Source organism: Curtobacterium flaccumfaciens UCD-AKU, from assembly GCF_000349565.1.
Taxonomy (GTDB): Bacteria; Actinomycetota; Actinomycetes; order Actinomycetales; family Microbacteriaceae; genus Curtobacterium; species Curtobacterium poinsettiae.
Window position 1 is genome coordinate 36,076 of sequence record NZ_KB714629.1, and the last position, 114,261, is coordinate 150,336.

Annotated in this window: 107 protein-coding genes and 3 tRNA genes (1 of these 110 only partly in view); 44 read left to right on the plus strand and 66 right to left on the minus strand. The window is 70.7% G+C overall.

Features of this window, described 5'->3' with window-relative positions:
* Positions 1-149: 149 nt before the first annotated feature.
* Positions 150-1,028, plus strand: coding sequence for an aldo/keto reductase (locus tag H489_RS32400; RefSeq protein WP_031260190.1), 879 nt, complete (start codon positions 150-152; stop codon positions 1,026-1,028).
* Between the two features lie 81 nt (positions 1,029-1,109).
* Here H489_RS32400 and H489_RS32405 read toward each other — a convergent pair whose 3' ends face one another.
* Together H489_RS32405 and H489_RS32410 are read right to left on the minus strand one after the other, a co-directional pair.
* On the minus strand, positions 1,110-1,595 hold the full coding sequence (locus tag H489_RS32405; protein WP_017887997.1) for a hypothetical protein: 486 nt from the start codon (positions 1,593-1,595) through the stop codon (positions 1,110-1,112).
* Positions 1,595-2,002 carry a hypothetical protein gene (locus H489_RS32410; RefSeq protein ID WP_017887998.1) on the minus strand — a complete coding sequence of 136 codons (408 nt, stop codon included), beginning with the start codon at positions 2,000-2,002 and terminating at the stop codon, positions 1,595-1,597. The genes H489_RS32405 and H489_RS32410 overlap by 1 nt, the downstream gene beginning before the upstream one ends.
* Before the next feature lie 146 nt (positions 2,003-2,148).
* Here H489_RS32410 and H489_RS32415 point away from each other — a divergent pair, with 146 nt between their 5' ends.
* Positions 2,149-3,114: an NAD(P)H-quinone oxidoreductase gene (locus H489_RS32415; RefSeq protein ID WP_017887999.1), complete on the plus strand. Its 966-nt coding sequence runs from the start codon at positions 2,149-2,151 to the stop codon at positions 3,112-3,114.
* Here H489_RS32415 and H489_RS32420 read toward each other — a convergent pair.
* From H489_RS32420 to H489_RS32445, 6 genes are all read right to left on the minus strand, one after another.
* The gene (locus tag H489_RS32420) at positions 3,111-3,887 is read right to left on the minus strand and encodes an amino acid ABC transporter ATP-binding protein (RefSeq protein WP_017888000.1); all 777 of its coding nucleotides are present in this window, start codon (positions 3,885-3,887) and stop codon (positions 3,111-3,113) included. The genes H489_RS32415 and H489_RS32420 overlap by 4 nt on opposite strands.
* A complete protein-coding gene (locus tag H489_RS32425; protein ID WP_017888001.1) occupies positions 3,884-4,762 on the minus strand; it encodes an amino acid ABC transporter permease in 879 nt (292 codons plus the stop codon). The genes H489_RS32420 and H489_RS32425 overlap by 4 nt, the downstream gene beginning before the upstream one ends.
* 4 nt (positions 4,763-4,766) lie before the next feature.
* On the minus strand, positions 4,767-5,588 hold the full coding sequence (locus H489_RS32430; protein ID WP_017888002.1) for an ABC transporter substrate-binding protein: 822 nt from the start codon (positions 5,586-5,588) through the stop codon (positions 4,767-4,769).
* Between the two features lie 83 nt (positions 5,589-5,671).
* Entirely contained in the window at positions 5,672-6,190 is a 519-nt protein-coding gene (locus H489_RS32435; protein ID WP_152427316.1) for a cupin domain-containing protein, read from the minus strand.
* Positions 6,187-7,572 (minus strand): amidohydrolase family protein, encoded by a 1,386-nt coding sequence (locus H489_RS32440; RefSeq protein ID WP_017888004.1) that lies wholly within the window; start codon positions 7,570-7,572, stop codon positions 6,187-6,189. The genes H489_RS32435 and H489_RS32440 overlap by 4 nt, the downstream gene beginning before the upstream one ends.
* Positions 7,569-9,401, minus strand: a complete 1,833-nt coding sequence (locus tag H489_RS32445; RefSeq protein WP_017888005.1) for an adenosylhomocysteinase — start codon at positions 9,399-9,401, stop codon at positions 7,569-7,571. The genes H489_RS32440 and H489_RS32445 overlap by 4 nt, the downstream gene beginning before the upstream one ends.
* Positions 9,402-9,515: 114 nt before the next feature.
* Between H489_RS32445 and H489_RS32450 the strand changes: the two genes are divergently transcribed.
* The 6 genes from H489_RS32450 (at position 9,516) to H489_RS32475 (ending at position 13,577) form a co-directional block, all read left to right on the plus strand.
* Entirely contained in the window at positions 9,516-9,785 is a 270-nt protein-coding gene (locus H489_RS32450; RefSeq protein WP_017888006.1) for a glutaredoxin family protein, read from the plus strand.
* A gap of 53 nt (positions 9,786-9,838) precedes the next feature.
* Positions 9,839-10,732, plus strand: coding sequence for an amidohydrolase family protein (locus tag H489_RS32455; protein WP_017888007.1), 894 nt, complete (start codon positions 9,839-9,841; stop codon positions 10,730-10,732).
* A gap of 42 nt (positions 10,733-10,774) precedes the next feature.
* Positions 10,775-11,623 (plus strand): fumarylacetoacetate hydrolase family protein, encoded by an 849-nt coding sequence (locus H489_RS32460; protein ID WP_017888008.1) that lies wholly within the window; start codon positions 10,775-10,777, stop codon positions 11,621-11,623.
* Positions 11,623-12,417 (plus strand): SDR family NAD(P)-dependent oxidoreductase, encoded by a 795-nt coding sequence (locus H489_RS32465; protein WP_017888009.1) that lies wholly within the window; start codon positions 11,623-11,625, stop codon positions 12,415-12,417. Before H489_RS32460 ends, H489_RS32465 begins: the two co-directional genes overlap by 1 nt.
* 138 nt (positions 12,418-12,555) lie before the next feature.
* Entirely contained in the window at positions 12,556-13,191 is a 636-nt protein-coding gene (locus H489_RS32470; protein ID WP_042540122.1) for a FadR/GntR family transcriptional regulator, read from the plus strand.
* A gap of 101 nt (positions 13,192-13,292) precedes the next feature.
* Complete coding sequence (locus H489_RS32475; protein ID WP_017888011.1) at positions 13,293-13,577, plus strand: GlsB/YeaQ/YmgE family stress response membrane protein; 285 nt, start codon at positions 13,293-13,295, stop codon at positions 13,575-13,577.
* A gap of 86 nt (positions 13,578-13,663) precedes the next feature.
* Here the strand turns inward: H489_RS32475 and H489_RS32480 are convergent, their stop codons facing one another.
* From H489_RS32480 to H489_RS32515, 9 genes are all read right to left on the minus strand, one after another.
* Positions 13,664-14,626 (minus strand): aldo/keto reductase, encoded by a 963-nt coding sequence (locus H489_RS32480; RefSeq protein WP_017888012.1) that lies wholly within the window; start codon positions 14,624-14,626, stop codon positions 13,664-13,666.
* On the minus strand, positions 14,623-14,967 hold the full coding sequence (locus H489_RS32485; RefSeq protein WP_017888013.1) for an L-rhamnose mutarotase: 345 nt from the start codon (positions 14,965-14,967) through the stop codon (positions 14,623-14,625). Before H489_RS32485 ends, H489_RS32480 begins: the two co-directional genes overlap by 4 nt.
* Positions 14,967-16,292 carry an alpha-L-fucosidase gene (locus H489_RS32490; RefSeq protein ID WP_017888014.1) on the minus strand — a complete coding sequence of 442 codons (1,326 nt, stop codon included), beginning with the start codon at positions 16,290-16,292 and terminating at the stop codon, positions 14,967-14,969. The genes H489_RS32485 and H489_RS32490 overlap by 1 nt, the downstream gene beginning before the upstream one ends.
* 49 nt (positions 16,293-16,341) lie before the next feature.
* Positions 16,342-17,232 carry a carbohydrate ABC transporter permease gene (locus tag H489_RS32495; RefSeq protein WP_017888015.1) on the minus strand — a complete coding sequence of 297 codons (891 nt, stop codon included), beginning with the start codon at positions 17,230-17,232 and terminating at the stop codon, positions 16,342-16,344.
* On the minus strand, positions 17,225-18,199 hold the full coding sequence (locus H489_RS32500; protein WP_017888016.1) for a carbohydrate ABC transporter permease: 975 nt from the start codon (positions 18,197-18,199) through the stop codon (positions 17,225-17,227). Before H489_RS32500 ends, H489_RS32495 begins: the two co-directional genes overlap by 8 nt.
* A 108-nt stretch (positions 18,200-18,307) precedes the next feature.
* The gene (locus H489_RS32505) at positions 18,308-19,543 is read right to left on the minus strand and encodes an ABC transporter substrate-binding protein (RefSeq protein ID WP_152427317.1); all 1,236 of its coding nucleotides are present in this window, start codon (positions 19,541-19,543) and stop codon (positions 18,308-18,310) included.
* 48 nt (positions 19,544-19,591) lie between these two features.
* Complete coding sequence (locus H489_RS32510) at positions 19,592-20,929, minus strand: enolase C-terminal domain-like protein (protein WP_017888018.1); 1,338 nt, start codon at positions 20,927-20,929, stop codon at positions 19,592-19,594.
* A 241-nt stretch (positions 20,930-21,170) separates the two neighbouring features.
* Entirely contained in the window at positions 21,171-21,764 is a 594-nt protein-coding gene (locus H489_RS37010; protein WP_017888019.1) for a TetR/AcrR family transcriptional regulator, read from the minus strand.
* 77 nt (positions 21,765-21,841) lie between these two features.
* A complete protein-coding gene (locus H489_RS32515; RefSeq protein WP_017888020.1) occupies positions 21,842-23,902 on the minus strand; it encodes an MDR family MFS transporter in 2,061 nt (686 codons plus the stop codon).
* Between the two features lie 169 nt (positions 23,903-24,071).
* Here H489_RS32515 and H489_RS32520 point away from each other — a divergent pair, with 169 nt between their 5' ends.
* Positions 24,072-25,022, plus strand: coding sequence for a phosphotransferase (locus H489_RS32520; protein WP_017888021.1), 951 nt, complete (start codon positions 24,072-24,074; stop codon positions 25,020-25,022).
* A gap of 72 nt (positions 25,023-25,094) precedes the next feature.
* Positions 25,095-25,508 carry a hypothetical protein gene (locus H489_RS32525; RefSeq protein ID WP_017888022.1) on the plus strand — a complete coding sequence of 138 codons (414 nt, stop codon included), beginning with the start codon at positions 25,095-25,097 and terminating at the stop codon, positions 25,506-25,508.
* A 33-nt stretch (positions 25,509-25,541) separates the two neighbouring features.
* Here H489_RS32525 and H489_RS32530 read toward each other — a convergent pair whose 3' ends face one another.
* The 5 genes from H489_RS32530 to argG form a co-directional block, all read right to left on the minus strand.
* On the minus strand, positions 25,542-26,999 hold the full coding sequence (locus tag H489_RS32530; protein WP_017888023.1) for an SPFH domain-containing protein: 1,458 nt from the start codon (positions 26,997-26,999) through the stop codon (positions 25,542-25,544).
* 178 nt (positions 27,000-27,177) lie between these two features.
* Positions 27,178-28,005 (minus strand): ammonia-dependent NAD(+) synthetase, encoded by an 828-nt coding sequence (gene nadE, locus H489_RS32535; RefSeq protein WP_031260204.1) that lies wholly within the window; start codon positions 28,003-28,005, stop codon positions 27,178-27,180.
* Positions 28,006-28,250: 245 nt separating this feature from the next.
* Positions 28,251-28,862 carry a copper resistance protein CopC gene (locus H489_RS32540; protein ID WP_017888025.1) on the minus strand — a complete coding sequence of 204 codons (612 nt, stop codon included), beginning with the start codon at positions 28,860-28,862 and terminating at the stop codon, positions 28,251-28,253.
* 41 nt (positions 28,863-28,903) lie between these two features.
* Positions 28,904-29,071, minus strand: a complete 168-nt coding sequence (locus H489_RS38340) for a hypothetical protein (protein ID WP_017888026.1) — start codon at positions 29,069-29,071, stop codon at positions 28,904-28,906.
* Positions 29,072-29,329: 258 nt separating this feature from the next.
* Positions 29,330-30,772, minus strand: a complete 1,443-nt coding sequence (gene argG / locus H489_RS32545; RefSeq protein ID WP_017888027.1) for an argininosuccinate synthase — start codon at positions 30,770-30,772, stop codon at positions 29,330-29,332.
* Positions 30,773-30,883: 111 nt separating this feature from the next.
* On the opposite strand from argG, the gene H489_RS32550 reads away from it, so the two are divergent.
* From H489_RS32550 to H489_RS32560, 3 genes are read left to right on the plus strand one after another with little or no spacing between them, the layout of a single operon-like run.
* Entirely contained in the window at positions 30,884-31,438 is a 555-nt protein-coding gene (locus H489_RS32550; RefSeq protein ID WP_017888028.1) for an RNA polymerase sigma factor, read from the plus strand.
* On the plus strand, positions 31,435-32,337 hold the full coding sequence (locus tag H489_RS32555) for a hypothetical protein (RefSeq protein WP_017888029.1): 903 nt from the start codon (positions 31,435-31,437) through the stop codon (positions 32,335-32,337). The genes H489_RS32550 and H489_RS32555 overlap by 4 nt, the downstream gene beginning before the upstream one ends.
* 44 nt (positions 32,338-32,381) lie before the next feature.
* On the plus strand, positions 32,382-32,834 hold the full coding sequence (locus H489_RS32560; protein ID WP_017888030.1) for an HTH domain-containing protein: 453 nt from the start codon (positions 32,382-32,384) through the stop codon (positions 32,832-32,834).
* A 40-nt stretch (positions 32,835-32,874) separates the two neighbouring features.
* On the opposite strand, the gene H489_RS32565 is transcribed toward H489_RS32560, so the two are convergent.
* Both H489_RS32565 and H489_RS32570 read right to left on the minus strand, forming a co-directional pair.
* Positions 32,875-32,949, minus strand: a tRNA-Arg gene (locus tag H489_RS32565).
* 13 nt (positions 32,950-32,962) lie between these two features.
* Positions 32,963-34,066 (minus strand): epoxide hydrolase family protein, encoded by a 1,104-nt coding sequence (locus H489_RS32570; protein WP_017888031.1) that lies wholly within the window; start codon positions 34,064-34,066, stop codon positions 32,963-32,965.
* A 216-nt stretch (positions 34,067-34,282) separates the two neighbouring features.
* On the opposite strand from H489_RS32570, the gene H489_RS32575 reads away from it, so the two are divergent.
* Positions 34,283-34,975 (plus strand): HAD family hydrolase, encoded by a 693-nt coding sequence (locus H489_RS32575; RefSeq protein WP_017888032.1) that lies wholly within the window; start codon positions 34,283-34,285, stop codon positions 34,973-34,975.
* A gap of 79 nt (positions 34,976-35,054) precedes the next feature.
* Here H489_RS32575 and H489_RS32580 read toward each other — a convergent pair whose 3' ends face one another.
* From H489_RS32580 to H489_RS32600, 6 genes are all read right to left on the minus strand, one after another.
* Positions 35,055-36,200: a TIGR03364 family FAD-dependent oxidoreductase gene (locus H489_RS32580; RefSeq protein WP_017888033.1), complete on the minus strand. Its 1,146-nt coding sequence runs from the start codon at positions 36,198-36,200 to the stop codon at positions 35,055-35,057.
* Positions 36,201-36,347: 147 nt separating this feature from the next.
* Positions 36,348-37,184, minus strand: coding sequence for a CPBP family intramembrane glutamic endopeptidase (locus H489_RS37015; protein WP_017888034.1), 837 nt, complete (start codon positions 37,182-37,184; stop codon positions 36,348-36,350).
* Entirely contained in the window at positions 37,181-38,077 is an 897-nt protein-coding gene (locus H489_RS32590; protein WP_017888035.1) for a CPBP family intramembrane glutamic endopeptidase, read from the minus strand. Before H489_RS32590 ends, H489_RS37015 begins: the two co-directional genes overlap by 4 nt.
* 174 nt (positions 38,078-38,251) lie before the next feature.
* On the minus strand, positions 38,252-38,746 hold the full coding sequence (locus H489_RS32595; RefSeq protein WP_017888036.1) for an HNH endonuclease: 495 nt from the start codon (positions 38,744-38,746) through the stop codon (positions 38,252-38,254).
* Between the two features lie 354 nt (positions 38,747-39,100).
* Positions 39,101-40,072, minus strand: a complete 972-nt coding sequence (locus H489_RS37020; RefSeq protein WP_051067405.1) for a C40 family peptidase — start codon at positions 40,070-40,072, stop codon at positions 39,101-39,103.
* Positions 40,073-40,314: 242 nt separating this feature from the next.
* Positions 40,315-41,010 carry a metal-dependent transcriptional regulator gene (locus H489_RS32600; protein WP_017888038.1) on the minus strand — a complete coding sequence of 232 codons (696 nt, stop codon included), beginning with the start codon at positions 41,008-41,010 and terminating at the stop codon, positions 40,315-40,317.
* A gap of 184 nt (positions 41,011-41,194) precedes the next feature.
* Between H489_RS32600 and serC the strand changes: the two genes are divergently transcribed.
* Complete coding sequence (gene serC / locus H489_RS32605) at positions 41,195-42,310, plus strand: phosphoserine transaminase (RefSeq protein WP_017888039.1); 1,116 nt, start codon at positions 41,195-41,197, stop codon at positions 42,308-42,310.
* Between the two features lie 87 nt (positions 42,311-42,397).
* Here the strand turns inward: serC and H489_RS37420 are convergent, their stop codons facing one another.
* On the minus strand, positions 42,398-43,189 hold the full coding sequence (locus tag H489_RS37420) for a DUF3027 domain-containing protein (protein ID WP_017888040.1): 792 nt from the start codon (positions 43,187-43,189) through the stop codon (positions 42,398-42,400).
* 4 nt (positions 43,190-43,193) lie between these two features.
* Entirely contained in the window at positions 43,194-43,571 is a 378-nt protein-coding gene (locus H489_RS32610) for a cold-shock protein (RefSeq protein ID WP_017888041.1), read from the minus strand.
* 145 nt (positions 43,572-43,716) lie between these two features.
* Between H489_RS32610 and H489_RS32615 the strand changes: the two genes are divergently transcribed.
* The 5 genes from H489_RS32615 (at position 43,717) to H489_RS32630 (ending at position 49,991) form a co-directional block, all read left to right on the plus strand.
* Positions 43,717-43,926 carry a hypothetical protein gene (locus H489_RS32615; RefSeq protein WP_017888042.1) on the plus strand — a complete coding sequence of 70 codons (210 nt, stop codon included), beginning with the start codon at positions 43,717-43,719 and terminating at the stop codon, positions 43,924-43,926.
* Between the two features lie 28 nt (positions 43,927-43,954).
* Positions 43,955-45,721, plus strand: a complete 1,767-nt coding sequence (locus H489_RS37025; protein ID WP_017888043.1) for a helicase-associated domain-containing protein — start codon at positions 43,955-43,957, stop codon at positions 45,719-45,721.
* A gap of 48 nt (positions 45,722-45,769) precedes the next feature.
* Positions 45,770-47,467, plus strand: a complete 1,698-nt coding sequence (locus H489_RS32620) for a DNA repair helicase XPB (RefSeq protein WP_017888044.1) — start codon at positions 45,770-45,772, stop codon at positions 47,465-47,467.
* 51 nt (positions 47,468-47,518) lie between these two features.
* Positions 47,519-48,214, plus strand: coding sequence for a response regulator transcription factor (locus H489_RS32625; protein ID WP_017888045.1), 696 nt, complete (start codon positions 47,519-47,521; stop codon positions 48,212-48,214).
* 79 nt (positions 48,215-48,293) lie between these two features.
* Positions 48,294-49,991 carry a sensor histidine kinase gene (locus H489_RS32630; RefSeq protein WP_031260211.1) on the plus strand — a complete coding sequence of 566 codons (1,698 nt, stop codon included), beginning with the start codon at positions 48,294-48,296 and terminating at the stop codon, positions 49,989-49,991.
* A 191-nt stretch (positions 49,992-50,182) separates the two neighbouring features.
* On the opposite strand, the gene H489_RS0119650 is transcribed toward H489_RS32630, so the two are convergent.
* From H489_RS0119650 to H489_RS32655, 7 genes are all read right to left on the minus strand, one after another.
* Positions 50,183-51,079, minus strand: a complete 897-nt coding sequence (locus H489_RS0119650; RefSeq protein WP_152427318.1) for a hypothetical protein — start codon at positions 51,077-51,079, stop codon at positions 50,183-50,185.
* A 322-nt stretch (positions 51,080-51,401) separates the two neighbouring features.
* Positions 51,402-53,024 (minus strand): chaperonin GroEL, encoded by a 1,623-nt coding sequence (gene groL, locus H489_RS32635; RefSeq protein ID WP_017888048.1) that lies wholly within the window; start codon positions 53,022-53,024, stop codon positions 51,402-51,404.
* A 257-nt stretch (positions 53,025-53,281) separates the two neighbouring features.
* Positions 53,282-53,485: a cold-shock protein gene (locus H489_RS32640; protein WP_017888049.1), complete on the minus strand. Its 204-nt coding sequence runs from the start codon at positions 53,483-53,485 to the stop codon at positions 53,282-53,284.
* Between the two features lie 180 nt (positions 53,486-53,665).
* Complete coding sequence (locus H489_RS32645; RefSeq protein ID WP_017888050.1) at positions 53,666-54,277, minus strand: LytR C-terminal domain-containing protein; 612 nt, start codon at positions 54,275-54,277, stop codon at positions 53,666-53,668.
* On the minus strand, positions 54,274-54,585 hold the full coding sequence (locus H489_RS0119655) for a DUF3263 domain-containing protein (RefSeq protein WP_231564081.1): 312 nt from the start codon (positions 54,583-54,585) through the stop codon (positions 54,274-54,276). Before H489_RS0119655 ends, H489_RS32645 begins: the two co-directional genes overlap by 4 nt.
* 96 nt (positions 54,586-54,681) lie before the next feature.
* Positions 54,682-55,761: a DUF2332 family protein gene (locus tag H489_RS32650; protein ID WP_017888052.1), complete on the minus strand. Its 1,080-nt coding sequence runs from the start codon at positions 55,759-55,761 to the stop codon at positions 54,682-54,684.
* On the minus strand, positions 55,761-56,234 hold the full coding sequence (locus H489_RS32655) for a GNAT family N-acetyltransferase (protein ID WP_031260216.1): 474 nt from the start codon (positions 56,232-56,234) through the stop codon (positions 55,761-55,763). The genes H489_RS32650 and H489_RS32655 overlap by 1 nt, the downstream gene beginning before the upstream one ends.
* Before the next feature lie 65 nt (positions 56,235-56,299).
* Here H489_RS32655 and msrB point away from each other — a divergent pair, with 65 nt between their 5' ends.
* Positions 56,300-56,707, plus strand: a complete 408-nt coding sequence (gene msrB / locus H489_RS32660) for a peptide-methionine (R)-S-oxide reductase MsrB (RefSeq protein WP_017888054.1) — start codon at positions 56,300-56,302, stop codon at positions 56,705-56,707.
* 37 nt (positions 56,708-56,744) lie between these two features.
* Positions 56,745-56,820, plus strand: a tRNA-Thr gene (locus tag H489_RS32665).
* A gap of 227 nt (positions 56,821-57,047) precedes the next feature.
* Here the strand turns inward: H489_RS32665 and H489_RS32670 are convergent.
* Positions 57,048-58,079: an aldo/keto reductase gene (locus tag H489_RS32670; RefSeq protein ID WP_017888055.1), complete on the minus strand. Its 1,032-nt coding sequence runs from the start codon at positions 58,077-58,079 to the stop codon at positions 57,048-57,050.
* Between the two features lie 53 nt (positions 58,080-58,132).
* Positions 58,133-58,918: an alpha/beta fold hydrolase gene (locus H489_RS32675; protein ID WP_017888056.1), complete on the minus strand. Its 786-nt coding sequence runs from the start codon at positions 58,916-58,918 to the stop codon at positions 58,133-58,135.
* Between H489_RS32675 and H489_RS32680 the strand changes: the two genes are divergently transcribed.
* Positions 58,917-59,720: an NAD(P)H-hydrate epimerase gene (locus tag H489_RS32680; RefSeq protein ID WP_031260218.1), complete on the plus strand. Its 804-nt coding sequence runs from the start codon at positions 58,917-58,919 to the stop codon at positions 59,718-59,720. The genes H489_RS32675 and H489_RS32680 overlap by 2 nt on opposite strands.
* Before the next feature lie 13 nt (positions 59,721-59,733).
* Here the strand turns inward: H489_RS32680 and H489_RS32685 are convergent, their stop codons facing one another.
* A complete protein-coding gene (locus H489_RS32685; RefSeq protein ID WP_017888058.1) occupies positions 59,734-60,876 on the minus strand; it encodes a glycerol dehydrogenase in 1,143 nt (380 codons plus the stop codon).
* A gap of 100 nt (positions 60,877-60,976) precedes the next feature.
* Here H489_RS32685 and H489_RS32690 point away from each other — a divergent pair, with 100 nt between their 5' ends.
* Positions 60,977-61,870 carry a neutral zinc metallopeptidase gene (locus tag H489_RS32690; RefSeq protein WP_017888059.1) on the plus strand — a complete coding sequence of 298 codons (894 nt, stop codon included), beginning with the start codon at positions 60,977-60,979 and terminating at the stop codon, positions 61,868-61,870.
* 102 nt (positions 61,871-61,972) lie between these two features.
* Here H489_RS32690 and H489_RS32695 read toward each other — a convergent pair whose 3' ends face one another.
* On the minus strand, positions 61,973-62,905 hold the full coding sequence (locus tag H489_RS32695) for a DsbA family protein (protein ID WP_017888060.1): 933 nt from the start codon (positions 62,903-62,905) through the stop codon (positions 61,973-61,975).
* A 243-nt stretch (positions 62,906-63,148) separates the two neighbouring features.
* On the opposite strand from H489_RS32695, the gene H489_RS32700 reads away from it, so the two are divergent.
* Positions 63,149-64,249 (plus strand): ABC transporter ATP-binding protein, encoded by a 1,101-nt coding sequence (locus tag H489_RS32700; RefSeq protein WP_017888061.1) that lies wholly within the window; start codon positions 63,149-63,151, stop codon positions 64,247-64,249.
* Between the two features lie 84 nt (positions 64,250-64,333).
* Complete coding sequence (locus H489_RS32705) at positions 64,334-65,641, plus strand: DUF4032 domain-containing protein (protein WP_017888062.1); 1,308 nt, start codon at positions 64,334-64,336, stop codon at positions 65,639-65,641.
* 434 nt (positions 65,642-66,075) lie between these two features.
* On the opposite strand, the gene rlmB is transcribed toward H489_RS32705, so the two are convergent.
* From rlmB to H489_RS32725, 4 genes are read right to left on the minus strand one after another with little or no spacing between them, the layout of a single operon-like run.
* Positions 66,076-67,086, minus strand: a complete 1,011-nt coding sequence (gene rlmB / locus H489_RS32710; RefSeq protein WP_017888063.1) for a 23S rRNA (guanosine(2251)-2'-O)-methyltransferase RlmB — start codon at positions 67,084-67,086, stop codon at positions 66,076-66,078.
* Positions 67,087-67,114: 28 nt separating this feature from the next.
* The gene (gene cysS / locus H489_RS32715) at positions 67,115-68,524 is read right to left on the minus strand and encodes a cysteine--tRNA ligase (RefSeq protein ID WP_017888064.1); all 1,410 of its coding nucleotides are present in this window, start codon (positions 68,522-68,524) and stop codon (positions 67,115-67,117) included.
* A gap of 32 nt (positions 68,525-68,556) precedes the next feature.
* Positions 68,557-69,825, minus strand: coding sequence for a 2-C-methyl-D-erythritol 4-phosphate cytidylyltransferase (ispD, locus tag H489_RS32720; protein WP_081612334.1), 1,269 nt, complete (start codon positions 69,823-69,825; stop codon positions 68,557-68,559).
* 4 nt (positions 69,826-69,829) lie between these two features.
* Complete coding sequence (locus H489_RS32725) at positions 69,830-70,312, minus strand: CarD family transcriptional regulator (protein WP_017888066.1); 483 nt, start codon at positions 70,310-70,312, stop codon at positions 69,830-69,832.
* Positions 70,313-70,471: 159 nt separating this feature from the next.
* Between H489_RS32725 and H489_RS32730 the strand changes: the two genes are divergently transcribed.
* Positions 70,472-71,056, plus strand: a complete 585-nt coding sequence (locus tag H489_RS32730; RefSeq protein WP_017888067.1) for a hypothetical protein — start codon at positions 70,472-70,474, stop codon at positions 71,054-71,056.
* A gap of 263 nt (positions 71,057-71,319) precedes the next feature.
* Here the strand turns inward: H489_RS32730 and H489_RS32735 are convergent, their stop codons facing one another.
* A complete protein-coding gene (locus H489_RS32735) occupies positions 71,320-72,000 on the minus strand; it encodes a response regulator transcription factor (RefSeq protein ID WP_017888068.1) in 681 nt (226 codons plus the stop codon).
* A complete protein-coding gene (locus H489_RS32740; RefSeq protein WP_017888069.1) occupies positions 71,997-73,163 on the minus strand; it encodes a sensor histidine kinase in 1,167 nt (388 codons plus the stop codon). Before H489_RS32740 ends, H489_RS32735 begins: the two co-directional genes overlap by 4 nt.
* Before the next feature lie 146 nt (positions 73,164-73,309).
* Here H489_RS32740 and phoU point away from each other — a divergent pair, with 146 nt between their 5' ends.
* Both phoU and H489_RS32750 read left to right on the plus strand, forming a co-directional pair.
* The gene (gene phoU, locus H489_RS32745; protein ID WP_017888070.1) at positions 73,310-73,978 is read left to right on the plus strand and encodes a phosphate signaling complex protein PhoU; all 669 of its coding nucleotides are present in this window, start codon (positions 73,310-73,312) and stop codon (positions 73,976-73,978) included.
* Positions 73,979-74,009: 31 nt separating this feature from the next.
* Positions 74,010-74,558: an AAA family ATPase gene (locus H489_RS32750; RefSeq protein ID WP_017888071.1), complete on the plus strand. Its 549-nt coding sequence runs from the start codon at positions 74,010-74,012 to the stop codon at positions 74,556-74,558.
* A 183-nt stretch (positions 74,559-74,741) separates the two neighbouring features.
* On the opposite strand, the gene H489_RS32755 is transcribed toward H489_RS32750, so the two are convergent.
* Complete coding sequence (locus H489_RS32755; RefSeq protein ID WP_017888072.1) at positions 74,742-75,488, minus strand: phosphoglyceromutase; 747 nt, start codon at positions 75,486-75,488, stop codon at positions 74,742-74,744.
* 44 nt (positions 75,489-75,532) lie between these two features.
* On the opposite strand from H489_RS32755, the gene H489_RS32760 reads away from it, so the two are divergent.
* Positions 75,533-76,306, plus strand: coding sequence for an SAM-dependent methyltransferase (locus H489_RS32760; protein ID WP_017888073.1), 774 nt, complete (start codon positions 75,533-75,535; stop codon positions 76,304-76,306).
* Positions 76,307-76,402: 96 nt separating this feature from the next.
* Here H489_RS32760 and H489_RS32765 read toward each other — a convergent pair whose 3' ends face one another.
* The 3 genes from H489_RS32765 to H489_RS32780 form a co-directional block, all read right to left on the minus strand.
* Complete coding sequence (locus tag H489_RS32765) at positions 76,403-77,485, minus strand: YgfZ/GcvT domain-containing protein (protein ID WP_017888074.1); 1,083 nt, start codon at positions 77,483-77,485, stop codon at positions 76,403-76,405.
* Positions 77,485-78,087 (minus strand): FABP family protein, encoded by a 603-nt coding sequence (locus H489_RS32770; RefSeq protein WP_017888075.1) that lies wholly within the window; start codon positions 78,085-78,087, stop codon positions 77,485-77,487. The genes H489_RS32765 and H489_RS32770 overlap by 1 nt, the downstream gene beginning before the upstream one ends.
* Positions 78,088-78,224: 137 nt before the next feature.
* Entirely contained in the window at positions 78,225-78,506 is a 282-nt protein-coding gene (locus H489_RS32780; RefSeq protein ID WP_140448504.1) for a hypothetical protein, read from the minus strand.
* Between the two features lie 180 nt (positions 78,507-78,686).
* On the opposite strand from H489_RS32780, the gene H489_RS32785 reads away from it, so the two are divergent.
* The 3 genes from H489_RS32785 to H489_RS32795 are packed head-to-tail and all read left to right on the plus strand — an operon-like array spanning position 78,687 to position 82,261.
* Positions 78,687-79,370 carry a DNA-binding response regulator gene (locus H489_RS32785; RefSeq protein WP_017888078.1) on the plus strand — a complete coding sequence of 228 codons (684 nt, stop codon included), beginning with the start codon at positions 78,687-78,689 and terminating at the stop codon, positions 79,368-79,370.
* Positions 79,370-80,197 (plus strand): mycothiol synthase, encoded by an 828-nt coding sequence (mshD, locus tag H489_RS32790; RefSeq protein WP_017888079.1) that lies wholly within the window; start codon positions 79,370-79,372, stop codon positions 80,195-80,197. The genes H489_RS32785 and mshD overlap by 1 nt, the downstream gene beginning before the upstream one ends.
* 48 nt (positions 80,198-80,245) lie before the next feature.
* Complete coding sequence (locus H489_RS32795; protein ID WP_031260226.1) at positions 80,246-82,261, plus strand: serine/threonine-protein kinase; 2,016 nt, start codon at positions 80,246-80,248, stop codon at positions 82,259-82,261.
* Between the two features lie 100 nt (positions 82,262-82,361).
* Here H489_RS32795 and H489_RS32800 read toward each other — a convergent pair whose 3' ends face one another.
* Genes H489_RS32800 through H489_RS32810 form a run of 3 tightly spaced genes read right to left on the minus strand, consistent with a single transcriptional unit; the run spans position 82,362 to position 90,700 of the window.
* On the minus strand, positions 82,362-86,627 hold the full coding sequence (locus H489_RS32800) for an FtsK/SpoIIIE domain-containing protein (protein ID WP_017888080.1): 4,266 nt from the start codon (positions 86,625-86,627) through the stop codon (positions 82,362-82,364).
* Positions 86,628-86,666: 39 nt separating this feature from the next.
* Positions 86,667-88,085 (minus strand): hypothetical protein, encoded by a 1,419-nt coding sequence (locus H489_RS32805; protein ID WP_017888081.1) that lies wholly within the window; start codon positions 88,083-88,085, stop codon positions 86,667-86,669.
* Positions 88,082-90,700 carry a hypothetical protein gene (locus H489_RS32810; RefSeq protein ID WP_017888082.1) on the minus strand — a complete coding sequence of 873 codons (2,619 nt, stop codon included), beginning with the start codon at positions 90,698-90,700 and terminating at the stop codon, positions 88,082-88,084. The genes H489_RS32805 and H489_RS32810 overlap by 4 nt, the downstream gene beginning before the upstream one ends.
* Positions 90,701-91,091: 391 nt before the next feature.
* Here H489_RS32810 and H489_RS32815 point away from each other — a divergent pair, with 391 nt between their 5' ends.
* The gene (locus H489_RS32815) at positions 91,092-91,685 is read left to right on the plus strand and encodes a hypothetical protein (protein ID WP_017888083.1); all 594 of its coding nucleotides are present in this window, start codon (positions 91,092-91,094) and stop codon (positions 91,683-91,685) included.
* 33 nt (positions 91,686-91,718) lie between these two features.
* Here the strand turns inward: H489_RS32815 and H489_RS32820 are convergent, their stop codons facing one another.
* The 5 genes from H489_RS32820 to H489_RS32840 all read right to left on the minus strand — a co-directional run bounded on the left by H489_RS32820 (position 91,719) and on the right by H489_RS32840 (position 99,812).
* The gene (locus tag H489_RS32820; RefSeq protein ID WP_017888084.1) at positions 91,719-92,081 is read right to left on the minus strand and encodes a hypothetical protein; all 363 of its coding nucleotides are present in this window, start codon (positions 92,079-92,081) and stop codon (positions 91,719-91,721) included.
* 79 nt (positions 92,082-92,160) lie between these two features.
* Positions 92,161-93,093, minus strand: coding sequence for a hypothetical protein (locus H489_RS32825; RefSeq protein WP_017888085.1), 933 nt, complete (start codon positions 93,091-93,093; stop codon positions 92,161-92,163).
* A gap of 100 nt (positions 93,094-93,193) precedes the next feature.
* Entirely contained in the window at positions 93,194-93,973 is a 780-nt protein-coding gene (locus H489_RS32830; RefSeq protein WP_017888086.1) for an Imm1 family immunity protein, read from the minus strand.
* Between the two features lie 13 nt (positions 93,974-93,986).
* A complete protein-coding gene (locus H489_RS32835) occupies positions 93,987-99,413 on the minus strand; it encodes a DUF6531 domain-containing protein (RefSeq protein ID WP_017888087.1) in 5,427 nt (1,808 codons plus the stop codon).
* A gap of 117 nt (positions 99,414-99,530) precedes the next feature.
* Positions 99,531-99,812: a hypothetical protein gene (locus H489_RS32840; RefSeq protein ID WP_017888088.1), complete on the minus strand. Its 282-nt coding sequence runs from the start codon at positions 99,810-99,812 to the stop codon at positions 99,531-99,533.
* 207 nt (positions 99,813-100,019) lie between these two features.
* On the opposite strand from H489_RS32840, the gene H489_RS32845 reads away from it, so the two are divergent.
* The 6 genes from H489_RS32845 (at position 100,020) to pstB (ending at position 107,709) form a co-directional block, all read left to right on the plus strand.
* Complete coding sequence (locus H489_RS32845) at positions 100,020-102,185, plus strand: RNA degradosome polyphosphate kinase (protein ID WP_017888089.1); 2,166 nt, start codon at positions 100,020-100,022, stop codon at positions 102,183-102,185.
* Complete coding sequence (locus tag H489_RS32850) at positions 102,182-103,129, plus strand: NUDIX hydrolase (protein ID WP_017888090.1); 948 nt, start codon at positions 102,182-102,184, stop codon at positions 103,127-103,129. Before H489_RS32845 ends, H489_RS32850 begins: the two co-directional genes overlap by 4 nt.
* A gap of 356 nt (positions 103,130-103,485) precedes the next feature.
* On the plus strand, positions 103,486-104,592 hold the full coding sequence (locus tag H489_RS32855) for a phosphate ABC transporter substrate-binding protein PstS (protein WP_017888091.1): 1,107 nt from the start codon (positions 103,486-103,488) through the stop codon (positions 104,590-104,592).
* A gap of 238 nt (positions 104,593-104,830) precedes the next feature.
* Positions 104,831-105,781 (plus strand): phosphate ABC transporter permease subunit PstC, encoded by a 951-nt coding sequence (pstC, locus tag H489_RS32860; RefSeq protein WP_017888092.1) that lies wholly within the window; start codon positions 104,831-104,833, stop codon positions 105,779-105,781.
* Between the two features lie 13 nt (positions 105,782-105,794).
* Positions 105,795-106,880, plus strand: coding sequence for a phosphate ABC transporter permease PstA (gene pstA / locus H489_RS32865; protein ID WP_017888093.1), 1,086 nt, complete (start codon positions 105,795-105,797; stop codon positions 106,878-106,880).
* 49 nt (positions 106,881-106,929) lie between these two features.
* The gene (gene pstB / locus H489_RS32870; RefSeq protein WP_017888094.1) at positions 106,930-107,709 is read left to right on the plus strand and encodes a phosphate ABC transporter ATP-binding protein PstB; all 780 of its coding nucleotides are present in this window, start codon (positions 106,930-106,932) and stop codon (positions 107,707-107,709) included.
* Between the two features lie 275 nt (positions 107,710-107,984).
* On the opposite strand, the gene H489_RS32875 is transcribed toward pstB, so the two are convergent.
* From H489_RS32875 to H489_RS32885, 3 genes are all read right to left on the minus strand, one after another.
* A complete protein-coding gene (locus H489_RS32875) occupies positions 107,985-108,860 on the minus strand; it encodes an anti-sigma factor domain-containing protein (protein ID WP_017888095.1) in 876 nt (291 codons plus the stop codon).
* Positions 108,857-109,456 carry an ECF RNA polymerase sigma factor SigK gene (gene sigK / locus H489_RS32880; RefSeq protein ID WP_017888096.1) on the minus strand — a complete coding sequence of 200 codons (600 nt, stop codon included), beginning with the start codon at positions 109,454-109,456 and terminating at the stop codon, positions 108,857-108,859. Before sigK ends, H489_RS32875 begins: the two co-directional genes overlap by 4 nt.
* Positions 109,457-109,982: 526 nt before the next feature.
* A complete protein-coding gene (locus tag H489_RS32885) occupies positions 109,983-110,612 on the minus strand; it encodes a hypothetical protein (RefSeq protein WP_017888097.1) in 630 nt (209 codons plus the stop codon).
* A gap of 127 nt (positions 110,613-110,739) precedes the next feature.
* Between H489_RS32885 and H489_RS38345 the strand changes: the two genes are divergently transcribed.
* The 4 genes from H489_RS38345 (at position 110,740) to H489_RS32895 (ending at position 112,462) form a co-directional block, all read left to right on the plus strand.
* Positions 110,740-110,901: a hypothetical protein gene (locus H489_RS38345; RefSeq protein WP_017888098.1), complete on the plus strand. Its 162-nt coding sequence runs from the start codon at positions 110,740-110,742 to the stop codon at positions 110,899-110,901.
* A 53-nt stretch (positions 110,902-110,954) separates the two neighbouring features.
* Positions 110,955-111,030 (plus strand) — tRNA-Lys (locus tag H489_RS32890).
* A gap of 98 nt (positions 111,031-111,128) precedes the next feature.
* A complete protein-coding gene (locus H489_RS0119665) occupies positions 111,129-111,965 on the plus strand; it encodes an SGNH/GDSL hydrolase family protein (protein WP_081612335.1) in 837 nt (278 codons plus the stop codon).
* A 176-nt stretch (positions 111,966-112,141) separates the two neighbouring features.
* Entirely contained in the window at positions 112,142-112,462 is a 321-nt protein-coding gene (locus tag H489_RS32895) for a hypothetical protein (RefSeq protein ID WP_017888100.1), read from the plus strand.
* 88 nt (positions 112,463-112,550) lie between these two features.
* Here the strand turns inward: H489_RS32895 and H489_RS32900 are convergent, their stop codons facing one another.
* Together H489_RS32900 and H489_RS32905 are read right to left on the minus strand one after the other, a co-directional pair.
* Positions 112,551-113,483: an aldose 1-epimerase family protein gene (locus H489_RS32900; RefSeq protein ID WP_017888101.1), complete on the minus strand. Its 933-nt coding sequence runs from the start codon at positions 113,481-113,483 to the stop codon at positions 112,551-112,553.
* A protein-coding gene (locus tag H489_RS32905; RefSeq protein WP_017888102.1) for a DeoR/GlpR family DNA-binding transcription regulator crosses the window boundary here: on the minus strand, positions 113,480-114,261 show its 3' portion. 73 nt of this gene lie beyond the right edge of the window; the window shows 782 of its 855 coding nt (coding positions 74-855); its start codon lies off the right edge, out of view; its stop codon occupies positions 113,480-113,482. The genes H489_RS32900 and H489_RS32905 overlap by 4 nt, the downstream gene beginning before the upstream one ends.

Below are 114,261 nucleotides of genomic sequence, written 5' to 3' on the forward strand. Positions count from 1 at the left end.
ATCGACGCGTGTCCTGTCGGAGAACGCGTGTGCGTTCCGGCCTGGAGGCGCGAAGGCGGGGCCGCTACGCGCCTCCCGTCCGCCTGTCGGTCACGGTCACGGCGTGACCACCTGGGCGTGCGGGCGCACCCCCGGCGCATGCTGGGCCGATGAAGCAACGAGTCATCGGAGACGTGTCCGTCAGTGCCATCGGTCTGGGCGGGATGCCCATGTCGATCGAGGGCCGACCGGACGAGCGTCAGTCCATCGCCACGATCCACGCAGCGCTCGAGAACGGTGTCACGCTCATCGACACCGCCGACGCCTACCACCTCGGCGGCCACGACGAGGTGGGGCACAACGAGGAGCTCATCGCGCGGGCCGTCCGGGAGTACCACGACGACACCTCGGCCGTGCTCATCGCGACGAAGGGCGGACACCTGCGCCCCGAAGCCGGTAACTGGACCCAGAACGGGCACCCGGAGTACCTGAAGGAGGCGGCGAAGGCGTCGGCGAAGCGGCTCGGCGTCGAGCAGATCGGCCTGTACCAGTTCCACCGTCCCGACCCCGCGGTGCCCTACGCCGACTCGATCGGGGCGCTCGCCGAGCTGCTCGACGAGGGCGTCATCCGGATGGCGGGCATCTCGAACGCCGACCCGGACCAGATCCGCACCGCGAACGAGGTGCTCGGCGGACGCCTGGCCTCGGTGCAGAACCAGTACTCGCCGAAGTTCCGCTCGAGCGAGCCGGAGCTCGAACTGTGCGACGAGCTCGGCATCGCGTTCCTGCCGTGGAGCCCCCTCGGCGGCATCGGGAGCGCGGCGGACCTCGGCACGGCGTTCGAGGACTTCGCCTACATCGCCCGCGACCGTGGCGTCACCCCGCAGGTCATCGCCCTGGCGTGGGAGCTGCAGAAGAGCGACGTCGTCGTCCCGATCCCCGGGGCGTCGCGCCCGCAGTCGATCCTGAACTCGATCACCGCACCGACCGTGCGGCTGCGACCGGAGGACGTCGCACGGCTCGACGCGTCGCAGGCCGCGGCCGCCTGACCCGTCCCCCTGGGATGCACGACGCCCCGCCGCTCCTTCGCAGGAGGGCGGGGCGTCGTCGTGTGTGGTGCGCGGTGGCGGTCAGCTCTTGGCGGGGCAGACGGCCGAAACCTGGTCGAGCGTGCTCTGCACGTCGGACTGGGCCTTCTTGACCTCGGTCGAGTCCTCTGCCGAACCGGACTCGATGGCCGAGCTGTAGCGCTTGGCCGCGCCCGAGAACTCCTCGAACGTGTCGTGCACCTGCTCGTTCGAGACCCTCGTCAGCGCCGAGTCGATGCGCTGGACGAACTCGCCGATGAGCGCCCCGCGGGCCTTCACGTCGGACGGAGCCGTGTTGGCACCCTGCTCCTTGAGGAACGACGCGAGTTCGTTCTCGAGCAGGGAGCAGGCCTCCTGCTTGCTCTGCGCGGGAGCCGCCGCGGCGGTCTTCGACGCCGAGGGTGCACTGGACGCCCCCGAGTCACCGCCGGACGAGTTGCCACCGTTGCCACCGTCACCGCCGGAGCAACCGGCGAGCAGCGTGAGTGCGAGGCCGGCCGTGGCCAGCGCGGTGAGGGTGCGGCGCATCAGGAGTTGCACTCCTTCTGGAACGCGTTGCCGGCGTCCTGCACCTTGGTGCTGGACTTCGTCAGGCCCGAGACGTCGGCCGACTTCGGGTCCTCGGCGATGTCCTCGATGTCGTCGACCAGGTCGCCGTAGGCCTCTTCGAAGGCGTCGCCCTTGGCCTTCAGGTCGTCGTCCGACAGGTCGTCGACGCCGTCGGAGATCTTCGCGTCGAGCTCCTTGAGCTTCGTGACGGCGGCGTCCGGGTCGGACTGCAGGTTCGCGGCCTCGGACTGCACGCCCTCGGCAGCGGACTTGACGGTCTTCTCGAACTGGGTGCACTGCTCGGCCTTGGACGGCCCGGTGGAGCAACCGGCGAGCAGCGTGAGTGCGAGGCCGGCGGTGGCCAGCGCGATGAGCTTCTTGGGCATGGTGGAGGGTCCCCCTCGATCCGTCCGCACTCCCCCGGATGAGGTGCAGATCCATGATCGAGCGTACAGGGAAGATCCGCTCCGGGTCCGGCCGGCCGCGGCCCCCGACAGCCGGCACGAGGGACGGGGCGCGTACCGTCGAGGGCATGCACGCCATCACGTTCGACGACGCTTCCATGTCCGTCACCGACCTGCCCGACCCCCGACCCGGCACCGACGAGGTCCTGATCGAGGTCGCCGCCGCCGGCGTCAACAACGCGGACCTGCAGCAGCGCGCCGGGAACTACCCGCCGCCGCCCGGGGCCTCGGACGTCCTCGGGCTCGAGGTCTCCGGCACGGTCCGGGCCGTCGGCACCGGGGTCACGACCGTCGCGGTGGGCGACCGGGTGTGCGCACTGCTCTCCGGCGGCGGGTACGCGTCGCTCGTCGTCGCCCCGGTCACCCAGGTACTGCCGGTCCCCGACGGGGTCGACCTGGTCGAGGCCGCCGGTCTGCCCGAAGCCGCCTGCACGGTCTACTCGAACATCGGCATGCTCGCCGGGCTCCGACCCGGGCAGACGCTCCTGGTGCACGGTGGCACGGGCGGCATGGGGTCGCACGCGGTGCTGTGGGCGAAGGCCCTCGGTGCGACGGTGATCGCGACGAGCGGTGGGGAGCGCAAGGTCGCCGCGTCCCGTGACCTCGGTGCCGACCTGGTCGTCGACCACCGCACCGAGGACTTCGTGGAGCGCGTCCTGGCGTTCACCGACGGGGTCGGTGTCGACGTGGTGCTCGACGTCGTCGGCCCGTCCTACCTGGACCGGAACCTGCAGGCCCTCGCCCCGAACGGGCACATCGCGGTCATCGCCGCAGGCAGCGGCCGCACCGCCGAGCTCGACTTCGGGGTGCTGATGCGCAAGCGCGCGTCGATCAGCGGCACGACCCTGCGCGCACGGCCGCTCGCCGAGAAGGCCGCCATCGTCGAGGCGGTCCGCTACAACGTCTGGCCGCTGGTCGCCGCCGGCCGGGTGCGCCCGGTCATCGACTCGGTGCTGCCCCTGGCCGAGGTCGAGGAGGCCCACCGCCGCGTGCGCGACGGTGAGGTGATCGGCAAGGTGCTGCTGACGCCCTAGGCGTGCACGCGGGCGAGGAACTCGACCAGCGCGGGGTGCTGCGGGTGGTCGAGGACCTCGGCGGGCGATCCCTGCTCGACGACCTCGCCGCGGTGCAGGAAGACGATCCGGTCGGCGACGTTCCGCGCGAACTGCATCTCGTGCGTCGTCATCAGGATCGTCGAGCCCTGCCGCTTCAGCTCGGTGACCAGGTCGAGCACCTCGCCGACGAGCTGGGGGTCGAGCGCACTCGTGACCTCGTCGAGCAACAGCAGCTCGGGGTCGGACGCGATGGCCCGGACGATGGCGACGCGCTGCTGCTGCCCGCCGGACAGCCGGTCGGGGTACGCGTCGGCGAACGAAGCGAGGCCGATCCGGTCGAGCAACCGTCGCGCGGTCTCCTCGGCCTGGGCCCGTCCGATGCCGTGCACCTGGCGGGAGGCGAGCGTGACGTTGTCGAGCACGCTCATGTGCGGGAACAGGTTGAACTGCTGGAACACCACGCCGATGCGGGCCCGCACGGCGTCGACGGCGACGCGCGGGTCGGCGATGTCCGTGCCCTGCAGCAGGATCTCGCCGTCGTCGATGCCCTCGAGCAGGTTGACCGTCTTGAGCAGCGTCGACTTGCCCGACCCGGACGCCCCGATGACGCAGATGACCTGGTGGCGGTGCACCGTCAGGTCGATCCCGCGCAGGACCTCGTGCTCGCCGAAGGCCTTGCGCAACCCGCGCAGTTCGAGGACCGCGGCGTCCGTACCGGACGCACCACGGGCCTCCAGGCCTGCCTGGCTCATACGGTCCCTCCGATCTGCTCACGCCGCTGCTGCCGACGCGCGATCGCGTCCGTGACGCGGATCAGCGGCAGGCTGATCACCACGAACAGCAGCCCGGCGACGAAGTAGGGGGTGAAGTTGTAGGTCTCGGCCTGCGCGATCTGAGCGGAGCGGACCGCGTCGACGGCGCCGAGGATCGAGACCAGACCGACGTCCTTCTGCATCGACACGAAGTCGTTCATGAGCGCCGGCGTGACCTTGCGGATCGCCTGCGGCAGCACCACGAGGCGCAGCGTCTTGGCGTGCGAGAGCCCGAGCGACCGGGCGGCCAGGCGCTGCGAGGGGTGCACGGCCTCCATGCCGGCCCGGAGCACCTCGGCGATGTACGACGAGTAGGTCAGGGTGATCGCGATCGTGCCCCAGACCTCGGCGGGGAGCCGCGGGAACACCCCGAGCCCCGGGATGCCGTAGCCGACCAGGTAGAGCACGATGATGAGCGGCAGGCCGCGGAACAGGTCCGTGTACCCGGTCGCGAGCATCCGCAGCGGGAAGAACACCGGGTTGCGCAGGCCCCGCACGACCGCGAGCAGGGTGCCGAACACGGCGACGCCGATGGCGCTGAAGAACAGGATCCGGACGTTCAGCCACAGGCCCAGCAGGATGTCCGGGAACGTGTCGATCGCGGTCTCGGGGTCGAAGAACGACTGCTGCACCGCTGCCCAGCCGGGGGTGTTCACGACGCCGAAGTACACGACGGCGAGCACGACCAGGGTGGACACGACCGACACGACGACCGAACGACGGCCGCGCTGGCGACGGTAGAGCCGACGCTCGAGCTCGACCTGGCTCGGCGCGGGGGCGGCCACCGGGGTGCCGGTGCCTGCTGGCAGCGTCATGCGGTTACTTCAGGACCGGGGTGCCGGTCTCGGACGACAGCCACTTGGTCTGCAGCTTGTGCAGGGAGCCGTCGTCGTCGAGGGTCTTGAGGGCCTTGTCGACCTTGCTCGTGAGCTCCGAGTCCTTCGGCAGGACGAAGCCGAACTGGTCGCCCTTGCCGTCGTCGGGGAACTGCGCCGACACGGTGCCGTCGTCGAGCTGCGCGCCGGACATGTAGAACGCCGTCGGCAAGTCGGTGACGATGGCGTCGATCTGGCCGGACTTGAGTGCGAGCACGGCGTCGTCGTTCGAGTTGAACACCTGCGGGGTGACCCCGAGGACGTCCTTGACGCTCGCGATGCTCGTCGAGCCGGTCGCGACACCGATGGCGTCCTGCTTGAGCGCCGCGATCGTGGTGTCGTCGGCGGCCTTCGACTTCTCCGTCGTGACCACGGCCTGCGTCGTCGTGTAGTACGCGCTCGACATGTCGACGGCCTTCTTGCGCTTCGCGTCGATCGAGAACTGCTGGACGTTGAGGTCCCAGTCCTTCGGGCCCGGGGCGATGGCGCTGTCGAAGGTGCTGCGCTTCCAGACGACGTCGGACTTGCCGTAGCCCATCTCCTTCGCGACGGCGTACGCGACGGCGGACTCGAAGCCCTTGCCGGACTGCGGCTTGTTGTCCTCGACCCAGGGCGAGTACGCCGGGTCACCGGTGGCGATCGTGAGCTTGCCGTCGGTCACGGTGCCGTCGGCGTTGCTGCTGCCCCCGGCGGAGCAGGCCGACAGGGCGAGGGCGGCGACCGCGGCGGTGGCGACGGCGAGGGTGAAGCGGAGGGGACGGGTCACGGTCGGGCCTTCGTGCGAGGGGGGTGGGGGCAGGTCGAAGTGTACTTCGCGGTGGGATACCAACGCGAAACGGTGTCGCGGTGCTACTCGGCGGCAGAGTCCCCGTCGTCGGCCATCGTGAAGTCGTCGAACGAGAAGCCCGGCGACACCAGGCAGCTCAGCAGCACTTCGCCGTCGCCCGGGATCGTCCGCTGCCACACCCCGCCGCGCACGAACGCCTGCGCGTCGTTCACCCGGTCGCGGCCGGCGTCCGGGCCGAGCGTGATCGTCGCGCCGGGCTCGGGGACGTCACCGTCGCCGCCGAGCTGCAGGTCGACGGTGTCCGGACCGTGCCACATCCAGATCTCGTCGCTCGTGACCCGGTGCCAGGCCGAGGCCTCGCCCGGGGGCAGCAGGAAGTGGATCAGGGTGGCGGCCGGACGGTCCCCCGCGGGGGTGGTGACCGTCGCCGGCGAGGTCCAGGTGCGGACGTACCAACCGCCCTCGGGGTGCGGTTGCATGCCGAGGGCGATCGCGCGCTTCGGCACGTCGAGCCACTCGATCAGCTCACCGGTGACGGTTCGGCGTGCGGCCATCCCTGGGCGGGGTGCGGTCTCGGTCATCGTTCCTCCTGGTGCGGTGCGGGGATGTCCATGTGCGGGGAAGCCGGTTCGGTGACGACGCCCGCCGCGGCACGGACGACCCCGCGGATCACGGTGGCGGCCGCCCGCCCGGCGCCGTCCTCGACGAGCTCGGCGAGCGCGTCCGGCACGGTACGGGCATCGACGTCGAAGACCGCCAGGTCGGCACGCGCCCCGACGGCGAGGTGCCCGATGCGGTCCGGCCCGACGGCGAGCCCCATCGCGTGCGCGCCACCGAGGGTCGCCGCCGCGAGCAGCCGCTCGTGCAGGTCCCGGTGCCCGTAGCCCTGGGCGCGGGCGATCCGGTGCAGCGCGGTGACGTCGGCCATCAGGTCGAGGGACGGTGACGACGACAGGGAGTCGGTGCCGATGGCGATCGGGCTGCCCTCGCGCAGGTAGTCGGCGACGGGCGGCGGATCGAGGCCGATGACGGCGTTCGACCGCGGGCACAGTGCGACGGCGGTGCCCCGGGCACGCAGGAGGGCCCGGTCGGCCGCGGTCATGTAGACGCCGTGGGCGATGTGGCAGTCCGGGCCGAGCACCCCGAGCCGGTCGACGAACGCGGTGGCACTCGCGCCGAAGCCCAGGGCTCGCAGCGCCCGGAACGACGGCACGTTCGCCAGGTGCCAGTCGTTCCCGTGTCCGACGCCGTCGACCCCGTCGAGCCCGGGGACCGGACCGAGGGCGGTGCGCTCCCCCTCGAACGCCGCTTCGCCGAGGTGCAGGTGCAGTCGCAGACCGCGCTGCCGCACGATGTCGGGGAGCTCGAGCAGCGGGGCGACCTCGAGCGAGTACGGCGCGTGTGGCGACAGACCCGCGCCGGGCGTCGTGGGGATCCGGTCGAGTTCGTCGAGCACCTGGTCGCGACCGTGCGACTGCCAGGCGTCGTTCTCCCAGTCCATGACCTCCCAGTACGCGATGCCGCCGAGCCCGGCGTCCTGCAGCGCGGTGGCGGCCTCGATGTCGGTGACGATGTCCGCGATGCTCGTGACGCCGGCCAGGATCGACGCCCGTGCACCGTCCGCGGCTTCGGCCCGCCAGTCGTGGGGTTCGGCGTAGTCGACGTTGAACGCCGCGGCCCAGTCCTCGAATCCGCCGTACTGGCGCTGGCCGACACTGGCCATGCCGGTGTACTGCAGGTGCGAGTGCGCGTTCACGAGTCCGGGTAGGAGCGCGCCACGCCACTGCCGCTCGGTGAACGTCGCGCCGGACCCGGTGAGCTGGTCGATGACCCACGACCGGTCGCCGACGTGCAGGATGCGGCCGTCCTGCACGGCGACCGCGCCGTCCGCGATCGGCGGCGCGGTCATCGGCACGACGACGCGCGCCGAGTGCACCGTGACCGGGTGCTGTCGGGCGCTCACGTGGGGTCTCCGAAACGGTGCGTCCGGACGTCCGGCTCGCGGTCCGCCGGGTGTTCAGGGGGAAGGCCTGGGCCCACGCCGCCGGTTCCGGGCTGACGCGCCAGCGGCAGCCCGGCCGTGCCGGTGGGGAGAGGCAGGGGTCGGCTCCCGAACGCGGCGAGCGCCGCGCGGGCGGTCACGTCGTCGACCGCGGGGTCGATCGGCACGACGGCACGCTCCAGCTCGTCGCCGCGTTCCAGGAGCATCCGGACGGCGCCGAGCTGCACGGCGAAGGACAGGTCCATGATCTCGACCGGGTTGCCCTCGGCCGCGGTGATGTTGATGCAGCCACCGTCGTCGAGCACGATCGGCCCGCCGTCGACGCCGGGGAACACGAACCGCTCGGCCTTCGGCCCCACGTCCTGGCGCCGGGCCCCGGCGGCGAGGGCGTCGTCGACGGCGATCTCTTGGTCGACCCCACCGGCGACGGCGACGATCGCGCCGTCCGCGCAAGCACGGAGCACCTCGAGGTCGATGGTGTCCGGCACCCCGGTGGCGCTCATCACGAGGTCGGCGTCACGCACCGCCTGGACGAGCGGGGCCACGGCGTACCCGGCGAAGCGGGCCTGCAGGGCGCGGACCGGGTCGGTCTCGGCGACCGTCACCCGGAACCCGAGGGCGGCGAGCACCAGGGCGACCCCTTCGCCGACGTGCCCGAACCCGGCGACGGCCGCCGCGCCTCTCCCCACCGGCACGGCCAGCCCGCCGCTGGCGCGTCGGGCCGGAACCGGCGGCGTGGGCCCAGCCTGCAATCGGTGTGCGCCGGACGCGAGCCCGTCCACCAGGTCGAGCACCGCGAACACCGTCGACTGCCCGGTGCCGTACCGGTTGTCGAAGAACGTCTTGGTGCGGGCGTCGTTCACCGCGATCACGGGGATGCCGAGCTCGCCGCGCGCCGCCAGCACACGCAGGGGTCGCAGGCCGCTCGTGGTCTCCTCGGCGGCGCCGAGCATCGTCGGCAGCAGGTCGGGGCGCTCCTGGTGGGCGAGCCGGATGACGTGTGCCCCGTCGTCGAGCAGGATGTGCGGCGCCGTGTCGAGCATCGCGAGGGCCAGCCGCTTCTGTTCGGCGAGTGTCGCCCTGCTGCTCGCGAACACCGTCAGGCCGGCGGACCGCAGTGCGTCAGCGACGGCGTCGTCGGTCTCGTCGGCGTGGGCGTAGACGACGACCTCGGCACCGGCATCGCGGAGCAGCAGGCTCAGCACCGCCGTCTTGGGTTCGAGGAACATCGCGACGCCGATGCGTGTGCCGCGCAGGAGTCCGCCGTCGCGGAGTTCGGCGGCGACCGACCGGGCGACCGGCATCGACCGCCGGGCCCATCGCAGGCGGGCCTCGGCTGCGGGGTCGTGCTCGGGGTCGCGGCCGGTGGAGACGAGGAAGACGTCGTCGGAGAGCATCGGGACGGCGAGGACGCCGGGGCGGGCGGGTGCGACGGGACCGAAGGCGTCCTCGTCGACGGCGGGCAGGTACCGGCCGGCGTCGATGACGACCAGGGTGGTGCCGCGCGGGCGGTCGGCGGCCTGCTCGACGGCGGGCGTCGATTCCTCGGGCGTGCCGAGACACCAGAGCTGGTCGACCAGGTCGGACGGCTGCTGCGGGTTCGGCTGCTGCTCGTCGGCCTCGCGCGCGCCGAGTGCGGTCAGCAGGTGCCGGAGCGCCGCGGCGTCCCGGGGGTCCCCGCCGATGATGCGGAACCGGCGGGCGGCGACGAGCAGGTTGGTCGCAGCGGCGAACCGCCGGACGGCCGCCGAGGCCCAGGCCAGCGTCGCGGGGTCGGGTGCTGGCGGCATGTGCCAATCGTAGGGCGAGGCCGGGCACACGCCTGCTGCGGAGGCCTGCGGTCCTGTCGCCCTGCGGATCGGGCGTCGGGAATGCCCAGTGTCGCTCCGACGTACTCTCTGCACATGAGCGATGCGACGACTGCCCCCGACCGCGTGACCATGTTCGGCGCCGACTGGTGCCGCGACTGCCGTCGGTCCAAGGCGCTGCTCGACACCCTCGGCGTGGACTACGAGTACGTCGACGTGGAGCAGGACCTGTCCGCGGCGGACCGTGCCGAGGCGATCAGCGGCCGGAAGAACATCCCGGTCGTGGTGCTGCCGAACGGCAAGCACTTCGTCGAGCCGTCCGACGCCGAGCTGCGCGCCGAGCTCGAGGCCTCCGGCGTCGTCTGAGCCGCACCGGCAACGCGCGGGTGAACATCGGATGAATCAGGCATCATGAGCGCGTGATCATCGACGCTCACCACCACCTCTGGGATCCCGCCGACCGGCCGTACCCCTGGATGGACGACTCGGTCGCCCCGATCCGCCGCCGGTTCGACGTGGACGACCTGCGCGCCGCCGCCCGGAGCACCGACGTCACCCGGACGATCGTCGTGCAGGCCGTGCACGACCCCGGCGAGACCGCCTGGCTCCTCGAGCAGCCCGAGCCGGTCGCCGGGGTCGTCGGCTGGGTGGACCTGACCGCCCCGGACGTCGCCGACCGGATCGCCGCCCTCGCCGCCCTCGTCGCACGACCCGGTCGCACCCCCGTGGCCGGGAACCGCCTGGTCGGCATCCGGCACCAGGCGCAGGACGAACCGGACCCGGACTGGCTCGCCCGGCCCGAGGTCGTCCGAGGCGTCCGCGCCCTCGCCGCCGCCGGCCTGGTGTTCGACCTGCTCGTCCGCGCACGGGAGCACCGTGCAGCGCTGACACTGGTCGACGCCGTGCCCGAGGCCTCGTTCGTCCTCGACCACGCCGGCAAGCCCGACATCGCGGGCGAGGACCCCGGGTGGCCGAGCCGGATGGATGACTTCGCCGCACGCCCCAACGTCGCCTGCAAGGTGTCCGGCCTGTTCACCGAGGCCGGCCCGGAGTGGCGACGGCAGCCGGTCGACCGGTACGTCCGCGCCGTGGTCGAGCGGTTCGGCCCGGCGCGGTCGATGTTCGGGTCGGACTGGCCGGTCTCGACACTCGCCACGACCTACGACGACGTGGTCCGACGCACCACCGAGGCGCTGGCCGACCTGAGCCCGGACGACCGCCAGGCGATCCTTGGCGGCACGGCGGAGCGCACCTACCTGCATGACAGGACCCTCAGCACCCGGAACCTTGTCGACACCTCGGACCAGACATAGGATGTCTGTGGTTGCGCCGGTGCAGCCAGAGAGCGAGGAACGATGCAGTTCGCACGACTCGGCCCCGCGGGCGACGAGATCCCCGTCGCGGTCGACACCGACGGCGAGGTCCTCGACCTCCGCCCGATCACGACGGACATCAGCGGCGCCTTCCTGGCAGCGGACCCGGTCGCCCGCGTCCGGCACGCGCGCGACGCCGGCGACGTCCGGGTGCTGCCCGACGCAGAGGGCCTGCGTCGCGGCGCACCGGTGGCCCGCCCCGGCAAGGTCGTCTGCATCGGCCTGAACTACCGCGACCATGCCGCCGAGACCGGCGCCGAGATCCCGACCGAGCCGATCGTGTTCATGAAGGACCCGATGACGGTGATCGGCCCGGACGACCAGGTCCTGATCCCCCGCGGCAGCGAGAAGACCGACTGGGAGATCGAACTCGCCGTCGTCATCGGCGCCACCGCCCGGTACTGCGACTCCGACGAGGCGGCGAGCGCCTGCATCGCGGGCTACACCATCGCGAACGACGTCTCCGAACGCGCCTTCCAGCTCGAGCGCGGCGGGCAGTGGGACAAGGGGAAGTCCTGCGAGACCTTCAACCCGCTCGGCCCGTGGCTGGTCACCCCCGACCAGGTCGACCCGGCGGCGCTCGCGCTCCGGCTCACCGTCAACGGCGAGGTGCGGCAGGACGGCACCACCGCCGACATGATCTTCCGACCCGTCGAGATCGTCCGGTACCTGTCGCAGTTCATGGTGCTGTACCCCGGCGACGTCATCAGCACGGGCACCCCGGCCGGGGTCGCCCTCGCAGGACACGCGCCGTACCTGCAGCCCGGCGACGTGGTCGAACTCACCGCCGACGGGCTCGGCTCGCAGCGCCAGACCGTAGGAGCAGCCTGATGACCGACACCACCGACCAGACCGGCACCACCGGCACCACCGGGACGCCCGGCAGCCACGCGGGTCTCCGCGCGATCGTCACCGGCGGCGCCTCCGGCATCGGCGCGGCCATCGCGGCAGCCCTGCGGGAGCGCGGCGCAGCGGTCGCCGTGCTCGACCTGCAGCCGTCCACCGCCGAGGGACTCGTCTCCGTCACCTGCGACGTGTCGTCCGACGAGTCCGTCCGTGCCGCCGTCGCGTCGGCCGTCGACCAGCTCGGCGGTCTCGACGTGCTCGTGAACAACGCCGGCATCGGCGCTCAGGGGAGCGTCGAGGACAACACCGACGACGAGTGGCGCCGCGTGTACGAGGTCAACGTGCTCGGTGCCGTTCGCCTGTCCCGCGCCGCACTCCCCCACCTCCGGGCCTCCGACAGCGCGAGCATCGTCAACACCTGCTCCGTCGCGGCCACCGCCGGGCTCCCCCAGCGTGCGCTGTACTCGGCCACGAAGGGGGCGATCTCCGCACTCACCCGCGCGATGGCAGCCGACCACGTCCGCGAGGGCATCCGCGTCAACGCCGTCAACCCGGGCACCGCCGACACCCCGTGGATCGCACGGCTCCTGTCGACCGCGGACGACCCGGCAGCCGAACGCGCCGCGCTCGAGGCACGCCAGCCGCACGGCCGACTGGTGAAGGCAGCCGAGGTGGCCGAGGCGGTCGCCTACCTGACGAGCCCGCTCGCCCGGTCGACGACGGGCGTCGAGCTGGCGGTCGACGGCGGGATGCAGGCGCTCCGGCTGCGGCCGGCGTGATCGCGCCACGGCTCCGCCGCACGGCCTGGAGGCCCGTCCCGGGTATCGTCGGGACGTCCCGTCGCACAGGCGGCCGGGTCCACAGGAGGTGGTGACGTGGCGTCGTTGACCGACGATGCGATCGCACGCATCCAGCAGATGATCGTGAGCGGCGAGCTCCAACCCGGCCAGCGCCTCCCGCCCGAGAAGGAACTGAGCGAGTCGCTCGGCCTGTCGCGGAACAGCCTGCGTGAAGCGGTGAAGGCGCTCGAGCTCATCCGCGTGCTCGACGTCCGACGCGGCGACGGCACGTACGTGACGTCCCTCGAACCAGGCGTCCTGCTCGAGGCGGTGTCGTTCGTCGTCGACATGCACCACGACCGGTCGCTCGTCGACCTGCTCGAGGTGCGACGCATCCTGGAACCGGCGTCCGCCGTCCTGGCGACCGCGCGTGCCACGGAACAGCAGATCGACGAACTCGCGACCCTGATGCAGTCCGTCACCGACGACACCGGCGTCGAGGACCTCGTCGCCCACGACCTGTTGTTCCACTCGACCATCGCGGGCATCGGCGGCAACCAGTACCTGTCCGGACTGCTCGACGCCCTGTCGAGCAAGACGGTACGGGTGCGGGTGTGGCGGGGGCTGACCCAGAACGGCTCGGTGCAGCGGACCCTCGACGAGCACGCGGCCATCGTCGACGCCATCCGACGCCGCGACCCGCAGCTCGTGCAGGCCCTCGTCGTGTCCCACGTCGAAGGGGTCGAGCGCTGGTTGCGGCGCTCCCTGGACTGAACCCGACAATCCTCCCAGGTAGTTCCGTGTTTCGTTGGCCGTCGGCCCACAGCACGGCGTCTTGCCGCTGCTCGGACCGGCCGCAGAACAAGGAGAACACCATGGGCGTCATCGGCACCATCATCGGACTGATCGTCGTCGGCCTCATCGCCGGCGCCATCGCACGACTCGTCGTTCCGGGCAAGCAGCACATCTCCATCCCCATGACGATCCTGCTCGGCATCATCGGCTCGTTCGTGGGCGGGTTCCTCGGGTTCCTGATCTTCCGCCACGACCTGGCCGACGGCTTCTTCCAGCCTGCCGGCATCATCGGGTCGATCATCGGCGCGATCATCGTGCTGCTCATCTACGTGCGTGTCTCGGGCCGCGGCTCGCGCAACCGCTAGTCGCACCAGTCGGCCTCGCCGGCGCACTACCGAAGGCACCCCGAACCGCGCAACCGCGTGGCCGGGGTGCCTTCGTCGTGCGTGGGTCAGGTGTCGAGCAGGCCCGCAGCACGCAGGCCGTCCCAGAGCGCCTCGGGCACGACGGCGGCGGCCCGGGCGACGTTCGAGCGCACCTGGTCGGCGGACTGCACGCCGAGGGCGATCGCGGCGACCGCCGGGGCCCGCCGTGGGAACGCCAGCGCGGCCTCGGGCAGGGTGACCCCGTGGCGGTCGCACACGTCGGCGATGGCGTTCGCCCGCGCGAGCAACCGCGCGGGCGCCTCGGCGTAGTCGTAGGTCGCGCCGGCCGCGGGGCGCTCCTGTCCGAGGAGCCCCGAGTTGTAGACGCCGACCGCGACGACCGCGACACCCAGCGCCGCGCACCGGTCGACGAGCGCCGCCGCCGGTTGCTCGAGCAGCGTGTACCGGCCGGCGAGCATGACGACGTCGCAGAGCCCGGTGTCGACGGCCGCCGACAGCGCCTCGACGGAGTTCGACCCGACGCCGACCGACCGCACGACGCCCTCGTCGCGGAGCTCGGCGAGGGTCGGCAGCGCCTGGGTCAGGCCGTCGGTGAGCGAGTAGACGTCCGGGTCGTGCAGGTAGGCGACGTCGACGTGGTCGAGCCCGAGCCGGCCGAGCGAGTCGTCGAGCGAGCGCCGCACGCCCGAGGGCGACGGGTCCCACTGCCGCACGGTGTCGTCCGGCACCGCGAAGCCCCCGGACGCCAGGTCGTCGCCGTCGCCGCGCCCCGGCACGAGCACCCGCCCGACCTTCGTCGACACGAGGAACTCCTGCCGGGGGCGTCCGGCGAGCGCCACCCCGAGCCGTCGTTCGGACAATCCGAGGCCGTAGTGCGGAGCGGTGTCGAACCCGCGCACCCCGGCGTCCCAGGCGGCGTCGACCGTGTCGCGGGCGTCGTCGTCGGAGACCGGACGGAGCAGGTTGCCGATGCCGGCCCCACCGAACCAGAACGGCCCACGGTCCAGGTCGAGGGCGAGGTCCGTCACGGGGCCACCTGGTCCGCGCCGTCCACCTGGTCCGCCAGCGACCAGACCCGCGGGACCCCGTCGTCGTCGCCCGAGTAGTCGTCGGCCGCCTGGAGCAGCGGGTTGATCGTCTCCTGCCACTCGGCGTTGACCGGGTCGTCGGCGAGCGCCCGGCGCATCGCCCGGTGGTCCTCGACCTCGATCAGGTGGACCAGGTCGAGCCCGTCCCGCCAGATCGTCCAGTCGTGCACGCCGGCCTCGCGCAGTCGTGCCGCGAGCGCGGGCGGGACCGAGGCGTGCACGGTGTCGTACGCCGCCTCGTTCCCGGCCCGCAGTCGCGTCCGCGTCAGGATCCGCTGCATCAGTCGCGCAGGAACAGCTCGACGACGGGGACGGCGACGTCGGGTCGCACGATGGGCAGCGTCAGGGTGAGGGTGCCGGCGGGCTGGCCGCCGAGCCCGGTGTTCTGCGCTCGGGTGCCCGGCGGGATCTCGCGGAAGTGGATCTCCGACGCGTCGTTGAGCAGCTGCGCGTACGCCACCTTGCCGGCCAGGTCTGGCAGGTGCACGTGCTCGAACGGCCAGGCGAACAGGTGCAGGTACAGGCGGTTCCCGTTCTGCGTGTAGACGGTGTTCCGCGGGGCGACGAACTTCGCGGGTCCGGCGCCGTACACCGAGCGGGCGTGCTGGTGCATCCACGTCCCGATGCCCTCGAGCGTCCGGCGGGAGACCCCGTCGAACTCACCGCGACCGGTCGGCCCGATGTTGAGCAGCATGTTCCCGTTGTTCGAGACGCCGTCGACGAGCATGCGGACGAGCAGGTCGACCGGCTTCAGGTTGAGGTTGTCGCGGTCGTAACCCCACGAGCCGTTCAACGTCTGGCAGGCCTCCCACGGCACCGGGACCCCGCCGACCTCCATCGGCTTGTCGGGCTGGTACTGCTCCGGGGTGACCAGGTCACCGGGGATGTCGAGCCGGTCGTTGACGATGATGCCCGGCTGCAGGCGCTTCGTCAGCGCCATGAGTTCCTCGGAGCCCCACTCGTCGCGACCCTTGCCGCCCCAGATGTCATCGTGGTCGTTGTCCCGGTACGAGAAGTCGTAGAACAGGTAGTCGATCTGCCCGTAGTCGGTGAGCAGCTCCTCGATCTGACCGTGGAGGTACTCGCGGTAGCGGGACATGTCGCGGCCCTCGTTGAACGCCTCGATCTCCTCCGCCGAGTCGTCGCGCCGGGGGTGCACGCCGTCGACGGTGAAGTCCGGGTGGTGCCAGTCGATGAGCGAGTGGTAGAAACCGACCCGCAGCCCCTCGGCACGGACGGCGTCGACGAACTCCCGAACGATGTCCCGGCCGAAGGGGGTGTTCGTGGACTTGTAGTCGGTGAGTGCGGTGTCCCACAGGCAGAAGCCCTCGTGGTGCTTCGTGGTGAGGACGACGTACTTCATCCCCGCCGCGCGCGCACGGCGGGCCCAGTCGGCGGCGTCGAACAGGTCCGGGTCGAAGTGGTCGAAGTACTTCTGGTAGTCGGCGTCGGTGATCCGTTCGTGGTTCTTCACCCACTCGTGCCGTGCCGGCAGGGCGTAGAGCCCCCAGTGGATGAACATGCCGAACCGGTCGTGGGAGAACCACGCGGGGAACCCCGCGGGATCGGTCGCGGTCTGCGGCTCGGCAGGTGCGGTGATGGTCATGAGGCCAGTGTTCCTTTCAGTGGAGGACGAGGGAAGACGTCCGGCGGCGTCACCGGCCGCCGAGACCGCTGGTGACGATCCCCTTGACCAGGTGCTTCTGGAGCAGGATCAGCAGGATCACGGTGGGCAGCATCGAGATCACCGACGCCGCCATCACGAGGTTCCACTCGGAGCCCTGCTGCCCGAAGAACTGCTGCAGGCCGAGCGGGATGGTGCCACGGGCCTCGACGTCGTTGACGATGACGAGCGGCCAGAGGAACGAGTTCCAGTACGCGATGAACGAGAACACGGCGAGGACCGCCATCGTCGGCCGGGCGAGCGGGAGCATCACCGAGCAGAACGTCCGGATCGCTCCGGCACCGTCCACCCGGGCGGCGTCGTCGAGCTCCTGCGGCACGGTGAGGAAGAACTGCCGCACCAGGAACGCGCCGAGGGCCGTGAACGCCCACGGGATGATGAGCGCCTGGAACGTGTCGACCCACCCGAAGCCCTGCATCATCACGTACATCGGGATGACGAGGACGTCCTGCGGGATCATCAGCGTCGCGAGGAACAGGACGAACACCGTGTTCCGGCCGCGCCACCGCAGTCGTGAGAACGCGTAGCCGGACAGCACCGCGACGGCGACGTTGATCGCGGTGCCGGCCGCGGCGACGAACACGCCGTTCAGGATGAACCGGGCGAACGGCAGGTAGGTGAACGCCTGCGCGTAGTTGCCCCACTCGATGGACGAGCCCCACAGGGTCGGCGGGGTCGTGAATACGTCGGCCGACGGCTTCAGGCTCGTCGCCACCATGTAGATGAGCGGCGAGACGAACAGCAGGGCCACCAGGCACAGCAGCACGTACCCGACTGCGTGCCGCACCCTGCCGGCCTGCCGGTGCGTGCGGGGCAGCGCCCGCGGGTTGATCGTCCGGTTGGACGAGGTCAGCTCACTCATAGTGCACCCACCGCTTCTGTCCGAGGAACTGGACGGCCGTGATGCCGAGGATGATGACGAACAGCACCCACGCCCCGGCCGATGCGAGTCCGAGCTGCTGGGTCTGGAACCCGGTGTTGTAGATGTACTGCACCAGGGTCTCGGTCGCGGTGCCGGGACCGCCCTTCGTCAGGACGAACGGCTGCACGAACACCTGGAACGAGGTGATCAGGGTCATCATCGTCGCGAAGAAGATCGACGGCGAGATGAGCGGGAACTTGATCCGCCAGAACATCTGCCAGGCGTTCGCCCCGTCGAGCTGGGCAGCCTCGATCTGGTTCTCCGGCACCGAGTCGAGCGCCGCCGAGAAGATCAGCATGTTGTAGCCGAACCCCTGCCAGACGCTCATCGCGACGACGGCGAGCATCGCCCATTGGTCGTCCGCCAGGAAGTTCGGGGCGTGCACGCCGACGGTCGACTGCAGCGTCGCGTCGATGGCGCCGCCCGGCTGGTACAGCATCCGCCAGACGACGACGTTCGCGACGATCGGCGTGATCGTCGGGATGAAGAACAGCACGCGGAAGACGTGCCGGTGCCGGATCTTCGGGGTGAGCCAGGCCGCGAGTCCGAGGGACACGACCAGGTTGAGCGGCACGTAGAGCACGACGAACAGCACCGTGTTGAGCGTGACCGTCCGGAAGATCGGGTCGGAGAACAGCTGCGCGTAGTTCGACAGGCCGGCCCACGAGCGTTCACCGAGCATCGGCCAGTTCATGAAGCTCACGACGAGCGACGCCAGGATCGGGAACGCCGTGAACACGACGAGGCCGATCGAGTGCGGTGCGGCGAACGCCGCGCCCCACCACGAGCGGCGGCCGAGCTCGGCGTCGGCGCCGCCGGTCTTCCGGCGGGGCGCCGCGCCGGTCGCGACCGCGACCGCGGGGGCGGGCAGCGCCGCCTCGGCGGGTGGGTCCTGGATGGTGGTCATGCGACGACCTCCTCGTCGTTCGCGCGGTCCTGAACAGGGTGGGGATCGGACGGGAGGCCCGTGGCGGGGCCGTGGCGGGCCTCCCCGTCCGTCAAGGGGTGACGCCCGTCACTGCGAGCCGAGCTGGCTCGCGATGGACGACATCGTGTCCTTGCCGGAGGTCTGTCCGTTCACCGCCTGCAGGGCGTACTGCGCGAAGAGCTGGTTGAGCTGGTCGCTCTGCTTGTTGCCGGGCAGCGGGGTGGCGTTCTCGAGCCCGGTCTTCAGGGCGTCCTCGACCCCGTCGATGCCGGCGTTGTCGTACCAGGCCTGCTGCGCCGCGGTGCGTGCCGGGAAGGCGCGACCCTGCTCGGCGAGCGAGGTGAGCGTGGACTCGTTCGTCATCGTCGTGATGGCCTTGAACGCCTGCTCGGGGTACTTGCACTGCTTCGAGATGCCGAAGCCCGACCCGGCGGCGAACGAGCTGGGTCCGTCCGTGCCCGAGGGGATCGTCGTGATGCCGAGGTCGAACTGCACCTTGGCCTTCTGGCTGATGATCGACCACGGGCCGTCGCTGTACATCGCGACGTCACCGGACACGAACGCGTTGTCGTCGGTGGAGCCGTCGGTGCTCGCCTGCGTGGCGTAGCCGTCCTTGACCAGGCTGCCGATCCAGTCGAGCCCCTCGGCGAACTTCGTGTTCGAGGCGTCGAGCGTGCCGTCGGCCCCGATGACCCGACCGCCGTTGTAGCCGAGGATCATCGACTCGAGGGGGATGTCCTCGACGCTCGTGCCCCAGATCGGCGTGCCGGCGGCCTTGAGTTGCTTGGCGGCGTCCTCGAACTCGTCGACCGTCCAGCCCGGCTTCGGCTCGGGGACGCCCGCCTTGTCGAAGATGTCCTTGTTGTAGAACATGACCATGGGGCCGGTGTCGTACGGCAGCCCGTAGAGCTTGCCGTCGACCTTCATGCCGTCGAGCCCGGTCTGGTCGTACTCGCTCAGGTCGAGGTCGGCCTGCTTCGCCATGTCGTCGATCGGCACGAGCACGTCCGTGTAGTTCGCGGCGCGGAGCGACTGGATGCTCACGATGCACGGGGCGGTGCCGGTCGACAGCTGCGTGCGGAGCTTCGTCCAGTAGTCGTTGAACGGGGAGCCCTGGATCGACACGTCCACGTCGTCGTCGGTCTTGACGGTGTCGGCGACCTTCTGCCACGCGGCCTTGTCCTCCTTCCCGGCGATCCACATGGCCCAGGTGAGGGAGTCCTTCGACTGGCCGTCGCTGGCGTTGCTGCCAGCGGAACAGCCGGTGAGCACGAGCAGGGCAGCTGCTGCTGCCGCCAGCCCGGCGGTACGTCGTCGTTGCATCGGTGTCTCCACTTCGTCGTGGTGATGGGGTGTGCGGGGAGGGGGGATTCAGGCGACCCGGACGGCGTCCGGGACGTGCGCTGCGTCGGACTCGGCCCAGACCGGGCCGTCCGGGAACGCGTGGGTGGTCAGGGTGTCGGCGAGCATCTCGGTGCCGGCGCCGGGCGCGGTCGGCGGCCAGTAGCGGCCGTCGTGGACGTCGACCGGGGTCACGAAGTGCTCGTGCAGGTGGTCGACGAACTCGATGCACCGGGTGTCGAGGTCGCCGGTCAGGGCGACCGCGTCGAACATCGACAGGTGCTGCACCGCCTCGCACAGGCCGACACCGCCGGCGTGCGGGCAGACACGGACGCCGTGCTTCGCGGCGAGGAGCAGGATCGCCAGGTTCTCGTTCACCCCGGCGACCCGGGTGGCGTCGATCTGCAGCACCGACATCGACCTGGCCTGGATCAGCTGCTTCGCGATCACGCGGTTCGCCATGTGCTCCCCCGTCGCGACCGGGATCGGGGCGATGCGCCGGGCGATCTCGGCGTGGGCCAGGATGTCGTCCGGGCTCGTGGGCTCCTCGACCCACGCGATGTCGAAGGGGCGGAGCCGGTCGATCCACGCCACGGCCTCGTCGACGTCCCAGCGCTGGTTGGCGTCGATCGCGATCCGGACGTCCGGGCCGACGGTGGCGCGGGCGATGCCCATCCGTCGGACGTCCTCGTCCACGTCGCCGCCGACCTTGAGCTTGATCTGGGTGAACCCGTCGTCCACGGCTTCACGGCACAGCCGCGCGAGCTTCTCGTCGTCGTAGCCGAGCCAGCCCGGGGTCGTCGTGTAGGCGCGGTAACCCTCGCGCTCCAGACGGGTACGGCGTTCGGCACGCAGCGGTTCGGCGGCGCGGAACAGCTCGAGCGCCTCGGCCGGGGTGATCGCGTCGGTCAGGTACCGGAAGTCGACCAGGTCGACGAGTTCCTCGGGACGCAGGTCGGCGAGCAGGGCCCAGAGCGGCTGCCCCGCACGTTTCGCCCGCAGGTCCCACAGGGCGTTCACCACGGCGCCGATCGCCATGTGCATGACGCCCTTCTCCGGGCCGAGCCACCGCAGCTGCGAGTCGTGCACCATCGCGCGCCAGGTGCCGCCCATGTCGGCCAGGACCGCCTCGGCATCGGCGCCGACGACGTGCCCGCGGAGCGCCGCGATCGCCGACTCCTGCACCTCGTTGCCGCGGCCGATGGTGAAGACGAAGCCGGTGCCGACCAGGCCGTCGAGCGCGTCGGTGGTGATCTCGACGTAGGCGGCGGAGTAGTCGGGAGCGGGGTTCATGGCGTCGGACCCGTCGTGCTCTCGCGAGGTCGGGAACCGGATGTCGTGCACGTGCAGACCGGTGATGCGGCTCATCTGTGTCTCCTGCCGTCCGGTCTCCGTCGACCGAACGGTGCAATCAAAACATCCGATGTCTTGCGCGTCAAGAGCCGTGTTCGTGCCGTTTCGGCGAAAGTCACCCCGCAACCGTCCGATGACTGCGCATGCGGCGGTCTGGACGCATCAACGGCCTGGAGGCGCGGTGCGGGTCGGTCCCGCACCGCGCCTCCAGGCCGTTCTCGCCCCCGCGCCGGGGGCGACGCGATGGTCGCGCCGGTCAGGCGGAGGCGAGCCGCCCCATCTCGGCGACGACCGCACGCAGCCGCGCCGCGAGCTCGTCGCGCGAACCGTCCGCCGACCGGTGGGCCGACTCGATCACGGCGGCCATCACCAGCGTGGTCGCGGTCCGCGCGGTGTCCTCGCCGACCCGCTCGGCCGCGACCGTCAGGACCGTCTGCCGGGCGTGCGCCATCCACTGCATCATCGCCGGGACCATCTCGGGCCGGGCCCGGACGAGCTCCTTCATGCGCCGACGGTCCTGTGGCAGGGTGACCGTCTGCGCGACGAGCTCGCAGAGGTCCGACACCAGCGGACCCGCGGAACCGAGGAACGCTGCGCGCGCCGCGTCCGGGACCATCGTCGCCGGCAACCCGAGGGCCGCCTCGGCCTTCGACGGGAAGTAGTTGAAGAAGGTCCGCGGGGAGACCCCGGCGTCCGCGCAGATCTGCTCCACCGTCACCCCGGCGAGCCCCCGCTCGGTGACCAGGGCGAGTGCCGACCGGTGGATGGCGGACCGGGTCTGCTGCTTCTTGCGTTCCCGCAGGCCGCAGTCGCTCGCGACGAGGTCCTCGGTGGTGGTGGTCTGGTGCACGTGCTGCGCTCCGTCCTGTTCTCGGGTCCGTGCGACGCCGGGCCTCCGCGTCGTGTGACGAGGAGGCCCGGCGGGGTTCAGTCCTTGGACCGACCGCCCTGGACCGGGATCGAACCGGTGACCGGGGCGGTGGGCGAGCCCATCGTGTCCGCGGCCCGCACGGCCTGCGCTTCGAGGTCGTCGGCGGTGCCGGCGTCGTCCGCCTGCTCCTGCAGGGCCGAGCTCTTGCGGAGCGGCGGCGCCTTGAAGAAGAAGCTCAGGACGAACGCAAGCAGGATCACCGAGAAACCGACCCAGTAGACGGTCACGGCCGAGGCGTTGAACCCCGACATGAACGGCCGGGTCAGGGCCGGGTCCGCACCGTTGAGGTAGGACGTGTCGCTCGTCTCGGCGTTCGAGTCCTTCGAGTCGTTCGCGCCCTTGTCGATCTGCTTCGACAGCTCCGGGGCCAGCTGGTCCACCCAGTAGGTGCGCTGCGACGAGTCGGACCAGTCGACGACGAGTCGGCCGTCCTGCACGCTGGCGTGCGCCTTGTCGGCGGCTGCGGTGAGCGCCTGCTGCCGCACCGCATCGGGAGCACCGGCGGTGGCCGCGGTCACCTGGTCGGTGGCGGTGTCGAGCCCGGACTGCACCTGCTGCTGGAGCGGGGTGACGATCGGGTTCCAGATCTGGTCCATGACACCCTGGTTCGCCTCGGCGCTCGCGACCGTCGGGTCGAGCGCCGCGCTGAGGGCGGGCTTCAGGTTCGACTGGTCCGCCGTGGCGTGCAGGATGTTCGTCGGCATGAGCGAGAACAGGACGGACAGCAGCACGGCGGTGCCGAGCGTGCCACCGATCTGCCGGAAGAACGTGGCGGACGACGTCGCGACACCCATGTCCCGCGGCTGCACCGCGTTCTGCGAGGCCAGGGTGATGCTCTGCATGAGCTGGCCGAGCCCGAGACCGATCAGGAACATGCCGATCATCAGGAACCACAGCGGCTTGTCGATCGTCATGAACGTCAGGACGACGTAGCCGAGCGACACCAGCGCCGTCCCGATGACCGGGAAGATCCGGTAGCGGCCGGTACGGGCCACGATCTGACCCGATGCGATCGAGGCGATCATCAGGCCACCGATCATCGGCAGCGTGGCGAACCCGGACTCCGTCGGCGTCAGACCGGTGACGATCTGCAGGTAGAGCGGGATGGTGAGCATCGCACCGAACATCGCGAAGCCGACCAGGAAGCCCAGGACGGTCGCCATCGAGAACGTGGCCGAGCGGAAGAGCTTGAGCGGGATGATCGCGTCGTCCTGCATGCGGGTCTCGATCACCAGGAAGGCGACGAGGCCGAGCGCGCCGATGCCGTAGCAGGCCAGCGCACTCGCCGAACCCCAGCCCCACGTGCGACCCTGCTCCGCGACGAGGAGCAGCGGTGCCAGCGTGACGATGACCGAGGTCGCGCCCCACCAGTCGATGCGCGGCTTCGCCTTGGCCTCGCCGAACTTCGGCAGGTGCAGGAACGCGATCACCATGAGCAGCGCCGCGACGCCGATCGGCACGTTGATCAGGAACACCCAGCGCCAGCCGGTGATGCCGACGATCGAGCTCGCACCGGCGAACAGTCCGCCGATGAGCGGGCCGATGACGGACGAGATGCCGAAGACCGCCAGGAAGTAGCCCTGGTACTTCGCACGCTCACGGGGCGCGAGGATGTCGCCCATGATCGCCAGTGGCAGCGACATCAGCGCACCGGCACCGATGCCCTGGAACGCGCGGAAGGCGGCCAGCATGGTCATCGACGTCGACAGGGTCGAGAGCAGTGACCCGAGGATGAAGACCGCGATGCCGAAGATGTAGAGCGGGCGACGCCCGAAGACGTCGGAGAGCTTGCCGTAGATGGGCGTGGTGATGGTCGACGCGATCAGGTATGCGGTCGTGACCCAGGCCTGCTGGTCGAGGCCGTGCAGGTCGTCGCCGATCGTACGGATAGCGGTACCGACGATCGTCTGGTCGAGCGAGGACAGGAACATGCCCGCCATCAGGCCGTAGATGACGAGCAGGATCTGGCGGTGCGACATGATCGGCTTGCCCGGCGTGCTCGCCGGGGAGTCCTGTCGTCCGCGCGACACCTCGACGGGTGCGGTGGCAGTGGACATGCGGTGTTCCTCACAGGGGGTGTGGCGTGGTGGTCGTCGGCCTGGTCGGGACCCCAAATCAGGATCAACCTTGCAGGCTATGCAACTTTACACCGCAAGCACCTTTGCCGCCAACGCAAAGTTGCCGAGCGTGCACGTTTGTGTACGGGTTCTCAGGTAGCGTCGGGTCATGGGGCGAACCACCTGGACCGATGTACCGACGACGCTGCGGCAGCAGGTGGAGGGGGTGCTGGGCGGGCCCGTCGTGACCGCCGAGTCGCAGGCGAGCGGGTGGTCCCCCGGCAGCGCCGACCGCGTGACGACCGGGGCCGGACGACGCGCCTTCGTGAAGACGGTGTCGCGCTCGCGCAACGAAGCGGCCTTCGAGCTGCACCGGCGCGAGGCCACGGTCATGGCGCAGCTGCCGACCACCGTGCAGGCGCCGCGACTGCTCGACGCACTGCACACCACCGTCGACGGCGACGACTGGGTCGCGCTCGTGCTCGACGACGTCGCGGGACAGCACCCGGGCAGCCACCTCGACGGTTCGGACACGACGGCCGTGCTCGACGCGCTCGACACCCTGCCGCTCGCGACCGGCGCCCTGGCGGCACTCCCCCGCATCGCCGAGGACCTGCGCGGCGAGTTCGGGGCCTGGGACCGGATGCTGACCGACGACGCGACCGCCGCCCGCGTCGCCGAGGTCGTGCCGCCGCACGTGCTCGACGCCGGCCCCGCGATCGCCCGTGCGGCATCGCAGGCGGCCGCGCTCGTCGACGGCGAGCACCTCGTGCACGCCGACTGCCGAGCGGACAACCTGCTCGTCGACGGCGGCGGGCTCGTCTGGGTGGTCGACTGGCCCTGGGCGAGCGTGGGTGCGCACTGGCTTGACCCACTGACCTACCTGCTCGACACCCTCGTGCGTGGTGAGGACGCCGACGTCGAGCACCACCTCGCCACGCACCCGGTGTTCGCCGAGGTTCCGGCCGACACGATCGACGCCGTGCTGGCCGGGCTCGCCGGGCTGTTCTTCGAGCACGCCCTGCCGCCGGCGCCACCGAACATGCCCACGATCCGCGACTTCCAGCGGCGCGAGGGCGTGGCGGCCGCCGAGTGGCTGCTCCGCCGCTGGGCCGACTGACGGCTCGTCCGCGGACGCCGGGGGACGCATCTGTCCAGGGAGCGCAGCGCGCCGGAGCGTACGGTCCACCGCATGACTGACGAGCACCGCACCCCGCGCCCCGAAGACGACGCCGCGCGCCTCGGTCTCGTCGTCGTCGGCGAGGCAGCAGCCCTGCAGTCCGGCGACGAAGCGGCGTTGGACGCGAGCGAGCAGAACATCCGCGACACGATCGACGAGCTGGTCGACGAGCCCCTGACGCAGCGGCAGGAAGAGGTCGTCGAGCGACTCGCCGCGGCCGGTGGGACCCTGACCGCTGGGCTCAGCGGCGCCCTCGCCGCACAGAGCGGACGCAGCGTCGACGACGTGCTCGAGGGCGCCGCTCGCAGTGTCGTCTGGCAGCAGCGGCTGGCCGACCAGCGCGAGGACGCCGGGTCGCAGCAGCGTGAGGACGCCGGTGGGCAGCAGCGCGACCAACAGGACGAGAATGGGCGCGGCGAGGGCTGACCCCCGACGCGCCCGCCGAACGGGTCCGCTCGGTTACTCGACTGGTTCGGCCTGCGGCGCCGCCTGCTCGCGCACGACGGCTCGGGCGGCTGCCTGCCCCGTCGTGGTGCTCTTCACGATGTCGCTCAGGGTGAACCCGGCGGTGGCACCGAGCAGCGCATCGACCTCGCTGAACTGGCTGACGACGCTCTTCGACAGTGCGCCGGCGCCGTCGGAGGACACCACGGTGAGCGTGTCGATGTTGCTCATCGGAGCAGCGAGCTCGCGGGCGATGCTCGGCAGTGTCTCGATCGCCTTGACCCGCAGGACGGCCTCGGAGTGCTGTGCGAGCGCGTCGGCCTGCGCCTTGGTCGCATCGGCCTCGGCCTGACCCTTCGCACGGATCGCGTCGGCGGCGGCTTCACCCTCGGCGCGTGAGGCGTCGGCGGCGAGCTTGCGGGCGTCCGCTTCGGCCTTCGCCTCGGCCGCGACGGCCTCGGCGGAGATCCGGCGGGCCTCGGCCTGGGCGCGTGCGGTCTCGACCTGGGCACCGGCAGCGGCTTCGGCCTCGACGCGGGTCTTGCGCGCCTGGGCCTCGGCGACGGCGGAGACCTCGGACTCGAGCTCGGCACGGCGCAGTTCGGCACGCTTCTGCGCGGTGATCTGCTCCTGCTCGACGACGCCCTGGGACGCACGCGCCTGGGCGAGCGGGCCGGCGGCAGCAGCTTCGGCAGAGGCGCGGTCGGCGTCGAGCTGCAGCGCGGCACGACGGATGGCCAGGGTGTTCTCGGCCTCGGCGATCGCCTGGTCGGCGGTCGCGCGCGCCTCTCGCGCTTCACGGTCGGCCTGGGCCTCGGCGTTCTCGGCCTCGAGTCGCACGCGTGCACGCTCGGCACGACCGAGGTCACTGATGTACTCGTTGCGGTCCGAGATGCCCTTGATCTCGAACGAGTCGACGTCGAGCCCCTGGCTGTGCAGGGCGTCCTTCGCGACGTCGAGCACGGCGACGGTGAGCTGGTCGCGCTTGCGGATGATGGTCGACACGTCGGTCGCACCGATTGAGGCGCGGAGCGAACCGGACAGGACCTCGCGCGCGAAGTCGTCGATCTTCTTCTCCTGCCCGAGGAACCGCTGCGCGGCAGCCCGGATCGAGGCGTCGGTCTCGCCGACCTTGACGAGCGCGACCGCTTCGACGTCGATGGTGACCCCTCGGGAGTCCTGCGCGTTGACGTTGATGTCGATCGCGCGCGAGCTGAGCGACAGCTTCGCGACCTTCTCGAAGAAGGGTCGGACGAGCACGCCGGCGCCGAGCACGACCTTGATGCCGGACTCGACGGTCTCGGTGCCGTCGTCGTTCTTGACCTTGCGCGAGCGCTTGCCGGTGATGATGAGCGCTTCGTCGGCGCCGGCGTTGCGGTACACGACCTTGGCGTAGATCAGCGCGATCACGGCGAGGACGATGATCCCCACGATGACCAGCGGGATGGCTCCGAGCGCGAACAGGACGTCCATGTTTCCCCCCTTGCGGACCAGGTACCAGCCTGGATTCCGCATCTGTTGTTCCGTTGGCTCCCATCCTAGGAGCGCCGGCGGACAGCGGGGGGCGCGCAGGGAAGTGTCGGGGACGACAGACGGGAGGCGCGGTGCAGGATCACCTGCACCGCGCCTCCCGGCCGTATCGCGTCAGCGCCTACGCGCCCGCACGCCACCAGTCGTCGAAGGGCGTCGCCGGCACCTGCCGCTTGTGCTCCGTCGCGCGGTAGCGCGACTCGATCGCCTCGGCGACCTCGATCGGCACGTCGTGCCCCTGCAGGTAGGCGTCGATCTCGGCGTAGGACAGCCCCAGGTTCGCCTCGTCGGTCTGCCCGGGCGTCTCGTCGAGCAGGTCCGCGGTGGGGGCCTTCTCGTACAGACGGGCGGGTGCGCCGAGGTGCTCGAGCAGCTGCCGCCCCTGGCTCTTCGACAGCCCGGTGAGCGGGGTGAGGTCGACGCCGCCGTCACCGTACTTGGTGAAGAAGCCCGTGACGGCCTCGGCCGCGTGGTCCGTGCCGACCACCAGCAGGCCACGCTGCCCGGCGACCGCGTACTGGGCGACCATGCGCATGCGGGCCTTGACGTTGCCCTTCACGAAGTCGCTCAGCTCGACGCCGGAGGCCGCGGTGTCCTCGACGACCCCGTCGACCCCGTGCTCGATGTTCACGGTGATGCCCGGGTCGGCCGCGATGAACTGCAGGGCGAGCTGGGCGTCGTCCTCGTCGGCCTGCACCCGGTAGGGCATGCGGACGGTCGTGAACTCGGCCGGGTGCCCCTCGGCACGGAGCGACTCGACCGCGAGCTGGGTCAGGCGGCCGGCCAGGGTGGAGTCCTGCCCGCCGCTGATGGCGAGGAGGTAGCCTTTCGCCCCGGTCGTCAGCAGGTAGTCGCGCAGGAACCCGACACGACGGGCGACCTCCTGCTCCGGGTCGATGGTCGGCTGGACGTTGAGGTCCGCTGCGATGGCGGCTTGGAGTTCACGCACCACCCCAGTATCACGCCGATCGGCCCGGATGGACCGGATCGATCGACAGTTCGATGCCACGCGATGGTGCTGTCGATCGCGCAGAGGTGTTGTTCGTCCCGATCGGGTTCCGCACCGCGCCGACGCCGCACTCGAGGCCACTCCCGTGGCGCACGCGGTCGCGCCGCGTGCGCTTCGTGCGCAGGAACGGTCGGGTGCGCGCCTGCGACCCGACCGTTCCTGCTCACGAAGTGAGGTGCGCCGCGCTACGAGCTGCGCTCGGCGCTGCGCCCACGGCGCAGCAGCAGCACGACGACAGCACCGGCCACCAGGACCGTGCCGGCGCCGAGGGCGACCCACACGCCGGGCGCGATGCCCGGTGACGACGACGGCGCTCCGTCGGACGCCCCGGTGGCCGTCGCGGTGGCGCTCGGTGTGGGCGCGGTGCTCGCCGTCGGGGTCGGAGCACCGGTCGCGCTCGGGGTCGGAACAGCAGCTGCAGCCCGGTAGTCGAACGCGAGCGTGCCCTCGATCGGGTGGCCGTCCGGCGACACGTACCGCCAGAGCACCGTGTAGTTGCCCCGGTCGAGATCGACCGCGCGGCGCATGGTCGTGCCGGAGACGGTCACGTCACCCGTGGCGACGTCCGTGCCGGCAGCATCCGTCACCTGGATCCGGAGCCCGGCGTCGAGGCCGGCGAGCGGCGCCTCGGAGAAGGTCAGGTCGACGGTCTGCAGCGGTTCGGTGATGACCGCCCCGTCCGCCGGGGTACTGCTCGTCAGGGCCGAGTGGGCAGACGCGGGCTGGACGCCGACGAGCGTCAGCAGTCCCGCCGCGACGATCGCCAGTGCCGCCGCAGTGGTTCGGGCTGTACGCATGCGCAGACTCTACCGACGGTCGAGCGGCAATCCGCTGCGGGTCAGAGCTGCTCGCCGAGGAAGTCTGCGTACGTCGGCTCGTAGCGCGCGTCGCCGGCGCCGACGAGCTGGTGGCCGGTTCCTTCGAGGCGCTCGGCAACGAGGGCGGCGAGTTCTTCCGGGGACCGGAGCCCGTGGCGGTGCCAGATGTTCTGCAAGTTGGCGGCCATGATGACCAGCCCTTCGTCGAGATGATGCGCATCTCGGATCCGTCCGGGTCGACCCGCTGTGCCAGACCCCACAGATCGTGAGGAGCATCGTGACGACGAGTCCCTGATGACTGACCCGGTACCGCAACGATACGGTCGCGTCCCACCGCCGTCGAGGCGGATGCGCTTCGCGGCTGACGACGGACGGGAGGCCCGGTGCCAGCCGGCACCGGGCCTCCAGTCGTCAGGGGGTCGCGCCCAGGGCGCGGGTCCGCTCGATCAGTCGGTGCCGGAGTCGAAGGCGGCGCCTTCGGAGGCCAGGTCGGTGCGACGGCCCATCGCGTCCTCGGCGTCGGAGGCGACGATCGCGCCACCGAGGATCTCCTCGGCCTCGCCCGCTTCGAGCTCGCCGACGAGCTCGGCCGTCGCGCCACCGATGAGGCCGGCGGCGGCGTACTGCTCGAGTCGCGATCGGGAGTCCGCGATGTCGAGGTTGCGCATCGTGAGCTGGCCGATGCGGTCGTCCGGCCCGAACGCGGCGTCGCCGACGCGCTCCATCGACAGCTTGTCCGGGTGGTACGACAGCGCCGGGCCCGTGGTGTCGAGGATCGTGTAGTCGTCGCCGCGACGCAGACGCAGCGTGACCTCGCCGGTGACGGCGGAGGCGACCCAGCGCTGCAGCGACTCACGGAGCATCAGGGACTGCGGGTCGAGCCAGCGGCCTTCGTACATCAGGCGACCGAGACGGCGACCCTCGTTGTGGTACGAGGCGACCGTGTCCTCGTTGTGGATCGCGTTGAGCAGGCGCTCGTAGGCGATGTGCAGCAGCGCCATGCCCGGAGCCTCGTAGATGCCGCGGCTCTTCGCCTCGATGATGCGGTTCTCGATCTGGTCGGACGTACCCAGGCCGTGGCGGCCACCGATGGCGTTCGCCTCGTAGACCAGGGCGACCGCGTCGGTGTACTCGACGCCGTTGATCGCGACGGGGCGACCGGCCTCGAACCGGACGCTGACGATCTCGGTCGCGACCTCGACGTCGTCACGCCAGGCGGCGACACCCATGATCGGCTCGACGATGTCCAGGCCGCTGGACAGCTCTTCGAGGCTCTTCGCCTCGTGCGTCGCGCCCCAGATGTTCGCGTCGGTCGAGTACGCCTTCTCGGTGGAGTCGCGGTACGGGAACCCACGGGCGACGAGCCACTCGCTCATCTCCTTGCGGCCGCCGAGCTCCTCGACGAACTCGGAGTCGAGCCACGGCTTGTAGACGCGCAGGCGCGGGTTGGCCATCAGGCCGTAGCGGTAGAACCGCTCGATGTCGTTGCCCTTGTAGGTGGAGCCGTCGCCCCAGATGTCGACGCCGTCTTCCTTCATGGCGCGGACGAGCATCGTGCCCGTCACCGCGCGACCGAGCGGCGTCGTGTTGAAGTACGTCTTGCCGCCGGAGCGGATGTGGAACGCACCGGTCTGCAGTGCGACCAGGCCTTCTTCGACCAGGGCGCTCTTCGCGTCGACCAGTCGGGCGATCTCGGCGCCGTACTCGTGGGCGCGGCTCGGGACGGCGTCGATGTCCGGCTCGTCGTACTGGCCGATGTCGGCCGTGTACGTGCAGGGGATCGCTCCCTTCTCGCGCATCCAGGCAACGGCGCAGGAGGTGTCGAGACCCCCTGAGAACGCGATGCCGACTCGTTCGCCGACGGGGAGACTGCTCAGGACCTTGGACACGGGGTCAATCGTACGGGGCCAGCGGGGTCGACTACCGTCCGGGGCGACGGTTGTGGAGAACTGGTCGGGCAGAACCAGGAACCGATCCGGGGCGACCGGACAATACAGAGCATGAACCAGATCACGGGGGACCGGTCCGACTGGGCCCTGGGCGTCGCCGGGGACGGCCGTGCGGTCGGTCGGCTCTTCGACCGGCACGCGGCGCGACTGCGTCGTCACGTCCGAGCGCTCGTCCCGACGCCGGACGACGCCGACGACGTGGTCGCCGTGGTGTTCCTCGAAGCCTGGCGGAAGCGGGACCACGTCCGTTTCGTCGACGACTCGATGCTGCCGTGGCTCCTCGTCACGGCGACCAACACGGCGCACAACCTGACGCGGGCCTCTCGGCGCCACCGCTCGTTCCTCGGCAGGTTCCCGGTCGACGACCCGGCACCCGACCCGGCGGACTCCTTCACCGACGCAGAGGCCGTGACCGCACTCCGTGGTCTTCCGATCGCGGACCAGCGCGTCCTGTCCCTCTGCGTGCTCGAGGGGCTGAGCGAGCGTGAGGCCGCGACCGTCCTCGGCGTCCCGCCCGGCACCGTCAAGTCCCGGCTCCACCGTGCGAAGGCGCGGCTCCACAAGCAGTACTCGGCGACAGCGGAACCCCTCGGAGGCACACTGTGAACCACGACCAGATCTCCCCCCGGCTCGCGGCGATGCGCGACGCACTCGTCGCAGAGGTCGACGCGACCAGCGCCACCGGAGCGCCGCTCCGTCGACGTCGCCGACCGACCCGCGGCACGGTCCTCACGATCGCGGCGGCGTTCCTGGCGGGATCGGCCGTCACGGGCGGGATCACCGCGGCTGCCCTCCCGTCGAGCGACCCGGATGCCGCGCTGGAGAGCACCCTTGCGACCTCGACGCGCTACATGGTCGAGGACGTCAACCACGCCACGATCCTCGGGACTCCGGCCTTCGCGAGCACGCAGGGCGATGGTTCGTTCTCGCTCGGTGCCCGCCCCGCGGACGCCGACCGTGTGACGCTCACGTGGAAGTGCCTCGACCCGGCGACCTTCACCGTGGCCGTCGACGGGACGACCGTCGACGGGCCGACCCGCTGCACGCCCGGCGCGACCGGTGCGCATTGGAGCCTGTCCCCTGCGACCGGTTCCGGACGTGCGTCGGTGACCGTCTCCGTGATGGGCGGCGGCTCCGCCCGCTACGCCGTCTGGGCCTCGTGGGCCGAGTCCGCGCCGATCGCGGATCCGTCTGCCCAGCAGCGAGCCGAGATCCGCGACGGCCGGATCACCCTCGACGAGTACCGTGCCGCGTTCAACCGGCTCGAGGCCTGCCTGACGCAGGCGGGACACCCGATGGACGACGTGCCCCTCCTCTGGTTCGCGAACGGGTCCTGGACGAGCCGACCCGTCGGCACGGGCCCCTGGTACCTGTACTCGACGCCGACCGAGGGCCTCGAGGTGTTCGACACCCAGTGCTACCCGCGGGAGTTCGGCCAGGTCGACGCGCTCTGGCAGGCGGAACACCCCGTGCCGGAGGACCCGCCGGCCCAGCCCGCTGGATGATGCACCATGGTGCGGAGAGTCCTGCGACCGATGAAGGGAACGAGATGACTGCCGAGGCCCTCGACGTCCGGGCGGAACTCCGCGCGCTGATCGAGCACCGTTCCGTCGCGCTCGAGGCGATCGCGCAGATGACCGGCATCTCGGAGTCCACGCTCTCCGCGTACCTGGCCGGGCCAGGGACCGAGCACCAGGGTCTGACCGCCCTCGGGACCGGGCTGACTCCCGACGAATCGCAGCGGCTCGCCGTCTTCGCAGCCATGCTGGCCGCGGCTTCGAGCGTGCCCGACGATGACCGCGTCCGGGGCATGCTCGAGGGTCTCACGCAGGTCTCCGGGCTGACGGTGGCGAACATCGCGTCGCTCACCGGGATCGCGGAGTCCGACCTCGATGCGTTCTCGGAGGACCCGACCGGGGTGAGCGACGACGTGAAGTACGCGATCGCGACCCGGACCTCGTACCTCGTGAACGCCGTCAACCTCGCGACGTCGAGACACTGAGCGACACCGACGCGCGGCAGGAACTCGAACCGCTTCGATCTGGTGCCCCTGGAGGGACTCGAACCCCCAACCGTTTCCTTAGGACGGAACTGCTCTTCCATTGAGCTACAGAGGCTGGCCCGTCCACTCTAGCGGCGGAAGGGCCCCAGGAACGCGTGCAGTTCGTCGACGAACAGGTCGGGCTGCTCGAACGGCGCGAAGTGCCCGCCGCGGTCGAGTTCGTGGTGGAACACGAGGTTCGTGGTCCGCTCGAGCCACTCGCGCGGCGCCCGCACCAGGTCGCCGGGGAAGATCGAGAACCCGGACGGCACCTCGACCCGTCGCTCCAGCTGCTCCGCAGGGATCGCGGCGTTCGCGTGGTACATCCGCATCGCCGAGCCGATCGTGGCGGTGGCCCAGTACTCGGTGAGCAGCGCCAGGACCTCGTCGCGCGTGTAGACCGACCACAGGTCGCCGTCGCAGTCGCTCCACGCCCGGAGCTTCTCGACGATCCAGGCGGCCAGCCCAGCGGGTGAGTCGTTCAGCCCGACCGCTGCGGTCTGCGGCTTCGTCCGGTGCAGCATCGCGTAGGCGCCCTCGGCGGTGCGCCAGCGGTCGGTCGCGGCGACGAACTCCCGTTCGGCGGCGGACAGCGTCGACGGGTCGAGCCCCGGCCAGGCGAGCCCGCCGTCGATGCGGTGCACGGCGACGACCCGGTCGGGGTGGTCGAGTGCCAGGTACCGGGCGACGTGTGTGCCGATGTCGCCACCGGAGACCGCGAACCGCTCGTACCCGAGATCCGTCATCAGTGTCGCCCACATGCCGGCCACCTGCCGGGCGTCGAGCACCTGCGGCGGCGCATCCGAGAAGCCGTACCCGGGCATGTCCGGCACGACGACGTCGTACCCGGCGTCGACGAGCATCGGCAGCACCTTCCGGTACCGCCAGCCGGAGTCCGGCCAGCCGTGCGCGAGCAGGACCGGCAGCGCGTCCGGCTGTGCGGCCCGGGCGTGCAGCAGGTGGATGCCGATGCCGTCCACGACGGCACGACGCGAGGGCAGCGCGGCGAGCGCGGCACGGTGCGCGTCGAAGTCGAAGCCGTCGGCCCAGTACTCGACGAGTGGCCGCAGGACGTCGTAGTCGGCACCGAGCGACCAGCCGACCCCGGCGGGTGCGTCCGGCCAGCGTGTGGCACGCAGCCGCGCGCGCAGGTCGTCGATGGTCGCGCCGTCGATGTGCGGTGTCTCGCCCATGCGGCCGACGCTACGCGGCGCCACCGACGCAGATCGGCGAGCGGGGACCGGAGCCGCTCCCCCTGGCGGACCGGCTGCATGTCCGCACAGGCCGTGACGAGCCTCCTGGCGGCGTTCACCTGGCGGACACCCGCGCATCGTCTGCCCGCCATGGGGTGCGTCGACGCTGGTCGGACCGCGCCGGTCCCGGCGTGGCGGCACGTACCCAGGAGTCCCATGATCTCGCTCGTCTGCCTCGACATGGCAGGAACCACCGTCGACGACGGTGGCGTCGTGCTCGACGCCTTCCGCACCGCGCTCACCGACGTCGGCCTCGAGCGTGGGAGCGCCGAGCACGACCACGCCGTGCAGTACGCCGTCGACACCATGGGCCAGTCGAAGATCGCCGTCTTCACGGAGCTCTTCGACGGGGACGGCGTCCGCGCCGCAGCGGCGAACACCGCGTTCGAACGCGCCTACGCACGCACCCTCGACCGGGGCGTGCGGCCGGTGGACGGTGCCGTCGAGACGCTCGTCGCACTCCGCGCCGCGGGTCGGCAGATCGCGCTGACCACCGGGTTCTCGCCCGCGACGCGTGACGCGGTGCTCGACCTGCTCGGCTGGCGGCCGCTGGTCGACCTCGCGCTCTCCCCTGCCGACGCCGGGCGCGGGCGCCCGTACCCGGACATGGTGCTCACCGCCGTGCTCCGGACCGGCACCGACGACGTCCGTGCCGTGGCGGTCGTCGGGGACACCGTCGCCGACCTGCTCACCGGGCACCGCGCCGGCGCCTCCGTCGTGGCGGGCGTGCGGACCGGGACGCACCAGGACGCGGACTTCGCGACGGTCGAGCACACCCACGTCCTCGACTCGGTCGCCGAGCTGCCGTCGGTGCTCGCCGAGGTCGACGAGGCTGTGGCCGTGGTGTGACGACCGCGCCGGTGCCAGAGGCCGCCGGGGTCGCAGCGTTGGCCGGCCTGGTCGGCGGCTGCGCGACTGACGGTCCCCCTCAGCCGAGGACCGCCGGGGCGATGCCGAGGCCGGTCGTCATGCCGATGCCCGTGGTGACCGTCACGACGTCGACGCCGGGCAGCGGCTGGTCGATGAGGAACTCCCGCCCCGGCGCCGAGGCGTAGACGCCCTGCCACCGGTCGACCACGGAGACCGGCGCACCGAACAGGCGCTCGGTCTCGGTGACGAGCAGCCGGAAGCCGTCTTCGTCCTGGAACGGCGGTGCGTCGACCCCGCGCTCGTGGGTGTCGCCGACGATGATGCTGCCGTCCGGCGGTGACGTGTACATCTGGTTGAGGTCCCAGCGGATCCCCTCGGGCAGGTCGGCGGCGAGCCGGTCCCGCAGGGCTCCGGCGCCGGGCATCGCGGCGAACCCCGAGTAGCGCAGCAGCGACCACCCGGTCAGCAGTGGTGTGGCGAGCGGGAAGGCGAGGGGGATCGTCGCACGCAGCATGTGGAGCCGGCAGCGGACAAGGCCGATCGACTCGGCGAGCTCCGGGAAGAGCTGGTCGAGGTCGTGGTTCGTGCAGACGACGACCCTGGTCCCCTCGACGACGCCGCGACCGGTGCGGACGGCGCCGGCGGCGACCTCGAGCACGGGGGTGCGCCAGTGGAAGGTGACCCCCTGCTCGGCGAGCCAGCGCGCGATCGCGGGTGCTGCCTCCCGGGGGTCGACCTGCAGGTCGTGCGCCAGGTGCGCGCCGCCCAGGGCGGTGTCCGGGTCGACCGGCACGGCCGCGGCGATCTCGGCCGCGTCGGCCAGCCGCACCTCCGTGCCCGAGTCGCGGTACTCCTCGAGCACCGCCATCTCCTCGGGGCGACGGGCGACGACGTGGGCACCGCGTTCCCGGGCCGTGAAGCCGGCGAGCTGCGCGAGTGTGAGCCAGCGGCGGCGTGCCTCCTGGGCGTACCCGGCTGCCTCGCCGGTCTGCGGGGTGACGCAGGCGTGGCCGAAGTTCCGGACGCTCGCCCCGACGACCGCACCCGCACGGTCGACCACCGCGACCCGGGCGCCCTGCCGGAGTGCCTCGTACGCCATGCCGAGTCCCACGATGCCCGCGCCGACCACGACGACGTCGTACCGTTCGGTCAGTGGCTGGTGGTCCGTCTCGGTGTCGAGTGCGGTGCGTGCGGAGCGGGGCATGGAGACCTTTCGGGCAGTGCGGGACGCCGGTCCGGTGCGGACGTCGCAACTGTCGCAGGCAACCGGTGGGGCGGGGTTCCGTCCCGGTGCACACGGCGTGGACGGCAGGTGAAATCGATCGGCACCTGTCCGGACAGCCCGGCCGGGTCAGGTGGTCTCGGTGCCGCCCGGCGTGGCGCGGCGGTCCCGTCGACTGCGGAGCGTCTCGCGCACCACGCTGATCGCGATCGCGACGGAGAGCCCGATCAGGATGATCTCGATGACCCCGGTCGTTGACGGTGGTTCGGCGCCCTCGTGGTTCCGTCCGGCGGTCTGCAGGAACAGCGCGGCGTCGTTGAGCCCGTGCAAGAGCATCGGCACCCACAGCCTCCCGGTGGCGCGGCGGGCCGCGTAGAAGAGTGCTCCGTCCATGCTGAGGAACGCCACCTGGAACAGGATCAAGCCGAGCGGGAGTCCGGCGATCACGAAGCCGACCACGTGGGCGAGGCCGAACAGCACCGAGGAGACGATGAGGACGACGAACTCGGAGTGATGTGCGCGGAGCGCGGTGACGAGGATCCCGCGGAAGAACAGCTCCTCGCCGACGCCGACGCCGAGCGCACCGATGAGCACGACGACGATGATCCCGGCCGACGCCTCGGACCACGGCACGAGGCTGAACAAGATCACTGTCGAGACGAGGGACAGCACCGGAGCGGCGAGCCACCACCAGCGCCGGGGTCGCCCGACGGCGACAGCCGGTTCTCGCCAGATGTCGTTCCACCACCCCGAGCGCCGGGCGAAGAACACCCCGGCGGCGATCATGATGCTGACCGGGATCCAGGTGCCGGCGAGCCAGTCCGCGATCGGGTGGTCCTCCCCGTTGACGACAGCGCTGAGCAGGTTCCCGACGCCGGCAGCCATGAGCACGTAGACCACGCAGGCGACGAGGGCGATCGAGAACAGCCGCGGGACCTCACGACGCCCATTGACTGCGGCGGTCATGCGGCCACTCCCTGCGGGTCGGGCTCGGTCTCGGTCTCGGTCTCGGGGCTGCTGACACGGCCCTTGATGAAGAACAGCACCAGGAGCGCGAGCACCGGGTAGACGAAGTTGAAGATCCCCGCCAGGCTGATCAGCCCGGCGTCGCCGGCGGTCGCGGCGGTGGTGTCGATGCCACCGGTCGCCAGGATCGTGGTCGGGTCGGTCGCCGCGTGCAGCAGCATCGCGGGGACGATGCTGCCCGTGACACGCATCGACAGGTAGAACATCATGCCGGCGCCGAACGTGTACACGACCGTGACGGCCACCGTGACGAGCGGGGTCCCGCCGATGGCGTTCGAGGCGTGCATCAGCCCGAACAACACCGACGACAGCAGCGCGACGGTGCGTTCGGTGTGGCGCCCGCGGCGGAGCAGGTTCACGGCGACGCCGCGTGCGACGAGTTCCTCGGCGAACCCGATGCACAGACCGAGGAAGAGCACCGCGAAGACCACGGCGACCGAGTACGACGACCAGTTGGTCGCGACGAGCCGGATCACGATCGGGACGAGCAGCAGGACGACGGCGGTACACATCCACCCCCGCCCCGGCAGTGGCTGGCGACCGAAGACCTCGCGCCCCCAGCCGAGCGTGCGGACGAAGACCAGGGTGAGCAGCCCCATCACGATGATCGGCAGGGCGACGCCCACGACGGCTCCGCGGGGTGTGGCGAACAGCTCGTCCGCGGTGATGTCGCTGGCGAGGGTGCGGGCGTTCAGCCAGCCGAGCCCCTCGTAGACGGCGAGGTAGAGGACGACGGCGAGCACTGCGCGCCACCAGCCGCCGCGGTCCCAGAAGCGCTGCCACGGGTTCCGTGCCGCTGCCGTGTCGGTCGAGCGATCTGCTCCTGCAGCCATGCTGTCCTCGCGGGTCTCGGTCGTCGGGGCGTCTGGTGACTCGTCCTCACGTCAGCGTAGTGCGGACCCGGATCACCCCGCGTGCCCTGCACGCGCGTCAGGGCGGACGGGAGGCCCGTGGCGGCGTCGCCACGGGCCTCCCGTCCGTCTCGTGGTGCCTCCCACCGACGGCCGCTACGCGGCCACGAGGTACTCGTCCCACTCCGCCTGCGGGCGCTCGATGCCACGCACGACCCACGAGGACCCGTGCGGCACCTTCGGCGGGAACCGGAGGCGCCACCCCATCTCCTGCGGGGTGCGGTCGCCCTTGGTGTTGTTGCAGGTCAGGCAGCAGGCGACCAGGTTCTCCCACGAATCCTGCCCACCGCGCGACCGCGGGTGCACGTGGTCGATGGTGGTGGCGTGCCGGCCGCAGTAGGCACAGTGGTTGCCGTCGCGACGCAGGACGCCGCGACGGGACACGGGCACGAGCCGGGAGTGCGGGATGCGGACGTAGCGGGTGAGGATGATGACCGTCGGACGTTCGTAGCTCGACGTCGACCCGGTGACCGGGTGTTCGACGTCGGCCGCGACGACGGCGGCCTTCTGGTTCATGACCAGCACGAGGGCTCGTCGGAACGAGATCACCGCGAGGGGCTCGTAACCGGCGTTGAGGACGAGAGTGCGCATGGGTTCCCTTCCGACGTGCCTGGACGGCTTCCAGGCGCTGCGGGTGCGTCGGACCGACGACGCGGAACGGGTGAACACGGCCTGTTCACACCCCTGGAACCACGAAGAGCACCACCCGGATGGGCAGTGCTCTCGTCATGCAGGGGCGTGCTCGTGCACGCAGGCTGTGCTCGACCATATGTCGACACGCGCGCGCCGACCCATGGTGCGGGTCGTGCGGAACGTCGACATGAGGGTCTCCTGTTCGCGCCGGTGCGGACCGGTGCAGCGTCAGGTTAACCCAGAAACCGGCCCGGCACGAGGGTGTGCGGGCCGGTTCTGGAGAAGTTCACACTCCCCCGGGGGCAGTGTTCGCTAGATGCCGAAGCGGACGATGTGGTAGTCGCTCGTCCAGATCGGGCGGATGGACACCGCGCCACCGGGCTTCGGGGCGTCCATGATCATGCCGTTGCCCATGTAGAAGCCGTCGTGCGCCTCGTTGTTGAAGATGACGACGTCGCCGGGCTGCGCCTCGGACTCGGGGATCGTGGTGCCGGCCTGGTCCTGCAGCGGCACCGAGTGCGCCAGGTTGATGCCGTACTGGGCGTAGACGAACATGATGAAGCCGGAGCAGTCGAAGCCCGAGGGGTCAGCGCCGCCGACGACGTACGGGGTGCCGATGTACTGCTTGGCGGTGTTGACCACGGCCGGCAGCGAGAACGGGGTGTTCGCCGCCGACGAGCTGGCTGCGTACTCCGCCGCGGACGGCCCGGTGTACGAGGCGTACTGCTTCGCGGTCGCGGCGCGGGCGGCCTGCGTCTCCTTCGCCTGAGCTGCGGCCTGCTTCGCTGCAGCAGCCTGGTCGGCGGCTGCCTGCGCGGCCGCCTTCTCGGCGTTGAGCGTCGCGGTGGAGGTGGCGCCGTAGCCGTCACGGCTCGTGTCCGCCAGCGCCACGGCGTCGGACACCGACAGCTCCTGGCTCTGCGTGGCGCGGACCTGACGCTGGGCGTCCGCGGCGACGGTCGAGTTGCTGGCGGACGTCGCGGCGAAGGCCGGAGCGACCGCGACCGTCCCGAACATGCCGGCGGCGACGGTGAGGACGACGGGCGCGAGGAACTTGCGCTTCCGCGACACCGAGCTGGCCTTCGCGGTGCTCGCGGCGGCGGCGGCCTGCGCGGCACGACGACCGCCGGGCAGCGGAGCGGAGCGCACCGGCACGACCTTGCGGACGGCTCGGCCCTCGGTCTCGCGCACGGCCCGCCGGGTGAGCGGGGCGGTGGTGGCGTTCTCGGTGTTCGTCGGGTTCGCGGGCGTCTGGTCGTCCGCGGCGGTACCGGTCTGCGTCAAGAGGTGTGTCTCCAACGTCTCGTCATCACGCCGCCGTGGGTGTCCGGCGGTGTGCAACCCCATCCGTTCGTCATCGTTTCCGATCGAGGCAGGAGACGGGTTCGAGACGTCCTGCCACGGGTCTCCGGCTCAGGGGCAGCACGGCGACTCGGACGAGTGTACGGAGGCGTCGTTACCGTGTCGAGACAAAACGCCACGAGGTAACGAATCGGTAAAGACTCTCAGGGACGACCCCGGAGGGGTCAGTCGCGCTCGATGTAGACGTGCTGGGCAACCTCGATGGGGAGCTCGATGCCCGAGTCTTCGCCCTCGACACGGACCGCCACGTAGGCCCCCGCACGCTGCACACTGCCGACCCGGCCGGGCATGACACCGGCCGTCCGGAGCTGGTGCAGGAGTTCCGGCTCGAACTGCACGGGCTCGCCCAGTCGTCGGATGACGCCGGTCGCGACGGCGTCGGTGCCCTCGGTCGCGGCGACGATGTTCTGGACGCCGTCGAGGAACCCGGCGGCCGCGGGGCCACCGATCTCGGCCAGCCCGGGGATCGGGTTGCCGTACGGCGACTCGGTCGGGTTGCCGAGCATCTCGAGCAGACGGACCTCGACCTGCTCGCTCATGACGTGTTCCCACCGGCATGCCTCGTCGTGCACGAACGCCCAGTCGAGTCCGATGACGTCGGCCAGCAGGCGCTCGGCAAGACGGTGCTTGCGCATCACGTGGGTGGCGCGGGAACGGCCTTCGTCGGTGAGCTCCAGGTGCCGGTCACCGGAGACGACGACCAGGCCGTCGCGCTCCATGCGGGCGATGGTCTGGGAGACGGTCGGACCCGAGTGGCCGAGGCGCTCGGAGATGCGCGCGCGCAGCGGCACGATCGCCTCTTCCTCCAAGTCGAGGATGGTGCGAAGGTACATCTCCGTGGTGTCGACGAGATCGGTCACGGTCCGCCTCTCATGTCTGGGCCCAGCGCCGACCACACTACTTGTTCGCACCGACGAACACCGACCGGCGCCCGGGCACACGTGAGAAAGGGTCATCGGACGCGGTGAGCGGGTGCGCCGGACCCACCCCGTCCGGCCGGTACACGGGCGGGGGCATGCGGATCGGCGTCGGTAGGATCGGTGCATGGCAGACATCGTCATCCCGGCCGAACTCCTCCCCACCGACGGTCGCTTCGGCTGCGGTCCGTCGAAGATCCGCGGTGCACAGCTCGAGGCACTCGTGACGCGCGGCGCCACGGTCCTCGGCACCTCGCACCGCCAGAAGCCCGTGAAGGACCTGGTCGGCAGCGTCCGCTCCGGCCTCGCCGACCTGTTCCAGATCCCCGAGGGCTACGAGGTCGTCCTCGGCAACGGCGGCTCGACAGCGTTCTGGGACGCCGCCGCCTTCGGCCTCATCGAGCGTCGGGCCGAGAACCTGTCCTTCGGCGAGTTCGGGTCGAAGTTCGCCAAGGCCGCCGCAGCCCCGTGGCTCCAGGCTCCGCACGTCGTCGAAGCGCCGGGCGGCTCCCTCGCCGCACTCGAGCCGGTGGACGGCGTCGACGTCTACGCCTACCCGCACAACGAGACCTCGACGGGCGTCATGGCCCCGGTCGTCCGAGCGACCGGTGACGTCGGCGCCCTGACCGTCGTGGACGCGACCAGCGCCGCAGGTGGTGCCCTGTTCGACGTCAGCGCCACCGACGTCTACTACTTCGCGCCGCAGAAGAACTTCGCCTCTGACGGCGGGCTCTGGCTCGCACTGCTCTCCCCCGCGGCGATCGAGCGGATCGAGCGCATCGCCGCATCGGACCGGTACATCCCCGAGTTCCTGTCGCTGAAGAACGCGGTCGACAACTCGCGCCTGAACCAGACCCTGAACACCCCGGCGATCTCCACGCTGCTGCTCCTCGACGAGCAGGTCCGGTGGATGAACGAGTCCGGCGGTCTGGCGTGGGCGGACCTCCGCACGAAGACCTCGTCGTCGACGATCTACGACTGGGCCGAGGCGAGCGAGTACGCCACCCCGTTCGTCACCGACGCCGCTGCGCGGTCGCAGGTCGTCGCCACGATCGACCTCGACGACTCGATCGACGCCAAGTCCGTGGCCGCGACCCTGCGCGCCAACGGCATCGTCGACACCGAGCCGTACCGGAAGCTCGGCCGCAACCAGCTGCGCGTCGCGACGTTCACCGCGATCGACCCGGACGACGTCGCGAAGCTCGTGCGTGCGATCGACTTCACGGTCGACGCCCTGCGCTGACGCCGGGGACACCCGCCGGAACGCCGAACGGGCCCGGCACCACCAGATCGGTGGTGCCGGGCCCGTTCGTTCGTCGGTGCGGGTGCGTCAGGCGCGGTGGAAGTCCGGGTCGGCCTCGCCCGCGTCGAGCTGGTCCACCTCGAGGTCGGCGTCGGGCTCGACCGGCTGCACGCGGCGGGCACGGCGGCGGCGCGGCGACTGCGGAGCCTCATCCTCGTCGGCACCGTCGGAGGCGTCGGTGTCGCTCACATCGGCGAGCGCATCGACGTCCACGCCCTCGATGTCGTCGTCGTCCGACTCGTCGAGGTCATCCTCGTCGGCATCGAACTCGTCGTCGTCGTCATCATCCGACTCGTCGTCGTCCTCGTCGTCCGAGTCGTCGTAGTCGTCGTCTTCGTCGTCGTCCGACTCGTCTTCGTCGTCGTCGAACTCGTCGTCGTCATCGTCATCGTCCGACTCGTCGTCCTCGTCCGACTCGCCGTCCTCTGCCTCGTGCTCCTGCGCGGCCCGGTACTCGGCCAGCCGCTCGGACCACGGAACCCACTCGGGTGCGACGAGCGCGCCGTCCCCGGGCATCAGCTCGACCTCGAGCACGGTGGGTTCGTCGTCGCCGATCTTCGCGACGCTGACGGTCCAGCGCCACCCGGGGTACCCGGGCAGGCGGTTGGCGAACAGGACGGACACGACACCGTCCCCTTCGTCAACGGTGCCGACGGGTGCGCCGACGGTCGACTCGGGGGTGACCTCGAGCAACGCCTCGCGCGCCAGGTCGGTGTAGTTGATGGACGCTGCGTCGATGGACGCTGCGTCGATGGACACGGCGTCAGTCGACGCTGCGTCGGGAGCCGTCTCGGCCCCTGCTGTCTCGGACTCGGTCATGGGGTCACGCCTCCAACTGGTCTGCGACGTGCCGCAGGATGGCGGCGATGCGATCGCCGTTCTTCGGGTAGCGGCCGTGGCGGAGGTCTCCGCTGATCCGGTCGAGTTCCTTCACCAGGTCCTCGACGATCACGGCCATGTCGTCCGCGGAGCGACGGGTCATCCGCGACAGCGACGGCTGGGGTTCCAGCAGCCGCACGGACAACGCCTGCGACCCCTTCTTGCCCTGGACGACGCCGTACTCGAGCCGCGTGCCGGCCTTGACGGTCACGACGCCGTCGGGCAGCGAGGACGCGTGCAGGAACACCTGGTCGCCGTCGTCTCCGGTGATGAAGCCGAAGCCCTTGTCGTCGTCGTAGAACTTGACCTTGCCGGTGGGCATGCGTGGACTCCTCGAGGTCGTGGTACGGCCGTGGTGCGTCGGATATCCTGGGTCGATGGCCAATCCGACCCGATCAACCGGGAACCCGCAGGATTCCGCAGAACCCCCGCTGACGTTCAATCGTACCGAACGCGCTCTGGCGTTCATGATCGGTGGCATCTTCATCGCTGCCTTCCTCTGCATGGCGGCCATCATCGTCATGTGGCTGACGGCCTCGAGTGCGCAGGCGTCGATGCCGTGGCCGGTGATCATGGCGGTCCCGCTCATCGGCTTCCCGATCGGCATGGTGCTGGTCTTCACGCTCCTCGCCATCACCTGGACGCGTCGCGCACGAGCGAACCGGACGGCTCGCTGACGTCCGCCCCGGACGCTGGCACCGGACGATGACGACCACCGCCGACCTCGCCGCCCGACTCCGGGCGATGCCGGACGACGCGCTCCAGCGCCTCGTCGCGGCGAGGCGACTCCCCACCGCTGCACTCGCCGAGACCGGCCCGCAGCGCATCACCGACTTCTTCGACCTCGCCGAGGCGCTCCGCGGCGACGATGCTGTGGACGCCGCCGTCGAGCACCTGCCGCGCGCCACGATCCTGGCGCTCCGCGACGGCGGTGCCGTCGACGCGCTCGGCCCCGCGGTCGAGCTCGGCCTGGCCGACCAGGACGGCGCCGTCGACGACGCGGTCGCCGCACGCGTGGCCGCCCACCCCGACCTCACCTCACTCGACGAACAGCCTGGAGGCCCGGAGCAGGTCCGCCCCGCTGCTCCCGTCCTCGATGCCGCGGCGCTCGCGCGTGCGCGCACCACGGGAGCGGAACAGGCGTTCGCGACGATGACCGTGCTCGCCGAGCTGCTGCGGGCGGTCGACGCCGGCGCGGTCCGCGAACTCGTCAAGGGCGGGATCGGCATGCCGCTCGCCCGGACCCTCGCGGAGCGCATCGGCACCGACGCCGAACTCGTCGCCGGTCGCCTGGCGCTGCTCGACGGCATCGGGTTCGCCGACCCCGACACCGGACGCTGGATCGTCACCGACGCCGGGCACGCCTGGTTGCTCGCCAGCTGGCCGGAGCGCTGGGTGTCGCTGGTGGCCGCATGGTCGGACACCCTCCCGCCGGCCGTGCACGAAGTGCTCGCGCTGGCCGACGGCGACCTGCGCGACCTCGTACCGCTCGGACGCTGGGCCTACCCGGCCGGATCCCGCTGGCTCGACGCCCTGCTGCTCGACGTCGCCGGCACCGCGGCGTCGCTCGGCCTGACCGTCGACGGTCTCGTCACGAGCACGGGCCGGGCGCTGTTCGACGGCGACGCCGAGCAGGCCGCCGACGACCTGCCGGGCACCGTCGAACGGGTCTACCTGCAGCACGACCTCACCGTCATCGCGCCGGGCCCCCTCGCGCCGGTGGACGACGACGCCCTGCGCACGGTCGCCGTGCTCGAGGCACCGGGGCTCGCGGCGCGGTACCGCATCTCCGAGGACACCCTGCGCACGGCGTTCCGGGCCGGACACTCCCGCGACGACCTGCTGGCGCTGCTCGGGCGGCTGTCGGCCACCGGCATCCCGCAGCCCCTGGCCTACCTGATCGACCAGGTCGCCGGACGCGACGGCAGCATCGTCGTCGACCGGGGACCCGGCGGTGTCGGCACCGAGGTCCGAGGCACCCCCGACCAGCTCGACCTGATCGGGGTCGACGCCGAACTCCGGCAGCTCGCCTGGGACCGGCCCGACCTGACGACGCTGACCACGCGCTACCCGCCGCACGTCGTGCACAACGCGCTCGAGGACCAGCGCTACCCGGCCGTCCTGACGACCGCAGCCCGTCCCGAGGCGCACCACGGGCCTCCCGGCCGGCGCAGCCCCACCGGACGCTCGCCGGAGCAGTCGGCGCACGCACTCGTCGAACGGCTCCGCCTGACGACCCGGCGCGGCGACGCGGAGCCGGAGCAGGAGTGGCTCGGTCGGCAGATCGACCTGGCCGTCCGCGGGCGCACGCCGATCCGCGTGACCGTCCGGATGCCGGACGGCTCGGAGCGACCGTTCTCGATCGTGCCGACGTCGGTCGCCGCCGGACGCGTCCGCGGGCGGGACACCGCCGTCGACGTCGAGCGCACGCTGCCGCTGTCGCTCGTCGTGTCGGTCGAGAGCGACGCCTGAGCCGTGCGGTCACCAGTACGCAGGCGCTGACGGCTAGGCTGGCAGGTCATGAACGGACCGCTGATCGTGCAGAGCGACCGCACCGTGCTCCTCGAGGTCGCGCACCCCGACGCCGAGGACGCACGCCACGAGCTCGCGGCCTTCGCCGAGCTCGAACGCGCTCCCGAGCACGTGCACACCTACCGGATCACCCGACTCGGACTCTGGAACGCGCGCGCCGCGGGCCACGACGCCGAGGCGATGATCGACACCCTGGAACGCTTCGCGAAGTTCCCCGTGCCGCAGAGCGTCACGGTCGACATCCGCGACACGGTCTCGCGCTACGGACGACTCGTGATCCGTCGCGAGGAACGCCCCGACGCGCCCGTGATCGCGAACTCCCCCGCCGAGGAACTCGAGCGGCTGCCGCTCCTGCTGCTCACCGCCGAGGACCCGTCGGTGCTCGCCGAGGTCATCCGGTCGAAGCGGATCAAGCCGCTGCTCGGTGACATGCGGTCCTCGACGGAGGTCGAACTGCAGCCGTGGGCGCGTGGGCAGATCAAGCAGGAACTCGTGAAGCTCGGCTGGCCGGCCGAGGACCTGGCGGGCTACACCCCGGGCCAGCCGCACCCGATCGACCTGGACACCGCCGAGTGGCACATGCGGCCGTACCAGGAGCAGGCGGTCGACACGTTCTTCGCCCAGGGCTCCGGCGTCGTCGTGCTGCCCTGCGGTGCGGGCAAGACGCTCGTCGGCGCCGGTGCGATGGCGACCGTCAAGGCGACGACGCTCATCCTGGTCACCAACACCGTCTCGGCGCGGCAGTGGCGCACCGAGCTCCTGAAGCGCACGACCCTGACGCCGGAGGACATCGGCGAGTACTCGGGCAGCGTCAAGGAGATCCGGCCGGTCACGATCGCGACGTACCAGATCCTCACCGCCCGTCGGAAGGGCGAGTACACGCACCTGTCGCTCCTCGATGCCCTCGACTGGGGCCTCATCGTCTACGACGAGGTGCACCTGCTCCCCGCTCCGGTGTTCAAGCTGACCGCCGACCTGCAGGCCCGCCGACGCCTCGGCCTCACCGCCACGCTCGTGCGCGAGGACGGCCGCGAGGGCGACGTCTTCTCGCTCATCGGGCCGAAGCGCTACGACGCCCCGTGGAAGGAGATCGAGGCGCAGGGCTACATCTCGCCGGCCTCCTGCTACGAGGTCCGCATCGACCTGCCGCACCAGGACCGCCTGGAGTACGCGGCGTCGAGCGACGACGAGCGCTACCGGCTCGCCGCGACGTCGCCGGCGAAGACCCCGGTGGTGCGGGAACTCATCGAGAAGCACCGCGGTGAGCAGATCCTGGTGATCGGGCAGTACATCGACCAGCTCGACGAACTGGCCGCGTCGCTCGACGCGGCGGAGATCACCGGAGCGACCCCGGTCGACGAACGGGAGCGGCTGTACGACGCGTTCCGGTCCGGCGAGGTCGACGTGCTCGTCGTGTCCAAGGTCGCGAACTTCTCGATCGACCTGCCCGACGCGACCGTCGCGATCCAGGTGTCCGGCTCGTTCGGGTCCCGGCAGGAAGAGGCGCAGCGGCTCGGCCGACTCCTCCGCCCGAACAAGGACGGCCTGCCCGCGTCGTTCTACACGCTCGTGGCCCGGGACACCGTCGACCAGGACTTCGCGCAGAACCGGCAGCGGTTCCTGGCGGAGCAGGGGTACTCCTACACGATCCTCGACGCCGACCAGGTCCAGACGCCCGTGGGCTGACGTACGAAGCGCTCTCAGGAAACCCCGAGGGAACAGTCAGAAGATAAGACCATGAGCGATGGCCCCAAGATCCTGATCGTCGACGACGAGCCGAACATCCGCGACCTCCTGACGACCTCGTTGCGCTTCGCCGGCTTCGCCGTGCGTGCGGTGGGCAACGGCGCACAGGCGATCTCCGCCGTGCTGGAAGAAGAGCCGGACCTCATCATCCTCGACGTGATGCTGCCCGACATGAACGGCTTCGGTGTGACCAAGCGCCTGCGTTCCTCGGGCTACACCTCGCCGATCCTGTTCCTCACGGCGAAGGACGACACCGAGGACAAGATCACCGGCCTCACCGTCGGTGGTGACGACTACGTCACCAAGCCGTTCTCGCTCGACGAGATCGTCGCCCGCATCAAGGCCATCCTCCGTCGCACCATGAACGACGAGGAAGACGCGATCATCCGCGCCGGTGAGCTCACGATGGACCAGGACACGCACGAGGTCACGATCGGTGACGCGCAGATCGAGCTCTCCCCCACCGAGTTCAAGCTGCTCCGCTACCTCATGCTCAACCCGAACCGCGTGCTGTCGAAGGCGCAGATCCTCGACCACGTGTGGGAGTACGACTTCAACGGCGACGCGGGCATCGTCGAGAGCTACATCTCGTACCTGCGCCGCAAGCTCGACCAGTACTCCGCCGAGCCGATCATCCAGACCAAGCGCGGCTTCGGCTACATGCTGAAGGCGTCCAAGGCTTCCTAGGGGCCAGGGCCCCTCGGGGCTCGACTTCACGGCGGCCGTCCGGTTTCACCGGGCGGCCGCTGTCTATCGTTGAGGCAGCATGCACACGCGAATGAACCACTGGTGGGACGGGATCTCCCTGCGCACCAAGATCACCGGGATCACGGTGCTCCTCGTCGCGCTCGGACTGCTCGTCGCCGGACTCGGCACGATGACGGTGCTGTCCACCTACCTCATGCAGCAGCTCGACAACACGGTCAAGCAGACGACCGAGCAGCTCGAGGGCCAGAACATCAGTGACGGCGAGCAGTACTGCAAGCTGTCCGTCGTGGTGTCGCAGAGCGCCTACGTCGCCGCGTACGACGCCGACGGCGACCGGATCTGCCAGACGAAGGCGTCGAGTCGGCCCGACGTCCGCGAGGCCACCCTGGTGCAGGCCGCGCAGTCGAACCAGCGCATCTCGCTGTACGACAGCCAGCACGACCACGAGTGGCGTGCCCAGATCATCCCGGCGTCGCTGCAGAACCAGTCCGACGGCACCACCGAGACCGGCTACGTGCTCATCGCGGTCTCCAGTGCCGGCACCGACGAGACGATCGGCAAGTTCACCGCGATCTTCCTCGGGTTCGGCGCCTCGGTCATCCTGCTCGGCGCCATGCTCACCCGGCTGCTCGTCACCGCGACCTTCGACCCGCTGCGCGACGTCGAGGACACCGCGGCCCGGTTCGCCGCCGGTGACTTCAACCAGCGCCTCGAAGCCGACACCCCGAACACCGAGGTCGGCCGGCTCAACCGCTCCCTCAACGTGATGCTCGAGCGGATCGACTCCGCGTTCGAGGACCGTGAGCGCACCATCGACCAGATGCGCCGGTTCGTCGGGGACGCCTCCCACGAGCTCCGCACCCCGCTGGTGTCCCTGCGCGGGTACGCCGAGCTGTACCGGATGGGTGCCCTCCGCAAGGAAGAAGACGTCGCCCAGGCGATGGAGCGCATCGAGAAGGAAGCGCAGCGGATGGGCCTGCTCGTGCAGGACCTGCTGCAGCTCGCCCGCATCGACGAGTCCAAGCCGCTCGAGCTCGGCCCCGTCGACCTCGTCGCCATCGCCCGCGACTCGGCGCTCGACACCATGGCCTCCAACCCCGACCGCGAGATCCAGGTCCTCGTCGAGGACTCCCTGACCGGCGAGAGCGTGCCGCAGGCCGTCCGTCCGTCGTCGTCCCCGTCGTCCGTCGTCTCTCCGGACACCGGCGAGGCACCGCCCGTGTCGCCGACCTCGGCGAACACCACGGGCCCGATCGCGTTCTCGCGCCAGACCATCGCGCGCCTCCGAGCCCGCCGCACGCGCGCGATGAACATCGACGCCGGCGCCACACCGACCGACGAGACCACGCCGCTGCCCACGGTCGTGCTGCCGAAGCGCCCGCCGATCGTCCTGGCAGAGGAGAACAAGATCCGCCAGATCGTCACGAACCTGATGGGCAACGCCATGCGGTTCACGGCGCACGACGACCCGATCGAGATCGGCATCGGCGTGGACGACGAGCGCGGCATGGCGCACCTCGACGTGATCGACCATGGTGAGGGCATCCCGCCGCAGCTGCGCGAGAAGATCTTCCAGCGCTTCTGGCGTGCCGACACCTCACGCGCACGCGACACCGGTGGCTCGGGTCTCGGACTCGCCATCGTGTCCGGGATCGTCGCGGCGCACCACGGCTCGGTCGAGGTCTTCGACACCGAGGGCGGCGGCGCGACCTTCCGCGTCTGGCTCCCCCTGCTCCCCCGCGACTTCGCCGCCTGACCGCCTGACCGGCGAGGGCCGTGCGTCCCGCGGCGTCCCGGCTGGTCACAACACCCCGTTCACGGCCGCCGAGTGGTCACGATCTGTCGTCTGCGCACTCGCTGACCGACAGTTCGTGACCGACCGGCGCACAGCCGACGACATGTCGTGACCGCCCGACGAAGTACTCGTCCGCGTGGCACATGCCGCTCTCACGCCGAGCGCCGACGGTTTCCGACCGCACGGACCTCGAACGCCTGCCGGAGCCGCTCGAACAACACTGCGGGCCGGTGGGCGTCCGACGCCGTTGCATGGATCACGAGCCAGTCGTTCACCACGAACCCGTTGTCCCGTCGTTGATCGTGTCGGAAGGTGTCACGCTCGCGGTGGTGATCGCCGTCGTACTCCAACGCGATGCCGAACTCCGGCCACGCCATGTCGACGCGGCCGAGGAACCGTCCCGCACCGTCGTGCACGTCGACGTTCAGCTCCGGCTCGGGGAACCCCGCTTCGACCACTGCCAGACGGAGCCAGGTCTCCTGCGGCGACTCCGCCCCGGCCCGGACGAGTTCCAGCGCGCGCCGAGCAGCGAGCGCGAAGCGTGTGCCGGGACGGATCGCAGCACGGAGGTCGTCCGCAGTCGCGAGACCCGACACTCCGACGAGGTGGTCCCCGATCGCGACCAGGCCGTCACGGTCCACGACACCGGCGCACTCGAACCACATCTGCGCGGGCGAACTGACCCGGCGCTCGCGGTGTTCGACGACGGTCGGCCGACGGATGCGGTGCGCGATCACGTCCGGCCGACGCATCCGGACCCCGTCTCCCACAGTGGAGACGTGCACGGTCCGGAGCGATTGCACCGACTGCGGCAGTGGCGCACCCCAGATCGCAGCGGCGGTCGTGTGACTGAAGAACTGGTCGGGACGCATGACCAGGGCGACGGCGTCGATGAAGTCCACCGAGTCGATCGGAGCGCGGACACCGTGGACCGGGGCTGCCAGGTCGGCACGTCGGAGTCGTTCCGGATGAATGCCACCACCCACGGCATCGGCCACGCGGAAGGTGGATCGGTCGAACGGAGCGGGGAGGCGACGGGCAGCTGGCATGCCGTCATGGTCGCTGCAGGGCACGCGAGCCGACCACCTGCGCTCGGAACCTGTGGAGAACGAGGTGAGTCGGGCCTCCTGTGCGGGAGTGGTGAGGCGCGACACGAGCAAGCCGCATCCACGAGCCGGTCATGACTCCCCGCTCCTGCGCCGCCGGACGGTCACGAAGTGTCGACGGGAAGCGGCCAAACCGACGGTTCGTGACCGCGCCGCGAGCCTGAGCGGGGTGTCGTGACCAACAGGCCCACCCGCAGCCCGCACCCCCCACACACACGGAAGGGCCCCACACGCGCAGCGTGCGGGGCCCTTCCGTCAGGCGGACTTAGAAGTCCATGCCACCCGTCGGGTCGCCAGCCGGAGCAGCGGGGGTGCGCTCGGGCTTCTCGGCGACGACGACCTCGGTGGTCAGGAACAGACCGGCGATCGACGCAGCGTTCTGCAGCGCCGAACGCGTGACCTTGGCGGGGTCGATGATGCCGGCGGCGATCAGGTCGACGTACTCGCCGGTCGCGGCGTTGAGGCCCCAACCCGACTCGAGCTCGCGGACCTTGGCGGCGACGACGCCGGGCTCGAGACCGGCGTTCAGCGCGATCTGCTTGAGCGGCGCGTCGATGGCCACGCGGACGATGTTCGCACCGGTCGCCTCGTCACCCTCGAGCTCGAGGGCCTCGAGTGCGACGGCACCGGCCTGGATGAGGGCGACGCCACCACCGGCGACGATGCCCTCTTCGACGGCAGCCTTCGCGTTGCGGACGGCGTCCTCGATGCGGTGCTTGCGCTCCTTGAGCTCGACCTCGGTCGCGGCACCCGCCTTGATGACGGCGACGCCACCGGCGAGCTTCGCGAGGCGCTCCTGGAGCTTCTCGCGGTCGTAGTCGGAGTCGGTCGCCTCGATCTCGGCACGGATCTGGCGGACACGGCCGGCGATCTGCTCGGCGTCGCCGGCACCCTCGACGATCGTGGTCTCGTCCTTGGTGATGACGACCTTGCGGGCACGACCGAGCAGGTCGAGCGTCGCGTTCTCGAGCTTGAGGCCGACCTCTTCCGAGATGACCTGGCCACCGGTGAGGATCGCGATGTCCTGCAGCATGGCCTTGCGGCGGTCGCCGAAGCCCGGAGCCTTGACGGCGACGGACTTGAAGATGCCGCGGATCTTGTTCACGACGAGCGTGGCCAGGGCCTCGCCGTCGACGTCCTCGGCGATGATCAGGAGCTGCTTGCCCGCCTGGATCACCTTGTCGACGACCGGCAGGAGGTCCTTGATGTTCGAGATCTTCGAGTTGACGATCAGGATGTAGGCGTCCTCGAAGACGGCTTCCTGACGCTCGGGGTCGGTGACGAAGTACTGCGACAGGTAGCCCTTGTCGAAGCGCATGCCCTCGGTGAGCTCGAGCTCGGTGCCGAAGGTGTTCGACTCCTCGACGGTGACGACGCCTTCCTTGCCGACCTTGTCGATGGCCTCGGCGATGAGCGCGCCGATCGTCGGGTCAGCGGCCGAGATCGACGCGGTCGCGGCGATCTGGTCCTTGGTCTCGATGTCCTTCGCGTTGGCGAGGAGCTGGTCGGAGACGGCGGCGACGGCCTTCTCGATGCCGCGCTTGAGCGACACGGGGTCGGCACCGGCGGCGACGTTGCGCAGGCCTTCGCGGACGAGGGCCTGGGCGAGGACGGTCGCGGTGGTCGTTCCGTCACCGGCGACGTCGTCGGTCTTCTTGGCGACCTCCTTGACGAGCTCCGCACCGATCTTCTCGTACGGGTCGTCGAGTTCGATCTCCTTGGCGATGGAGACACCGTCGTTCGTGATCGTGGGGGCGCCCCACTTCTTCTCGAGGACGACGTTGCGGCCGCGCGGGCCGAGCGTCACCTTCACGGCGTCGGCCAGCTGGTTCAGGCCGCGCTCGAGGCCACGGCGGGCCTCCTCGTCGAAAGCAATGATCTTAGCCATGTGGTTTTTCGTCCCTCCCGGACGTCGTCTTGGGGGTCGTGCTGGCACTCAGCGTGAGCGAGTGCCAACGCCGATTCTGGCACTCGACGGGTGCGAGTGCAACACAGTCGGGAGGCTCGTGACGACTTCCCAGGACACGCCACGTCCGGCGGACCCCGCACCACCGCCGCGGTCGCGCTCCCCGCACCCGTCCTCACCCCCGCACACGACGAACGCGCCGCCCCTGACGGGACGGCGCGTTCTGGAAGTGGTGGTGCTCAGGCGGGGCGGACGGATTCTGCCTGCGGGCCCTTCGACCCGGTCCCGACGTCGAACACGACGGCCTGGCCCTCCTCGAGGACCTTGTAACCCGACATGTCGATGGCCGAGTAGTGCACGAACACGTCCTGGCCCCCTCCATCCACGGTGATGAAGCCGAAGCCCTTTTCAGCGTTGAACCACTTCACGGTTCCGTTGGCCATGATCTCTTGCTCCCTGGTACTGCAGTGCGGAACGACGTGATCGTCGTCTGCATGGGACTCTGACCGAACGCGCCGGATCAGGCAAGAGGTGTGACGTTGTTTCACGTCGATTCCGTCAGAATTCAACGTGCCCGAAACACACCCGTCACACAATGCGCGAAAAACGCGGTGGTGCCGGGATCAACCGGTGTAGTCCGCGCCGAGGACGACACTCACGTCCGCGTTCGGGAACGCCGCCGACTGCTGCACCGCGGTGACCCCGAGCTGCTTCGCGATGCCCTGCGCGACCGCCGCCTGCGACGCCTGCTGGTAGTAGACGATCGTCGACGTCGAGCCCGTCGTGCCGGCGTCACCGGTCGAGGCGACCTGCCAGCCGGCACCGGTCAGCGCCGCACTCGCCCGGCTTGCCAGGCCCGTGGTGGTCGTGCCGTTCAGGACCACCACGGTGGTGGTGCCCTGCTGCGCCGGCGTCGCGGCCGCGGCACTGCCCGCGCCGGACCCCGCGGAGCCCGATCCGGCCGACGAGGACGCGGACGGCTTCGACGTCGCCGAGGGCTTCGCGGTGGCGGACGCCGACGTGGACGCCGACGGAGAGTCCGAGCTGTTGAAGGAGTAGCTGCCGTTCAGCAGGGCGAGCACGAGCACGCCGATGCCGACGAGCACCCCGGTGGCGAGTGCCGCCCAGGCGAAGGCGATCCAGCCACGGCCGCGACGCTGGGCACCGCGGTGCGCACCGACCCGCGGGCCGTCGGCGACGTCGTCGAACCGGTCTCGGGGGAATCTCGTGCTCATCGTTCCTCTTCACGTCCTTCGGGAGCCACGCCTGGCGCGACGAAGCTGCGCGTGGCCCGGGCGCTGGTGCGCGCGTGCCGGAGCCGCTGCAGCCGGCTGACGAGCTGCGGGTCGTACGCGAGTGCCGCGGGCGAGTCGATCACGCGGTTCAGCACCTGGTAGTAGCGCGCCGCCGACATCTCGAACTCGACCCGGATCTCCGCTTCCTTCGTGCGGTCGTGCCGTGCCCGGTCCTGCTCGAACGACAGCACGCGCTGGGCGAGCTCACTGAGCTGCTCAGTGCTGCGTTCGTCGGTGGGGCTGGTCACGGCGGTTCCGATCACGGTCGGGTAACGGGTCTCGCACATCGTAGGGGTGGAGTCGATCCGGACCCTGGCACGGGGCTGGACTGTCGCGAACACTGGTCACAGGTTCGGCGCACGGAACCAGCGCACGCGGGTACCGAACGGGTCGGAGACGGCGACCGCGACCCCGTCGATCGAGGCCGTCGCGAACGCGTCCGGGTCAGCGGCGTCGACGTCATCGGGGAGCGTCGCGGCCACATCGCGCAGGATCCCGGTGCGCTCGAGGGCGATCCAGTGCACCCCCCGCTGACGGATCCGGTCCACGAACCGTTGCCGGTCCGCGCCCGGCACGTAGACCAGGGTCCCGGTGGTCAGGACGACCGGTTCGACGTCGTCCGGCAGGGCGTCCAGTGCACGGTCGAGGTCACCCGGCAGCGTGCCGACGAGCCGGTCTGGAGGGACGGCGAGCGTCGCGCGCGCCGCCTCCCGCATCAGGGCGATCCGGTCCGTCGCCTCGGGCGGGACGGCCTCGACCAACCGGTTGAACGCGCCCGCTGCGGCGAGGTCGATCGGGTTCGGGTCGAGGGCGATCCGTGCGCCGATCCGGATCGGCCTGCTCGCCGGAGCTGGAAGGACCCCGGAGACGTCCGCGACGAGACGGACCGCGGGTTCGTCGACCGCCGTGTGCATCCGGACGAGCTCGGTGCGCGCCCCGCCGTGGTCGTCGCGCCCCGAGGAGTCGGGGCGCGACGACGGCACCGGGGCGCGTTCCGCCGACACTCCGGACTCCGACGTCCGGTGGTCGAGCGTCACCCGGTCCGGGATCGAGCACAGCCCGGCGGCAGCCCCGGCATCGACCAGGCCGAGCGGCCGTACGGAGCGTTCGGCGAGCGCCGCGAAGAGCGGGACGACCGGGGCGAGCCGCCGCGGGTCGTTGGCCTGCACCGTGGCGGACGCGAGGGCCGTGACCAGCGCGGGGCGGGCCTCCAGGCCGAGCGCGCCGAGCGCACCCGGGTCCGACGGGTCCGCGCCCAGCCGCCGCGCGACCGCGAAGAACAGTTCCGGCTGCCGCTGCTGCTCGGGGACCTCGGCGAGGAGCGCGACGAGGGCGTCGTCGAGCGACCGTGCCCAGGCGGCGTACGACGGTGAGACCGCCTCGATGCGGTCGGCGTAGGCGGCGTACCGGGCCCGGGTGTCCATCAGCGCCCGGGCCGGTGCATGCCGACGTGGCGGATGCCGGCCTCCACGTACGGCTCCCCGAACCGCACGAAGCCGTACCGCTCGTACAGGGCCGCGACGTACTCCTGGGCGTGCAGGACGAACGGGTCGTGTCCGTGTTCGTCGAGGACGGCGGCGACGAGCCGGCCGGCGATCCCCTGCCCGCGGTGCTCCGGGTCGGTCGCGACCCGCCCGATGACCCACGCCGGCGACTCGGCGCCGTCCGGGTGGACCTCGTCCACCGCCGGGCGGATGAGCCGCAGGTACCCAACCGCAGCGGTGTCCGTGCCGAACCACCAGTGCTCGGTGTCGGGCTCGCGGTCACGGCCGTCGAAGTCCTCGGCGGTGACCCGCTGCTCGAGCGCGAACACGCGGTTGCGCAGCACGACGATGCCGTACAGTGCGTCCGTCGTCAGACGGGTCCAGCGGGCGTGGTGCACGGAATGCTCGGACATCGTGGCGAGTTTACTGAAGTGGTCGGGAGTGCCCGGAAGAGCCCGACCGGAAGCAGGAGGAACCAATGGCATACAACGTCGACAAGTCCGACGCCCAGTGGCGCGAGGAGCTCTCCCCGGACCAGTACGCCGTCCTCCGCCAGGCGGGGACCGAACGACCGTGGACCGGTGAACTCCTCGACGAGGAGCGCGCCGGCGTCTACACCTGTGCGGCCTGCAACGCGGAGCTGTTCAAGAGCGGCACGAAGTTCGACTCCGGCTGCGGCTGGCCGTCGTTCTACGAGTCGGTGAACCCCGACGCCGTGCAGCTCATCGAGGACAACTCGCTCGGCATGGCCCGGACCGAGGTCCGGTGCGCGAGCTGCGGTTCGCACCTGGGCCACGTGTTCCCCGACGGGTTCGGCACCCCCACCGGTGACCGGTACTGCATGAACTCGATCTCGCTGAACTTCTCGGAGAAGTCGGGCGAGTGAGCCCCGGACGCCCTCACCGGTAGGATGAGCGGCGTCAGCCGGCATGGCGCAATTGGTAGCGCACCGTACTTGTAATACGGGGGTTGCGGGTTCAAGTCCCGCTGCCGGCCCCAGAGCGATGCCCCGGGCGAAGTCTCGCCCGGGGCATCGGCACACGGAACGCGGATCAGGGGGCGTTCCGGGCGCTGGACGCGGTAACCAGCCGGTCGTGCGACGAGGATGACACCTCACCGACCCGCGCGTCCACACCCTGACCCCACATCCGCGGAAATCCGCACGATGTGCACGAACGCGAAACGGCGCGGTCCGGCCGACGCCCGCCGACTCAGCGCCCGCCGGCTCAGCGCCCGCCGGTGATCTTCCGCTCCCGCTGCGCGACGCCCGCGGTGCCGTAGGGGTAGTCGTCGATGCGGGGCGCGCTGGCGTCGGTCAGCCGGGCGAGCTCGTCGTCGGTGAGCACCAGGTCGGCGGCACCGAGGTTGTCCTCGAGCTGCGACAGGGTGCGGACACCGAGGATCACGCTCGTGACCGCGGGCCGGGCCAGCAGCCAGGCGAGTGCGACCTGCGACTTCGACGCGTCGTGGGCGTCGGCCACCTCGGAGACGGCGTCGAGCACCTCCCATGTGCGCTCGTCGCCGTTGCGGGCCTCCCACGCCTCCATGCCGCGCTCCGGGTTCTCGCCCAGGCGGGTGGCGCCGGACGGGGCCTCGTCGCGCTGGTACTTGCCCGACAGCCAGCCGCCGGCCAGGGGCGACCAGGGCAGCAGGCCGATGCCGGCGTCGAGGCAGGCGGGCACGACCTCGTGCTCGATGTCGCGGACGAGCAGGTTGTACTGCGGCTGCAGGGTGACCGGCGGTGCCCAGCCGTGCGCCTTCGCCTCGTAGACGGCCTTGGTGACCTGGTAGCCGAGGTAGTTCGAGAACCCGTACGCGCCGATCTTGCCGGCGGACACGGCGTCGTCGAGGAACCGCAGGGTCTCGTCGATGGGGGTCAGGGCGTCCCAGGCGTGCATCTGGTACAGGTCGATGTGGTCGACGCCGAGCCGTTCGAGCGAGGCGTCGAGGGCCACGCGCAGGTGTCGTCGGGACAGCCCGAGGTCGTTCGGACCGTCGCCCTGCGGGAACCGGCCCTTGGTGGCGAGGACGACCTGCGCCGCCTCGGTGGGGTGTGCTGCGAGCCAGCGGCCGATGATCCGCTCGGACTCGTTGCCGGAGTAGACGTCCGCCGTGTCGACGAGCGTGCCACCGGCGGCCACGAAGGCGTCGAGGATGGCGTGTGAGGTGGGTTCGTCGGCTTCGCTGCCGAACGTCATGGTGCCGAGGGTCAGCGTCGACACCGATGTCCCGCTGTTGCCGAGGAGTCTGTAGTCCATGGCGGGGACGGTACGCCCGGTGGGGTCCGACCGAGGGGACCCACGAGTACCCCTCAGCGCGGGGCGGACAGGAACCGCAGCGCCGCTTCGCGGAACGGCCGCGAGGTCGGTGCGTTGAAGTGGTTGCGCCCCGGGATCTCGAAGAAGGTGGCGTCCGGTGCGGCCTCGGCGAGCCGGACCGCGCTGTCGCGGATGCCGTCCTCGCTGCCGGCCGCCATCAGGAGCGGCTGCGCCGGGGCGTTCTGCGGGGTCGGCTCGATGCTGTTCCGCATCCCCTCGACCATGGCCACGAGCGCGCCGAGGTCGTTGCCCTCGACGTTGCCCGCCATCGTCAGGTAGCCGTTCGTCACGCGGTCCTCGATCGGGGTGCCGTCGGCGATGTAGGCCTTCGCCTGGTCGACGCGGACGCGGCGCATCGGGTCGGCGTCCGGGATCCCGCCGAAGACTGCTCGCGAGATCCGGCCCGGCAGGCGTTCGGCGGTGTGCCAGCCGACGCGGGCGCCGAGCGAGTAGCCGAGGTACGCGACGTCGTCGAGCAAGTACGTGTCGATGACCGTGGTGACGTCGGCGACGAGCAGGTCCATCGAGTAGGCACCCGGATCGTGCGGCTTCGCGCTCGCGCCGTGCCCCCGCTGGTCGAGCGCCAGCACGCGGTAGCCGGCACGGACCAGGTGTCGCGTCCAGCCCGATGCGTGCCAGTTGAGCACCGCGCCGGAGGCGAACCCGTGCACCGCGATGACGGCCGGGGCGTCGGGGTCGCCGAAGTCGTAGGTCGCGAGTCGCAGCCCGTCGGGCGACATCACGAACCGGGGGCGGGGCGCTTCGGGGACGAGTGACATGTCCTCTCCAGCGTATCGGGGCAGTGTGGTCGCCATGGACGGCTACGGCGGCGATCAGATCCGGGCGGCGGAACGCCCCCACCTCGACGCGGGGGAACCGCTCATGCAGCGAGCCGCCGCAGGGCTCGCGCGGATCGTCGGCGACCTGCTGGACGACCCGGCCGTGCGGCCGGTCGACGGGCCGGGATCGGTCCTCGTGCTGGCGGGCAGCGGCGACAACGGCGGGGACGCCCTGTTCGCGGGTGCTCGCCTGGCAGCAGCCGGGAGGCACGTGGCGGTCCTGCGCGTCGGCTCCCGTGTCCACGCGGCCGGCCTGGCAGCGGCGCTGGACGCCGGCGCCCGTCTGCTCGACGGCGCGTCCGGCACCTCGGGACCGAACGCGGGCGGAGCGGCCGACATCCTGCGGGCAGCCGGCCGGAGCGACGGCGAGCGCCTGGCCGCCGTCGCGACCGAGGCGGCACTGGAGGCCGACCTGGTGCTCGACGGCATCCTCGGCATCGGGGTGCACGGCGCGACCGCACTGCGGTCCCCCGCCCGCGAGGTCGTGGACGCGATCCGCGAGCTCGCCCGCGACCAGCGCGCGCCGTTCGTCGTCGCGGTCGACGTGCCGAGCGGCGTCGACGTGGACACCGGCGGCGTCGCGGACGACCACGTCCTGCACGCCGACGTCACCGTCACGTTCGGCGGCGTGAAGGCCGGACTGCTGACCGGACCCGCCGCCACCCTCGCGGGTCGGATCGAACTCGTCGACGTCGGGATCGGTGCGGACCTGGCGACGATGGAACCGCTGATCCGCACCTGATCCCGCGCCGGGGTCAGTGGTGCTCGTACAGCACGGGCTCCGGCAGACCGTGCTCGGCGCGGATGCTGCGCGCGATGCCCTCGATCGCGACCAGGGCGTCGACCACGAGCTCCGGCGTGACGGGGAACGGCATGTTGTGGATGGTCTCGCCCTCCGCCGTCGCGGCCTCGGCCACGGCCTGCAGCACGTCGCGGTCGTCCACCGTCAGGCCGATCTCGGTCAGGGTGTTCGGCAGGCCGACCTTCGTGGTGAAGACGACGAAGTCCTCGATCTCCTCCGCCGGGGCCCCCTCGAGCACGAGCTGCGCGATCGTGCCGATGTTGACCTTCTGCCCGTGCGCCAGGCCGTGGGCCTGCGGAGCGGCGGTCAGCCCGTTGTGGATCGCGTGGGCGGCGGCGAGCCCGCCCGACTCGAACCCCAGGCCGGACAGCAGCGTGTTCGCCTCGACGACCTTCTCGAGCGCGGGGGTGACGACCTTGGCCGTGACGGCCTCGATGGCCTGCAGGGCGTTCTCGTGCAGGAGCTTCCACGACAGTTCGGCCAGCGCGACGCCGGTCTGGGTCTGCAGGCCGCCGGCCATGGTGTCGGCGTTGGCACGCTTCGCGGCACGGGCCTCGACCCAGGTCGCCAGCGCGTCGCCGATGCCCGCGACCAGGAACTGCACCGGGGCGTTGGCGACGAGCCTGGTGTCGATGAGCACGAGGTCCGGGTTGTGCGGGAAGAAGCGGTACTCGATGAACTCGCCCTCGGCGGTGTAGATGACGGCGAGCGCCGAGGTGGGGGCGTCGGTGGACGCGGCCGTCGGGACGCTCGCCCACCGGATGCCGGCCAGGTGTCCGGCGGCCTTCGCGGCGTCGATGGCGGAGCCGCCGCCGAGTCCCACGATGACGTCGGCGTCCTTCGCGGCGATCTGCTCGACGAGCTCGTCGACGGCTTCGGGGGTGGCGAAGCGGCCGAACCCGACACGCTCGACGGCCAGGTCGGCGGACCGGAAGCTCTCGGTGACGGCGGTCTCGACGATGCCCCAGACCACGTCGTCGGCGACGATCAGGGGCCGCTTGCCGATCGGGGCGATGAACTCGCCGACGCGGGTGATCGCGTCCTTGCCCTGGACGTAGCGGGCGGGGCTCATCACGGTGCTGATGGGAGTGGCCATCGTGCGGTTCCTTCCGGTTGTACGACAGGTGTACGTCAGGTGTCGGGGTGGCCGACGCCGCCGACGCTACGCGGGGCCGCTGATCGGTAGGTTCGGGGCCATGACGTTCAACGACGATGCTCGGCTCCGGGGCGGCAAGGTCAAGCGGCGGGGTCGCACCACGGCGATCGGCGGTGGTGCCGTGGGTGTCGGCGCCGTCGTGGTGTTCCTGATCCTGCAGTTCACGGGGGTCGACCTGAGCGGGATCGTCGGCGGCGACAACGGCCTGACGACGATCCAGCAGGGGGGCGAGTCCGCCGACGCCGCCCCCGAGTGCCGGACCGGGCGGGATGCCAACCTGCGCGTCGAGTGCCGGATGGAGGGCGCAGCAGAGTCCCTCGACGCCTACTGGACGTCCGAGGCACGATCCCTCGGCATCTCGTACACCTCGCCGGAGTTCTTCCTGTTCCAGGACTCCACCGACACCGCGTGTGGGCAGGCGTCCGCCGCGACCGGCCCGTTCTACTGCCCGCCGGACCGGGCGGTCTTCCTGGACACCGCGTTCTACGACGACCTGCAGTCGCAGTACGGCTCGTCAGGCGGTCCGCTCGCGCAGATGTACGTCGTCGCGCACGAGTGGGGGCACCACATCCAGCAGCTGCAGGGATCCTTCGCGAGCACCGACCGCTCCGGCACGGGGGCGTCGTCGGACAGCGTCCGCGTCGAGCTGCAGGCGGACTGCTACGCCGGAGCCTGGGTCGGCGACGCCGCGACCACCGAGGACGCGGACGGCGAGACCTTCTTCGAGCCGATCACCCGCACACAGATCACGGACGCCCTGTCGGCGGCGAGTGCGGTGGGCGACGACAGCATCCAGGAGCGTGCGACCGGCCGCGTCGACCCGGACTCGTTCACGCACGGGTCGAGCGAGCAGCGGCAGCGCTGGTTCCTGCGGGGCTACCAGCAGGGTGCGACGCACTGCGACACCCTGAGCATCCCGGGTTCGGCCCTGTAGCCGCGCCGTTGCGGACGTCAGGCCCGGTGCCAGCCGGCACCGGGCCTCCCGTCCGTGGTCAGCGCGTCAGCGCTCGTCCGGACGTCAGCGCTCGTCCGGACGTCAGCGCTTGGTCGGCGTGGGCGTCGGGGTCGCGCTCGGGGTGGGCGTCGGGGTCGCGTCGGTCGTCCCGGCGGCCGTCACCACGAAGGTGCGGAAGTCGTCGTTCGTGACCGGCGAGGTCAGTTCGTACCGCTGGCCGTTCACGAGCACGAGCGGCGTGCCGGGGAACTCCTTGAGCGTCGACCCGGGGATGGTGCCGTCGGACACCTTCGACGTCTGCTCGTCCACCCACTTGGCGTAGTCCTGGTCGGTGATGCAGCTCCGGACGGCGCTGCGCTCCTGGAGTCCCTGCACACCCGTGACGACGTCGGTGAGCTCCGCGTCCGTCAGGCCCGCCGTGCCCTCGTCCGGCTGCTTCGCGAAGAGCGCCTGGTTGACCGCGTAGAACTGGTTCGGCGAGTGCTCGGCGACGCAGGCAGCGGCGTTCGCGGCGCGGAGCGAGTACTTCGTGCCCTGCGAGCGGTTCGACAGGATCGCGACCGGGTGGATGTCGACCGTGGCCGCCCCGGAGTCGACCAGGTCCTTGATGTAGTCACCGTTGGCCCGCTCGAACTGGCCGCAGCCGGGGCAGAGGTAGTCGACGTACAGGGTGATCCGGACGGTCCCGGCACCGTCGGTCTCGGCGTTGCTCGGGGCGGCAGAGGCCGATCCGGATGCGGACGCGGTGACCGGCTTCAGGTCCTGTCCGATCGTGATGCCGCCCTGCGACATCGTCGACGGTCCGGGCCCGGCGGGCTTCACGGAGTCGACCAGCACGAGCGTGACGATCGTCGCGGCGGCGAGGAGCACGACCCCGAGCCCGATCTGCAGTCCGAGCCGGACACCGCGCTGGCGTCGCTTCTGCTGGGTCCGGGCACGCTGGGCTCGCTGGCGGGCGGCTTCACGGCGCTCGTTCCGCGCGGCGCGGGCAGCACCCTCGGGGCGGTTGTTCATCGGTGCGTCGTCCTCCTGATCGGTGTCCGCTCGGCGTTCCCCTGCTCGGCGGACGGACCCGGCGATTGTAGTGGGGCGCTCTGGGAAGCAGCCGACCAAGGGGGAAAACACTGGCGCACCCGGGTGAACTCGTGTTGTATGAAGCTCGACAGTCGACGACGACTGTCCGGGGCCCGTACGGGCACACCGCTTCACTCGGATCGTCCGGCACGTACCTGCCGGTGAAGGAAGGACCGAACGCTCATGGCGTCCGTCACCTATGACAAGGCAACCCGTCTCTACCCCGGAGGCAACCGTCCCGCGGTCGACTCCCTCGACCTGGACGTCGCCGACGGCGAGTTCCTCGTCCTCGTCGGCCCCTCGGGCTGTGGCAAGTCCACCTCGCTCCGCATGCTGGCCGGCCTCGAAGAGGTCAACTCCGGTCAGATCCGCATCGGCGACCGCGACGTCACGGACGTCCCGCCGAAGGACCGCGACATCGCGATGGTGTTCCAGAACTACGCGCTGTACCCGCACATGACCGTCGCCGAGAACATGGGCTTCGCGCTCAAGATCGCCGGCGTCGGCAAGGAAGAGCGCGCCACCCGCGTGCAGGAAGCCGCCAAGCTCCTCGACCTCGAGGACTACCTCGGCCGCAAGCCGAAGGCGCTCTCCGGTGGTCAGCGTCAGCGTGTCGCGATGGGCCGTGCGATCGTCCGTCAGCCGCAGGTGTTCCTCATGGACGAGCCGCTGTCGAACCTCGACGCCAAGCTCCGCGTCCAGACCCGCACGCAGATCGCGTCGCTGCAGCGTCGTCTCGGCGTCACCACGGTCTACGTCACGCACGACCAGACCGAGGCACTGACCATGGGTGACCGCATCGCGGTGCTCAAGGACGGCATCCTGCAGCAGGTCGGCACCCCGCGCGACCTGTACGAGAAGCCGAACAACGTGTTCGTCGCCGGCTTCATCGGTTCGCCGGCCATGAACCTGCTGCCCGCCGACGTCATCGAGGGCGGCATCAAGTTCGGCACGCTCAACCACGCGATCGACCGCGACACGCTGTCGAACGCCCGTGCCGCACAGATCACGGTCGGCATCCGCCCCGAGGACGTCGTCGTGTCGCAGTCCGGCGAGGGCCTGCCCGTCACGGTCGACGTCGTCGAGGAGCTCGGCGCCGACGGCTACCTCTACGGTCACGCCGACGTGAACGGCCAGCGCGCCGACATCGTCGCCCGCGTCGACGGTCGTGCGCACCCGTCGATCGGTGACACGATCGTCATCACGCCGAAGCAGGGCCACGTGCACGCCTTCGACACCGAGTCGGGCGACCGCCTCGACGACAAGGCCGTCGTCAGCGCGTAACCAGCGCACTCCCCCGAGAGCCCGCGCCCGCCTCACCAGGCCGGACGCGGGCTCTCGGCTGTCCCCGACACCAGAGGAACCACCGTGCCCGACTCGATGTCCATCACCGCCGCCACCGTCGACCCCGGCCTGCTCGACCTGCCGTGGGACCTGCCGCTCGCCGACTGGCCCGACGACGCGATCGTCGCGCTGCCGAAGGGCATCTCACGGCACCTCGTGCGGTTCGTGCACCTGAGCGGGTACGTCGCCGCGGTGAAGGAGACCGGCGAAGAGGTCGCCCGGTCCGAGTACGAGATGCTCCGGACCCTGCAGCGCATGGACGTGCCGTGTGTGGACCCGGTCGCGGTCATCACGAACCGCGCCGATGCCGACGGTGAACCACTGCACCCTGTGCTCGTGACCCGTCACCTGCGGTTCTCGCTGCCCTACCGTGCGCTCTACTCGCAGACGCTGCGCCCGGAGACCGCCACCCGTCTGGTCGACGCCCTCGCGCTGCTGCTCGTCCGCCTGCACGTCATCGGCTTCTACTGGGGCGACGTGTCCCTGTCGAACACGCTGTTCCGTCGCGACGCCGGAGCCTTCGCCGCGTACCTGGTCGACGCGGAGACCGGCAAGCTCTACCCCGGCGGGCTGTCGAACGGCCAGCGCGAGAACGACCTCGAGGTCGCCCGCGTGAACATCGCCGGCGAGCTCCTCGACCTGGAGGCCGGCGGACGGCTCGACGAGAACGCCGACCCCGTGGACGTCTCGAACCGCATCGTCGCCCAGTACCGCACGCTCTGGACCGAGCTCACCGGCACCGAGCAGTTCGACATCAAGGAACGCTGGCGCATCAACGACCGCGTGGAGCGCCTGAACGAGCTCGGCTTCGACATCGAAGAACTGTCGATCCACACGACCGAGGGCGGCTCGCAGGTCCGGATCCAGCCGAAGGTCGTCGACGCCGGGCACCACCAGCGCCGACTGCTGCGGCTCACCGGGCTCGACGCCGGCGAGAACCAGGCCCGGCGCCTGCTCAACGACCTCGACTCGTACCGTGCCCGCAACGGCCGTGACGAACTCGACGAGGAGATGGTGGCGCACGAGTGGGTCTCACGGGTCTTCGAGCCCGTCGTCCGGTCGATCCCCCGTGACCTGCGCGGTCGGCTCGAACCCGCCGAGGTGTTCCACGAGCTGCTCGAGCACCGCTGGTTCATGTCCCAGCAGGAGGAGCGTTCCGTCTCCCTGCCAGAGGCCACGACCGCGTACATCAACGACGTGCTCCGCCACCGTCGCGACGAGCGCCTGCTCATCAACCCGCCGACCTCGTCGATCACCGTGCCGATCCCGGTGCTCGACGACGACGCCGCCGATGAGTCCGACGACGTGGACGACTGGCGCGCCACCGTCTGACGCGGTCCCCGGTCGGTCACGACGCCCCGCCGGGTGGGTGCCGACTGGTCACAGACCGTCGCTGGCGGCGTCGCGCAGCGACGACGCGTGACCACACGGCCGACACCCGCCGATGGGTCGTGGCCGCTCGGGGTTCGAGAACGCGACCGCCTGGAGGCCCGGCGTGCGTCCCGGAGACCGGTGCCGGCCCTCCAGACCGTCACCTGCACCGCCGGTGGTGCCGTTGGACGTCGAGCGGTCACGACACCCCACAGGTGCACGTCGGCCGGTCACGAACCGTCGCCTGCGGCGTCGCGCAGCGACGACTCGTGACCACACGGCGGGCATCATCCGACGTGTCCTGACCCGTCGGGCCTGCCCCGGTCGGCGCCGCACGCAGGAACGGCCGCCTCCCACGAGGGGAGGCGACCGTTGCTGCGGACGAAGCGCCGGGGCTACGCGGTGCGGCGGCGCCGCGCGACCTCCCACAGGGTGACGCTCGCGGCGATGCCGGCGTTCAGGGACTCGGTGGCGCTCGAGATCGGGATCGACACGATGGCGTCGCAGGTCTCGGTGACCAGGCGCGACAGGCCCTTGCCCTCGGAACCGACGACGATCACGATCGGGCGGTCGGCGAGCTCGAGGCCGTCGAGCTCCACGTCACCGTCGCCGTCGAGGCCGAGGACGAACAGGCCCATCGACTTGAGCGACTTCAGGGTCTGCGTCAGGTTCGGGGCCATCGCGACGGGGGTGCGGGCCGCGGCACCGGCCGAGGTCTTCCACGCCGACGCCGTCACACCGACCGAGCGACGCTGCGGCACGATGACGCCGTGTCCACCGAAGGCCGCGGTCGAGCGGATGATCGCACCGAGGTTGCGGGGGTCCGTGATGCCGTCGAGGGCGACGAGCAGCGGGACCTGGTCGCGCGAGAACGCCTGCTCGACGATGTCCTCGGACACGGCGTACTGGTACGCCGGCACCTTGAGGGCGACGCCCTGGTGCACGCTGTCGTGCCCGGTGATGCGGTCGAGCTCGGGACGCATGAGCTCGATGATCGGCACGCCACGGTGGTTCGCGAGCGCGAGGATCTCCTTCACACGGTCGTCGACCTCGATGCGCGACGCGATGTAGAGCGTCGACGACGGGGTCTTCGTGCGCAGCGCCTCGAGCACCGAGTTGCGCCCGGTCACCAGCTCGGAGTCGTCGGTCTTGCGTGCCGGCGGACGGCCGGTGCGACCCTGCGGGGTGCTCGAGGAACCGTGCCGACCCTTGGCCGCCTCGAAGCGGTCCTTCGCGGCCTTGCGCTTGCCCGCGGGGTGGTACGGGCGGTCCTCGGCCTTCGGGGTCGGCTTGCGGCCCTCGAGCGCCTGCGCGCCCTGTCCGCCGGAACCGACCTGCTTGTTGCCCTTGCGACCGGCGCGGACGGCGCCGGGCCGACCCTTCTTGCTTCCCGAGACGTTCTTCATGCGTAGCTCCTGTTCGGCACTGCCGTGTTCAGGCGATGCTCCAGCGTGTTCCGGACGGCGTGTCCTCGATCGTGATGCCCGCGGCGGCGAGGTCGTCGCGCACGCGGTCGGCCGCGGTGAAGTCCCGTGCTGCCCTGGCGTCCGCGCGCTCCTGCACGAGGCGTTCGACGAGGGCGGCGAGCGGGCCTGCCGAGGTGTCGTGGCCGCCGCCCGACCAGTGGGCGGCTCGCGGGTCGATGCCGAGCACCTCCACCATCGCAGCCACCTGATGGTACGCGGTCCCGAGCGTTTCCGCATCGTCGGCGTCCAGGGCGGCGTTGCCGGTGCGCACGGTCTCGTGCAGCACGGCCAGGGCCTGGGGCACGGAGAGGTCGTCGTCCATGGCCGCGGCGAAGGCCTCGGGCACGGATGGGGCATCGGTGAGGTGGACGCCCTCGAGCCGGGGCTCGGCGCGCTCGAGGAACCCGGCGATGCGGTCGTACGCCGCCTCGGCCTCGGCAAGGGAGCCCTCGTGGTGGTCGATCGACGAACGGTAGTGGGCGGCGCCGAGGAAGTACCGGACAACCGCGGGACGAGCAGATCCGATGAAGTCCGCGGCGAAGATCGAGTTGCCGAGCGACTTCGACATCTTCTGCCCCTCGACCGTCACCAGGCCGTTGTGCAGCCAGTACGACGCGAACGGGTCCCCGGCGGCCGTGGACTGCGCGAGCTCGTTCTCGTGGTGCGGGAAGCGCAGGTCGAGCCCGCCGCCGTGGATGTCGAACGCGGGGCCGAGGTACCGACGTGACATCGCCGAGCACTCGATGTGCCAGCCCGGACGGCCGGCGCCCCACGGGGAGTTCCAGTTGGCGGTCGACGGTTCGCCGGGCTTCGCACCCTTCCAGAGCGCGAAGTCACGGGCGTCGCGCTTGCCACGCGGATCGGCGTCGGCAGCCTCGACCATGTCCTCGCGCCGCTGCCGGGTGAGCACCCCGTAGTCGGCCCAGCTGCCGGTGTCGAAGTAGACGTCGCCCGAGCCGTCGTCGGCGGCGTAGGCGTGCCCGCGGTCGATGAGACGCTGGATGATCTCGTGCATCTGCGGCACGCTCGCCGTGGCCCGCGGCTCGTAGGTCGGGGGCAGGATGCCGAGGGCGTTGTACGCGGCGGTGAACTCGAGCTCGACCCGGTAGGCGCGTGCGAACCACGCCTCGTCCGTGCCGGCAGCCAGGTCGAGGACCTTGTCGTCGATGTCGGTGACGTTGCGCACCAGGGTCACCCGGTACCCGCGGTGGGTGAGCCACCGGCGCCAGATGTCGTAGACCAGCGCGGACCGCAGGTGCCCGATGTGCGGCGACGACTGCACCGTCGGTCCACAGACGTAGACGCTCACGTGTCCGTCGACCAGGGGCACGAGGTCGACGACGGCTGCGGCGCGGGAGTCGTAGAGGCGAACGGTCACGCCTCAACCCTAATCGGCGCGGGGCCGCGGTTTCAGGAGGGACGCACGAGCGCGGTGGCGATCGCGGCGAGCCCCTCACCGCGGCCGGTGAACCCGAGTCCGTCCGTCGTGGTGCCGGACACCGCCACGGGTGCGCCGACCACGGCGGACAGGGCGTCCTGCATCTCGTCACGGCGACGACCGATGCGCGGCCGGTTGCCGATGACCTGCACGGTGACCGACACCGGCACGAGCCCCGCGTCGGCGAGCAGCGTGACCGCGCCGCGGACGAAGACGTCGCCCGTGGCGCCGGCGTACTGCGGGTCGGCGGTGCCGAAGCGGCCGCCGATGTCGCCGAGGCCCCCGGCGGAGAGCAGGGCGTCGCACACCGCGTGCGCCACCGCGTCGCCGTCGCTGTGGCCGGAGAGCCCGGGTTCGCCGGGGAAGTCGAGCAGCCCGACGCGGCAGGGCGAGGCGTCGTCGAAGGCGTGCACGTCCACCCCGAGCCCGAGTCGGACCGCGACGGTGTCCGCCTGGCCAGCACCCGCCGCACCGGCACCAGCACCAGCACCGGCTTCGGACCGCGCCCGCACGATCGACTCGGCCCGGCCGAGGTCCCACGGCGTCGTGATCTTGAAGGCGTCGGCGTCACCCGGCACGAACCGGACGGTGCCCCCGACGGCCTGGAACACGCCGGCATCGTCCGTCTCGGACTGCGACGACACCGCGTACGCCCGCCGGAGTGCGGCGAGGGGGAAGCCCTGCGGCGTCTGCACCCCGACGAGTGCGGCACGGTCGACGGTCTCGACGACGACGTCACCGTCGACGCGCTTCACGGTGTCCGTGACGGGGAGTGCCGGCACGACGCCCGCACCGTCCCCGGCGGCGACGGCGTCGAACACCCGCGCGAACTGCGCCGCGGGTGTCAGGCACCGTGCCGCGTCGTGCACGAGCACCGTGGTGACGGAGTCCGGCAGCACGGCCAGGCCGGCCTCGACCGAACCGTGGCGATCCGCGCCTCCGGCCACGACGGCCGTGTACGCGACCGCAGCACCCGCGACGGAACCGACCACCTGCCGGCACTCGTCCAGGTGCGACGCCGGTGCGACCACGACGACGAGCGTCGGCGACGGCAACGCGAACAGGGGCTCGAGTGCCCGCGCGAGCATCAGCGAACCGGCCACGGGCACGAACGCCTTCGCCGTCCCGATGCCGAGCCGGGTGCCGGACCCCGCTGCAACGACGACGACCGCCCGGTCCACCCCGTCGGGGAACCGTGCGGTCGTCGTTCGTGCTGTCGCGCTCAGTGGTTCAGCGTTCAGGCGTTCAGGAGGCCAGGACCTCGTCGAGGACGGTCGATGCCTTGTCCTCGTCGGTCTTCTCGGCCAACGCGAGCTCGGAGATCAGGATCTGCCGGGCCTTGGCCAGCATCCGCTTCTCACCCGCGGAGAGCCCGCGGTCCTGATCGCGCCGCCAGAGGTCGCGGACGACCTCGGACACCTTGATGACGTCACCGGAAGCGAGCTTCTCGAGGTTCGCCTTGTACCGGCGTGACCAGTTCGTGGGCTCTTCCGTGAACGGCGCCCGGAGGACCTCGAACACCTTGTCGAGCCCTTCCTTGCCGATCACGTCGCGGACGCCGACCAGGTCGACGTTGTCCGCCGGGACCTCGATCGTCAGGTCGCCCTGCGTCACCCGCAGCTTCAGGTAGACCTTTTCCTCGCCCTTGATGACGCGAGTCTTGACTTCAGAGATGGTTGCCGCCCCGTGATGGGGGTAGACGACGGTCTCGCCGACCTCGAATTGCATGTATCAGGCTCCGTTCCCAGACCTCCAGTTTACCACAAGGGCCGTTCCGGTAAGGGGACCCTCAGCGCTCACCCCTCCCGGTGATCGCTAGGATGGGCGCGGGGACCGCCCGGTCCCCATCGTGACTTACGGAGGAATCTCTTGCGACCTCGGGTACTCGTGTCCGTCGCCGTTGCGGCAACCATCGCGCTCGGCGCCACCGGGTGCGAGTTCATGTCGCCGGCCCACACCGTCGACATCAAGCAGATCACCGACGGCGTGGACGTCTCGACCGGCAAGGTCGACGTGCGGAACGCCCTGCTGATCTCGGACGACGGCGAGAGCGCCCGCTTCATCGGCACGCTCGTGAACAACGACGACCAGGACGACTACACCGTCTCGATCGAGATCGGCGGCGACACCCAGACCGTCGACGTGCCGGCGAACAGCCACGTCGACCTCGCCATGGCAGCGGGTGCGGGCAGCGACGCCGAGTCGAGCGTGCAAGAGGGCGACACCACCCAGGGCACCACCGCCGCCGACGCCGAGCCGATCGTGTTCGACAACGCGGACGCGAAGCCCGGATCGCTCGTCAAGGTCTACTTCAGCTACCCCGACGCCGAGGGCACCTCGGCGAACGTGCCGGTGCTGACCAGCTCGCAGGAGGAGTACCAGACCCTCGCGCCGAGCCCGACCCCGGAGCCGACCGACACGGTCACGCTGCCGACCTCGACCCCGACGGCCACGCCGACGGACGGCCAGTAGTCCGTCCGCGCTGACGCGACGCTCGACCACTGCAGACCGGGAGGCCCGGTGCCGGTCCCAGGGACCGGCACCGGGCCTCCTGTCCGTGCGGTGCACACACCAGCCGTCGCCAGCCGTCGCGCGCGCCCTCGCGCGCGGCCCGGTCATGACTCGTCGCAGACCACTCGTCGAGTGGTCACGAACCGTCACTGCAAGGCGCCGGAGGCGACGACTTGCGACCACTCCCAGGACGACGCGCGGTGAGTCGTGACCGGTCGCGGGGCCTACGCCTCGATGCGGTAGCCGAGACCGCGGACCGTCACCAGGATCTCGGGGGTCGACGGGACCCGCTCGATCTTCGAGCGGATGCGCTTGATGTGCACGTCGAGGGTCTTGGTGTCGCCGAAGTAGTCGGACCCCCAGACCCGGTCGATGAGCTGACCACGGGTCAGCACGCGGCCGGCGTTCCGGAGCAGCAGCTCGAGGAGCTCGAACTCCTTGAGCGGCATCGGCGTCTCGGACCCGTCGACGGACACCGTGTGGCGCTCGACGTCCATCCGGATGCCGCCGACCTGCAGGATGCCGCTGTCGGCCGGGTCGTCCTCGGTACGCCGGCGGAGCACCGCACGGATCCGGGCCAGGAGCTCCCGCGTGGAGTACGGCTTCGTGACGTAGTCGTCGGCGCCGAGTTCGAGCCCGACGACGATGTCCACCTCCGAGTCCTTCGCGGTCAGCATGATGATCGGCGCGTTCGAGCGGGTCCGGATCTGCCGGCACACCTCGGTGCCGCTCAGGCCCGGCAGCATGAGGTCGAGGAGCACCAGGTCGGGGTTCTCCGTGTCGAACTTCGACAGCGCTGTCACGCCGTCGGCAGCGACGGAGGTCTCGTACCCCTCACGCTGCAGCAGGAACTCCAGGGGCTCGCTCAGGGCCGGCTCGTCGTCGACGATGAGGATCTTGGTCACGATGGCTGCTCTTCCAGTTGCTCTTCGAGGGCTGTGGTCAGTTCGGGATCTGCCTCGGGCAGACGGATGGTGAAGGTCGAGCCCTTGCCGGACTGCGACCAGACGCGCACGTCACCACCGTGGTTGCTGACGACGTGCTTGACGATCGCGAGCCCGAGGCCGGTGCCCCCGGTGGCGCGCGACCGTGCGGGATCGACACGGTAGAACCGTTCGAAGACGCGGTCGAGGTCGGCCTCGGGGATGCCGACACCCTGGTCGGTGACGGCGATCTCGACGAAGCCCTTCGACGACCGGACGCCCACACCGACGCGGGTGCCGTCCGGCGAGTACTTCACCGCGTTGGCGATGAGGTTCGACACCGCGACCTGCAGCAGGCCCGGGTCGCCCATCACCCGCAGCTTCGACTTCTTGGCGCGGATGATCTCGATCGACCGGGCGCGGGCGACGACCTCGTTGCCGTCGATGGCGGCCTGCACGATCTTGTCGATGCCGGTCTCCTCGCTGTTCTCGAGCGCGTCGACCGACTGCAGGCGGGACAGCTCGATGATGTCCTTCGTCAGCGCCCCGAGCCGCTCGGACTCGGTGATGAGCTGCGCGGCGAACTTCTTGACGTGCGCGGGGTCGTCGGCGGCGAGCACGAGCGTCTCCGACAGCAGCCCGATGGCACCGATCGGGGTCTTCAGCTCGTGCGAGATGTTGGCGACGAAGTCGCGGCGGACCTCGTCGATGCGGCGGCTCTCGGTCAGGTCGTCCGCGGTGAGCAGGACGTACCGGTTGCCCAGCTGGGCGGCGCGGAAGCTGAGGTAGCCGATGAGCTCCCCGTGGCGGCCGCGTGGCAGCTCGAGGTCCTCCGCACCCATCTCCCCGCTCTTGCGCACCCGGTCGATCAGGCCGAGCAGTTCCTGGTGCACCAGACGTCGGCGCACGACGAGCCCCGCGGTGAGTGCCTGGGGCGATGCCGCGACGACGGTGTTCGACGGGTCGATGACGACCGCCGGGTTGTGCATCGTCGAGATGACCGCTGCGACACCGTCCGGCAGGGTCCGCTCCGCCACGTCGGCAGCACGTGCCGTGCGCTCGGCGGTGATGATCAGCACCACGACGCCCGCGCCGAAGACCCCGCCGAGGAGCATCGACAGTGGCACGAGCCACGCGTTGTCCATGCCGCCAGTGTAGGGATGGTCATGCGGGGTTCCGGTACCGTTCACCGTCCGCGGAAGGCCAGAACGCGAAGCGTTCAGCCCCGCGTCACCGTTCGTTCACCTGCGCTGACGACACTCGTCCGGTACGCAGAGAGAGGTACTCCCCCATGCGCGAAGTCTTCCAGCAGGAACTCCAGGACGTCCAGGAGCGACTGACCGAGATCGCCGGGCTCGTCGAGTCCGCCATCACCCGAGCCACGCAGGCCTTCGGCGACTCCGACGTCGCCCTCGCCGAAGAGGTGATCGCCGACGACGAGAAGATCGACCTCGCTGCGAACAGCCTCGACGAGATCGCGATCGACATCCTGGCCCGCCAGGCGCCGGTGGCCCGCGACCTGCGCGTCGTCGTCACCGCCCTGCGCGTCAGCTCCTCGCTCGAGCGCATGGGAGACATGGCCGAGCACATCGCGCAGCTCGCCCGCCAGCGCTTCCCCGAGAAGGTCGTGCCGAAGGGCCTCCGCAGCACCTTCAAGGAGATGGGCAAGCACGACGTCGCGATGGCGCAGAAGCTCACGCGCCTGCTCGCCACCGAGGACATCGCACTGTCGGCCGAGATCCGCGACGAGGACGACGCCGTCGACGAGCTGCACGCCAGCGTCTTCGACTTCGTGCTCGGCGAGGCCTGGAAGGGCGGCCCGATCGACACGGTCGACGCCACCCTGGCCTCCCGCTACCACGAGCGCTTCGCCGACCACGCGGTCTCGATCGCGAAGAAGGTCGAGTACCTGGCGACCGGCGACTGGACCGGCGCGTCCACCTCGACCGCGGCGGTCTGACCCGACCCGATCGGTCTGCGAGGATCGTGGCATGGCCCAGGTCGCGATCATCGTCAACGGCATGCCCGGTTCCGGCAAGAGCACGATCGGCACGGCACTCGCCGAGGTGCTCGGCTGCCCGTTCCTGTCGAAGGACCGCATCAAGGAGCCCCTGGCCGACGTCGTCGGCCCGATGATCGCCTCCCGTCCGCTCGGCGGCATCGCCATGGACACGATGTGGTCCATGGCCCGGGCCGTCGAGAACGGGGTCGTCCTCGACGCCGTCTGGCTGCCGTCCCGCGACCGGGACCGCCTGGAGGCCGGGCTCGCCTCCGCCGGGTCGCCGCGCGCCGTCGAGGTGTGGTGCGACACGGACCGCGTCACGGCCGAGCAGCGGCTGCGGGACCGGTACGACCCGGGCACCGTGCCGGTGCGGCACGAGGTGCACGGGGACATGGCCGACGTGCTGGCCTTCTGGGACGAGCACGGCGACGACGCGCACCCGGTCGGGCTCGCCGGTGTCCCGGTGATCCGGGTCGACACCACGAAGCCCTACGACGTCGGGGCCCTGGTGCAGGAGATCGCGTCGCACTTCGTCTGACCAGCCACGGCTCGTCGAGCCGACCGTGCTGCCGGAGCGACACGTCGTCGACGGGGCGATCCGTTCCTCCTGGCAGAGCGACAGGAGTCGGCGGAACGTTGGCGGCCCACTGTCGCTTCCGGGAAGCACGGCACACGCACCAACGCCCCGCCCGGATGCCGGACGGGGCGTTCTGCGTGGCCGCTACTTCTTGGCGCCCTGGGCGGCCACGGCGGCGGCGCCGGCAGCGGCGGCCTCGGGGTCCAGGTAGTACGCGGGCTTCGTCGGCGTGAAGTCGTCGTCGAGCTCGTACACCAGCGGGATGCCGGTCGGGATGTTCAGACCGGCGATGTCGTCGTCGGAGATGCCGTCGAGGTGCTTCACGAGCGCACGCAGCGAGTTGCCGTGGGCAGTGACGAGCACGGTCTTTCCGGCGGCGAGGTCCTTCGTGATGTCGGACTCCCAGTACGGCAGCAGGCGGTCGATCACGAGCTTGAGCGACTCGGTGCGGGGCAGCTGGTCGCCGAGCTCTGCGTAGCGGCGGTCACCGGACTGCGACCACTCGGCGTCGTCTGCGATGGGCGGCGGCGGGACGTCGAACGAGCGGCGCCACTCCATGAACTGCTGCTCGCCGTACTCGGCCAGGGTCTGGGCCTTGTCCTTGCCCTGCAGGGCGCCGTAGTGGCGCTCGTTGAGGCGCCAGTCGCGCTTCACCGGCAGCCAGGCCAGGTCGGCCTGCAGCAGCGCGATGTCCGCGGTCTGGATCGCGCGGGTCAGGAGCGAGGTGTACAGGACGTCGGGGACGATGCCGGACTCGGCGATGAGGTCGCCGGCGCGCTTCGCCTCCTTCTCGCCCAGCTCGCTGAGCCGGACGTCGACCCAACCGGTGAACAGGTTCTTCTGGTTCCAGTCACTGTTGCCGTGACGGAGCAGGACGAGCGTGGAGGTCATGCCTCCGAGTCTACCGAGCGGTACCGGCCCCGTACCCTTGACGCATGCCCATCGGGAACGTGACGCGCGGGACGACCGGGTACAACCGGCTCCGCCGCGTCGACCGGTGGATCGCGACCCTGCCGGTGCTGCGCCGGACGGACGACCCGCTCGTCGCCGACGTCGGCTACGGGGCATCGCCGACCACCACCCTCGAGCTCCGCGACCGGCTGGCGGCCGTCCGACCGGACGTCGAGGTGACCGGCATCGAGATCGAGCCCTCGCGAGTCGCGCTCGCGAACGCCGGGACCCGCGACGGCGTGACCTTCCGCCTGGGTGGCTTCGAGACGCCGACGCCCGGGCAGCGCCGACCCGCCGTCATCCGGGCCTTCAACGTGCTGCGGCAGTACGACGAGTCCGCGGTGGTCGGGTCGTGGCGGATCATGCAGGACCGGCTGCAGCCCGGCGGTGCGCTCGTCGAGGGGACGTGCAACGAAGTCGGCCGGGTCGCATCGTGGGTGACGCTCGACGACGTCGCGCCACGGACCTTCACGGTGTCGCTCCGCCTCGCCGGGCTCGACGTCCCCTCCATCGTCGCCGAGCGCCTGCCGAAGGCCCTGATCCACCGCAACGTGCCCGGCGAACGGGTGCACGCGTTCCTCGGCGACCTCGACCTGTCGTGGGCGGTCGCGGCTCCGCTCGGCACGTACGGACCCCGGCAGCGGTGGATCGCCACGGTGCGCGGCATGCGCGGCCGCGGGTGGCCGGTGCTGCACGGCGTGACCAGGTGGCGGCTCGGCGAGCTCAGCGTCCCCTGGTCGGCCGTCGAGCCCGCCTGACGCAGCGGCGCAGAACACCGGTGTTCGCGCTCCGAACACCCGCGAACCGCGGTGCGACCGGCGAACACCGGTGTCTTGCGACCGTCAACGCGCAGGCTAGGAGCGCTTCACGGCTCCGAGACGGGGCAGGCGCGGGACGTTCGCCGTCGCACCGGCCTCGGGCGGGACGATGGTCTCCTGCGCCGCGGTCACCACGACGTCGTCGGCCTCGAGCCGCAGGGTCGCGGTGGGGTCGAGGGAACGCTTGACCACGGCGAGCCCGATCGGACCGAGCTCGTGGTGGATCGCCGACGCCGACAGCCGACCGACCTGCTTGTCGTCGAGCAGCACGGGGGTGCCGGGTGCCGGCAGCACGCCGTCGGACCCGTCCAGGTGCAGCAGCACGGCCCGACGCGGCGGGTGCCCGAGGTTGTGGACCTTGGCGACGGTCTCCTGCCCGCGGTAGCAGCCCTTCGACAGGTGCACGGCGGAACGCAGCCAGTCGAGCTCGTGCGGGATCGTCCGCTCGTCGACGTCGGACAGGACCGGTCGCCAGGCGGCGATCCGCAACGCCTCGTACGCCAGGAGCCCCGCGACGGGGACGTCCGACGCGGCGATCGCGGCCGCAGTGCCGGGGGTGACCACGGCGATGCGGAGGGTCCAGTCGGAGCCGGGGTGGGCCTCCTGGGCGGCGTAGCCCCACCCGCCGGGCGTGACGACGCCCCACGGGTCGACCCACTCGACGACGGGTCGTTTCGGCAGTTCGACGGAGGCGAACGGTGCGGTCTCGCCGAGCCAGCCGAGGGTGACGAAGTCGGCCGAACGGTCGGCGACCTCGACCCGGAGCATGAAGCGCATCGAGTCGAGCCAGCCGGCGAGCGGCGCAGCGTCAGGGCGCTCGGAGAGCAGCCAGGCGGTCGCACCGTCGTCCACGATCCGGGCCGCGTGCTCGACGCGTCCGGCCTGGTCGAGCACGAGCGTCTCGGTGCTGACGCCCGTGGGCAACCCGGTGAGCTGCTGCGAGGTGATCGAGTTGAGCCACGACAGGCGGTCCGGCCCGGAGACCGTGACGACACCCAGACCGAGCTCGACGACGGCGCGGCCGCGGGACAGCAGGCGCTGCTCCCCGATCGGGTTGCCGAAGTGCGCGGCGACCGAATCGGCCGCGACGAAGCCGTCCCGCGCGGCGAACACCGACATCACTCGACCTTCGCGAGCTGCCCCGAGGCGTGCGAGGTGAGTTCACGGCCGAGCGCGGCGATGTCCCACGCCCAGAAGAGCTTGCCCTCGACCAGGCCGTACAGGCGGGTCGCGGCGGAGTAGTCCTTCGCGTTCGGCGAGCGCAGCACGGCGTCGGTCGACAGGTCGATCCGGCCCTTCAGCACACGGCCGACGTAGAGCTCGTTGACGCCCGTCGGGTGGATGATCGCGGCCTCGACGTCGAAGCCGTCGGTCGTGTTGCGGAGCGCCTCGACGCTCTCGACCGTGCTGAAGGGCGTGGGCCCCTCGCCCAGGAGCATCGCGGGGCCGCGGTCGCCGGGCTCGGTCGGACGGTCGATCCGCCAGTAGCCCATCTCGGCGGCGAGCGGGGTGTGTTCGTCGTCGAGCAGCCACGTGGTGGACGAGTAGTTCAGGTAGGGCAGGCCGTCGTGGCTGAAGCTGACGCGCTGGCCGAACTCGTAGTTCCGGACCTCGTCGTCGTCACCGACCGGGTACTCGACCACACCGGTGCCCTCCCACACGCCGACCAGCCACGACAGCGGGACCAGTTCGGGGGCGAGGCCTTCGGGCAGCTCGATCAACGCTGACCCTTGAACAGCTTCACGACGACGACCACCGAGATGAACGCGATCGCGAGCGACGCCAGGCCGAGGAGGCCGACGTAGAAGAGCTCGAGCGCAAGCAGCGAATCCATGGTCCGGAGTCTACGCGGCTCGGCTCAACGCGCCAGGAGCACCACCGCGGTGACGAGCACCACGACGAACGCCCCGGACGACGCGATGCTGATCCGTTCGACCAGCCCGTCCTTGGTGGCGGTGATGAGCTGCAGCACGAAGCTGACCATGACGCAGGCGACGAAGACGAGCAGCAGCCAGGCGAACGAGTCGCGCTCGGCCAGGGTCAGGACGAGCACCGCCCCGACGACCGCCAGCACCCAGACCGGCAGGACGGACGTCAGCCGCAGGCGACGCTGGTCGGTGGGGTGCACGGGCTCGGTCACGCGATCCATCATGACAGGGGACGTGCGGAATGCTCGCACCGCCGGGTGCGGTGCTCGTGCGGGACGCTCGCACCGCCGGTGCGGTGCTGTGCGGGACGGCGCGCAATCCGTCCGGCCGGATGAGTCCTTCCCGAGCATCACTAGGATGTCTCCACGACGTCATCCACCTCCGGAGGTCCTGTGGCACAGCTCCTGGTACTCACCTCGACCGCGCCCGGAGACGTCCTGCCGAGCCTGGGCCTCCTGAGCCACCGGATCCGCCACGTGCCGGCCGAGGCCGCGCAGCTGGTCAACGCCCCGCAGAGCGACCTGATGTTCGTGGACGCCCGCACCGACCTGGTCAGCGCGAAGGCCCTGTGCAAGATCCTCGCCTCGTCGGGGTCGACCACGCCGATCGTGCTCGTCGTCACCGAGGGCGGTCTGACCGCGGTGAACAGCGACTGGAACGTCGACGACGTCGTGCTCGAGAGCGCCGGCCCCGCCGAGATCGACGCCCGCATCCGCCTGTCGGCCGGTCGTGCCGCGAAGGGCCAGACGAGCTCGAAGATCCAGGCGTCCGGTGTCGTCATCGACGAGGCCAGCTACTCCGCCAAGGTCCGCGGTCGGCCGCTCGACCTGACGTTCAAGGAGTTCGAGCTCCTGCGGTTCTTCGCCACCCACCCGTCACGCGTCTTCACCCGCGAGCAGCTGCTCAGCGAGGTCTGGGGCTACGACTACTTCGGGGGCACCCGCACCGTCGACGTGCACGTCCGACGGCTCCGCGCCAAGCTCGGGGACCTCGAGTCGCTCATCGGCACCGTCCGCAACGTCGGGTACCGCTTCAACGTCTACGACGACGAGGCCGAGCGCCTGATGGGGCAGTAGTGCTGCCCGACCTCGGCGCCTTCGTCGCCCCCGGCGAGGCCCCGCCGTTCTCCGACCAGACCCTGGTGGACGTCCGCGCCGGGCGCGCGAGCGTCCTGTCCGTCGACGACGGGGTCGCCGTGGTCCGTGACGGTGAGCTCGAGATGGTCGTCGCCCAGGAGGCCCGCGGCCGCGGCATCGGCACCGCCCTGGTGACGCAGGCGCTCGCGCTGGGCGGCGGGGCCGCTCCCCGGCTCGCCTGGGCGCACGGGGACCACCCGGCAGCGCGGGCGCTGGCCGACCGGTTCGGCTGGCGCGCGGTCCGCACGCTGCTGCAGCTCCGGGCGCCCGTCGCCGACTCCGAGGTGGACGTCGCCGCCGACGTCGAGCTGCCCGACGGGTTCAGCCTGTCGGCGTTCCGCCCGGGCACCGACGACGAGACCGACTGGCTCGCGCTGAACGCCGCAGCCTTCGCGCACCACCCCGAGCAGGGGCGGATGACGTTGGACGACCTGCACGCCCGAGAAGCCGACGCCTGGTTCTCCGGCGACGACCTGCTCTTGCTCCGCGATGCCTCCGGGCAGCTCGCCGGGTCGTGCTGGCTCAAGGTCGAGGACGGCATCGGCGAGTTCTACGCCGTCGCCGTGCGGCCCGACCTGCAGGGACAGCGGCTCGGTGGTGTGCTCATGCGTGCGGGAACCGCCCGGCTGCACGGCCGCGGGCTGACCGCCGCCGCACTGTACGTCGAGGGGGACAACGAGCCGGCGCTCGCGCTGTACCGGCGCTCGGGGTTCACGCAGCACGCGATCGACGTGCAGTACGCGGCGCCGGAGCAGCCCGGCCGGTAACATTGCGTGGTCGGCGAGGGGTCGGCCATCGGGGGAATCGGGGAACGCGTGGCGCAGGACCGTCAAGGGCAGTACGGCCAGGGCGAACCGCTCGGTGCGTCCTACCGACTGGTCGAACTGCTCGGGACCGGTGCCACCGGTGAGGTCTGGCGCGTCGAACACACTGCGACCGGTGATGCCTTCGCAGCGAAGCTCCTGCGTGCCGAACTCGCCGCCGACCCGCAGATCGTCGAGCGCTTCGTCCGGGAGCGCTCCGTGCTCCTCGCCCTGCAGCACCCGTCCGTCGTGCGCGTCCGTGACCTGGTCGTCGAGGGTGACCGGCTCGCGATCGTCATGGACCTGGTGCCGGGCGGATCCGCCCGCGACCTGCTCGCGGCGAACGGGCCGCTCACTCCGCGTGACGCCCTGACCATCACCGCCGAGACCCTCGACGCCCTCGCTGCGGCGCACGAGCAGGACGTCACCCACCGTGACGTCAAGCCCGACAACGTGTTGCTCCAGGCCCCGTGGGAGTCCGGCGCGACCGGCGACGTCCGGGTCAGCGACTTCGGCATCGCTTCCGTCGTCGCCGAGCGCGAGCGCACCACCACCGGGCTCCTCGGCACACCGCAGTACATGGCACCCGAGTCGATCAGCCACGGCCGCTCGGGTCCGGCCGCCGACGTCTACGGCGCCGGGGTCATGCTCTACGAGCTGCTGTCCGGTCGCACGCCGTTCGCCGGGCCTGGCACGGACTTCGCAGTGGCGTACCGGCACGTCACGTCGAACCCGCCCCCACTCGACGTGCCGGACCCGTTGTGGACGGCGGTGTCTGCCCTGCTGGCGAAGGACCCGAACGCCCGGCCGTCGGCGGCCGACGCGGCGGGGACTCTCCGTCGGCTCGCACGGTCCCTCGCCTCGGCATCCGCGCTGGTCGCTTCCAGCGACCCGGACTCGTTCGACGAGGTCGAGCGTCCGGCGACCGTCGTCCGTGGGGTCCGCCCCGACGACGCGACGGGATCCCAGACCACCGCCACCGGGGACGACACCGCGGTCGTCGGGCCGGCCCCGGAGCTCGGCCCCGCCGGGTCGCAGACCGTCATCCGGCCGATGGCGCGGCAGCCGCTGCCCGCCGCACCGGCCGCCGAGCCCGAACCGACGCGTCGGTTCGCCCGCCCCGAATGGCTGACCAACCGTGCGCTCCTGTTCGGCGGCATCGGCGTCGTGCTCGTCGCCGCACTGATCGTCGGTGGCGTCGTGTGGCTGCCCGGAGCTCTCCAGAAGACGCCGGGGCCCGGTTCCGCGACCGCACAGGCCGCCAACGCCTACCAGCAGGACCAGCCGCTTCCCACCGGCCTCGCGACCACACGGCGTGCCACCATCGACCCGGCGAAGGGCACCGTGGACCTGCGCATCACGTACGCGGCGCAGGCGGCCACCCTCAGCGGACCGTTCCTCGAGGTGCTGCCAGGTGCTCGGTCGGGAGACTCCTGCCCCGCGGCCACTTGGTCCGGCGAGGGCATCACGGCGAAGCGCAACCAGCCGTCGCTGACCGGTGTGGACACGGCGTGTGCGTGGAGCCTGTCCGGCGTCGAGGTCCCCGCCGGTGGAGACGTCACGGTCGAGGCCTCTGTGCCACTCTCTGTCAAGGACGGTGCCGCGCTGCAGACCTGGCTCGAGGGTGTCGGCGAGGCGACCACCACAGCCGTGACCGACGACGCCGTCCGCGGGACTGCCTACCCCGTCCAGCGGCTGCAGGGCGTCGAGGTCCGCACGCCCGACCGGACGGTCAGCCAGACGGCGCTGCCGGTGACCCTGGTGCCGGTCTGGCCGAACGGTGCCGACGAGCTCAACCCGCTCTACCGCAGTCCGAGCAGCGGGCGGCCGTCGCAGATGCTCGTCGACGTGGCCGGCGGTGAGTCCGGCGTCCGGTTCGCCGACGGCTGCTCGGGCGCGTTGGCCGTGTCGTCCGACGGGCTCGTGGTCACCGCACTCTCCGTCGCCCCGTCGTGCACCGTCCGGGCGACGGTGGGGAACTTCACGAACCTCGAGAGCTCGCCCTTCGGGATCACGACGCGCGACTGAGCGGGCCTGTCGGGGCTGAGCGCGTCGGTCGCGCGACCAGCTGACAGCGTGGAGGCCCGTGGCGGCGTCGCCACGGGCCTCCAGTCCGTCAGTCAGTCGGTCAGCTGCCTGCGGACGCGGTCTGCACGAGGCGGACGGCGCCGCCGGAGGACGCGTAGCCGCGACCCACGGTCAGCGCCACCGGTGCTCGGCGCGGGAGCGTGACGCCCAGCAACTCGCCGTCGTAGTCGACGTCCGGCTGCAGGAGGACGCCGCAACGCGACTTGCGGACCGCTCGTGTCCAGTGGCTGTAGAGCGATCGGAGGTCCGCCGAGCGGCCCGCCGCGACGACGCAGAGCCCGGGGCGCTCGGTCGCGAGCAGCGTCGCGATGGCCTGGTCGCCGTCATCGAAGCGTTCCGCGTCGTCGATCAACAGCAGCACCGGTCCACGCTCGAGCCGCAGCCCGGCCAGCAGAGCCGGGACCTCGTCGGGGCCGACGGCGATGCGGTCGAAGTCCCCGGAGGCGAGCGGCGAACGGCGATCACAGATCGCCCAGACCGCCGGTCGCACGCCATCCGCGGCGCGAGCGAGGGCCGCGAGCGCCAGGAGCACGGTCGACTTGCCCGACCGGGCTGGACCCGCAACGAGCACGTGTTCGCCGTCGTAGACCTCGAGCGCTGCGGGACGGAGATCGTCCTCGGCGACCCCGATCGGGATCCGCCACGGTTCCCCCGCGAACACCGCACCCGCACCGAGTTCGTCGACCAGGACGGCGTCGGGCAGCCGACCGACCGCACTCGCCTTCGGAGCCGTGCCGGGCCAGCGCTCGACGAGGCGATCGACGGCCTGCGCCAGCGGGACGCCCGGCGTCGCCACGTGGGACTGCAGCCGCAGGATCGAGTCGATGAAGCGACCGGCTACGGGCGGTGGGACGTCCTTCGGGCGGACGCCGATCGAGGCGTAGTCGTACGGGTCGGCCAGGCGGAACATCCACTTCTGGGTCGTCACTTCGTCCATCGCGGACGGGACCGCCTTGGCGCGGGTCGTCGAGACGGCGAACGATATGCCGAGCGCGGGCCCCTCGGCGTAGACGCGGTACAGGGCGTCGAGCAGCAGCTGCCCCTCGAAGTCCTGGTACTCGTCGCGCAGGGCCGCGAGGCCGTCGATCAACACGACTGCCCGGCGGCCACCCGGAGTGGCGCGACGTCGCTCGAGCTCGACGCGCAGGTGCCGGAGGAACCGCGCCTGCACCTCCCCCGCGCCGGCACCGGAGCCGACGTAGGCGGTCGTGTGCGGAAGCTGCGCGAGGGGCGCCAGGTCGCCTGGACCCATGTCGAGCACCAGCAGGTCGAGGTCGTCCGGGCTCGTCGCCTCGGCGAGCTGCAAGGCGAGGGTGGCGAGGGCCGTGCTCGTCCCGCTGCCGGGGATGCCCATGAGCATGAGGTTGCCCTCGTCGAGGTCCCACCCGGTCGTGACCTGGCGCTGGTGGTCCGGGTCGTCGGCCAGGGCGACGGGCACGGTCCGCAGCGGTCCGACGACGGGCGCCAGCTCGGCCAGCTCGACGCGATCGCCGAGGGCCTCGGGCCAGATCGGTCGCGGCGGGGCGTGCCCGGCGGCGGCGTTGGCCTGCGCGATCGCCTCGATGAGCTGGTCGAGGTCGGTGACGTCGGCCGCCGTCGGCGCCGGAGCGGGCATCGGAGCGGGCACGCCGAAGACGTCGGTCGGTCGGACGGACACCGGTTGCTCCGCACGCTCGTCGCGAGCACGGCCGGTGACGAGCGCGGTCTGCACCGGGGTGATGTCGTCCTGCCCGAGCTTCACGTACGCGCGACCGGTCTGTTGGCGACCGATACCCGCGGCGGTGGGCACGCCGATCACGTTGGTCGAGTCCTCGCGGCTCTGCACCCGCAGCGCCACCCGCATGTTGGTGTTCGCCAGGATGTCCTCGCTCACGACGCCAGCAGGCCGCTGGGTGGCGAGGATCATGTGGACGCCGAGTGTCCGACCGACCGCGGCGACGGCGACGAGCGAGGTGAGGACGTCGGGGAAGTCCTTCGCCAGCATCGCGAACTCGTCTACCACGAGGAGCAGGCGCGGCATCGGTTCGTCGGGCTTCGTCGCCAGGTAGGCGTCGAGGTTGTCGATGTCCGCGCCGGCTGCGGCGAACACCCGCTGACGACGCTCGAGTTCGGCCTCGAGTGCACGGATCGCACGGTCGGCGAGTTGCTCGTCCAGGTTGCTGATCGTGCCGATGGTGTGCGGCAGTCGCTCACAGGCGGCGAACGCGGCGCCGCCCTTGAAGTCGACGAGCAGGAAGTTGAGGCGGGTGGGATCGTTGCGTGCAGCGAGCCCGGCGACGAGCGAGCGCAGGAACTCGCTCTTGCCCGAACCCGTCGTGCCACCGACCAGACCGTGCGGCCCGTCGCGGACCAGATCGAGCTCGAGGACGCCGCTCTCCGACGACCCGATCGGGGTCGAGAAGCCGGTGCGGGCGCCCCACGCCGCTCGGATCGTGTCGACGGGGCTCGTGGCCGTCTGGGTTCGCGGAACCGTGTCGTCCCCCGCGAGCAGCTCCGGCAGGCGGACGAGCGACGGCAAGGACGCCCCCGGAACCAGCAGTTCGGGATCGTCGAAGTGCGCCACGCTGCGGGCGCTCCGTTCGGCTGTCTCGACGCTGAGTCCGGCGAGCACGACGTCCTCGACGCGGGTCCGGTCCTCCGGCCGGTAGACCGTCGCGGCGGCGTCGGCACCGACCGTGACGATCGTCGTGCAGGCTGCGGGAAGCTGCTGCTCGTTGGTCGCGATGACGATCCCGCTCACCCGCCGTGGCTGCTCACCGGGACGGAGCGACTGTCCGGGGACGGTGCGCCCTTCGCCGAGCAGGTTGCGGGCGGGCGCATCGCGCCCCTCGGTGAGCACCTCGGAGTCGACCACGACGAGCAGGTTCGGGGTCGGTAGCTCGTCGAGCGACTCCCGCAGCCCTCGGAGCATCGCCGCGCTCTGGTCGCGCTGTGCCGACATCCAACGGGCACCGGTGCTGCTCCCCGCCACGCGCGCGTGCGGCAGCCAGGAGGCCCACCCCCAGTCATCGGCACGGCCAGCGTCACAGAAGATGCCCACCGTCAGGTCGGCGGGACCGCAGTGCACGGTGGCCTGCGCGAGCAGGCTGCGCGCCAGCGCGAGTGCTCCCTCGCGGTCACCGACGATCCCGACGACGCCGGCGTCGGACAGGTCGGCCACCACCGGTGCTGCGGTCAGGCGACTGTCCGCGATGGCCGCCTTCGCTTCGTCCTCGAGCTTGGACGACGCGGCCCGCTGATCGAGTTCGGGGCGCCACGGTGCGTCTCCGGTGCCGGCGTGCAGGCTCAGGAAGTCGGTGTCCTGGGAACGTCGCTGCCACAGCAGGGTGGTGGGGAGCTCGGCCCGGCGGACGACGGTGGCCGGGTCGGGGACGAGTTCCTGCCGACGGGCGGCCTCGACCGCTGCGGCCTCGGCGATCTCACCCCGGAAGGACTCCACTGCCTCGGCGAAGCGGGTGTCCTCCTCCTTCAGGTTCTTCGCCCGACGGTGCTTCTGCTCGAACCACATGCCGATCGCGGTGACCGGAGACAGCAGCGCGAACAGGGCGAACCGTGCGTCGCCGAGCAGGAGCACCATCGCCCCGGCGAGGACCAGAGGCGCTGCGACCGTGATCCAGCTGAACTTGGAGGCCTGGGGGACCTCGCGTTTGGCGGGTGGGTCGACGGTCTCGGTCTCGGTGTTCCGCCCGGCTCGGGGCGGGCGGTTGAACGGCGCGGTCGCCGCGGGCGTCAGGTTGGCCAGCGAGCCCGCGGCCGGCACGGGGACCTCGTCCAGCGCTGGCCGGACCAACAGCACGGCGCCGCCCACGATGACGCTCGTGGTCCCGGTGAGCAGGACTCCCTCGGCATCGATGCGCTCGCCCGCGATCACGGTGCCGTTCGTCGACCCGGCGTCACGCACGCGGACCCCGTCGTCCTCGCGCTCGATCGTGCAGTGCTCCCACGACGCGCTCTCGGTGGGCAGCACGACGTCGGCCTGCGGTGCCCGGCCCACGACGAGCTTCCGGCTGCGCGGGATCGGCACGACCAGACCCGCGTCGAGCCCCCCGGCGAGTGTGACACTCCAGTCGTCGACCAACTGCGGGCGCTCCTGCGGCGTGCGTCCGACACGGGACCCCTCGAGCAGGACGAGGTCACGCAGCGGAGTCGCCGCGCTGGTTCGGTGTCCGTCGACCGCGAGGGAGGTCTCGGCGTCGAGCTCGACGCCGATCGCGGCGGCGACGAGTTCTCCGAGGGAGGACGCGCCGGACCATCCGTCCACCTCGACCGCCTCGCGACGGTCGTCGAGCTCGATCAGCAGGCGCATGCTCGCGTTGTCCTTCTCGGGGGTCCGTGCGTGGGTGGGTCAGCGTGCGGTGGAGTCCTCGAACCACACCAGCGAGGTTGCCTGGGCCGCGTCGTCGCCGGATGCGTCATCGGAGCCGCCAGCGGCGACGTTGGCGGGTCGGAGACCGAGCTGCTGCGCCGAGGCCGACAGCACCGTCGCGCGTGCGCCGAGCGCCTGCTGCCGGGTGAAGTCGAGCGGCGGGCCGGCGATCCCCGCCGCGGAGTCGAGGTCGAGCGTGGCGAGGGCGTCGGTGACGTCGGTCGGCTCCACGCTCTGGGCCTTCCCGACCGCGCGGATGAGCGCGACGACGGCGTCGTGGCTCCGGGAGTCCGCTGCTCCCGCCACCGCCGAGAAGGGCCGGTCGCCCGTCAGGTTCTGGGCGTCTGCATCGTCCGCGAGCACCCGGACACCACCGAGGAACGCGGACATCGCCCGCCCCTCGGCGTCGGAGGAGAGCGCCCGTGCGTCGTCGGTGGCCACTCCGACTGTCCGGAAGGTGCCGCTCAGGCTGCCACCGCCGTCGACGAGCGCTGCGCCGAAGGCCGGGCTCGTCGCGTCCGGGGTGAGGATGACCGGCACCGTGACGTCGGCGGCCTGGAGTGCTGCCACCAGGGCGCCCTGTCGTTGCGCCGAACCGCTGATGACGACCGCATCGGAGTCCGGGTCCACCTTGCGGTCGGTGTCCTGCGCTTCGTCGGCACCCTCGCCCGCACCGCTCACACCGGTCCGTGCGGCGATCGTCTCGGCGAGCGAGCCCGTGTCCGAGGTGTCGTCGCCGTCGATGACGTGCGCCACCCGGAGCCCTGCAGGAGCACCGCCGCCGAGGTCGACGAGGAGCGGTGATCCGGCGTCACCGAGCGCAGCAGTCATGGCACTGCTGACCGAGCCGGCTGCCGGGGCGGTCGTCCAGGAGTCCTTCTCGGCGGGTGCGTAGGGCAGCACGACCGGGACGCCCTTCGCCGCCGCAGCGGTGAGCGCTCCGGTCACGTGCGCGCCGGACGAAGCGACGACGATGCCCGCGACGCCGCTCTCGGCGAGGTCGGCGACAGCGGCCTTCGCCCCAGCGGTCGTCCCTCCGTCGTTCTTCGTGACGAGGGTGATGTCGGTTCCGCCGAGCGCGAGTCGTCGCTCGGCGACGAGGGCGCCCTGCGCCGCTTCGTTCCACTCGGAGCCCTCGCCGTCGCCCAGGGTGACGACGACGCCGATCTTCGTGTCCTCCGGAACGCCCCTGACGGTGATGCCCACGGGCACCGTGGCCGGGACGGCTTCGGCAGGCGCGCTGCTGCCGATCGCCCGGAACGTCAGGACGGCGGCGACCACCGCGGCCACCAGGAGCACGGCGATGCCGACGATGAGCAGTCGGCGTCGGTTGCGCGGACGCCCGGCGTCGGTGCCCTCGGTCTGGTCGATCGTCTGGTCGGTCGTCTGGTCGCTCATCGCTCAGCCCCGATCCGGAAGGTGTACAGCGTGGTCGACGTCGCACTGGCCGGCACCTTGAGCTGGAACGCCGGCAGCGTCGTCGCCGCGTCGATCGAGGCGCGGAACTGCTCCTGCTGGAGGAGGATCCCGGCGACGTCCTCGGCGCGGACGTTCGCGTAGCCGGCGGCGTTCTGCGATGCCAGGGCGAGCTGGTAGTCCGCAGAGTCGGACTTCGCCGCGCTCGTGGCCATCGCGCCGAGGATGCCGGATCCGTTGACCTTGCGGTCACCCAGGTCGAGCATCACCCGGTTGAGGTCGCCCGTCAGCAGTGTCGACGCGCCCTGGACGTCGCGCGTCGAAGCACTCGTGCTCGCGGCGATCTGCTCCAGGCTCGACGCCGTCTGGCGGTCGACGGCGGACGCCAGCTCGGAGCCTTCCCGCTCCAGTGTCCCCCGCTGCTCGTCGATCGTGCCCTTCGAGTCCTTCGTGACCTCGCCAGAGGTGGAACGGAGGCCGGCGATCGACTTGTCGAAGGCCGAGATGACGGCGTCACGACTGCCCTTCGCCGTCTCGCTGACCTGCCGCACCTGCTGGTCGATGATCTTCTGGACGTCCTTCTCGGACTGGGTGGACGCGTCGGCGAAGGCCTTGCGGACGGCGTCCTGCAGCTCGGTCTGCTGCGTGCTGATCGCGGTCAGCTGGGTGCCGACCACTGCGCTCGACTTCGTTGCCTGCTCGACGAGTTCCTCGAGCTGGCGGGCTGCGCCGTCGACCGAGCCACCGTCGTCGCGCACCGCTCGACGCACCTCGGCGATGCCGTCGTCGAGCGCTTCGACGTCGTCGGACAGCGTCGTCACCGCGGCACCGATACCGGTCGCTGAACGGAGATCGGTCGCCGCGACCACCGCATCCCACTGCTCCGCCTGGTCCGTGAGGCGTTCGTCCATCGGGGTGCTGAACCGCCCACCGGGCTTCAGCGTCGTGCCTTCTTCGGCACCGGGGCACGGCGTCGTGGTCAGGTACCCGCGCAGCGCATCCGCCTGCTCCGCGTCGAGCTGGTCGGTCGCCGCGAGAGCGCAGAGCTGGTCGGCGACCTCGCGGTTCTGCGCCTGCATCGAGGTGCTGAACAGACCGTCGCCGGCGCCGCCCACGAGGGCGCGCGCTGCGATGGCCTGCCGGTTCACCGTCGTGACGGCGTCGCGCACAGGGCCGAGGTCGTCAGCGGTCTGGTCACGCAGGTCCTGCAACGCCTGCAGGGTGCGCGCGACCTCACCGGTGCCGTCGCTGCCGAGCGCCTGCACGGCGGTGTCGATCTCCCCGAGCTTGGCCCGCAGGGCGTCCGACTGCTCGATCGCCGAGTCCGCGAGCTTGGGGTCGAGCTGGTCGGCGAGCTGCTGCCCGGTGTTGACCAGACCGATCAACGAGGTGCTCACCGCACGCGACGATTCCCAGAGCGCGCAGGTCAACGAACCACGGGCCTCCTGAGGAGCGCACGTCGCCGCGTCCGGCGACGCCGGGCCGACGGATCCCGCCAGCTGCGTGCTGACCTGCTGCTTGCACGCCTCGCTGGCGTCGGCGTAGCCGGTGAGCTGCGCCGAGACGCGGAGCAGGTTGCCGTAGACGCTGCCCCCGGCGGACGGGGTCTTCGGTGTGGCCGCGCAGCCGTTGCCGTCGAGCACCGTTGCCGGCGCGGTCGCGGACGTGTCGCCGAGCAGGCTGTCGAGGCTCGTGGTGGTCTGCTGGAGCTGCTGCAACACCGTCGACTGCGTGGCCTTCACGGTGGTGCCGAGATCGCCGTTCAGGGAGCCGAGCTGCTCGGAGAGCGACTGCATCGTGCTCGCCAGCGAGGAGCTGCTCTCCTTCAGGCGTTCCGCCGTCCTGACGCCGAGGGTCTCGGACGTCGTCTCGAGGTTCGACCGGACCTCGGTGATGGTGCCGCCGGCACGGGCAAGCACCTCGTTGACCTGCGCGATGAGGTCGATCGTGCGGCGCTGCAGCGCCAGTTCGGAATCGTTGTCGGACCCGAACGCCGCGTTCACGACGCCGGTCGAGGACAGGTCCGTCGACAGCCCGGGCTGCGTCGCGACGTCGATGGTCGGCGCGGTGAAGTCCTCGACGTCGGCGACGAGGTGCAGCGTGCTGCTCGCGCCGGAGGTCGGCGGGGCGAGCAGCCGTCCCCACTGGACGACCGCGTCGCCGTCCTCGTTGGTGCTCACGACACCGTCGGTCGAGGAGCCGGAGTCGGCGGAGTCCGTGACGACGCGGTCCGCGGCGGTCCCCGTCAGCACGGTCGACGCAGCGATGCTGAAGGGCGCGCCCACGAGTGCCGGGGTCGAACGCGACGTGCCCGCGACGTCGTAGGTCAGGTTCTTCGACTTGACCGTCAGGTTCTCGATCGTCAGGTCGATCGACACCCGACCCGAGTAGCCGTCGAGGTCGGCGAGGTCCGTCCCGGTCTTCTTCTTCGTCGAGTACTGCGTCGTGATGCGCAGTGGCAGGTCACTCGCTGCCTTCGCGGGGTCGTGCTCGGTCGTCGAAGACGACGAGTCCTTGCCGGCGACCGAGATCGCGGTGTCCGAGATCGACGTGATCGAACCATCCGCGGCGAGGCGCGTGTCGACGGTCTGCAGCACCCGCGAGGGGTCAGAAACGGGCTTGTCGTCGGAAGTGCAGCCAGCGAGTACCAGCGCAGCGATCCCCGTCACGGCGACCGCCCCCACGAGTCGGCGACTGGTGCTTCGTGTTCCGGTGTTCCCGGCACGCTGGTTGATCACGGTCTTCCCCCCAAGAGAATCGTCGAGCACATCGATGCTAGTTGCTGAACAGCGTCGGGTCCGGGCGGGTCGGCCCCGCCAGCCACCCCCGTTCGGGCCACAGCTCGCCGCTGAAATCCAACATAGAGCATCTGCGGGCTTACCCGTCCCTGTTCACAGCCCGCTGATACTCTGCACGCATGATCCAGGGGGACCAGGGCGTCATGCCCTTCGAACGACCGCGCACGAACGCACGAACGGGGGCGGACGGGTGAACATCAACCTGTCGCCGGTGGTGATAGCCCTGGCCGCGATGGTCGCCATCCCGGCCGTCGTCAGCGCGCTCGTCCGTCAGAGCGACAGGAAGCGGCCACCGTCCTCCGTCGTCGGCGACGAGGCGTACGGCGTGCTCTTCACCGTCCGCGCGCGCCGGTTCAGCTACCTGCTGCTCCGCATCATCGGCATCGTCTTCGTCGTCGTCGGCGGGTTCTTCTTCCTGGCCACGCTCAGCCTGCTCGACGACCCCGATGCGATCGGCATGCTCATCGCCGGCGTCGGCATGGTGCTGTTCGGGATCCTGTTCGTCTACCTCGGAGTCGGTCAGAAGCGCCGTCGCGTCGAGGCGTACGACTCGCAGCTGGTCGTGACGCCGATGTTCCGTGCCGCGCGGACCGTCGACCCGGCGGCGATCAAGCGCATCCGGCCCACCACCAACCGGTTCGGTGGCCTGGACATCAAGGTGAACGGCCAACGCGGCGTGATCAGCGTCCTGTCGATCGACGCCGCCTATCCCGAGCTCTGTGCATGGCTCGAGCAGCGGGCGCCCGCGCAGTGGGGTGAGTTCATCGGGGCCTTCGGGCGCTGAGCGGCGCGCTGCTGCTGCACTGGGCCGACGGACCTACCGTGTTCGCACGGGCTCGAAGCTCTTCACGTACACGGCCTGGCGGATCGTGTTCAGGAATGCCCGCATCGTGAAGGAACCCTCGCCGGCGTTCAACCGGTAGCGCTCCCCCTCGATGACGTCCCGCGCCAGTTCGTCCTCGTTGTCGCGGCTCACACCCCAGCTCTGCACGAGCGTTCCGCAGTCGGACGTCTCGAGCACGACCTGCGACGTCGACGAGCCGACGCCCTTCAGGGAGTGAGACGAGTCCGCACTGCTGTGCGCGGAGCTGACGCTGCAGACGACGTGCAGCCGGTGTCCTGCGTCGTAGACCTTCAACGTGATCGACCCGACGAAGAAGCCCAGCAAGGGAACGAGCACGAAGACGGAGAAGACGATCGAAGCCAGGATCCTGTCTCGCCGGACGCGTCTTCGCCGTGCGAGTCGCGCAGCCCCGGAGTCATTCATCGATACCGGCCGCAGGCTCACCCGGCTCGCTCACGCCGTACACCTCCGGGGCCAGCGGCACCCACGGCGCATGCTCCCTGACCCAGAACGACGCGCCACCGACGGTGAATGCGCACTCCCCGGGGGCACGGTCGTAGCGGCGAGCGAAAGCGTCTTGGTTCCCGAACGAGATCGTCTTCGAATAGGTCAGACGGCCACAGTCAGGCGCGTCGAACCCCACACCAGCGTAAGAAGCGCCGACGCCCTTCGCGGACCGACTCGCCAGTGTGACAGCTTCCGCAGACGTCGCCGTGCAAGTGACTCGCTCCCGGTGCGCGCTGTCGTATGCGTTCATGACGAACAGTCCCGGGAACATGGCAAGCGTGAAAAGGTGGAACGCGACGATGGTCAGCATCGACAGCGCGTTGCGGATTGGCTGCGGCTTCGTCTGGTGAGTGAGCTTGATGAAGAAGGCCTGGTGCTCGACCCAAGGCTCGCCGCCGTTCCGATCAAGCCAGTCGTTCAGTACGTCGTAGTGACGGTGGAACCGGTTCGACCGAAATCCGCGTCGTCCGCGAGCGGTAGCGGCGCTGACCACGTCGTTGCCTTTGCCTGACGCTCGAAAGCGGGCGAGTTCGCCAGGACGGATGGTCCTGGTGCCGCGGAAGTTGACGGTCGCCTCGAGTCGGTCGGGGAACACCTTGACCCGGGTGCGGATGGTACTCACCGCCAGCATCAGTCCCAGTAACCCGAAGAACAGCAGGAGCGCGCTACACCAGACGCGGGTGAACCACGCGCCACCGAACACATCCTGCGAGCACGCCAACCACAGTCCTGCGGCGACTACCCCAGCTGACAGCAGCCTCCACGCCACCGGCACCACCCTGTTCCCCTGGACCAGCACCGGCCTGCCGTGAGATTTCTTCAGCTCGCGTTCCCACGCCACCCTTCGACCGCACCGGGCGAGACCACCATCAACGCCGTAGCTTGCGGGATGCGCTCCCCATGCGCTCGTAGTGACGCCCCCTGAAGTGCGCCACCATCGATCACGGCAGCGAAGGCCGAACGGTCAACACCTCACCACCGCGCCAGGTCCCTGCGCCACTATCAACCCTCTTCTTCGCAAGAAACGCTTCAACGATCTTCAGCGCCGCTTCAACGTCCACCGTGAGGCCTCGAGCCACGGGAGCAGAAACGTTTCCCATGGCGATCTCGACAACATCCGACGCATCAACCGGGCCGCCGAGCGGAAGCTCCCACCGCTCTCCATCGGTCACGTCCTCAGTCCTGAAGACGATGACCTCCCGTGCGGCATCGCCACAGATGTTGATCTGACGATCTCGATCGATGACGCAGACCAACGTACGTTCACGGCCGTCGAGGGCGCGGACCTTCGCCTCCACTTGAGCCAGGGTCGGGGAGTTCTGCACGTTTCGCCGGCCGCGCACCCACCACTGCAGTGCAGGTCCCGAGGCTCGGTCGCGACCAGGGAGTCCCCTATCGACGTGCCGCCGGGCCAGTGCCCCGAGGGTCCAACCAGCGATGAGGCTCATGAACCAGGTCTGGATCGACAGCTGCGCGCCGACGAGCAAGAACTCGGTTGCAAGGGGCCCTCCGAAGAACGCGACCGCCAAGCCGAGCATTGCCCACCCCGAGCCGAGGAACCCCAGAAGGCCGGCGAGGGTGACGGCGAGCAGCACATTCGCCAAGACGACCGGAAACGTCAGCTGCTGCAATCCGAAGAAGAACGCGACCGCGCCCGTGAGAGCGATCAGCGCGATGTTGCCGACGACGCCCGCTCGACTCAGCGGGCGATAACGGCGCACTCGAGTACTCAAGTCACCATCCCATCACGCCACTCACTGAATCGTGGATCACGTCTCCTCCAGCGCCGACAGCGGAACCGATCGCCGCGCCTCCCCGAAGGGCCACAGCGTTTCGCCCGCTTCCGGTCAATCCCTGCCACGTCTGGGTCTGAGTATAGGGAACCTTCCGAAGGGCTTCGAAGTTGGTCTGGGTGTACTTCTCACCGAACGAGAGGTGGGGGGCGGCGGCACCCGACGCCGTGCTCCAGATCACGTCGTTCCAGGACATATCCTCGCCGGATATCCAGTGGTCGACAGTCGTGCCAGCCGTAGCTGCCACCGATCCCACGGCCGATGTGCCCAACTTAGAGACCACTGACTCCACCGGACGTTGCAAGTGCTCTGCGATGCTCCCTCCGGCTGGACCGGCAAGGCCACTGACGGAACCGGCCACGAACCCACCTCCAGCGGAACCAAGCAGCCCTCTCGCGGTGATCGGCTTGTTCGACGTCACGCTCGTGACGACGTTCGCAGCAACGCCGAAGCCAGAGCCAGCCGCGCCGTTGACTGCCATGTTCGTCGCGAGGGACTTGACGACCCTGGTCGTAGGGGCAGCGACGTTTTCGGCGACACGAAGCCCTTGCCCGCCGTACTTCGCCGCTTTGAAGAGCGATCCTGCCCCTCCCGGGATCGCGCCAAGCGCGGTGGCGCCGGCTACCTGAGCCCAGTTGACGTTGCCGGTGGTGGCCTTCTGCGTGATGACATCGAGACCGCCGCTGATCAGCATCATCCCGGCTGGTCCTCCAACTCCCGTGAACATCAGGATGCCTCCTCCCACAATTGCAGCTCCGCCAACGACGTACTCCCAGTTGTCCTTCCACCAGCCGCCATCAAACACCCCTTGATGCGCATCCCGGTACGCCTGGAGGTCAGCGTCGGTCGCCGGTCGGAGACCCAAGGGGTCCACCGCGTGCAACGGGTCGTTCCCGGCGTAGGAGTACGGGTTCCCCGACCATCCCGACCCGAGCACGGGCGCGAGCGGGTCAACGGACAGGAAGCCACGGGCGGCAGGGTCGTAGACGCGAGCACCGAGCCACTCGAGGCCGCCGATGTTGATTCCACCGGTCGCGGTGAGTCCGACGGTTGCGGGGAGCGCGGCGCCGGACACCCCGGCGAGCGTCGCCCACGGGTCGGATGCATCGGTCGCCCGGGCATTGCGCCAGCCCGGCGTCGTCCACTTCGTTCCGACGGCGGTGACGCCACCCGGGAGGTCGAGGACGCTCGTCCCGCCAATCGACATCAGGGATGGCACGGCGGCCGCGGTGTCCCACCATGCCTCGACGTCATCGACGGTGGCGAGTTCGCCGAGCGCATCCGTCCACACGTCGTTGCGCCCGGTCTCGGCGTAGGTGGCGTCGCGGGTAACGAGCCCCGCGAGGTACCCCAGCGGCGACCAGGTGTACTCGGTCGTGGAACCGTCCGGTTCGGTGCGACGCACCCGGCGGCCGAGCCCGTCGTGCACGTACTCCGTCCGCTGACCGTCGCGCAACGTGGCGGTCAGCTGTCCGGCGCGGTCGTACTCGTACGTGGTCGTGACGCCGTCGACGGTCTCGGACACCAGCCGACCGGCGGAGTCGTACTCCCAGGTGGAGTCGCCTGCGCGGACGAGCTGCCCGGCGCCGTCGAACGTGTAATCGACACGTCCGTCGGGGCCATCGATCGCGGCGATCCGGCCGTCGTCGTCTCGTGCGATCCGGGTGACCTGGGCGCCGTCGGGAGTGGTCGTGGTGTGCGCCACGAGGACACCGCCCTCGTACGACCACGCCTGCACGAGGTCCCCGGTCGCCGACTGGACGATGCGCCCGCCGGCGTCGTACGCGAAGGTGCCGACTCCGAGACCGCCCCGCTCCACCGCGGTCACGAGTCCGGCGGCGTTCCGGCGGAACGCGGTGTGGGTGCCGGCAGGGTCGATGCGCGCCGTGCGGTTCCCGTCGGCGTCGTACTCCCACCCGATCGCCGCCGAGCCACGGCTTCGACGGACCAGGAGCCCCCGTCGGTCGTGGTGCAGCTCGTGCTCCACACTCCGTCCGGCACCGCGGGTGTGGTCGGTGACGGTCAGAGTCCGGCCGAGGGCGTCCCGCCGGAGCTCGAACTGGACGACACCGTCGACGCCGACGTCCCGCTGCCGGCCAGCCGCGTCGTAGGACCAGGTGACAGTGTGGCCGTCGGGATCGGTCTGGCCGACCTGACGGCCCGCGGCGTCGTAGGCCGCGGTCGTGGTGCGCCCGAGCGGGTCGGTCACGCTTGTGATGCGGTCTGCATCGTCGTACGTACGGGTTGTGACGCCGCCCGTTGGGTCGGTGACGGTGGTGAGCCGACCTCGCTCGTCGTGGGCGAAGGTGGTGACACCGCCGAGACCATTGACGGTCGCCGCAAGCTGACCCGAGGCGTCGTAGCGGAACCGGCGCCGGCCGTACCGGGCGTCATGGACCGAGACGAGCCTCCCGGCAGCGTCGTAGCGGAACCGACTGGTGCCGGAACCCGGCGTCGTCTGCGCGACCACGCGCCCGACTGCGTCGTAGACGACCTGCTCTGTGTCCCCGGTGGGCAGCGTCCACCGGACGACACGCGAGTGCGCGTCGTACTCGAGTACGGTGCGTGCGCCGCTCGGATCGGTTGCGGCCGACGGACGGCCGCAGAGGTCGTACTCGTAGGTTGCGCGGACGCCGGACGGGGTGGTGAGCGATATCACCCGGCCCGCGAGGTCGCGTTCAATCCTGGTCAGTCCGCCCTCCCCATCGACAAGTTCGACGGGGCGTCCCGCAGCGTCGTAGGTGACGAGCTCGGAGCCGAACTCGTCGCTGGCGCTCTCGACCGGTCGTCCGTAGGCGTCGAACTGCACTGTGACCGCGTCGAAGGCGTCGCGCAGCGACGCGACCCCGGTCTTGGCGTCCTCCGAGAAGTCCTGACGGACCCCGGTCGGGTCGACCACGCTCGACAGGCGGCCGTTCACGTCGTATTCGCGGCTCCAAGTCGCGCCGGTCGGGTCGGTGACGGCCTGGAGGCGCGACAAAGCGTCGTGCGCGAACGTCCAGTCCGCGCCGCCCGGCATCTCGAGCCGCGCGAGGTTCGCCTGGTCGTCGTACGTCCGGGTCGTGGTGCGACCCAGGGGGTCAGTGACGGTGTGCAGTTCGCCGTCCGGTGAGTATGTGTACTCGGTGCGCGCCCCGAGCGGGCCGATGACCGCGCTGATCCGGCCGCCGGCGGCATGCTCGAAGCGCCAGACCGCTCCGTCGGCATCCTGCCGGGACTCCAGCAGACCCGCGGCGTCGTAGCGGTACTCGGTGCGAGCACCAGTGGGGCTGATCGCCGCAGTCGGCCGACCGGCGGCGTCACGCTCGACGCGCGCGGTGTCACCGAGCGCGTTCGTCGTCGCGACCAGCTCGCCGAAGGCGTCGTACTCGAGTTCGATCCGCACGCCGGTGGGGTCGACCACCTGGCGCAGGAGCCCCCCGTCCCAGCTCAGCTCCGTCCGGCCGCCGACCGGGTCGACGATGACCGACGGGTCGCGGTCGTCGCCCACGTACTCGTAGGTAACGACCGCACCGGCCTCGGTGACGACGGTCGTCACGCGATCCTGGTCGTCGTACCCGTAGGTCAGGTCGCCGCCGGAGGGCGTGACGGTGCGGGTCTTACGGCCGCGGTCGTCGTACGCGTGCACGGTCACCGAGCCGTCGCGCTCGGTCGCGGACACGAGATTGCCGTGCCGGTCGTAGCTCATCGACTGGCGTCGGTCGTCGGAGTCGATGACCCCGACGAGACGCCCCTTGGCGTCGGCGATGTAGGAGTTCGACCGCGAGCCGTCGTGGTCGGACACCACCGTGACGCGGCCGGGCAGGTAGGCGAACCGCACGGTGCGGCCGTGCGGGCTGATCTGTTCGACCACGCGGCATTGTGCGTCGTAGGTGTTGTCGACCTCGACGACACCGGCCGCACTCGTGACCGTCGTGATGAGGTCGTCTTCGTTCCAGCCGTACGTGCGGGTGCCGACGGCGTCGGTCACCGAGACGAGTCGGCCGCGCTCGTCGTACCCGTACTCGACCCGGCGGCCGTCGGATGCGCGGAGGACCGCGACCCGGCCGTCGACGTGGTCGATGTCGACCGCGCGGCCGCGCTCGTGTACCAGACGCACGACGACGTCGTCGCTGTCCCGCTCGACGCGGACCGCGGTACCGGCACCGCCGCGCTGTCCGAGCCACAGCCCCGACAGAGAGAAGTCGATGCGCTCGCCCTGGTTGTCGCAGACGACGAGCCGGTCGCCCTCGGCCGCGAGCCAGCGGTTCTCGCCGACGCCACGGGCCCACCCCTCGCCGTCACGTGGGAAGCGCACCTGACGACCGTCGGCGCCGACGAACGACGCGCCCTCGTCGTCGAGGAGCAGACGGGTCTCGAGGATCGACGCCCACCCCGGACCGAAGAGCCCGACGTGCTGGTCGAGGGAGTTGTACATGCGGGTCACCTGCAGCGCCGCAGATGCACCGGTGAACGCCAGGTCGAACTCCGGCTCGAGGAAGTTGCCCGTCGTGGTGTTCACCGGGTCCATCGAGAAGCCGGTGGTGGGCTGAGCGCCGTAGGCCGTCGGCGGCTCGAACTGCAGGTCGGTGCGGGTCTGCGAGACGCCGGCCGCGGCGAGCGCCGCAGCGAGGGCCGAGTCTGCGACGGTGGACACGGCACCCTCGCCGCCGGCGGCCGCGAAGGCGTCGGCGACGGTGTTGGCCCACGTGACGTCCTGGTCGTTCGCCCCGATCCACTGCTCGAACGCCGTCACGACGCTGCCGGCGTCGATGTGCGCCCACGAGCACTTCGTCGCGAAGTCGGCGAGCTTGCCGCGGAGCGCCCCGGGTTTGCCGTCGAGGGCGCGGTTCAGCGTCGAGGAACCGGTCGCGAACGAGCGGAGGTCAGCGGGCCGGGCGGACGACGTGCCGCCACCACCACCGCCGGCCCCGGGGTTCGGGGTTTCACGCGGCTTCGTCGTCACGGCCGGCGGGTCGAACTTCGGCGCCGGTTCGTTCTCGACGGTCGGCATCGGGTCGTAGTGGAAGGAGTCGTTGAGGAAGTCTTGGAACCCGTTGCGATCGTCCTCGCGCTCCTGCCACTCGCGGGCGGTTTTGCGGCGCGCGCGCTCGTCCGCGGCGGCGGCCTTCATGGTGTCGATCCACCCGGCGATGGTCTCGAGGGCGTCGACGATGTTGGTGGCATCGCTCGATGCCGTCCCCGCGTTCTGCGTGAAGAGCTGCGAGAAGTGCCCGCGGAACTCCTGCGAGGCGGTCGTCACGTACGACTGCCTCGATGCCTTCTGTCCGCTGATCGCGTCAGCCGACGCGGTCAGCGAGCTCTTGAGCGCATCCGCGGTGGCATCGTCGAACTCGATCGGATCCGTGTTGGCGTGGATCTTCGCCATGGTCGTCCCCCCAGGGTCGGTGCTTGTCGTGCTGATCGTGCTGGTGAAGCGGCCCCACCGACCGCGAACGCCCGGACCGCCGCGAATGCGACGGTCCGGGCGGGAACATGCTGGTGCCTACGCGCCGCCGCCTGCGGTGAAGATGTCCTGCGAGATCTTGTCGAGCTGCGTACGGAGCTGCTCGAGCTCGGTCTTCGCCTTGTCGAGAGCAGCCTTGGTCTCCGGCCAGGTGGACCCACGGAACGTCGCCGCGAGCGGGCCGTCCCAGACGTTCGAGTCGGAGAGGATCCGGCCCTGAGCGTCGAGCTGCGAGATCTGATCGGTGAAACCACCGTTGACGATCGACTGGACCTGACGGATGGCGGTCTTGGCCTGCTCGGTCGAAAGGACACGCGACATGATGAACCTCTTTCATTCGTAGCTGCACCCCCGCGCAGTGGAATCCCCCCGGAGGCTCTGACACGGCCCACCATACCCACAAACCCGGGCAGATGTCACCGTCGGTATATCGTGACCGTTCCTCCACACACGAACGGTTCACCACCGGTTTCCACAGCGTCCACCGGGGCCCCTCCGACGGCAGGGGCCGGGTGGCAGGATGTGGGGATGGACACCGAACCGCAGCTCGACGGCGAATCCGTCGCACCCGACCTCGACGACTTCGACGAGGTCGTCGAGATCGAGCACGAGTCGCTGCCGACGGACCGCTACTTCGACCGCGAGCTCAGCTGGCTCCGGTTCAACCAGCGCGTGCTCGAGCTGGGTGAAGACCGCACGCAGCCCCTGCTGGAGCGTGCGAACTTCCTGGCGATCTTCGCGTCCAACCTCGACGAGTTCTTCATGGTCCGCGTCGCCGGCCTGAAGCGCCGCATCGACACCGGCATCGCCGTCCCGACCAACGTCGGCCGTGCCCCCAGTGACGTCCTGCGCGACATCGCGAAGAAGGCTCACGAGCTGCAGGACCGGCACGCGCAGGCGTTCATCGGGTCGCTCAAGCCGGACCTCGACGCCGCGGGCATCCACATCGAGCACTGGTCCGACCTCGACGAAGCCGACCGGCAGCGGATGCGGGAGTACTTCAACGAGCAGATCTTCCCGGTGCTCATGCCGCTGGCGGTCGACCCGGCGCACCCGTTCCCCTACATCTCCGGGCTCTCGCTCAACCTGGCGGTGCGGGTCCGCAACCCGAAGTCGCAGCGCCAGGAGTTCGCGCGCCTCAAGGTGCCGCAGAACTTCTCCCGCTTCATCAAGCTGCCGGACGACAACTCCGGGCGGATGCGCTTCATCCCGCTCGAAGACCTCATCGCGAACCACCTCGACGACCTGTTCCCGGGGATGGAGGTCCTCGAGCACCACGTGTTCCGGGTCACCCGCAACGAGGACGTCGAGATCGAGGAGGACGAGGCCGAGAACCTCATCCAGGCCCTCGAGCGCGAGCTCCTGCGCCGCCGGTTCGGCCCGCCGATCCGCCTCGAGATCACCGAGGACATGGACCCGGTGACCCTCGACCTGCTCGTGCGTGAACTCGACATCACCGAGGAAGAGGTGTTCCGGCTGCCGTCGCCGCTCGACCTCGGCGGGCTGTTCGAGATCTCGAAGATCAGCCGCCCGGACCTGCACTACCCGAAGCACGTGCCGACGACCCCGGTGCAGTTCCAGCCGGGTGAACCGAACACGAAGCCCGACCTGTTCCGTGCGATCAAGGCGAACGACGTCCTGGTCCACCACCCCTACGAGTCCTTCGCCACGAGCGTGCAGGCGTTCCTCGAGCAGGCCGCGGCCGACCCGAACGTCCTGGCGATCAAGCAGACGCTGTACCGCACGTCCGGCGACAGCCCCATCGTCGAAGCGCTCATCGACGCAGCGGCCGCCGGCAAGCAGGTCCTCGCCCTGGTCGAGATCAAGGCGCGCTTCGACGAGCAGAACAACATCACCTGGGCCCGCAAGCTCGAGAAGGCCGGCGTGCACGTCGTCTACGGCCTGGTGGGGCTGAAGACGCACTCGAAGCTGGTGCTCGTCATCCGGCAAGAGGGCGGGACGCTCAAGCACTACAGCCACATCGGCACGGGCAACTACAACCCGAAGACCTCGCGCATCTACGAGGACATGGGCCTGTTCACCTCGGACGACACCGTGGGCAAGGACCTCACCCGCCTGTTCAACGAGCTGTCCGGCTACGCCATCGAGAAGAAGTTCAAGCGCCTGCTCGTGGCACCGCTGCACCTGCGGAAGGGCCTGCTCAAGCGCATCCAGACCGAGGCGGCGAACGCCCGTGCCGGCAAGCCCTCGGGCATCCGGATCAAGGTCAACTCGATGGTCGACGAGCAGATCATCGACGCGCTCTACCTGGCGAGCCAGGCCGGGGTGCCGATCGACGTCTGGGTCCGGGGCATCTGCTCGCTCAAGCCGGGGATGGAAGGCGTCAGCGACACCATCCGCGTGCGGAGCATCGTCGGCCGCTACCTGGAGCACTCCCGCGCCTTCGCGTTCCACAACGACGGCGACCCGGCGGTGTTCATCGGCAGCGCCGACATGATGCACCGCAACCTCGACCGTCGCGTCGAGGCACTCGTGCGGCTGGTCGCACCGGACCACATCAACGAGGTCCAGGAGATGTTCGACCTGGCGATGGCCGACACCGCCAGCTCGTGGCACCTGGAGTCCGACGGCGAGTGGACGCGGCACTCCACCGACGATGCGGGCCGCCCGCTCGAGGACGTGCAGAATGTGACCATGCGGAAGATCTCGGCTCGGAAGCGCTCGACTTGGTGAGCGGCGGTCCCTCGGGCCCCGTCGTCGCTGCGGGTGCGGTCGTCTGGCGCGAACAGGACGGCACACCCCTCGTGCTGCTCATCCACCGCGACCACCACAAGGACGTCTCCCTGCCCAAGGGCAAGGTGGACCCGGGCGAGGCCGTCCCGACGACCGCTGTGCGCGAGATCGACGAGGAGACCGGCTACCGCGTCCACCTCGGCGCTCCGCTCGGCACCGCCGAGTACGTGCTGCCGAACGGTCGCGACAAGGTCGTGCACTACTGGGCGGCCCGGGTCTCGGCCAAGGAGTACGCCCGCGCCGGGGCCTTCGAGCCGAACCACGAGGTCGCCGCACTCGAGTGGGTCACCATCGACGACGCCCGCAACCGTCTGACGTACGAGCGGGACGTCGCGATCCTCGACCGCTTCGCCGAACGCGCCGCCGCCGGACAGCACCGCACCTTCGCCCTGATCACCCTGCGCCACGCGAAGACCGTGCCCGGCTCGGACTGGGACGGTCCCGACGCCACCCGACCGCTGTTGCCCGTCGGCCGTTCGCAGGCCAAGGCCGCCGCGGCGCCGGTCGCGGCGTTCGGCCCGAAGAAGATCGTGAGCAGCACGGCGGCGCGGTGCCTCGCGACCGTCGAACCGCTCTCGGCCGCGACGAAGCTCGGCGTCTCGAGCACCCCGGACATCAGCCAGGACGCCCACGACCGCGGAGCCGCCGACGTCAAGGGCGTCGTCCGGCGCCGCCTCGACAAGGGCAAGACCGCCGTGCTCTGCTCGCACGGCCCGGTGCTGCCCGACATCATCGCCCGGATCGCCACCGTGACCGCCGACGACTCCGGCCGCTTCGACCTGCGTCGTGCGGCGATGTTGTCCGTCGGGGACTTCTCCGTCATGCACATCGCCGGAGACACACTCGTCGCGGTCGAGACGCACCGCAACACGATCTCGGCGTGACCCGAGACCGGCGGACCACAGTGCCGCCGGACAGCAGCGCCACCGGGCCACAGCGGACGCGTCCGGTAGCCGGCCACGAGACGGGCCGCGCCGCGCCCGGAGAACGCGATCCGGGCCTCCCGACCGCCCTTCCGCGATCATGCGTGCGTATCTTCCGAACGCGCGCACAGTGCCCCCGATCCTGCTCCCTGCGCGGGCGCGGCGCACGCCGCCCCGACGCGGACAACCCCTCGTTCACCTTCCGTTCACCAGCGGGGGTGATCCCCGTCACCTCGCGTCCCTACAGTCGCTCCCGGGTCGGCACCGGCCCAGGGACCGCAGTGGTCCCACTGCATTCCATTCCCGAAGGGACCCCTGTGAACATCAAGCGAATCGGTTCGATCGCAGCAATCGCGATCGCCGGCGCAGTCGTGCTCTCCTCGTGCGCGGCAAACGAGGACGCGGGCAGCACCAAGTCCTCCTCCACCAGCGGCAGCGACTACTCGAAGCTCTCCGGCACCCTGACCGGCTCGGGCTCGTCCGCACAGCAGACCGCGCAGGCCACCTGGGCCGCCGGTTTCCAGGACGAAGCCAAGGGCGTCACGGTGAACTACACGCCGGACGGCTCCGGCGCCGGCCGCGAGAACTTCATGTCGGGTGCCGCGGACTTCGCCGGCTCCGACGCCGCACTGAAGGACGAGGAGCTCTCGGGCAAGTTCGAGTCCTGCAAGGCGGACACCAAGGGCATCGACATCCCCGTCTACATCTCCCCGATCGCCATCGCGTACAAGGTCGACGGCGTCAGCGACCTGACCCTCGACGCGAAGACCATCGCGGGCATCTTCTCGGGCAAGATCACCAAGTGGAACGACTCGGAGATCGCCGACCTGAACAAGGACGCGAAGCTGCCGGACGCGAACATCACGGTCGTGCACCGCTCCGACGACTCGGGCACCACGCAGAACTTCTCGGAGTACGTCTCCGCGAACGCCGGCGACGTCTGGACCGAAGAGCCGAGCCAGACCTTCCCGTACTCGGTCGGTGACAGCGCGAAGGGCACCTCCGGTGTCGCCTCCGCGATGGGCAACGCCACCAACGCCATCACCTACATCGACGACTCCGGCGCGGGTGACCTCGACCGCGCGAAGCTGATGGTCGGCGACAAGGCGACCGAGATCTCGGCCGACGGTGCCGCGCAGGTCGTCGCCGACTCGAAGATCGCAACCGGCCGCGAGGACAACGACCTCGCGATCGACATCGACCGCAAGGACACCGCTGACGGTGCCTGGCCGCTGGTCCTCGTCTCCTACGCCATCGCGTGCCAGGAGTACAAGGACGCCGACAAGGCCGAGCTCGTGAAGGGCTACCTGGACTACGTCGTCTCGAGCGCTGCTCAGGACGCCGCTGCGAAGGAGGCCAAGTCGGCCGCCCTCTCCTCCGACCTGGCGTCGAAGGCCAAGGACGCGGTCGCGTCCATCAAGTAAGGCCCCCTGAGCGCCCGGACGCCGGTCCCACCCACATGACCGGCGTCCGGGCCCTCGCCCGTCCGGGCCCCACCGGGAGTGCAGCACCACCGCCGCCACCGGGAGCGCAGCACGACTGCCGCCACCGGGAGCACAGCATCACCGCTCCCACCGGGAAGAGCCCGCACCCGGACGTCCCACCCCGCTCCACCACCCGCACCCGTCGCCTCCCCCGGCGTTCCTCCGACTGGAGTACCCCATGACGACCGCACCGGCCCAGCCAGGGGCCACCGTCACCCCGATCAAGCCGAAGGCCGTCGTCCGCGTCGGTGACCGGATCTTCTCCGCCGCCTCGGTCATCGCCGGCGGCCTCATCCTCTTCGTGCTCGTGCTCGTCGCCGCGTTCCTCGTCTGGCAGAGCATCCCGGCGTTCTCCGCCAAGGTCGGCGAGCTGCCCGGGAAGGCCACGAACTTCTGGGACTTCGTCGGCCCCCTGGTGTTCGGCACCGTCTGGTCCGCGCTCATCGCGCTCGTGATCGCCGTGCCGCTGTCCCTCGGGATCGCCCTCTTCATCTCGCACTTCGCGCCGCGTCGACTCGCTCCGGTCCTCGGCTACGTCATCGACCTGCTGGCCGCGGTGCCGTCGGTCGTCTACGGCCTCTGGGGCATCGCCGTGCTGGCTCCCCTGGTGAAGCCCTTCTACGTGTTCCTGAACGAGTACCTCGGCTGGTTCCCGCTGTTCTCCGGTCAGGTGTCCGGCACCGGCCGCACGATCCTGACGGCCTCGATCGTCCTCGCCGTCATGGCGATCCCGATCATGACGGCGGTCATGCGTGAGATCTTCCTGCAGGCCCCGACCCTCAACGAGGAAGCGGCCCTGGCCCTCGGCGCGACCCGCTGGGAGATGATCCGCCTGTCTGTCCTGCCGTTCGCGAAGTCCGGCATCGTGTCCGCGATCATGCTCGGCCTCGGTCGTGCACTCGGCGAGACGATGGCGATCGCGCTGGTGTTGTCGGTCTCGACGAACGTCACGTTCGAGATGCTGACGTCGCAGAACCCCTCGACGATCGCCGCGAACATCGCCCTGCAGTTCGCCGAGGCTTCCGGGACGGCACTGAACGCGCTCATCGCGTCGGGTCTCATCCTCTTCGTCATCACCCTGGTCATCAACATGCTCGCGCGGTACATCGTCCGCAGCCGAGTCAGCTGAGAGGTCGCACCCGATGTCCCTCGCGCTCCGTCAGACCGGCACCGCCGGCAACGTCTACGCCAACGGCAAGCTGCACGCGTCCGTCCCGTGGCTGCTGCTGGTCGGCAGCTGGGTCGCCCTCGTCCTGGTCTTCGCCCTGCTCAACGCCGGTGGCGCCGTCAAGGACTTCAACGTCGTCGCCGCGATCTTCCTCGGCACGGTCCTGTTCGACGTGCTCATCGTCGTCGTCTCGCGCATCGTCGAGGGCGGTCGCAAGGCCGTCGACCGCCTGGTCACCTCGCTCGTCATCACGGCGTTCGTCATCGCGGTCCTGCCGCTGGTGTCGCTGCTCTGGACGGTCATCGCCAAGGGCGTCGCCCGCCTCGACGCGAACTTCTTCTCGTACTCGATGCGCGGGGTCATCTCCGAGGGCGGCGGCGCGGTCCACGCGCTCATCGGCACCCTCGAGATCACCCTGTTCGCGGCGCTCATCTCGGTGCCGATCGGTCTGCTCACCTCGATCTACCTGGTCGAGTACGGTCGTGGCGCGCTGGCGAAGGGCATCACGTTCTTCGTCGACGTCATGACGGGCATCCCGTCGATCGTCGCCGGGCTGTTCGCCTACGCGCTCTTCGCGCTGTTCCTCGGCCCGGGTGCCCGCTTCGGTCTGGTCGGCTCCGTCGCCCTGTCGGTGCTGATGATCCCGATCGTCGTGCGCTCCACCGAAGAGGTGCTGAAGATCGTCCCGATGGAACTCCGCGAGGCCTCGTACGCCCTCGGTGTCCCGAAGTACCTGACGATCCTCAAGGTGGTTCTGCCCACGAGCCTCGCGGGCATCATGACCGGCATCATGCTCTCGATCGCCCGCGTCATCGGTGAGACCGCCCCGCTGCTCGTCACGGCCGGCTTCACCGCGAGCATGAACTACAACCTGTTCCGCGACCCGATGATGACCCTGCCGGTGTACGCCTACACGCAGTACTCGCAGCAGGGCGCCAACCCGGTGCCGTTCGTCGACCGGGCGTGGACCGCGGCCCTGGTGCTCATCCTGATCGTGATGCTGCTCAACCTGCTTGCCCGGATCATCACCCGCCTCTTCGCCCCCAAGCTCAGCCGCTGACCGTCCGCCCCCGCGGATCCAGCGTCACCACCCACCCAGAAGGATCAACGTGTCCAAGCGCATCGAGGTCGACGGCCTCAACGTCTACTACTCGAAGTTCAAGGCGGTCGAGGGTGTCGACATCACCATCGAGCCCCGCACCGTCACGGCCTTCATCGGCCCGTCGGGCTGCGGCAAGTCCACCTTCCTCCGCACCCTGAACCGCATGCACGAGGTCATCCCCGGCGCATGGGTCGAGGGATCGGTCAAGATCGACGGCGACGACCTGTACGGCCCCGGCGTCGACCCCGTGCTCGTCCGCCGTCAGGTCGGCATGGTCTTCCAGCGACCGAACCCGTTCCCGACGATGTCGATCCGCGACAACGTGCTCGCGGGCGTCAAGCTCAACAACAAGCGCGTCTCCCGCTCCGAGGCCGACGACATCGTCGAGCGCTCGCTGCAGGGTGCGAATCTGTGGAACGAGGTCAAGGACCGCCTCGACAAGCCCGGCATGGGCCTGTCCGGTGGCCAGCAGCAGCGGCTCTGCATCGCTCGCGCGATCGCGGTCGAGCCGGACGTGCTGCTGATGGACGAGCCCTGCTCGGCCCTCGACCCGATCTCGACCCTGGCCATCGAGGACCTGATCGAGGAGCTCAAGAAGGAGTTCACGATCGTGATCGTGACCCACAACATGCAGCAGGCGTCGCGCGTCAGCGACAAGACGGCGTTCTTCAACATCGCCGGCACCGGCGCTCCTGGCAAGCTCATCGAGTTCGACGACACCGCGACGATGTTCTCGAACCCGTCCGTGCAGGCCACCGAGGACTACGTCTCGGGCCGCTTCGGTTGATCGGCATCCGTCCGTCGCGCTGACGGACGGCCTGGAGGCCCGGTGCACGTCCGCCACGGACGCGCACCGGGCCTTCGTGGTTGCGCCGGGTGCCGCGGCGGCCCGCAAGACGTGCGCATGTTCCGACGATCCACGCGTCGATCGACTCGTGGTTCGTCGTTCGATGCGCACGCAGACGTTGCGTGCGTATGTTCCGACGTTCCACGCGTCGATCGACTCGTGGAACGACGAAAGGTGCCCGCGCATCGACTGCACGGGCACCTTCCGGAGTACCGTCAGGCCGTGGTGGTGGGGACAGCCATGATCGGCGACGAGGTCGGCTGCTTCGAACCACCAGCGGGCTCGACCGTCATGCCGATCGTCGCACCCTCGGACATCGCACCCTTCAGCACAGCGGAGTGCACACCGTCCGCCGCGCCGTCGACCAGGCCGGCCGACTTGATGGCACCGCCCTGCTCCTCGGAGCCGATGTACCAGAGCTCGTACGTCTTGCCCTTCGGCGCCTGCTCGACGCCGTCCAGGATCACCGCGGACTTGCCGAGGTCGTTCGACCACACGACCGTCGCCGAACCGCCGCCCGCGACCTTGGTCGTGGTGCGCTGGAAGTCCGACGCGGCGTAGATGCGGTCAAGGCCGCTCGAGGCCTGCGTGGTGCCCGGTCCGGAGCCGTTCGGGTCGAAGACCGATCCGACGCCGAGTCCCCCGAAGAAGACCGCGGCGACGGCAGCAGCGGCCGTCAGCATCACCGCCGGACGCTGGAACCAGCGGCGGCGAGCCTCGGACGACGCCCGGCCACCGGCGGTGGGGCCGTCGGCGATCGAGGTGACGGGCACGGCGGGCGCAGGGCGGGCCTCCTGGGCGGGGGTGGTCTCGGCGACCGGGGTCTGGTCGACCGTCGTGTCGGCGAGGGGTGCGGCCTGCGGGGTCGTGGCGATCCGGGCCAGCAGCGACGCCTTCAGCGACGCGGGGGGCTCGATCGGTGCGACGGCGTAGGCGAGCTGCAGCGCGGTCTCGCGCAGCGAGTCGTTCTCGGCCTGCAGCTCGGGGGACGTCCGGAGGGCGTCCTCGAGGAGCGCGCGCTCGTCATCGGACAGCGCGTCGAGTGCGTGGGACCCCGTCATCAGTGCGGGGTCGTCGTGGCGTTCGGTCATGAGGTCACCCCCATCTCGTCTCGGAGTCGGATCATCCCGTCACGGAGACGGGTCTTGACGGTGCCGATGGGGACACCGAGGTGTTCGGCCATCTCGCTGTGCGAGTAGCCGCCGTAGTACGCGAGTTGCACAGCCTGCCGCTGGAACTCCGTGAGCTTCGCCAGCGCTCGGCCGACGCGCTCGTGCTCGATGCGGATCTCGACGGACTCGGAGACCTGGTCGAAACCGGCCTCGAGGTCGCGGATGCCGATCTTGGTGTCGCGGTCGTGCGAGGACTGCGAGGCGCGGACCCGGTCGACCGCGCGGCGGTGGGCCATGGTGAGGACCCAGCTGGCGGCCGTTCCGCGCGTCCGGTCGAAGCGGGTGGCCTGCTGCCAGACTTCCAGGAAGACCTCCTGCGTGACCTCTTCCGACTGCGCGCGGTCCCGGAGGAGCCGCGTGATCAGACCGAGGACCCGGCCGGACAGTGCGTCGTAGAGGTCCGCGAAGGCGGCTTGGTCACCGGAGGCGACCCGGGCGAGGAGGTCGTCCGGCGATGCCTGAGCTGGCTCTGACGAGCTCCAGCGTTCGGTGTCGCTATCCACGAGGGCAAGCATTGCAGGTTTCCCTCCTCTCGGTTGCTTTCGTTGACCAGGCGGGTAGCACGAAGCCCCCGCATGGGCGGTCGAGACGAGGGGCCGGCGTGACCCACAGGGAATTGACCGGCGGTGCCGGTCCGGGTCACACCGGGCCTCTCGCTTCGTGACGGGCATTCCGTCCGCCACGATGATGATTCGGCGCGGTCCCCGCTGTGGATTGGGCGGGGATCGGGATTTCTCGGCGGCGCGGGCGCGGCGGGCTCCCCGCGGGCGGTGCGCTGGCACGCCCGGGGCCGGTTCTGTCCACCATGAGTGAACAGGGTCGAGTGATCAGCCGACGTCTCGTAGACTGGTGATCGCCGGGCCGCAGCAAGCCCCGGGCTCCAAAATTCGCCGCTTCGAGCGGCCTCGCGCCGAGAGGCGCTTTCTGCGGCTCGGCTTCTCCATGCCCGGATGCGTCGCGCGCTCGCGCGGCCGTGCGCGTCGTCGCGAAACTCCGCGCCCCTGGCCTGGAGGCTGGGTGCGGGTCCGCCCCTCCGCCCGCTCAGTCCAGGCTGTCGCGACGCCAGAGCGCCGCCGCCTCGGTCAGGTCGGCCGCCAGCTCCGTCAGGCGGAGCGCCCGCGTCGTCAGCTCGCCCGCCCGCTCGGACGCGACCAGGTCGGACTCGTCCGCCACGGCGGTCGCACCGGCGGCGGTCAGGCGGCAGAACGATGCCCCGCGGTCCAGCGCCACCGCGAGGTCGCCCGTGTACAGGCCGTGCAGGATGCGGTCGGCGAGCGTCAGGATCTCGGCCGGGCCGGTCGGTTCCTCAGCACCCGCGACCGCCTGGTCGATCGTGCCGATCTGCGCCGTGCCCCGTTCGAACAGGTACGCGATCTCCTCCGGGTTCTGCCGGATGACGATGCGCACCAGGTAGACCCGCCAGAGCGCCCCCGGCAGGGTGTGCGCCCCCACCCGCGCCCACAGCTCCGCGATGGCGTCGATGCCGTGCACGTCGGTGTAGGTGACGAGCCGCTCGACCACGGCGGGGTCCGGGTCCTCACGCACACGGTGCAGCAGGGCGTTCGCGGTCTCGTGCGCGACACGGTTCACCAGCGCCGGGTCCTCACCGCCCTGGATGGCGGCGAACTCGGCGTCGGTGAAGTGGACAGGACGGTGGTGATCGCGAGGCACCGCAGCAGTTTAGGCGCGGCCGGTGACACGCCCGCGGCCCGTTCGCCGAGAACGCAACGACTGCGCCGCGCGTACCGTGTTGCGGCAGGGAGGCGCTCCTCCCTGCACGTGAAGGAGAGGATCTTCCATGAACGCCCTGCTCATCATCCTGGCTGTGATCGCAGTCATCCTGCTGTTCGTCGGCGGGTTCGCCGCGAGCCTGAAGTTCCTGCTCTACGTCGGCATCGTGCTGCTGATCATCGCGGTCATCGCGTGGCTGCTGCGAACGCTCACCGGACGCCGGGGCTGACCCGCTCGCACGGTTCTGTCCCAGAGGCCCTCACCCGCTAGCCTTGCGGGTGAGGGCCTCTAGCTCAGTTGGTAGAGCACCGGACTTTTAATCCGAGGGTCGTGGGTTCGAGCCCCACGGGGCCCACCACCTTCCTGAACGCCGGCTTTTCATCCGAGGGTCGTGGGTTCGAGCCCCACGGGGCCCACCACCAGTCTTCCCTGTTGCTCTTGTCTACAATCGGTCCGATGGGCCGAGGATCGCAGCGCGAACGGCCGGGCACCCCCAACGACCCGGCGACGATGCCGCGACGCCGCCGCAGACTCGTCCCCGCACTCGCCCTCGGCGCCATGGCACTCGGGGTCTCCGGACTCCTGCTGATCCTGCCGAGCGTGTCGAGCGCCTGCCAGCCCGTCTCCTCGTCGACCTCGGCCTCGGCCGTCGCGGCCCCCGGGGTCTCGGCCGAGCGGATCGCGGCGGCGATCGAGCCCGGATCGCGTGTCCTGATCGTCGGCGACTCGTACACGTCCGGTCGTGGGTCGACCAGCGGGATCCACGGCTGGGCCCAGGACATCAGCGAGGACCGCGGGTGGAAGGCAAAGATCGACGACTACCCGGGCACCGGCTACGTCGACGTCGGCGCCTCCGGTTCGTCGCACTTCACGTTCGGTCCCCGGATCGAACGAGACGCCTCCTTCGACCCGGAACTGGTGATCGTGCAGGGCAGCCAGAACGACTGGCTCGTCGACGCCGACACCCTGCGCGCCGCCGTCGAGCGCACGCTCCGCACGGCGCAGCAGACCTGGCCGGACGCGGTCGTCGTCGCGTTCGGTCCGTCGGCACCCCTGCCGCACGCGAAGACCACGGTCGGTGTCGCCGCCTCGGTCTCGTCGGCTGCAGCCACAGTCGGGGTCCCCTACATCGATGCCCTCGCCGGCCGGTGGTTCACGACCACGAACAGTCCCGGGTACTCGGCGCCCGACGGCGGGCACCCGAACGACGCCGGCCACCAGTACCTGGCTGACCGCGTCAGCGAGGCGCTGGACGCCCTCGCCACCCCCGCCGACAGTGCCCGGTGCGCCTGACGGGTGCCGTCCGCTCCTGAACGGGGTACAACCCGTCCCCAGCGAGCTCATGGGAGATCCCCTGCACAGCACAGTCGGTCCCCAGCGGACTGTTGGGCTCCCGCCGATAGTGTCGTTCCCGGATCCGATCACCGGATCCTGCAGCACCGCACCACCACGAACGAACGGGGTACACCGTGATCGAGCCCATCGAAGCCACGCAGACCAGCACCACAGGTGACGCGCGCCGCATCGTCGAGCTCGCAGCAGCGACCAACACGACGATGAGCAACGAGCTCCTGCTCGACACGCTCCGCCGCAACGCCCAGGTCACGACCCGCCACATCCGCAAGGACTTCATCGAGGTCGCGACCGCCACCGCCGTGCTCGGCTACGTCTGCCGCCAGCGCAAGGACTTCATCGCGCTCCGCGGCGACGACCCGGCCTGGGCACACGAGGTCGGCCGGTACCCGACCGAGTCCCTCGCGGTCGAGGCACTCCGGATGCGCCGCGGCTGACGCCCGGCTTCCGACACGAACGCACAAGGCCCCGCCGGACACCCGGCGGGGCCTTCGTCGTGTCAGCGGTGCGAGCCGACCGGAGTCCTCAGGACCAGACGCGGCGGATCCCCCACGAACCGGTCCAGGTCTCGTCCGGCTCGAGCCAGCGCAGACCTTCGCCGGAGTTCAGGGCGTTCGCGGGTGCCGTCATCGGTTCGACCGCGACGGCCAGGCCCTTCCCGTCGCCGCGCGGGTACTCGCGCGACGTGAAGACCTGCACGTACGGGAACGAGGCGTCCTGCCAGAGCTCCACCCCGTCGCCCTCGGGCCCGTGCATCGTCGTGCGGCGGATCCCCTCGGCGTCGGGGGTGACGTCCGTGTACGCGGTGTCGAGGTCCGAGTCCCCGGCCCGCCGGCCCTGACGGAGGTCGTACGGCGTGCCCTCGACCGGCACCGACCCGTTCGGCACCTTCTGCTCGTCGACGGTGAACGCGGTCGCGGCGTCGAGCGTGACGACCAGGTCGTCGGCGGGGGTGTCACCGGCACGCAGGTACGGGTGCGCGCCGACGGCGAAGGGTGCGCGGACGCCCGAGCGGTTCGTGACCTCGTGCGTGACACGGATGCCGTCGTCGACGAGCTCGTGCAGCACGCGCGTCTCGAGGGTGAAGGGCCACCCGTGCTGCGGGTGGATCGTCGCTTCTTGCTGGATCGAGGTCTCGGTCTGCGACACCACCCGGTACGGGGCGAAGCGGAGCAGCCCGTGCGAGGCGTTGCCGTACTTCGGCTCCGAGATGTCGAGCTGCTGCCGCTTGCCCTCGAGCTCCCACACACCACCGGCGACGCGGTTCGGCCAGGGCGCCAGGACGATGCCGTTCGCGCCCGGCGGCTGCTCGGTGACGGGGAACGGCTCGGTGATGTCGAAGCCGGCGACACGGAGTTCGCGGATGCCCGCGGCGACCTCGGTGACCACGGCTTCGACGACCCCGTCGGGTCCGGCGTGGTGGAGGCGGTACTGGCCACCAGTGGGTGCTGCGGTCATGGGGTGTTCTTCCTTCCGGCTGGTTCGGTGCGCTGCTCGCCGTCGGCGACGATCACCTGGGCCCCGGCCGCCCGGATCGTGGCGACCGCGTCGGCGTCGGCCTCGGCGGTGACGACGACGTCGATGTCCTCGAGCGCGCGGACGACCCCGATGTGGGCCCGGCCGAACTTCGACCCGTCCGCGACCACGACGGTACGCCGGGCCGTCGTGGCGAGCATCCGCTTGGCCTCGGTCTCGGGCAGGTTCACGTTCGTCAGGCCGTGGTCGACGTCGAGGCCGGTGCCGCCGAGGAACACGAGGTCGGCCGCGATCATCGGCAGGACGGCGCCGTTGAAGGGTGCGACGAGCGAGTGCTGCAGGGGCCGGAGGGTGCCGCCGGTGACGATCACGGTGAAGCGCGGGACCGCTCGCTCGAGCGCGAGCGCGGTGGTGAGGGAGTTCGTCACGACGGTGACGCCCGTGAGCTCGGTCCGGGCCACGAGCGCCTCGGCGACGGCGGCCGGCGTGGTGCCGACGTCGAGGACGACGCACTCCCCCGGACGCACCAGCGCCGCGGCCGCACGGCCGATGGCCGCCTTGGCCACCTGGTGCTCGACGGCGGTCTCCTCGAAGGGGCGCTCGGTGGAGCCGGCCCCGAGGCGGACCGCGCCCCCGTGCACCCGGCGGATCCGGGCCTCCTGGTCGAGGACGGCGAGGTCCTGGCGGACGGTCACCTCGCTGGTGCCGAGGGACGCGGCCAACGCGGCCGTCCGGACCATGCCCGGGGCACCGTCGACGA

Coding starts and splice junctions, on each gene's coding strand:
- H489_RS32400 (WP_031260190.1), top strand. CDS start 150: ATGAAGCAACGAGTCATCGGAGACGTGTCCGTCAGTGCCATCGGTCTG.
- H489_RS32405 (WP_017887997.1), bottom strand. CDS start 1,595: ATGCGCCGCACCCTCACCGCGCTGGCCACGGCCGGCCTCGCACTCACG.
- H489_RS32410 (WP_017887998.1), bottom strand. CDS start 2,002: ATGCCCAAGAAGCTCATCGCGCTGGCCACCGCCGGCCTCGCACTCACG.
- H489_RS32415 (WP_017887999.1), top strand. CDS start 2,149: ATGCACGCCATCACGTTCGACGACGCTTCCATGTCCGTCACCGACCTG.
- H489_RS32420 (WP_017888000.1), bottom strand. CDS start 3,887: ATGAGCCAGGCAGGCCTGGAGGCCCGTGGTGCGTCCGGTACGGACGCC.
- H489_RS32425 (WP_017888001.1), bottom strand. CDS start 4,762: ATGACGCTGCCAGCAGGCACCGGCACCCCGGTGGCCGCCCCCGCGCCG.
- H489_RS32435 (WP_152427316.1), bottom strand. CDS start 6,190: ATGACCGAGACCGCACCCCGCCCAGGGATGGCCGCACGCCGAACCGTC.
- H489_RS32445 (WP_017888005.1), bottom strand. CDS start 9,401: ATGCCGCCAGCACCCGACCCCGCGACGCTGGCCTGGGCCTCGGCGGCC.
- H489_RS32450 (WP_017888006.1), top strand. CDS start 9,516: ATGAGCGATGCGACGACTGCCCCCGACCGCGTGACCATGTTCGGCGCC.
- H489_RS32460 (WP_017888008.1), top strand. CDS start 10,775: ATGCAGTTCGCACGACTCGGCCCCGCGGGCGACGAGATCCCCGTCGCG.
- H489_RS32465 (WP_017888009.1), top strand. CDS start 11,623: ATGACCGACACCACCGACCAGACCGGCACCACCGGCACCACCGGGACG.
- H489_RS32470 (WP_042540122.1), top strand. CDS start 12,556: ATGATCGTGAGCGGCGAGCTCCAACCCGGCCAGCGCCTCCCGCCCGAG.
- H489_RS32475 (WP_017888011.1), top strand. CDS start 13,293: ATGGGCGTCATCGGCACCATCATCGGACTGATCGTCGTCGGCCTCATC.
- H489_RS32485 (WP_017888013.1), bottom strand. CDS start 14,967: ATGCAGCGGATCCTGACGCGGACGCGACTGCGGGCCGGGAACGAGGCG.
- H489_RS32490 (WP_017888014.1), bottom strand. CDS start 16,292: ATGACCATCACCGCACCTGCCGAGCCGCAGACCGCGACCGATCCCGCG.
- H489_RS32495 (WP_017888015.1), bottom strand. CDS start 17,232: ATGAGTGAGCTGACCTCGTCCAACCGGACGATCAACCCGCGGGCGCTG.
- H489_RS32500 (WP_017888016.1), bottom strand. CDS start 18,199: ATGACCACCATCCAGGACCCACCCGCCGAGGCGGCGCTGCCCGCCCCC.
- H489_RS32505 (WP_152427317.1), bottom strand. CDS start 19,543: ATGCAACGACGACGTACCGCCGGGCTGGCGGCAGCAGCAGCTGCCCTG.
- H489_RS32510 (WP_017888018.1), bottom strand. CDS start 20,929: ATGAGCCGCATCACCGGTCTGCACGTGCACGACATCCGGTTCCCGACC.
- H489_RS32515 (WP_017888020.1), bottom strand. CDS start 23,902: ATGTCCACTGCCACCGCACCCGTCGAGGTGTCGCGCGGACGACAGGAC.
- H489_RS32520 (WP_017888021.1), top strand. CDS start 24,072: ATGGGGCGAACCACCTGGACCGATGTACCGACGACGCTGCGGCAGCAG.
- H489_RS32525 (WP_017888022.1), top strand. CDS start 25,095: ATGACTGACGAGCACCGCACCCCGCGCCCCGAAGACGACGCCGCGCGC.
- H489_RS32530 (WP_017888023.1), bottom strand. CDS start 26,999: ATGGACGTCCTGTTCGCGCTCGGAGCCATCCCGCTGGTCATCGTGGGG.
- H489_RS32540 (WP_017888025.1), bottom strand. CDS start 28,862: ATGCGTACAGCCCGAACCACTGCGGCGGCACTGGCGATCGTCGCGGCG.
- H489_RS38340 (WP_017888026.1), bottom strand. CDS start 29,071: ATGGCCGCCAACTTGCAGAACATCTGGCACCGCCACGGGCTCCGGTCC.
- H489_RS32550 (WP_017888028.1), top strand. CDS start 30,884: ATGAACCAGATCACGGGGGACCGGTCCGACTGGGCCCTGGGCGTCGCC.
- H489_RS32560 (WP_017888030.1), top strand. CDS start 32,382: ATGACTGCCGAGGCCCTCGACGTCCGGGCGGAACTCCGCGCGCTGATC.
- H489_RS32570 (WP_017888031.1), bottom strand. CDS start 34,066: ATGGGCGAGACACCGCACATCGACGGCGCGACCATCGACGACCTGCGC.
- H489_RS32575 (WP_017888032.1), top strand. CDS start 34,283: ATGATCTCGCTCGTCTGCCTCGACATGGCAGGAACCACCGTCGACGAC.
- H489_RS32580 (WP_017888033.1), bottom strand. CDS start 36,200: ATGCCCCGCTCCGCACGCACCGCACTCGACACCGAGACGGACCACCAG.
- H489_RS37015 (WP_017888034.1), bottom strand. CDS start 37,184: ATGACCGCCGCAGTCAATGGGCGTCGTGAGGTCCCGCGGCTGTTCTCG.
- H489_RS32590 (WP_017888035.1), bottom strand. CDS start 38,077: ATGGCTGCAGGAGCAGATCGCTCGACCGACACGGCAGCGGCACGGAAC.
- H489_RS32595 (WP_017888036.1), bottom strand. CDS start 38,746: ATGCGCACTCTCGTCCTCAACGCCGGTTACGAGCCCCTCGCGGTGATC.
- serC (WP_017888039.1), top strand. CDS start 41,195: ATGGCAGACATCGTCATCCCGGCCGAACTCCTCCCCACCGACGGTCGC.
- H489_RS37420 (WP_017888040.1), bottom strand. CDS start 43,189: ATGACCGAGTCCGAGACAGCAGGGGCCGAGACGGCTCCCGACGCAGCG.
- H489_RS32610 (WP_017888041.1), bottom strand. CDS start 43,571: ATGCCCACCGGCAAGGTCAAGTTCTACGACGACGACAAGGGCTTCGGC.
- H489_RS32615 (WP_017888042.1), top strand. CDS start 43,717: ATGATCGGTGGCATCTTCATCGCTGCCTTCCTCTGCATGGCGGCCATC.
- H489_RS37025 (WP_017888043.1), top strand. CDS start 43,955: ATGACGACCACCGCCGACCTCGCCGCCCGACTCCGGGCGATGCCGGAC.
- H489_RS32620 (WP_017888044.1), top strand. CDS start 45,770: ATGAACGGACCGCTGATCGTGCAGAGCGACCGCACCGTGCTCCTCGAG.
- H489_RS32625 (WP_017888045.1), top strand. CDS start 47,519: ATGAGCGATGGCCCCAAGATCCTGATCGTCGACGACGAGCCGAACATC.
- H489_RS32630 (WP_031260211.1), top strand. CDS start 48,294: ATGCACACGCGAATGAACCACTGGTGGGACGGGATCTCCCTGCGCACC.
- H489_RS0119650 (WP_152427318.1), bottom strand. CDS start 51,079: ATGCCAGCTGCCCGTCGCCTCCCCGCTCCGTTCGACCGATCCACCTTC.
- groL (WP_017888048.1), bottom strand. CDS start 53,024: ATGGCTAAGATCATTGCTTTCGACGAGGAGGCCCGCCGTGGCCTCGAG.
- H489_RS32640 (WP_017888049.1), bottom strand. CDS start 53,485: ATGGCCAACGGAACCGTGAAGTGGTTCAACGCTGAAAAGGGCTTCGGC.
- H489_RS32645 (WP_017888050.1), bottom strand. CDS start 54,277: ATGAGCACGAGATTCCCCCGAGACCGGTTCGACGACGTCGCCGACGGC.
- H489_RS32650 (WP_017888052.1), bottom strand. CDS start 55,761: ATGGACACCCGGGCCCGGTACGCCGCCTACGCCGACCGCATCGAGGCG.
- H489_RS32655 (WP_031260216.1), bottom strand. CDS start 56,234: ATGTCCGAGCATTCCGTGCACCACGCCCGCTGGACCCGTCTGACGACG.
- msrB (WP_017888054.1), top strand. CDS start 56,300: ATGGCATACAACGTCGACAAGTCCGACGCCCAGTGGCGCGAGGAGCTC.
- H489_RS32670 (WP_017888055.1), bottom strand. CDS start 58,079: ATGGACTACAGACTCCTCGGCAACAGCGGGACATCGGTGTCGACGCTG.
- H489_RS32680 (WP_031260218.1), top strand. CDS start 58,917: ATGTCCTCTCCAGCGTATCGGGGCAGTGTGGTCGCCATGGACGGCTAC.
- H489_RS32675 (WP_017888056.1), bottom strand. CDS start 58,918: ATGTCACTCGTCCCCGAAGCGCCCCGCCCCCGGTTCGTGATGTCGCCC.
- H489_RS32685 (WP_017888058.1), bottom strand. CDS start 60,876: ATGGCCACTCCCATCAGCACCGTGATGAGCCCCGCCCGCTACGTCCAG.
- H489_RS32690 (WP_017888059.1), top strand. CDS start 60,977: ATGACGTTCAACGACGATGCTCGGCTCCGGGGCGGCAAGGTCAAGCGG.
- H489_RS32695 (WP_017888060.1), bottom strand. CDS start 62,905: ATGAACAACCGCCCCGAGGGTGCTGCCCGCGCCGCGCGGAACGAGCGC.
- H489_RS32700 (WP_017888061.1), top strand. CDS start 63,149: ATGGCGTCCGTCACCTATGACAAGGCAACCCGTCTCTACCCCGGAGGC.
- rlmB (WP_017888063.1), bottom strand. CDS start 67,086: ATGAAGAACGTCTCGGGAAGCAAGAAGGGTCGGCCCGGCGCCGTCCGC.
- H489_RS32725 (WP_017888066.1), bottom strand. CDS start 70,312: ATGCAATTCGAGGTCGGCGAGACCGTCGTCTACCCCCATCACGGGGCG.
- H489_RS32740 (WP_017888069.1), bottom strand. CDS start 73,163: ATGGACAACGCGTGGCTCGTGCCACTGTCGATGCTCCTCGGCGGGGTC.
- phoU (WP_017888070.1), top strand. CDS start 73,310: ATGCGCGAAGTCTTCCAGCAGGAACTCCAGGACGTCCAGGAGCGACTG.
- H489_RS32750 (WP_017888071.1), top strand. CDS start 74,010: ATGGCCCAGGTCGCGATCATCGTCAACGGCATGCCCGGTTCCGGCAAG.
- H489_RS32755 (WP_017888072.1), bottom strand. CDS start 75,488: ATGACCTCCACGCTCGTCCTGCTCCGTCACGGCAACAGTGACTGGAAC.
- H489_RS32760 (WP_017888073.1), top strand. CDS start 75,533: ATGCCCATCGGGAACGTGACGCGCGGGACGACCGGGTACAACCGGCTC.
- H489_RS32765 (WP_017888074.1), bottom strand. CDS start 77,485: ATGTCGGTGTTCGCCGCGCGGGACGGCTTCGTCGCGGCCGATTCGGTC.
- H489_RS32800 (WP_017888080.1), bottom strand. CDS start 86,627: ATGCGCCTGCTGATCGAGCTCGACGACCGTCGCGAGGCGGTCGAGGTG.
- H489_RS32805 (WP_017888081.1), bottom strand. CDS start 88,085: ATGAGCGACCAGACGACCGACCAGACGATCGACCAGACCGAGGGCACC.
- H489_RS32835 (WP_017888087.1), bottom strand. CDS start 99,413: ATGGCGAAGATCCACGCCAACACGGATCCGATCGAGTTCGACGATGCC.
- H489_RS32840 (WP_017888088.1), bottom strand. CDS start 99,812: ATGTCGCGTGTCCTTTCGACCGAGCAGGCCAAGACCGCCATCCGTCAG.
- H489_RS32845 (WP_017888089.1), top strand. CDS start 100,020: ATGGACACCGAACCGCAGCTCGACGGCGAATCCGTCGCACCCGACCTC.
- pstC (WP_017888092.1), top strand. CDS start 104,831: ATGACGACCGCACCGGCCCAGCCAGGGGCCACCGTCACCCCGATCAAG.
- pstA (WP_017888093.1), top strand. CDS start 105,795: ATGTCCCTCGCGCTCCGTCAGACCGGCACCGCCGGCAACGTCTACGCC.
- H489_RS32875 (WP_017888095.1), bottom strand. CDS start 108,860: ATGACCGAACGCCACGACGACCCCGCACTGATGACGGGGTCCCACGCA.
- sigK (WP_017888096.1), bottom strand. CDS start 109,456: ATGCTTGCCCTCGTGGATAGCGACACCGAACGCTGGAGCTCGTCAGAG.
- H489_RS38345 (WP_017888098.1), top strand. CDS start 110,740: ATGAACGCCCTGCTCATCATCCTGGCTGTGATCGCAGTCATCCTGCTG.
- H489_RS0119665 (WP_081612335.1), top strand. CDS start 111,129: ATGGGCCGAGGATCGCAGCGCGAACGGCCGGGCACCCCCAACGACCCG.
- H489_RS32900 (WP_017888101.1), bottom strand. CDS start 113,483: ATGACCGCAGCACCCACTGGTGGCCAGTACCGCCTCCACCACGCCGGA.